General features: G+C 57.0%; 113 protein-coding genes, 5 tRNA genes and 1 pseudogene (1 of these 119 running past the window's edge). 60 read left to right on the top strand and 59 right to left on the bottom strand.

Translation table 11 applies throughout. The features are described 5' to 3' along the window. The 3 genes from AACY07_RS06695 to acnA form a co-directional block, all read right to left on the bottom strand. Positions 1-1,536, bottom strand: the 5' portion of a protein-coding gene (locus AACY07_RS06695) for a methyl-accepting chemotaxis protein (protein WP_339474062.1). The gene continues 30 nt to the left of window position 1, outside the view; 1,536 of the gene's 1,566 nt are visible here — the first part of the coding sequence; its start codon is at positions 1,534-1,536; its stop codon lies beyond the left edge, outside the window. 80 nt (positions 1,537-1,616) lie between these two features. Next, entirely contained in the window at positions 1,617-2,408 is a 792-nt protein-coding gene (locus AACY07_RS06690) for a CPBP family intramembrane glutamic endopeptidase (protein ID WP_339474060.1), read from the bottom strand. Positions 2,409-2,523: 115 nt separating this feature from the next. Then, positions 2,524-5,265 (bottom strand): aconitate hydratase AcnA, encoded by a 2,742-nt coding sequence (gene acnA / locus AACY07_RS06685; RefSeq protein WP_339474059.1) that lies wholly within the window; start codon positions 5,263-5,265, stop codon positions 2,524-2,526. A gap of 204 nt (positions 5,266-5,469) precedes the next feature. Between acnA and rlmM the strand changes: the two genes are divergently transcribed. Both rlmM and tusA read left to right on the top strand, forming a co-directional pair. Beyond that, on the top strand, positions 5,470-6,546 hold the full coding sequence (gene rlmM / locus AACY07_RS06680; protein WP_133077169.1) for a 23S rRNA (cytidine(2498)-2'-O)-methyltransferase RlmM: 1,077 nt from the start codon (positions 5,470-5,472) through the stop codon (positions 6,544-6,546). Positions 6,547-6,560: 14 nt separating this feature from the next. Next, positions 6,561-6,809 (top strand): sulfurtransferase TusA, encoded by a 249-nt coding sequence (gene tusA / locus AACY07_RS06675; protein ID WP_019826659.1) that lies wholly within the window; start codon positions 6,561-6,563, stop codon positions 6,807-6,809. 103 nt (positions 6,810-6,912) lie between these two features. On the opposite strand, the gene AACY07_RS06670 is transcribed toward tusA, so the two are convergent. Beyond that, entirely contained in the window at positions 6,913-8,313 is a 1,401-nt protein-coding gene (locus tag AACY07_RS06670) for an MATE family efflux transporter (protein ID WP_133077170.1), read from the bottom strand. 175 nt (positions 8,314-8,488) lie between these two features. Here AACY07_RS06670 and pdxB point away from each other — a divergent pair, with 175 nt between their 5' ends. Beyond that, a complete protein-coding gene (gene pdxB / locus AACY07_RS06665) occupies positions 8,489-9,631 on the top strand; it encodes a 4-phosphoerythronate dehydrogenase PdxB (RefSeq protein ID WP_339474058.1) in 1,143 nt (380 codons plus the stop codon). A gap of 93 nt (positions 9,632-9,724) precedes the next feature. Here pdxB and AACY07_RS06660 read toward each other — a convergent pair whose 3' ends face one another. Further along, positions 9,725-9,901, bottom strand: a complete 177-nt coding sequence (locus AACY07_RS06660) for a PA1571 family protein (RefSeq protein WP_219261512.1) — start codon at positions 9,899-9,901, stop codon at positions 9,725-9,727. 252 nt (positions 9,902-10,153) lie between these two features. Here AACY07_RS06660 and AACY07_RS06655 point away from each other — a divergent pair, with 252 nt between their 5' ends. Then, positions 10,154-11,911, top strand: coding sequence for an ABC transporter transmembrane domain-containing protein (locus AACY07_RS06655; RefSeq protein WP_339474056.1), 1,758 nt, complete (start codon positions 10,154-10,156; stop codon positions 11,909-11,911). 123 nt (positions 11,912-12,034) lie between these two features. On the opposite strand, the gene ppnP is transcribed toward AACY07_RS06655, so the two are convergent. Further along, entirely contained in the window at positions 12,035-12,316 is a 282-nt protein-coding gene (gene ppnP, locus AACY07_RS06650; RefSeq protein WP_133077173.1) for a pyrimidine/purine nucleoside phosphorylase, read from the bottom strand. Between the two features lie 79 nt (positions 12,317-12,395). Beyond that, the gene (locus tag AACY07_RS06645) at positions 12,396-12,938 is read right to left on the bottom strand and encodes an exonuclease domain-containing protein (RefSeq protein WP_133077174.1); all 543 of its coding nucleotides are present in this window, start codon (positions 12,936-12,938) and stop codon (positions 12,396-12,398) included. Between the two features lie 189 nt (positions 12,939-13,127). Here AACY07_RS06645 and AACY07_RS06640 point away from each other — a divergent pair, with 189 nt between their 5' ends. Continuing rightward, positions 13,128-13,919 (top strand): substrate-binding periplasmic protein, encoded by a 792-nt coding sequence (locus tag AACY07_RS06640; RefSeq protein WP_339474364.1) that lies wholly within the window; start codon positions 13,128-13,130, stop codon positions 13,917-13,919. Between the two features lie 65 nt (positions 13,920-13,984). Here AACY07_RS06640 and AACY07_RS06635 read toward each other — a convergent pair whose 3' ends face one another. The 4 genes from AACY07_RS06635 to dsbD form a co-directional block, all read right to left on the bottom strand. Next, positions 13,985-14,533, bottom strand: a complete 549-nt coding sequence (locus tag AACY07_RS06635) for an RNA polymerase factor sigma-70 (protein WP_133077176.1) — start codon at positions 14,531-14,533, stop codon at positions 13,985-13,987. A gap of 205 nt (positions 14,534-14,738) precedes the next feature. Further along, entirely contained in the window at positions 14,739-15,512 is a 774-nt protein-coding gene (dsbG, locus tag AACY07_RS06630; RefSeq protein WP_339474053.1) for a thiol:disulfide interchange protein DsbG, read from the bottom strand. Beyond that, positions 15,491-16,363, bottom strand: coding sequence for a TlpA disulfide reductase family protein (locus AACY07_RS06625; protein ID WP_339474051.1), 873 nt, complete (start codon positions 16,361-16,363; stop codon positions 15,491-15,493). The genes dsbG and AACY07_RS06625 overlap by 22 nt, the downstream gene beginning before the upstream one ends. Then, positions 16,364-18,106 (bottom strand): protein-disulfide reductase DsbD, encoded by a 1,743-nt coding sequence (dsbD, locus tag AACY07_RS06620; protein WP_339474049.1) that lies wholly within the window; start codon positions 18,104-18,106, stop codon positions 16,364-16,366. 146 nt (positions 18,107-18,252) lie between these two features. On the opposite strand from dsbD, the gene AACY07_RS06615 reads away from it, so the two are divergent. The 10 genes from AACY07_RS06615 (at position 18,253) to lipA (ending at position 32,109) form a co-directional block, all read left to right on the top strand. Further along, positions 18,253-18,933: a response regulator gene (locus tag AACY07_RS06615; protein ID WP_339474048.1), complete on the top strand. Its 681-nt coding sequence runs from the start codon at positions 18,253-18,255 to the stop codon at positions 18,931-18,933. Continuing rightward, a complete protein-coding gene (locus AACY07_RS06610; protein WP_339474047.1) occupies positions 18,930-20,258 on the top strand; it encodes an ATP-binding protein in 1,329 nt (442 codons plus the stop codon). Before AACY07_RS06615 ends, AACY07_RS06610 begins: the two co-directional genes overlap by 4 nt. A 371-nt stretch (positions 20,259-20,629) precedes the next feature. Further along, the gene (gene cycA / locus AACY07_RS06605; protein ID WP_133077181.1) at positions 20,630-22,039 is read left to right on the top strand and encodes a D-serine/D-alanine/glycine transporter; all 1,410 of its coding nucleotides are present in this window, start codon (positions 20,630-20,632) and stop codon (positions 22,037-22,039) included. Between the two features lie 87 nt (positions 22,040-22,126). Further along, on the top strand, positions 22,127-23,656 hold the full coding sequence (locus AACY07_RS06600) for a sigma-54-dependent transcriptional regulator (protein WP_133077182.1): 1,530 nt from the start codon (positions 22,127-22,129) through the stop codon (positions 23,654-23,656). 339 nt (positions 23,657-23,995) lie between these two features. After that, positions 23,996-24,373, top strand: a complete 378-nt coding sequence (gene gcvH, locus AACY07_RS06595; RefSeq protein ID WP_133077183.1) for a glycine cleavage system protein GcvH — start codon at positions 23,996-23,998, stop codon at positions 24,371-24,373. A 14-nt stretch (positions 24,374-24,387) separates the two neighbouring features. Next, positions 24,388-27,258 (top strand): aminomethyl-transferring glycine dehydrogenase, encoded by a 2,871-nt coding sequence (gcvP, locus tag AACY07_RS06590; protein WP_339474046.1) that lies wholly within the window; start codon positions 24,388-24,390, stop codon positions 27,256-27,258. A gap of 67 nt (positions 27,259-27,325) precedes the next feature. Next, the gene (gene glyA, locus AACY07_RS06585) at positions 27,326-28,579 is read left to right on the top strand and encodes a serine hydroxymethyltransferase (protein WP_133077185.1); all 1,254 of its coding nucleotides are present in this window, start codon (positions 27,326-27,328) and stop codon (positions 28,577-28,579) included. 8 nt (positions 28,580-28,587) lie between these two features. Further along, the gene (locus tag AACY07_RS06580) at positions 28,588-29,964 is read left to right on the top strand and encodes an L-serine ammonia-lyase (protein ID WP_339474043.1); all 1,377 of its coding nucleotides are present in this window, start codon (positions 28,588-28,590) and stop codon (positions 29,962-29,964) included. Positions 29,965-29,994: 30 nt separating this feature from the next. Then, entirely contained in the window at positions 29,995-31,116 is a 1,122-nt protein-coding gene (gene gcvT, locus AACY07_RS06575) for a glycine cleavage system aminomethyltransferase GcvT (protein WP_339474041.1), read from the top strand. Between the two features lie 24 nt (positions 31,117-31,140). Next, the gene (lipA, locus tag AACY07_RS06570) at positions 31,141-32,109 is read left to right on the top strand and encodes a lipoyl synthase (protein ID WP_339474039.1); all 969 of its coding nucleotides are present in this window, start codon (positions 31,141-31,143) and stop codon (positions 32,107-32,109) included. 118 nt (positions 32,110-32,227) lie between these two features. On the opposite strand, the gene AACY07_RS06565 is transcribed toward lipA, so the two are convergent. The 10 genes from AACY07_RS06565 to AACY07_RS06520 all read right to left on the bottom strand — a co-directional run bounded on the left by AACY07_RS06565 (position 32,228) and on the right by AACY07_RS06520 (position 40,634). Then, positions 32,228-33,133: a metal ABC transporter solute-binding protein, Zn/Mn family gene (locus AACY07_RS06565; protein WP_219261504.1), complete on the bottom strand. Its 906-nt coding sequence runs from the start codon at positions 33,131-33,133 to the stop codon at positions 32,228-32,230. Beyond that, a complete protein-coding gene (locus AACY07_RS06560; protein ID WP_133077190.1) occupies positions 33,134-34,033 on the bottom strand; it encodes a metal ABC transporter permease in 900 nt (299 codons plus the stop codon). Continuing rightward, entirely contained in the window at positions 34,030-34,785 is a 756-nt protein-coding gene (locus AACY07_RS06555) for a metal ABC transporter ATP-binding protein (protein WP_339474036.1), read from the bottom strand. Before AACY07_RS06555 ends, AACY07_RS06560 begins: the two co-directional genes overlap by 4 nt. Further along, on the bottom strand, positions 34,782-35,720 hold the full coding sequence (locus AACY07_RS06550) for a metal ABC transporter substrate-binding protein (protein ID WP_339474035.1): 939 nt from the start codon (positions 35,718-35,720) through the stop codon (positions 34,782-34,784). Before AACY07_RS06550 ends, AACY07_RS06555 begins: the two co-directional genes overlap by 4 nt. Positions 35,721-35,754: 34 nt before the next feature. Then, entirely contained in the window at positions 35,755-36,309 is a 555-nt protein-coding gene (locus tag AACY07_RS06545) for a DUF6162 family protein (RefSeq protein WP_339474033.1), read from the bottom strand. Continuing rightward, positions 36,306-36,641 (bottom strand): hypothetical protein, encoded by a 336-nt coding sequence (locus AACY07_RS06540; RefSeq protein WP_133077194.1) that lies wholly within the window; start codon positions 36,639-36,641, stop codon positions 36,306-36,308. The genes AACY07_RS06545 and AACY07_RS06540 overlap by 4 nt, the downstream gene beginning before the upstream one ends. Next, positions 36,641-37,180 (bottom strand): thiamine pyrophosphate-binding protein, encoded by a 540-nt coding sequence (locus tag AACY07_RS06535; RefSeq protein ID WP_339474031.1) that lies wholly within the window; start codon positions 37,178-37,180, stop codon positions 36,641-36,643. Before AACY07_RS06535 ends, AACY07_RS06540 begins: the two co-directional genes overlap by 1 nt. Continuing rightward, entirely contained in the window at positions 37,177-38,388 is a 1,212-nt protein-coding gene (locus tag AACY07_RS06530) for a PepSY-associated TM helix domain-containing protein (protein WP_339474030.1), read from the bottom strand. The genes AACY07_RS06535 and AACY07_RS06530 overlap by 4 nt, the downstream gene beginning before the upstream one ends. Before the next feature lie 264 nt (positions 38,389-38,652). After that, positions 38,653-39,603: a siderophore-interacting protein gene (locus AACY07_RS06525; protein ID WP_339474029.1), complete on the bottom strand. Its 951-nt coding sequence runs from the start codon at positions 39,601-39,603 to the stop codon at positions 38,653-38,655. An 80-nt stretch (positions 39,604-39,683) separates the two neighbouring features. Beyond that, on the bottom strand, positions 39,684-40,634 hold the full coding sequence (locus AACY07_RS06520) for a 2-hydroxyacid dehydrogenase (protein ID WP_339474027.1): 951 nt from the start codon (positions 40,632-40,634) through the stop codon (positions 39,684-39,686). Positions 40,635-40,836: 202 nt separating this feature from the next. Here AACY07_RS06520 and gltX point away from each other — a divergent pair, with 202 nt between their 5' ends. The 8 genes from gltX to AACY07_RS06480 all read left to right on the top strand — a co-directional run bounded on the left by gltX (position 40,837) and on the right by AACY07_RS06480 (position 45,310). Then, a complete protein-coding gene (gene gltX / locus AACY07_RS06515) occupies positions 40,837-42,318 on the top strand; it encodes a glutamate--tRNA ligase (RefSeq protein ID WP_339474025.1) in 1,482 nt (493 codons plus the stop codon). A 292-nt stretch (positions 42,319-42,610) separates the two neighbouring features. Then, a tRNA-Ala gene (locus tag AACY07_RS06510) sits at positions 42,611-42,686 on the top strand. Between the two features lie 75 nt (positions 42,687-42,761). Further along, positions 42,762-42,837 (top strand) — tRNA-Glu (locus AACY07_RS06505). Positions 42,838-42,887: 50 nt separating this feature from the next. Continuing rightward, positions 42,888-42,963 (top strand) — tRNA-Ala (locus AACY07_RS06500). Between the two features lie 77 nt (positions 42,964-43,040). Further along, positions 43,041-43,116, top strand: a tRNA-Glu gene (locus AACY07_RS06495). A gap of 150 nt (positions 43,117-43,266) precedes the next feature. Continuing rightward, positions 43,267-43,701, top strand: a complete 435-nt coding sequence (locus tag AACY07_RS06490) for an acyl-CoA thioesterase (RefSeq protein ID WP_133077200.1) — start codon at positions 43,267-43,269, stop codon at positions 43,699-43,701. Between the two features lie 73 nt (positions 43,702-43,774). Continuing rightward, complete coding sequence (locus tag AACY07_RS06485; RefSeq protein ID WP_133077201.1) at positions 43,775-44,734, top strand: tRNA-dihydrouridine synthase; 960 nt, start codon at positions 43,775-43,777, stop codon at positions 44,732-44,734. Between the two features lie 123 nt (positions 44,735-44,857). Further along, complete coding sequence (locus AACY07_RS06480) at positions 44,858-45,310, top strand: Hsp20 family protein (RefSeq protein ID WP_133077202.1); 453 nt, start codon at positions 44,858-44,860, stop codon at positions 45,308-45,310. A 134-nt stretch (positions 45,311-45,444) separates the two neighbouring features. Here the strand turns inward: AACY07_RS06480 and pbpG are convergent, their stop codons facing one another. The 3 genes from pbpG to AACY07_RS06465 form a co-directional block, all read right to left on the bottom strand. Then, positions 45,445-46,383 carry a D-alanyl-D-alanine endopeptidase gene (pbpG, locus tag AACY07_RS06475; RefSeq protein ID WP_133077203.1) on the bottom strand — a complete coding sequence of 313 codons (939 nt, stop codon included), beginning with the start codon at positions 46,381-46,383 and terminating at the stop codon, positions 45,445-45,447. Positions 46,384-46,745: 362 nt separating this feature from the next. After that, positions 46,746-46,955, bottom strand: a complete 210-nt coding sequence (locus AACY07_RS06470; RefSeq protein ID WP_339474021.1) for a helix-turn-helix domain-containing protein — start codon at positions 46,953-46,955, stop codon at positions 46,746-46,748. A 9-nt stretch (positions 46,956-46,964) separates the two neighbouring features. Further along, positions 46,965-47,516, bottom strand: coding sequence for a DUF2975 domain-containing protein (locus AACY07_RS06465; RefSeq protein WP_339474019.1), 552 nt, complete (start codon positions 47,514-47,516; stop codon positions 46,965-46,967). Positions 47,517-47,742: 226 nt separating this feature from the next. On the opposite strand from AACY07_RS06465, the gene AACY07_RS06460 reads away from it, so the two are divergent. Further along, complete coding sequence (locus AACY07_RS06460) at positions 47,743-48,684, top strand: class I SAM-dependent methyltransferase (RefSeq protein WP_339474017.1); 942 nt, start codon at positions 47,743-47,745, stop codon at positions 48,682-48,684. A gap of 216 nt (positions 48,685-48,900) precedes the next feature. Here the strand turns inward: AACY07_RS06460 and AACY07_RS06455 are convergent, their stop codons facing one another. Further along, complete coding sequence (locus AACY07_RS06455; protein ID WP_339474016.1) at positions 48,901-49,419, bottom strand: Dps family protein; 519 nt, start codon at positions 49,417-49,419, stop codon at positions 48,901-48,903. 203 nt (positions 49,420-49,622) lie between these two features. On the opposite strand from AACY07_RS06455, the gene AACY07_RS06450 reads away from it, so the two are divergent. Both AACY07_RS06450 and AACY07_RS06445 read left to right on the top strand, forming a co-directional pair. Then, the gene (locus tag AACY07_RS06450) at positions 49,623-50,318 is read left to right on the top strand and encodes an AzlC family ABC transporter permease (protein ID WP_133077207.1); all 696 of its coding nucleotides are present in this window, start codon (positions 49,623-49,625) and stop codon (positions 50,316-50,318) included. After that, a complete protein-coding gene (locus tag AACY07_RS06445; protein ID WP_133077208.1) occupies positions 50,315-50,626 on the top strand; it encodes an AzlD domain-containing protein in 312 nt (103 codons plus the stop codon). The genes AACY07_RS06450 and AACY07_RS06445 overlap by 4 nt, the downstream gene beginning before the upstream one ends. Here the strand turns inward: AACY07_RS06445 and AACY07_RS06440 are convergent. From AACY07_RS06440 to AACY07_RS06430, 3 genes are all read right to left on the bottom strand, one after another. Beyond that, positions 50,574-50,768, bottom strand: coding sequence for a hypothetical protein (locus tag AACY07_RS06440; RefSeq protein WP_257622833.1), 195 nt, complete (start codon positions 50,766-50,768; stop codon positions 50,574-50,576). The two genes, AACY07_RS06445 and AACY07_RS06440, sit on opposite strands and share 53 nt — an antisense overlap. Before the next feature lie 95 nt (positions 50,769-50,863). Then, the gene (locus tag AACY07_RS06435) at positions 50,864-51,058 is read right to left on the bottom strand and encodes a hypothetical protein (protein ID WP_019826144.1); all 195 of its coding nucleotides are present in this window, start codon (positions 51,056-51,058) and stop codon (positions 50,864-50,866) included. A gap of 159 nt (positions 51,059-51,217) precedes the next feature. After that, the gene (locus AACY07_RS06430; protein WP_133077210.1) at positions 51,218-51,568 is read right to left on the bottom strand and encodes a hypothetical protein; all 351 of its coding nucleotides are present in this window, start codon (positions 51,566-51,568) and stop codon (positions 51,218-51,220) included. Positions 51,569-51,799: 231 nt separating this feature from the next. On the opposite strand from AACY07_RS06430, the gene AACY07_RS06425 reads away from it, so the two are divergent. Further along, the gene (locus AACY07_RS06425; protein WP_339474013.1) at positions 51,800-52,618 is read left to right on the top strand and encodes a shikimate 5-dehydrogenase; all 819 of its coding nucleotides are present in this window, start codon (positions 51,800-51,802) and stop codon (positions 52,616-52,618) included. A 38-nt stretch (positions 52,619-52,656) separates the two neighbouring features. On the opposite strand, the gene AACY07_RS06420 is transcribed toward AACY07_RS06425, so the two are convergent. The 6 genes from AACY07_RS06420 to AACY07_RS06395 form a co-directional block, all read right to left on the bottom strand. Beyond that, the gene (locus AACY07_RS06420; RefSeq protein ID WP_339474011.1) at positions 52,657-53,328 is read right to left on the bottom strand and encodes a YceH family protein; all 672 of its coding nucleotides are present in this window, start codon (positions 53,326-53,328) and stop codon (positions 52,657-52,659) included. A 171-nt stretch (positions 53,329-53,499) separates the two neighbouring features. Next, a complete protein-coding gene (locus AACY07_RS06415; protein WP_339474008.1) occupies positions 53,500-54,816 on the bottom strand; it encodes an MFS transporter in 1,317 nt (438 codons plus the stop codon). A gap of 190 nt (positions 54,817-55,006) precedes the next feature. Continuing rightward, positions 55,007-55,657: an N-carbamoylsarcosine amidohydrolase gene (locus AACY07_RS06410; protein ID WP_339474006.1), complete on the bottom strand. Its 651-nt coding sequence runs from the start codon at positions 55,655-55,657 to the stop codon at positions 55,007-55,009. Between the two features lie 9 nt (positions 55,658-55,666). Then, the gene (locus tag AACY07_RS06405; RefSeq protein WP_445261358.1) at positions 55,667-56,422 is read right to left on the bottom strand and encodes a maleate cis-trans isomerase family protein; all 756 of its coding nucleotides are present in this window, start codon (positions 56,420-56,422) and stop codon (positions 55,667-55,669) included. Positions 56,423-56,433: 11 nt separating this feature from the next. After that, positions 56,434-57,270 carry an alpha/beta fold hydrolase gene (locus AACY07_RS06400; RefSeq protein ID WP_339474005.1) on the bottom strand — a complete coding sequence of 279 codons (837 nt, stop codon included), beginning with the start codon at positions 57,268-57,270 and terminating at the stop codon, positions 56,434-56,436. After that, a complete protein-coding gene (locus AACY07_RS06395) occupies positions 57,267-58,415 on the bottom strand; it encodes an FAD-dependent monooxygenase (protein ID WP_339474003.1) in 1,149 nt (382 codons plus the stop codon). The genes AACY07_RS06400 and AACY07_RS06395 overlap by 4 nt, the downstream gene beginning before the upstream one ends. Positions 58,416-58,753: 338 nt before the next feature. Between AACY07_RS06395 and AACY07_RS06390 the strand changes: the two genes are divergently transcribed. The 4 genes from AACY07_RS06390 (at position 58,754) to AACY07_RS06375 (ending at position 64,646) form a co-directional block, all read left to right on the top strand. Next, positions 58,754-59,791, top strand: a complete 1,038-nt coding sequence (locus tag AACY07_RS06390; protein WP_219261494.1) for a 2,5-dihydroxypyridine 5,6-dioxygenase — start codon at positions 58,754-58,756, stop codon at positions 59,789-59,791. A 150-nt stretch (positions 59,792-59,941) separates the two neighbouring features. After that, entirely contained in the window at positions 59,942-60,406 is a 465-nt protein-coding gene (locus AACY07_RS06385; RefSeq protein ID WP_219261493.1) for a MarR family winged helix-turn-helix transcriptional regulator, read from the top strand. Between the two features lie 176 nt (positions 60,407-60,582). Beyond that, a complete protein-coding gene (locus tag AACY07_RS06380) occupies positions 60,583-61,071 on the top strand; it encodes a (2Fe-2S)-binding protein (RefSeq protein ID WP_339474001.1) in 489 nt (162 codons plus the stop codon). A 14-nt stretch (positions 61,072-61,085) separates the two neighbouring features. Beyond that, positions 61,086-64,646, top strand: coding sequence for a molybdopterin cofactor-binding domain-containing protein (locus AACY07_RS06375; RefSeq protein ID WP_339474361.1), 3,561 nt, complete (start codon positions 61,086-61,088; stop codon positions 64,644-64,646). Here the strand turns inward: AACY07_RS06375 and AACY07_RS06370 are convergent. Then, positions 64,640-65,299, bottom strand: a complete 660-nt coding sequence (locus AACY07_RS06370; RefSeq protein ID WP_133077222.1) for a TetR family transcriptional regulator — start codon at positions 65,297-65,299, stop codon at positions 64,640-64,642. The genes AACY07_RS06375 and AACY07_RS06370 overlap by 7 nt on opposite strands. 96 nt (positions 65,300-65,395) lie before the next feature. Here AACY07_RS06370 and AACY07_RS06365 point away from each other — a divergent pair, with 96 nt between their 5' ends. The 3 genes from AACY07_RS06365 to AACY07_RS06355 are packed head-to-tail and all read left to right on the top strand — an operon-like array spanning position 65,396 to position 67,730. Then, complete coding sequence (locus AACY07_RS06365) at positions 65,396-66,583, top strand: XdhC family protein (RefSeq protein WP_339473998.1); 1,188 nt, start codon at positions 65,396-65,398, stop codon at positions 66,581-66,583. Then, on the top strand, positions 66,580-67,224 hold the full coding sequence (locus tag AACY07_RS06360) for a nucleotidyltransferase family protein (RefSeq protein WP_339473996.1): 645 nt from the start codon (positions 66,580-66,582) through the stop codon (positions 67,222-67,224). The genes AACY07_RS06365 and AACY07_RS06360 overlap by 4 nt, the downstream gene beginning before the upstream one ends. After that, positions 67,221-67,730 carry a DUF1993 domain-containing protein gene (locus AACY07_RS06355; protein ID WP_133077225.1) on the top strand — a complete coding sequence of 170 codons (510 nt, stop codon included), beginning with the start codon at positions 67,221-67,223 and terminating at the stop codon, positions 67,728-67,730. The genes AACY07_RS06360 and AACY07_RS06355 overlap by 4 nt, the downstream gene beginning before the upstream one ends. Before the next feature lie 56 nt (positions 67,731-67,786). Here the strand turns inward: AACY07_RS06355 and sstT are convergent, their stop codons facing one another. Next, positions 67,787-69,019: a serine/threonine transporter SstT gene (gene sstT / locus AACY07_RS06350; protein WP_133077226.1), complete on the bottom strand. Its 1,233-nt coding sequence runs from the start codon at positions 69,017-69,019 to the stop codon at positions 67,787-67,789. A gap of 266 nt (positions 69,020-69,285) precedes the next feature. On the opposite strand from sstT, the gene AACY07_RS06345 reads away from it, so the two are divergent. After that, positions 69,286-70,449, top strand: coding sequence for an MFS transporter (locus AACY07_RS06345; RefSeq protein WP_339473993.1), 1,164 nt, complete (start codon positions 69,286-69,288; stop codon positions 70,447-70,449). Here the strand turns inward: AACY07_RS06345 and nhaR are convergent. Continuing rightward, the gene (nhaR, locus tag AACY07_RS06340; RefSeq protein ID WP_133077228.1) at positions 70,436-71,335 is read right to left on the bottom strand and encodes a transcriptional activator NhaR; all 900 of its coding nucleotides are present in this window, start codon (positions 71,333-71,335) and stop codon (positions 70,436-70,438) included. The genes AACY07_RS06345 and nhaR overlap by 14 nt on opposite strands. A gap of 135 nt (positions 71,336-71,470) precedes the next feature. Here nhaR and AACY07_RS06335 point away from each other — a divergent pair, with 135 nt between their 5' ends. After that, complete coding sequence (locus AACY07_RS06335; RefSeq protein ID WP_133077252.1) at positions 71,471-71,710, top strand: hypothetical protein; 240 nt, start codon at positions 71,471-71,473, stop codon at positions 71,708-71,710. Positions 71,711-71,740: 30 nt separating this feature from the next. After that, complete coding sequence (locus tag AACY07_RS06330; RefSeq protein WP_339473992.1) at positions 71,741-72,496, top strand: TerC family protein; 756 nt, start codon at positions 71,741-71,743, stop codon at positions 72,494-72,496. Positions 72,497-72,556: 60 nt separating this feature from the next. On the opposite strand, the gene AACY07_RS06325 is transcribed toward AACY07_RS06330, so the two are convergent. Then, positions 72,557-72,724, bottom strand: a complete 168-nt coding sequence (locus AACY07_RS06325) for a hypothetical protein (RefSeq protein WP_219261487.1) — start codon at positions 72,722-72,724, stop codon at positions 72,557-72,559. 224 nt (positions 72,725-72,948) lie between these two features. Between AACY07_RS06325 and AACY07_RS06320 the strand changes: the two genes are divergently transcribed. Further along, on the top strand, positions 72,949-73,626 hold the full coding sequence (locus AACY07_RS06320) for a peptidase C39 family protein (RefSeq protein ID WP_445261357.1): 678 nt from the start codon (positions 72,949-72,951) through the stop codon (positions 73,624-73,626). On the opposite strand, the gene AACY07_RS06315 is transcribed toward AACY07_RS06320, so the two are convergent. Then, entirely contained in the window at positions 73,627-74,910 is a 1,284-nt protein-coding gene (locus tag AACY07_RS06315) for an NAD(P)/FAD-dependent oxidoreductase (RefSeq protein ID WP_339473988.1), read from the bottom strand. A gap of 184 nt (positions 74,911-75,094) precedes the next feature. On the opposite strand from AACY07_RS06315, the gene AACY07_RS06310 reads away from it, so the two are divergent. The 3 genes from AACY07_RS06310 to AACY07_RS06300 all read left to right on the top strand — a co-directional run bounded on the left by AACY07_RS06310 (position 75,095) and on the right by AACY07_RS06300 (position 76,979). Then, positions 75,095-75,171, top strand: a tRNA-Val gene (locus AACY07_RS06310). A 286-nt stretch (positions 75,172-75,457) separates the two neighbouring features. After that, positions 75,458-76,390 (top strand): hypothetical protein, encoded by a 933-nt coding sequence (locus tag AACY07_RS06305; protein ID WP_339473986.1) that lies wholly within the window; start codon positions 75,458-75,460, stop codon positions 76,388-76,390. Continuing rightward, positions 76,362-76,979 carry a hypothetical protein gene (locus AACY07_RS06300; RefSeq protein WP_339473985.1) on the top strand — a complete coding sequence of 206 codons (618 nt, stop codon included), beginning with the start codon at positions 76,362-76,364 and terminating at the stop codon, positions 76,977-76,979. The genes AACY07_RS06305 and AACY07_RS06300 overlap by 29 nt, the downstream gene beginning before the upstream one ends. Positions 76,980-76,992: 13 nt before the next feature. On the opposite strand, the gene AACY07_RS06295 is transcribed toward AACY07_RS06300, so the two are convergent. The 5 genes from AACY07_RS06295 to AACY07_RS06275 all read right to left on the bottom strand — a co-directional run bounded on the left by AACY07_RS06295 (position 76,993) and on the right by AACY07_RS06275 (position 80,481). Next, a complete protein-coding gene (locus AACY07_RS06295) occupies positions 76,993-78,129 on the bottom strand; it encodes a tyrosine-type recombinase/integrase (protein ID WP_339473984.1) in 1,137 nt (378 codons plus the stop codon). Further along, positions 78,129-78,362 carry a hypothetical protein gene (locus AACY07_RS06290; RefSeq protein ID WP_339473982.1) on the bottom strand — a complete coding sequence of 78 codons (234 nt, stop codon included), beginning with the start codon at positions 78,360-78,362 and terminating at the stop codon, positions 78,129-78,131. Before AACY07_RS06290 ends, AACY07_RS06295 begins: the two co-directional genes overlap by 1 nt. A gap of 35 nt (positions 78,363-78,397) precedes the next feature. Then, complete coding sequence (locus AACY07_RS06285) at positions 78,398-78,628, bottom strand: hypothetical protein (RefSeq protein WP_339473980.1); 231 nt, start codon at positions 78,626-78,628, stop codon at positions 78,398-78,400. Positions 78,629-78,791: 163 nt separating this feature from the next. Then, positions 78,792-79,223 carry a hypothetical protein gene (locus AACY07_RS06280; RefSeq protein ID WP_339473979.1) on the bottom strand — a complete coding sequence of 144 codons (432 nt, stop codon included), beginning with the start codon at positions 79,221-79,223 and terminating at the stop codon, positions 78,792-78,794. 304 nt (positions 79,224-79,527) lie between these two features. Continuing rightward, positions 79,528-80,481: a DNA cytosine methyltransferase gene (locus tag AACY07_RS06275; RefSeq protein ID WP_445261356.1), complete on the bottom strand. Its 954-nt coding sequence runs from the start codon at positions 80,479-80,481 to the stop codon at positions 79,528-79,530. Between the two features lie 42 nt (positions 80,482-80,523). Here AACY07_RS06275 and AACY07_RS06270 point away from each other — a divergent pair, with 42 nt between their 5' ends. Continuing rightward, positions 80,524-81,303: a hypothetical protein gene (locus AACY07_RS06270; RefSeq protein ID WP_339473977.1), complete on the top strand. Its 780-nt coding sequence runs from the start codon at positions 80,524-80,526 to the stop codon at positions 81,301-81,303. A 184-nt stretch (positions 81,304-81,487) separates the two neighbouring features. Continuing rightward, positions 81,488-82,123, top strand: coding sequence for a hypothetical protein (locus AACY07_RS06265; protein WP_339473976.1), 636 nt, complete (start codon positions 81,488-81,490; stop codon positions 82,121-82,123). A 190-nt stretch (positions 82,124-82,313) separates the two neighbouring features. On the opposite strand, the gene AACY07_RS06260 is transcribed toward AACY07_RS06265, so the two are convergent. Together AACY07_RS06260 and csrA are read right to left on the bottom strand one after the other, a co-directional pair. Further along, entirely contained in the window at positions 82,314-82,514 is a 201-nt protein-coding gene (locus AACY07_RS06260; RefSeq protein ID WP_339473974.1) for a hypothetical protein, read from the bottom strand. A gap of 384 nt (positions 82,515-82,898) precedes the next feature. Next, the gene (gene csrA, locus AACY07_RS06255) at positions 82,899-83,084 is read right to left on the bottom strand and encodes a carbon storage regulator CsrA (RefSeq protein ID WP_339473972.1); all 186 of its coding nucleotides are present in this window, start codon (positions 83,082-83,084) and stop codon (positions 82,899-82,901) included. Positions 83,085-83,246: 162 nt separating this feature from the next. On the opposite strand from csrA, the gene AACY07_RS06250 reads away from it, so the two are divergent. Genes AACY07_RS06250 through AACY07_RS06215 form a run of 8 tightly spaced genes read left to right on the top strand, consistent with a single transcriptional unit; the run spans position 83,247 to position 88,882 of the window. Continuing rightward, on the top strand, positions 83,247-85,367 hold the full coding sequence (locus AACY07_RS06250) for a phage tail protein (protein WP_339473971.1): 2,121 nt from the start codon (positions 83,247-83,249) through the stop codon (positions 85,365-85,367). A 1-nt stretch (position 85,368) separates the two neighbouring features. Then, positions 85,369-85,671 carry a hypothetical protein gene (locus AACY07_RS06245; protein ID WP_322151602.1) on the top strand — a complete coding sequence of 101 codons (303 nt, stop codon included), beginning with the start codon at positions 85,369-85,371 and terminating at the stop codon, positions 85,669-85,671. Continuing rightward, positions 85,671-86,525 carry a hypothetical protein gene (locus AACY07_RS06240; protein WP_339473970.1) on the top strand — a complete coding sequence of 285 codons (855 nt, stop codon included), beginning with the start codon at positions 85,671-85,673 and terminating at the stop codon, positions 86,523-86,525. The genes AACY07_RS06245 and AACY07_RS06240 overlap by 1 nt, the downstream gene beginning before the upstream one ends. An 8-nt stretch (positions 86,526-86,533) precedes the next feature. After that, positions 86,534-87,175, top strand: a complete 642-nt coding sequence (locus AACY07_RS06235; RefSeq protein WP_339473969.1) for a hypothetical protein — start codon at positions 86,534-86,536, stop codon at positions 87,173-87,175. Further along, positions 87,175-87,507 (top strand): hypothetical protein, encoded by a 333-nt coding sequence (locus AACY07_RS06230; protein ID WP_339473968.1) that lies wholly within the window; start codon positions 87,175-87,177, stop codon positions 87,505-87,507. Before AACY07_RS06235 ends, AACY07_RS06230 begins: the two co-directional genes overlap by 1 nt. After that, entirely contained in the window at positions 87,494-87,766 is a 273-nt protein-coding gene (locus AACY07_RS06225; RefSeq protein ID WP_339473966.1) for a hypothetical protein, read from the top strand. Before AACY07_RS06230 ends, AACY07_RS06225 begins: the two co-directional genes overlap by 14 nt. A gap of 58 nt (positions 87,767-87,824) precedes the next feature. Then, positions 87,825-88,358: a glycoside hydrolase family 19 protein gene (locus AACY07_RS06220; RefSeq protein ID WP_339473965.1), complete on the top strand. Its 534-nt coding sequence runs from the start codon at positions 87,825-87,827 to the stop codon at positions 88,356-88,358. Then, positions 88,355-88,882, top strand: coding sequence for a lysis system i-spanin subunit Rz (locus tag AACY07_RS06215; RefSeq protein ID WP_339473964.1), 528 nt, complete (start codon positions 88,355-88,357; stop codon positions 88,880-88,882). The genes AACY07_RS06220 and AACY07_RS06215 overlap by 4 nt, the downstream gene beginning before the upstream one ends. Positions 88,883-89,015: 133 nt before the next feature. Here AACY07_RS06215 and AACY07_RS06210 read toward each other — a convergent pair whose 3' ends face one another. Genes AACY07_RS06210 through AACY07_RS06200 form a run of 3 tightly spaced genes read right to left on the bottom strand, consistent with a single transcriptional unit; the run spans position 89,016 to position 93,968 of the window. Next, positions 89,016-90,194: a response regulator gene (locus AACY07_RS06210; RefSeq protein WP_339473962.1), complete on the bottom strand. Its 1,179-nt coding sequence runs from the start codon at positions 90,192-90,194 to the stop codon at positions 89,016-89,018. After that, complete coding sequence (locus tag AACY07_RS06205) at positions 90,191-90,649, bottom strand: response regulator (protein ID WP_339473961.1); 459 nt, start codon at positions 90,647-90,649, stop codon at positions 90,191-90,193. Before AACY07_RS06205 ends, AACY07_RS06210 begins: the two co-directional genes overlap by 4 nt. Beyond that, a complete protein-coding gene (locus AACY07_RS06200) occupies positions 90,639-93,968 on the bottom strand; it encodes a hypothetical protein (protein ID WP_339473960.1) in 3,330 nt (1,109 codons plus the stop codon). Before AACY07_RS06200 ends, AACY07_RS06205 begins: the two co-directional genes overlap by 11 nt. Positions 93,969-95,128: 1,160 nt before the next feature. On the opposite strand from AACY07_RS06200, the gene AACY07_RS06195 reads away from it, so the two are divergent. Both AACY07_RS06195 and AACY07_RS06190 read left to right on the top strand, forming a co-directional pair. Continuing rightward, on the top strand, positions 95,129-95,383 hold the full coding sequence (locus tag AACY07_RS06195; protein ID WP_339473959.1) for an antitoxin: 255 nt from the start codon (positions 95,129-95,131) through the stop codon (positions 95,381-95,383). Then, positions 95,380-95,694 (top strand): type II toxin-antitoxin system RelE/ParE family toxin, encoded by a 315-nt coding sequence (locus AACY07_RS06190; RefSeq protein ID WP_339473958.1) that lies wholly within the window; start codon positions 95,380-95,382, stop codon positions 95,692-95,694. The genes AACY07_RS06195 and AACY07_RS06190 overlap by 4 nt, the downstream gene beginning before the upstream one ends. 165 nt (positions 95,695-95,859) lie before the next feature. Here AACY07_RS06190 and AACY07_RS06185 read toward each other — a convergent pair whose 3' ends face one another. Beyond that, complete coding sequence (locus tag AACY07_RS06185) at positions 95,860-96,645, bottom strand: class I SAM-dependent methyltransferase (protein WP_339473957.1); 786 nt, start codon at positions 96,643-96,645, stop codon at positions 95,860-95,862. Positions 96,646-97,171: 526 nt separating this feature from the next. Here AACY07_RS06185 and AACY07_RS06180 point away from each other — a divergent pair. Beyond that, positions 97,172-97,597 carry an SRPBCC family protein gene (locus tag AACY07_RS06180; RefSeq protein ID WP_339473956.1) on the top strand — a complete coding sequence of 142 codons (426 nt, stop codon included), beginning with the start codon at positions 97,172-97,174 and terminating at the stop codon, positions 97,595-97,597. Beyond that, on the top strand, positions 97,594-98,022 hold the full coding sequence (locus tag AACY07_RS06175; protein WP_339473955.1) for a MarR family winged helix-turn-helix transcriptional regulator: 429 nt from the start codon (positions 97,594-97,596) through the stop codon (positions 98,020-98,022). The genes AACY07_RS06180 and AACY07_RS06175 overlap by 4 nt, the downstream gene beginning before the upstream one ends. A 173-nt stretch (positions 98,023-98,195) precedes the next feature. Here AACY07_RS06175 and AACY07_RS06170 read toward each other — a convergent pair whose 3' ends face one another. Continuing rightward, positions 98,196-98,858, bottom strand: a complete 663-nt coding sequence (locus AACY07_RS06170; protein WP_339473953.1) for a hypothetical protein — start codon at positions 98,856-98,858, stop codon at positions 98,196-98,198. A gap of 156 nt (positions 98,859-99,014) precedes the next feature. After that, positions 99,015-99,761, bottom strand: a complete 747-nt coding sequence (locus tag AACY07_RS06165; protein WP_339473952.1) for an outer membrane beta-barrel protein — start codon at positions 99,759-99,761, stop codon at positions 99,015-99,017. 216 nt (positions 99,762-99,977) lie between these two features. Here AACY07_RS06165 and AACY07_RS06160 point away from each other — a divergent pair, with 216 nt between their 5' ends. Both AACY07_RS06160 and AACY07_RS06155 read left to right on the top strand, forming a co-directional pair. Beyond that, entirely contained in the window at positions 99,978-100,751 is a 774-nt protein-coding gene (locus tag AACY07_RS06160; protein WP_339473951.1) for a ParA family protein, read from the top strand. Between the two features lie 38 nt (positions 100,752-100,789). Next, positions 100,790-101,254, top strand: coding sequence for a GNAT family N-acetyltransferase (locus AACY07_RS06155; protein ID WP_339473950.1), 465 nt, complete (start codon positions 100,790-100,792; stop codon positions 101,252-101,254). 58 nt (positions 101,255-101,312) lie between these two features. Here AACY07_RS06155 and AACY07_RS06150 read toward each other — a convergent pair whose 3' ends face one another. From AACY07_RS06150 to lysA, 6 genes are all read right to left on the bottom strand, one after another. Further along, positions 101,313-102,614 carry an MFS transporter gene (locus AACY07_RS06150; RefSeq protein WP_339473949.1) on the bottom strand — a complete coding sequence of 434 codons (1,302 nt, stop codon included), beginning with the start codon at positions 102,612-102,614 and terminating at the stop codon, positions 101,313-101,315. A 47-nt stretch (positions 102,615-102,661) separates the two neighbouring features. Next, entirely contained in the window at positions 102,662-103,819 is a 1,158-nt protein-coding gene (tcuB, locus tag AACY07_RS06145) for a tricarballylate utilization 4Fe-4S protein TcuB (RefSeq protein WP_339473946.1), read from the bottom strand. Then, a complete protein-coding gene (gene tcuA, locus AACY07_RS06140; protein ID WP_339473944.1) occupies positions 103,806-105,260 on the bottom strand; it encodes an FAD-dependent tricarballylate dehydrogenase TcuA in 1,455 nt (484 codons plus the stop codon). The genes tcuB and tcuA overlap by 14 nt, the downstream gene beginning before the upstream one ends. 168 nt (positions 105,261-105,428) lie before the next feature. Further along, complete coding sequence (locus AACY07_RS06135; RefSeq protein WP_326426016.1) at positions 105,429-106,364, bottom strand: LysR family transcriptional regulator; 936 nt, start codon at positions 106,362-106,364, stop codon at positions 105,429-105,431. A gap of 55 nt (positions 106,365-106,419) precedes the next feature. Further along, positions 106,420-106,881: a GNAT family N-acetyltransferase gene (locus AACY07_RS06130; RefSeq protein WP_339473942.1), complete on the bottom strand. Its 462-nt coding sequence runs from the start codon at positions 106,879-106,881 to the stop codon at positions 106,420-106,422. Positions 106,882-106,991: 110 nt separating this feature from the next. Further along, positions 106,992-108,230 (bottom strand): diaminopimelate decarboxylase, encoded by a 1,239-nt coding sequence (gene lysA / locus AACY07_RS06125; RefSeq protein WP_339473940.1) that lies wholly within the window; start codon positions 108,228-108,230, stop codon positions 106,992-106,994. A gap of 126 nt (positions 108,231-108,356) precedes the next feature. Between lysA and AACY07_RS06120 the strand changes: the two genes are divergently transcribed. Further along, the gene (locus AACY07_RS06120) at positions 108,357-109,277 is read left to right on the top strand and encodes a LysR family transcriptional regulator (RefSeq protein ID WP_339473938.1); all 921 of its coding nucleotides are present in this window, start codon (positions 108,357-108,359) and stop codon (positions 109,275-109,277) included. Positions 109,278-109,327: 50 nt separating this feature from the next. Here the strand turns inward: AACY07_RS06120 and AACY07_RS06115 are convergent, their stop codons facing one another. Next, positions 109,328-109,609 (bottom strand): hypothetical protein, encoded by a 282-nt coding sequence (locus AACY07_RS06115; RefSeq protein ID WP_133077248.1) that lies wholly within the window; start codon positions 109,607-109,609, stop codon positions 109,328-109,330. Between the two features lie 340 nt (positions 109,610-109,949). Here AACY07_RS06115 and AACY07_RS06110 point away from each other — a divergent pair, with 340 nt between their 5' ends. Both AACY07_RS06110 and AACY07_RS06105 read left to right on the top strand, forming a co-directional pair. Further along, positions 109,950-110,771, top strand: a complete 822-nt coding sequence (locus tag AACY07_RS06110) for an ABC transporter substrate-binding protein (RefSeq protein ID WP_445261355.1) — start codon at positions 109,950-109,952, stop codon at positions 110,769-110,771. Then, positions 110,768-111,116: pseudogene (locus AACY07_RS06105) on the top strand (amino acid ABC transporter permease); the annotation flags it as partial. The gene AACY07_RS06110 and the pseudogene AACY07_RS06105, both read left to right, overlap by 4 nt.

Here is a 111,116-nt window from a genome sequence, read left to right as displayed (position 1 = left end):
CTGGCTGTTTACGGTCTGGCTCAGCTCTTCGCTCAACAGCGCTGAATGCTGCGCCTGTTCCGAAGTCTGGTCTGCCAGGTCGGCAATGGTGCTGATGTTACGGCTGACTTCTTCAGCTACCGCACTTTGCTCCTCGGTAGCCGCTGCGATCTGGGCAGTCATGTCGGTGATATTGGCCACCGCTTCGCTGATGCCCACCAGCGCCTTGTCGGCTTCCAGCACCCGAGCCACGCCCTCTTCAGCCTGACGGTGACCGGCGTCCATGGTTTGGACGGCAGTGGCTGCGGTCTGTTGCAGCTTTGCAATCAGGCTGTGAATTTGCCCGGTGGAAGCGCTGGTGCGTTGCGCCAGTTGGCGCACTTCGTCCGCCACCACGGCAAAGCCACGGCCCATTTCACCGGCTCGCGCCGCTTCGATGGCTGCGTTCAGGGCCAGCAGGTTGGTCTGGTCGGCAATGCCTTTGATCACGTCAACCACGCCGCCGATTTCGTCACTGTCCTTGGCCAGTTGCGTGACGGTGGCACCGGTTTCGCCTACCACCACTGACAGGCGCTGAATGGCTTCGCGGGTTTCACCGGCAATATCGCGGCCGCGACTGGTCAGGCGGTTGGCTTCTTGCGTGGCGTCAGCCGTGCGTTGTACGTGGCTGGCCACTTCTTGTGTGGTCGCGGCCATCTGATTGACGGCCGTTGCCACTTGCTCAGTTTCGACCCGCTGGCGCTCCAGCCCGACAGAGCTCTTGTGGGCCAGGATGTCGGATTGACGGGCTTGCCCGCTCAGATGCTCGGCAGTGTCCTGCAGGCGTGTCAGGCAGGTTTTCAGGCGTGCTTCCTGGCTCAGGATGGACATCTCCAGGCGTGCTTGCGGGCCGCGGCTGTCGGTGTACATCTGTGCGATCAGCGGGTCAGACGTGGTTTGTTCTGCCAGGCGAAGCAGTCGCTTGATCCCGCGCTGTTGCCAGGTCAGGCCCAGCAGTCCCAGCGGAATCGACAGCAGGGCTGCCAGGGCAAAACCCCAGCTGGAGTTGAGCAGGGCACCAATCGTGAAGCTCAATTGACTGACCAGAATAAAGGGCAACCAGTCCTGCAGCACCGGTAGCCACTTGTCACGCTGCGGCACTGCCGATTTGCCCCGGTTGAGGCGTGAGTACAGGCCTTCGGCACGGCGGATCTGTTCGGCGGTCGGTTTGATCCGTACCGACTCGTAGCCCACCACGCGTTCGTTCTCGAAGATCGGGGTGACGTACGCATTGACCCAGTAGTGGTCGCCATTTTTGCAGCGGTTCTTGACGATACCCATCCACGGCGCGCCCTTTTTCAGGGTGCTCCACATATGCTCGAACACGGCAGTCGGCACGTCGGGATGGCGCACAAGATTGTGCGGTGCGCGTATCAGCTCCTCACGCGAAAACCCGCTGATTTCCATAAAGTCATCGTTGCAATAGGAAATCACGCCTTTGGCATCGGTCGTGGAGATCAACCGTTGTTGCGCGGGGAATGTGCGTTCGCGTTGAGTGATGGGCTGGTTGTTACGCATGTCGTTTCAATCCGCAAGACTTTGACAGGCTGTCGGCATGGGTAAGAAATTGTTTAATTTATATTTCAGGAGCCGGCCCGTCAGGGGGTCAGCATCGGGTAGGTGAAAAACACGAAATGCAGCACGTTGAGCCCAAAGTGGGTGGCAATTGCCGCGCCCAACCCGCCAAAGCGGTAAGCCAGGCCATAGCCGACTCCGGCCAGCCCCGCCAGCAACATCCATTGCCAGCCAGCGGCGGCATGCGCCAGGCCAAACAGCGTCGAGGCCGCGATCAGCGCTAAAGTCTGGCCATAAGGCAGCATTTTGAGTTTTCGGCTCAGCCCGCCCTGGATGTAGCCGCGAAACAGCGCCTCCTCCACCAGTGTTACCAGCAGCAGGTTGTTCAGCAGCCAGAGAGTGCCCTGGGGCGGCCATTTCGGTGCCCATGCGATCATGCCCAGCAGCATCGCGCCGCCCAGCGCCATGCTCGCCGCCAGCGCCAGGCCCATTAAAGTGGCGCCCAGAGACACGCGCCAGGCAAAGCGTGGCGCGATCCACGGGCACACCAGCAGCAGCCAGAAACCAATCAGTGGTTTGTCCAGATTGAAGTACATCGAAAACGGCACTGCATCAGGCGTCAGTCGCATGGGGCCGATGGCTTTTCCGTTGTGGAAACCGGGTAGCCAGTGCAGGGCCAGCGCGATAGCCAGCAGAACAAACAGTGCGTGCCCGGCATAGCGCAGGTAATGGTTTTTGGTTTGTAGAACGGCGAGCCCGCTGAGGGTCAGCAGGCCAAGTGCGATTAGGGTTTGAACACCCAATTGCCCAAAGCTCAGGGCAAGGCCGTAGCCGAGGGTCAGAAGTGCCAGATAAGGCCATGGCAGAACAATCATGAAAATCCTTGGAATCGTTAAAAAAGCACCCCGGATCCAGTCCGGGGCGCGCCAGTATAACGACTCAAAAGGCTGAGCATGCGGGCAAGCCCGCTTCTACAGTGTTCAGGTGTGGCTAAGAGGCAATCAGCTGACGCAACACATAGTGCAAAATCCCTCCCGCTTTGAAGTATTCCACCTCGTTAAGCGTATCGATCCTGCACAGCACTTCGACTTTATCCTGGCTGCCATCCTCGCGGGTGATCACCAGCGTCAGGTTCATCCGTGGTTGTAGTTGCGCGCCGGTAAGCCCCAGGATATCCAGCGTCTCCTTGCCTGTGAGGTTCAGGCTCTTGCGGTTCTGGTCGAGCTTGAACTGCAATGGCAGAACGCCCATGCCCACCAGGTTCGAGCGGTGGATACGCTCAAAGCTCTCGGCAATGACCGCTTTGACCCCCAGCAGGTTAGTGCCTTTGGCTGCCCAGTCACGGCTGGAACCGGTGCCGTATTCCTGACCGGCAATCACCACCAGCGGTGTACCGGATGCCTGATAGGCCATGGCTGCATCGTAGATCGGCAGTTTCTCGCCGGTGGGAATGTAGATCGTATTGCCGCCTTCTTCGCCCCCGAGCATTTCGTTGCGAATGCGGATATTGGCAAAGGTGCCGCGCATCATGACTTCGTGGTTGCCGCGTCGTGAGCCATAGGAGTTGAAATCCCGTGGCTCGACGCCTTTCTCACGCAGATAGCGTCCGGCGGGGCTGTCCGCCTTGATGTTGCCCGCAGGGGAGATGTGGTCGGTGGTGACCGAATCGCCCAGCAGTGCCAGGATATTCGCCGCCTTGACGTCAGCAATCACCGGCAACGGCCCGCTGATGTTGTCGAAAAACGGCGGGTGCTGGATGTAGGTCGAGTCGGCCTGCCAGACATAAGTCGCGGCTTGGGGGACTTCAATGGCCTGCCACTGGGCATCACCGGCAAACACTTCAGCGTATTCCTTGTGGAACATACCGGTGGTGACCTGGGCCACGGCGTCGGCGATTTCTTTCTGGCTGGGCCAGATATCGCGCAGGTACACCGGTTGGCCGTCTTTGCCGGTTCCCAGCGGGTCACGGCTGATATCAATCCGCACGGTGCCCGCCAGGGCATAGGCCACCACCAGCGGCGGTGAGGCCAGCCAGTTGGTTTTCACCAGCGGGTGGACGCGCCCTTCAAAGTTGCGGTTGCCCGACAGTACCGAGGCCACGGTCAGATCGGACTGGGTAATTGCCTTTTCAATCGGCTCAGGCAGTGGCCCGGAGTTGCCGATGCAGGTCGTGCAGCCGTAGCCCACCAGGGCGAAACCCAGTTGATCGAGGTAGTGGGTCAGGCCGGCGGCCTTGTAGTAATCGGTCACGACCTTGGAGCCTGGTGCCAGGGACGTCTTGACCCAGGGCTGGCTCTTCAGGCCTTTTTCGACGGCTTTTTTGGCCACCAGCCCGGCAGCCATCATCACACTCGGGTTCGAAGTGTTGGTGCATGAGGTGATGGCTGCAATCACCACGGCGCCGTTTTTCAGGCGATAGGTATGGCCATCAACGCTGTAATCCGCTTCGCCGATCAAGTCTGCATTGCCCACAGCCACACCGCCGCCGCCTTCGCTTTCCAGACGGCCTACTTCTTTAGGGGTGGGTTTGAATTGCAGGCTGAGAAACTCATCGAAGGCCTGGCCGACATTGGGCAGCGACACCCGGTCTTGCGGGCGTTTTGGCCCGGCCAGACTGGCTTCGACGGTGCCCATGTCCAGTGCCAGGGTTTGCGTGAAAACCGGTTCCTGGCCCGCTATCCGCCACAAACCCTGGGCCTTGCAATAAGCCTCGACCAGTTTGACCGTGGCGGCAGGGCGTCCGGACAAACGCAAGTAGTCCAGAGTGATTTCATCCACCGGGAAAAAGCCGCAGGTTGCGCCATATTCCGGGGCCATGTTGGCAATGGTGGCACGGTCGGCCAGAGGCAGATCGGCAAGGCCATCGCCATAAAATTCGACGAACTTGCCGACAACGCCCTTGCTGCGCAGCATTTGCGTAACTGTCAGCACCAGATCCGTCGCGGTGATGCCTTCTTTGAGTTTGCCGCTGAGCTTGAACCCCACCACTTCCGGGATCAGCATCGACACGGGCTGGCCGAGCATGGCGGCTTCGGCTTCGATCCCGCCCACACCCCAGCCCAGTACGCCGAGGCCATTGATCATGGTTGTGTGGGAATCGGTGCCCACCAGCGTATCCGGGAAGGCATACGTGCGACCGTCTTCGTCTTTGGTCCAGACCGTACGACCCAGATACTCCAGGTTGACCTGATGGCAAATTCCGGTGCCGGGCGGGACAACGCTGAAGTTATCGAAGGCATTCTGCCCCCAGCGCAAAAACGCATACCGCTCGCCGTTGCGTTCCATCTCGATGTCGACGTTTTGCTCAAAGGCGCTGGCGCTGGCGAACCGGTCAACCATCACCGAGTGGTCGATCACCAGGTCAACGGGAGACAGCGGGTTGATTCGCTGCGGATCGCCACCCGCCTTGGCCATTGCGGCGCGCATGGCGGCCAGATCGACCACTGCCGGTACACCGGTAAAGTCTTGCATCAGCACACGGGCAGGGCGGTACTGGATTTCCCGGTCGCTGCGCCGCTCCTTGAGCCAGGCAGCCAGCGCCTTGAGGTCAGGCTCGGTAACGGTTTTGCCGTCCTCCCAGCGCAGCAGATTTTCCAGCAACACTTTGAGCGACATGGGCAGCTTGTTCAGATCGCCCAGTGATTGGGCGGCGAGTTCAAGGCTGAAGTAGTGATAAGTCTTATCGTCGACTTTTAGTGTGGCTAGGGTGTTCAGGCTATCGAGGGAGGACATGAAATGACTCCTTTAGACGGATCACGTGGCACAAACAGAGCTTCTAACCTAGCTCTGATTCCGGGCTCTGGCTAATAACTGGACTGTCTATGGGGGTTCAAGGTTCCGAACTCGGCTATCATGCCGACCTTTTCGTGACAGTCCTTGCGCCAAATCAAGGATGCGCAGCTGGCCAATTCCTGCCAGCTGCCCAGGAGTAATTCAATGAACACCGTTTTTATGCACTGCCGGCCCGGGTTTGAAGGCGAAGTCTGCTCGGAAATCGCCGAACACGCCGCCCGCCTCAATGTGTCTGGCTATGCCAAGGCCAAGCCGAGCACTGCCTGCGCCGAATTTGTGTGTACCGAAGAAGGCGGCGCTGAACGCCTGATGAAAGGCCTGCGTTTTGCCGAGCTGATTTTCCCGCGGCAATGGGCCCGTGGCGGCTTTGTCGATCTCCCGGAAACCGACCGGATCAGCGTTATTCTTGAGCACATGGCGGACTTTCCGGTGTGCGGCAGCCTGTGGCTGGAAATAGTCGACACCAATGACGGTAAAGAGCTGTCCAACTTCTGCAAAAAGTTTGACGCCCATCTGCGCAAGGCGTTGATCAAGGCCGGCAAACTGGTAGAAGACGATGCCCACAAGCCGCGTCTGCTGCTGACCTTTAAAAGCGGGCGCGAAGTGTTTCTCGGGTTGGCTGAAGCCGATAACTCGGCCATGTGGCCCATGGGCATTCCGCGTCTCAAGTTCCCCCGTGAAGCGCCGAGCCGCTCCACACTCAAGCTGGAAGAAGCCTGGCATCACTTTATCCCCCGTGATCAATGGGATGAGCGCTTGCACAGTGACATGACCGGCGTGGACCTCGGCGCGGCGCCAGGTGGCTGGACCTGGCAGTTGGTCAATCGCGGCATGATCGTGACCGCCATCGACAACGGCCCAATGGCTGAAAGCCTGATGGACACCGGCCTGGTTCAGCACTTGATGGCCGATGGCTTTACCTTCAAGCCCAAGCAACCGGTGGACTGGATGGTCTGTGACATCGTAGAGAAGCCGGCGCGCAATGCCGCGATGCTTGAAGAGTGGATCGGCGAAGGTCATTGCCGTGAAGCGGTGGTCAACCTGAAACTGCCGATGAAGCAGCGTTATGCCGAAGTGCGCCGCTTGCTCGACCGTATTGCAGATGGCTTCAAGGCGCGGGGTATTCAGGTCGAAATCGGCTGCAAGCAGCTGTATCACGACCGTGAAGAAGTGACCTGTCATTTGCGTCGACTGGACGTTAAAAAACCTAAATCTCGCTGATTCGGGAGTAACTGATGAGTTTTACTGACCTGCCGGTTGACGGCACCCTGGACGCCACCGGCCTTAACTGCCCTGAGCCGGTGATGATGCTGCACCAACACATTCGCGACCTGGCGCCGGGTGGCTTGTTGAAAGTCATTGCCACCGATCCCTCGACCCGGCGCGACATTCCCAAGTTCTGCGTGTTTCTTGACCATGAACTGGTGGGGCAACAGGAAGAGGCGGGCAAGTACCTGTACTGGATCCGCAAGAAGCAGGATTGAGCTGGACCCGTAGTCGCTGCCGAAGGCTGCGAAGGGTTGCGGAGCAACCCGTTATATTGAAGGCCCCGCAGTCCTTCCCGCAGCCTTCGGCAGCGACCACGTGTTATGCGGCGCGGCGAATGTGTTTCTTCGCACTGCGCGCCAGCCGCACGCCGAGCATCAGCGCGGCGCAGGTCAGGCCGACGATCAAACCTTGCCATAGCCCGCTCGGGCCATTGGCCTCGCCAAACCAGTCGGTCAGCCCCAGCGCGTAGCCCACCGGCAAACCGATGCCCCAATACGCGAACAGCGTCAGAACCATCGTCACCCGCGTGTCTTGATAGCCCCGCAGGGCGCCGGCTGCGGTGACCTGGATCACGTCCGAAAACTGATACAGCGCAGCAAACATCAGCAGCATGGTTGCCACCTCGATCACCAGCGGGTCGGCGGTGTAGACGGTCGCAATCTGCTCACGCAGCAGCAGGATCAGGCTGGCGGAAATCGCCGCCCATACCAGCGCTGTGCCCATGCCCACGCCAGCGACAAATCGCGCTTCGCGAGGCTGTTGACGGCCCAGGGCCTGGCCAACACGCACGGTGATGGCCATGCCCAGCGAATACGGAATCATGAACACCAGCGAGCTGAAGTTCAGGGCGATCTGATGGCCCGCCACCACGGTTGCACCGAGACTGCCGATCAGCAGCGCAATCACCGCAAAAATACTCGACTCGGCAAATACCGCGATACCAATTGGCAGGCCCACGCTGAGCAAGCGTTTGAGGATCGCCCACTGTGGCCATTCAAAATGGCTGTACACCTTGCTCGACTGGTAGACAGCCCCTCGCCAGGTGCAGACCACCATGCCGATGGCCATGAACCACATCACAATGGCCGTGGCCCAACCACAGCCCACACCGCCCATGGCGGGTACGCCAAAGTGACCATAAATAAAGATGTAGTTGATCGGGATATTGAGTGCCAGGGCACTCAGCCCCAGCACCATGCTTGGTCGGGTTTTACCCAGGCCATCGCTGAAATTGCGTAATACGCAATACAGCCCGACTGCGGGCATGCCACTGGCGATCCCGTACAAATAACCCATGCTCGGCTCGATCAAGTCAGGGTCGACCTTCATCCCATGCAGCAGGGGTTCGGCACCGATCAGAATGAGGGCCGCACACAGGCCGGTAATCAATGCCAGCCACAGCGCCTGGCGCACGATCGGGCCGATGTCGCTGTGGGCATCCGCGCCAAAACGTTGGGCCACTTTGGGTGTGGTGGCTAACAAAATGCCCGACATCAGCAGAAACACCGGGACCCAGATGGAGTTGCCCAGCGCCACGGCCGCCAGATCCCGCGGGCCGACGCGCCCGGCCATCACCGCATCGACAAACCCCATTGCGGTGGTGGCGATTTGCGAAATGATGATCGGAAACGCCAGTGCCAGGAGTGCGCGCACTTCTGTACGAACCCGGGCCGGGCGGCTGACAGCGGTAGAAGGGGGAGTATGAGTGACAGAGTTCACAAGCGTGCATCCACAGTGTTTAACGCGCAAAGCTGGCGATTGTACCCTTGACCAAATGGTCAGAAAACATTGAGTTGTAGGAGCTTTGTAAGCGTGACTGTGAGTACCTTCCACACCCGGCTGGCCCATTCATCGCAACAACGCCTACACTGCCACTCCGCGAAAGGAGCCTGCCATGTTGATTGTTGCTGACGAAAATATTCCGCTGATCGAAGAATTTTTTGCTGACTTCGGTGAAATACGCCGTTTTCCGGGGCGCCAGATCAGCCGTGCCGACGTGCATGACGCCGATATCCTGCTGGTGCGCTCCGTGACGAAAGTCGATCGCGACCTGCTCGAAGGCAGCGCGGTACGGTTTGTCGGAACATGCACCATCGGCACCGATCACCTGGCCCTCGACTACTTTCAGCAAGCCGGAATTCAGTGGTCCAGCGCCCCCGGTTGCAATGCCCGGGGCGTGGTCGACTACGTGCTCGGCAGTTTGTTGACCCTGGCCGAGATCGAAGGTGTCGATCTGACGCAACGCACCTACGGCGTGATTGGCGCCGGTGAAGTGGGCGGGCGCCTGGTCAATGTGCTGCGTGCCCTGGGCCTCAACGTGCTGGTGTGTGATCCGGTGCGACAGGCAGTCGAGGGGGGCGATTACGTCAGCCTCGAACACATCATTGAGCATTGCGATGTGCTCAGCCTGCACACTCCGCTGGATAAAACGGGCGACTACCCGACCTGGCACTTGTTCGACCAGCAGCGTCTGGAGCAACTGAAGCCGGGCACCTGGTTGATCAACGCCAGCCGGGGCCCGGTGATTGATAATGCCGCATTGCGCACAGTGCTCACCCGGCGCGAAGACCTCCAGGCGGTACTGGATGTGTGGGAGGACGAGCCGCAAGTTGACGTCGAACTGGCTGACTTGTGCGTACTGGCGACCCCGCACATCGCCGGGCACAGCCTGGATGGCAAGCAGCGGGGCACCGCACAGATTTATCAGGCGTTGTGCGATTTCCTGGGCCATACCCCGCAGGTAAAACTTGCCGATCTGTTGCCTGCCCCTTGGCTGGCGAAGGTCGAGCTGAGTGCCAACACCGATCCTGGCTGGGCAATGGCCATGATCTGTCGCGGCGTTTACGACCCGCGCCGTGACGATGCGGATTTTCGCCGCAGCCTGATCGGCAGTGTCCAGGAGCAGAAGCTGGCGTTTGATGCTTTGCGCAAGCACTACCCGATTCGCCGCGAGATCGAAGGTTTGCCCGTGCATATCGAGGGCGAATCAGTCGCCTTGACCCAACTGGTCAAAGCGTTGGGTGCGGTGCCGGTCTAAAAGTCCAGGGCACAAAAAAACCGGCCCTACGCAGTAGGGCCGGTCAGTGTCGCGAATGCAGTGTGATCATGAACAAGGTCTTGCAGGCAAGGATCAGTCCTTGCGAGACGGCTTGACCAGGCGTTGCTCCAGTTCGTGGCAAGCGTCCTGGATCATGGCTTCAGTGATCAGGATCTCCTGTCCATTCTCGTCGATAAACGCGCACCCCAGGGATTGCTGTGGTTGGGTGCGAATCACCGGTACGGCTTGAGCGTTCTGTTGCAAATCCATGGCCTGTCTCCTCATCAGGGTGTAGCGCTACTGTAGATCCGATTGATGACCAAGCGGTTACAAACTTGGCCACCAGCCCAGTCCAACAGAAATATCCTGAAACTTCCAGCCCGACTTTAGAACATTACTGCCTAGGACCTGTTGAGGCAGGTCATAATCAAAACGAGTGAGAAAGGTTTACCAGCGTAAGCCGAACTTCGTTGTAGGCTGTGTAAGGCTTTTTACGCTGATCCTCATTCTGGATACCCTCCCATGCTTTCGTCCCGTCATCGTCGTGCCATCCGCCTGGCCACCCATTTCATTGCGCCCTATCGTTGGCATGCCGGTGGCGCCCTGTTGGCCCTGATTGTGACAGCGGGCATTACCTTGTCGATGGGGCAGGGCATTCGCTTGCTGGTGGACAAGGGTTTTATGACCCAGTCCCCGCACCTGCTTAACCAGTCCATCGGTTTTTTTCTGATGCTGGTGCTGGGATTGTCCGTGGGCACCTTTGTGCGTTTTTATCTGGTGTCGTGGATCGGTGAGCGGGTGGTCGCGGACATTCGGCGCCAGGTGTTCAATCACCTGATCGATTTGCACCCGGGGTTCTACGAGAACAACCGCAGTTCGGAAATCCAGTCACGACTGACCACCGACACCACCTTGTTGCAATCAGTGATCGGTTCTTCGCTGTCCCTGTTCTTGCGCAACAGCCTCATGGTGATCGGCGGCGTGGTGCTGTTGTTTGTCACCAACCCCAAACTCACCAGTATCGTGGTGGTCGCCTTGCCACTGGTGCTGGTGCCCATTCTGTTTTTTGGTCGCCGGGTGCGCAGCCTGTCGCGCCAGAGTCAGGACCGGATTGCCGATGTCGGCAGCTATGTCGCCGAGGCCCTGGGCCAGATCAAGACGGTCCAGGCCTATAACCATCAACAGCAAGACCAGCAGCGCTTTGCCAGCACCGTTGAGCATGCGTTTGCCACCGCACGCAAACGTATCCTGCAACGGGCATGGTTGATCACGTTGGTGATTTTGCTGGTACTGGGCGCCGTCGGGGTGATGCTGTGGGTCGGTGGCATGGACGTGATCGCGGGGCGCATCACCGGTGGCGAGCTGGCAGCCTTTGTGTTCTACAGCCTGGTGGTGGGCAGCGCGTTTGGCACCCTGAGTGAAGTCATTGGCGAACTGCAACAGGCGGCGGGTGCGGCCGAGCGAATTGCCGAGCTGCTGCAGGCAAAAAGCCTGATCTTGCCACCGAGCACCGACCTGCGCGTTTTACCCGAGCGGGTGGACGGTAATCTGCAACTCGAAAACCTGCGGTTTTCCTACCCTTCACGGCCTGAAAGCTACGCGATTGACGGGCTAAGCCTGTCGGTTAACGCGGGGGAAACCCTGGCGTTGGTGGGGCCTTCGGGGGCAGGCAAGTCGACGTTGTTTGACCTGCTGCTGCGCTTTTACGATCCCCAGCAAGGCCAGATCCTGCTTGAGGGGCAGCCGATCACCCAACTTGACCCGCAAGACCTGCGCCGTTGCTTTGCCCTGGTGTCGCAAACCCCGGCACTGTTTTTCGGCACCATTGAAGACAACATCCGCTACGGCAATGCGAGTGCCAGCGATGGGCAAGTTGAAGCCGCCGCACGGATTGCCCATGCCCATGACTTCATCCTGCAAATGCCCGAGGGCTACAAAACCCACTTGGGTGATGGCGGTCTGGGGTTATCGGGCGGTCAACGCCAGCGTCTGGCTATCGCCCGGGCGCTGCTGGTGGATGCCCCGATCCTGTTGCTGGACGAAGCCACCAGTGCCCTGGATGCCCAGAGCGAACACTTGATCCAGCAGGCATTGCCCAGCCTGATGCAAGGCCGCACGACGCTGGTGATTGCTCATCGCCTGGCCACTGTGCAGAACGCCGACCGCATTGCGGTCATGGATCAGGGCAAGCTGGTTGCCATCGGCACCCACGCACAGTTGATCGCCAGCAACCCGCTGTATGCGCGGTTGGCGGCGTTGCAGTTCAACGTAGGGGTGTAGCGGTGGGAGCGGGCTCGCTCGCGATGGCATCAACGCGATTCAACAGACAGACCGGGTCGTCTGTATCGCGAGCAAGCCCGCTCCCACATGGCAGCATCAAGACAGTTGCTGCCAGAGGGGGATTTAGCGGTACTCACACAGGTAAGCGGTGTCCACTGCAACCTTGAGCTGGAACTTGCTGTTGGCCGGCACGTTGAACTGGCTGCCGCTCTTGAAGGTTTCATACTCGCTGCTGCCCGGCAGCTTGACGCTCAGTTCACCTGAGACCACGTGCATGATTTCACGCTCGGCTGTGCCGAACTCGTATTCGCCCGCAGCCATGACGCCAATGGTGGCCTTGCCTTCGGTTTGTGCGAAGGCAATCGACTTGACGGTGCCGTCGAAGTATTCGTTGACTTTAAACATGGCGATTCCTCGGAATGGGCTAAAAAAGGCTGGCCAGTATGCAGAAGCCGTTTTATCCCGTCACGCCCTTTTGTGGCCGTCACCCCTTGAGTACCAGTGGCAATAAACGTGCAGTATTTCGCGCATCTTCCAGGGCGCGATGCTGCTGGCCATTGAACTGCATTCCGGCCAGTTGCAGGGCGCTGTTAAGTCCAAGTGCACGCTTGAGCTGGCGGGCCTGGGCAAATTGCTGCTTGAGGTTCATGTGCGGCAATTGCAGCAGGGCACTGTCCAGTTGCTTCTGGCGCCATTCCTGCTCCAGCTGTTTGCGATCGTAGTCGCCCCAACTGGCCCACCCTTCAAGCTTGGGCAGATGCTGGCCGAGCCAGCGCTCGAACTGCTCCCACACCACCGTCATCGGAGCCCCGGAGTCAATGTTGGCCTGGGTGATGCGAGTCAGTTGACGGCAAAAGGGCGTCAAGAGGGGACGACGTTGGGGGCGAATAAAACGCTGAAAATGATCCACCTCCCGGCCGGCGCGAGTGACCACGCTGGCACCGATTTCAATCACTTCCATTTCTTCCAGGGGCCAGCCGCCATCATCGGTTGTGGCTTCCAGGTCAATTACCAGCCAGTGAGGCATGTGCAGCTTCCTTTAACAGCATCGGCGTTGAAGTGGGAGCGTAGCTAAAACACTGACCCGGGGACGTATTTTGTAGTGGGCCAGTCGACCGCTTGCTTGCTAGTCTATAGGCGGTTTAATGGTGTGCGTGCTCGATCTCAGGTCGTGTGTCGATCAATAAGTTCCAGCCATGGGCGGCGCGGGATGTATATGGTTTTAAAGTGTTCGCCGATACAGTTGGCTCATTGTGTGTTGCTGGCCCTCGGCATGATCTGGCTAACGCCGGTTTGGGCCGCCCAGGAAATCAGGGTTGGAGCTGCGCATTTCCCGCCGTATACCGTACGCCCCGAGCGCGGTGCCGACACCGGTCTGTTGTCACAATTGCTCAACGCCCTCAACCAGTTACAGAGCGACTACCGCTTTGTCCTGGTGCCCAGTTCGATCCCAAGGCGCGTGCGTGATTTTGAGCGGGGGCGGGTGGACATGATGATGTTCGAAAATCCTGCCTGGGGTTGGCAGGCGTTCTCGTACACGGCCGTCGACATGGGCCTCGAAGACGCCGAAGTATTTGTCGCCAGGTACCAACCTGATCGGGCCCAACGATATTTTGATGAGTTGAGCGGCAAGCGGCTTGCGCTCTTTAGCGGCTATCACTACGCCTTTGCCGGGTTCAATTCGACCCCGAAATTCCTTGCCGATACCTTCAGCGCAACCCTGACCTATTCCCACGAAAGCAACCTGTTGATGGTCCTGCGCGGGCGGGCAGACATTGCATTGATGACACGCTCCAACCTGATCGACATTCAGCGCTACGACCCTAAGGTCAAGTCACAGATCATGATGTCCGAGCGTGTCGATCAGATCTATCGGCACTACGCGTTGCTGCGGCTCGATGCACCGATCAAGAGTCAGCAATTCGCGCAAATGATGAGCAGTCTTCGAGACAATGGGCAGTTGAGAGCCATTTTTGCTCCCTACCAGATTGACGTGGTCGAGATGTAGGGGAAGGTCAGTCAAGCGGCACTCTTTGCAGCAGCTGCCGAAGCAACGAGGCCGCTGCTTCGGCGTTAGCGGCGGGCGTAGGTATCGGGGTGCGTTCCCGAGACCTCGCGGCAGTGAATCAGGGCATCGCGAATCATGAAATTGACCAGCGTTGGCGACACGCCCAGCTCCTTGGCGATGTCTTTTTGCTGCACGCCGTGCAGGCGGTACATCTCGAACGCATAGCGCGTGCGGCTCGGCAGTTCGGTCAGTGCAAGCGCGATGTGTTCCAGGGTCGAGAAATTGATCAGTGAGGTTTCGGGGGAGGCGCCGTGGATGACCACGTTCAGGCCTTCCTCTTCGGTGCCCGAGTATTTTTGCTCCAGCGCCTGCTTGCGGTAGTGATCAATCGCAAGGTTGCGCACGATCTGGAACAGGTAGCTGAGCTGTGCCTTGAATGAAGAGGTGATCTGCGGCGCGGACTGCAAACGGAAGAAAGCATCCTGCACGACATCCTCGGCCCTGTATCGACAACCGGTGATGCGTGCTGCGATTTTGACCAGGACCAGTCGGTTATCAACAAAGGCTTGAAGTAAGGGTGAGTCGCACTTGCCTGTGGACATTTGTTCCGTCATGGAGATCACCTGTTGCGAAAGTTTGAGTGAGGCGCTCTTCGTGGGAAGCGTCCTACACAGCTGTTCACAAACTAGGCTTAATGATAATGATTGTCAATTGAGAAATAGAACTAATAGCGCCTGAAGAGGCGGACTGAGACATGCTTCACGACGGTGTCGGCAACTGGCTGCGATCTTGTGTGGGCAAGAACGCAGCCTGCGGTTTTTACTTGGGACCGAGAATCTGCACCAGTTTTTCCGGCGACGGTGCGCCTTGCTGCTGTTGCAGGTTGCCTTGTTCATCCAGATAGAAAATCGCCGGGGTTGCAGCCACATCCAGCTCCTCCATCAGTTGGGCGTTGGCATCCAGCTTGGCCTGAACGTCAGCCGGGATTTTGGCCAAAGGCTTGAGCGTGCTGGCCTTGCCGGCTTTCTCGTGGTCGTGCAGGGCCTGCTGGGGATTTTTGGCGGCCAGCAAGGCGGCAGATTTGGCAGGGCTGTCTTCGCGGATGATACCCACCATGATGTGGCGCAATTGCACCTTGCCCGAGTCAACCCACGGACGGGCCTGTTCCCAGAACATGTTGCAGTACGGGCAGTTCGGGTCGCTGAACAGGTAAACAACCCGCGGTGCATCCTTTTTGCCGTCGGCGATCCAGTTGCTCTTTTCCATCTCGGCCCAGACTTGCTTGGCCATAGGTTCGTAAACCAGTTTTTGCAGCGGTGCCAGGCTCAAGTCATTGCCTTGGGCATCATACAAATTGCCCACCAGCACGTTGCCGTCCTGGGTCAGGTACAGCGCCATGCCACGGTTCTGGTACTGGGCGGCATAGCCACGCAAACCGCCGGGCGCATCGAAACTGCCAATGATTTTTGCGCCTTTGGCTTCAATCTTCTTGATCGCTGGCGGCAGTTCCTCGGCCTGCAGTGCAGGGGATTGCAAAAGTGCAGTGCCCAGCAGGGCGGTCATGCTCAGGGTCAGCAGTTTGCGGTTAAACATTTTTGCTCATTCCTTGCAGGGTCGGCCTGTTGGGCCGACATTGAATTGTTCAGATTTAAGGGCTCCATGGCCCGGGCCAGGCTGGCTTGGGACAGTTCGCCCAGATGACTGCCCAGCAGCCTGCCTTCAGCGCTATAGAACAGCGTAGTCGGCAGGGCCATTGAACCGACTTTTTGTGCCAGTTGGCCGCCACTGTCGAACAGCACGTTACTGAGATTCAGGCCCTGGGTTTCAAGGAAGGTACTGACGCTCTGCATGCTCTCGCCCTGGTTGACGAACAGGAACGTCACGTTCTGATGCTGATGCTGGGCGTTCTGCAGGACCGGCATTTCCCGTCGGCACGGCGGGCACCAGGTGGCCCACAGGTTGATCACCAGAGGCCCGCCCTGATAGCTGCTCAATTCCACGGACTCGCCGTTGGCGTTGCGCAACACCATCTCCGGCAGCCGCGTGCCTTGTTCGTAAAGGCTGGACGAGAGACTGGCAAGTAGCCAGAACGCCAGGCCACTGCCCAGCCCCCAGCCCAGTGGCCGCCGCAGGCCGGCCCTGCGCCAGCCCCAGATGACTGCACCGGCCACCACTGCGATCAGCCCCGGCCACAGCAAGAAGCCGCCATCGCGCAAGTCCAGGACTTGCAGCGGGTCGTCCTTGAAGTAGCGCCAATAGCTGATGACAAAACCGATGCGCGCCACCAGCAAGCCCAGTAAAAAAAGGCTGAACAGCACTGACTCGGGATTTTCGCCACCGCGCTTGGCCACCCGCCACCCCACCAGTGTCGCCAGGGCAAGGGCCAGAATCAGCAGCAAATGGTTGATGGCCAGCGCAAACGAACCGATGGTCAGGGTGAGCATTTAGAGGAGTTCCCGAGTGGCGTTCCAGTTATTCAAGAAGGTCTGGGCGTTGACTTCGCCAGTGATGCGTTGCCCGCGACGCTCGATTCCGTTGGGGCCGATCCAGACAAAGCTGGGCGGGCCCGGTACCTGATAGCGGCTGAGCAGCTCGCGGCTGGCGACATTATCGGCGGTCACGTCAAGACGCAACAGGCGCACCCCTTGCAGTGCATCCATGACCTGGGGTTTGCCGAACACCTGCTTCTCCATGACCTTGCACGACACACACCAGTCGGCGTAGTAATCGAGCATGACCCACTGGCCATCGGCCTTGGCGCTGGCCAGTTCCCGGTCCAGGCCTGCGGGGTCCTTGATGGTGATGAAAGCGTCGTGGGCCGTGCTTGCAGAGCTGGCGCCCGCCACTGTCCCGGCGGTGTAGACCTGCAAGGGTTGCCACAGATCGGTACCGCCACCGGCAGCACCCACCAGCAACAGGCTGCCCCACAGGCCTGCCAGCAGACTTAACGGTGTGAACAGCGTTTTGGCCCGCAGGAATGTCTGCGCCTGCTGCCACAGGCTGCACGCCACAATGACCAGCAGGACGCCCCACAGGCCGACCCACAGGGACTCATCAAGTACCGGGCGCACCAGCAACAGCGCCGTACCCAGGAACAGGAAGCCAAACAGGCCTTTCATCAGGTTCATCCAGGCGCCGGGTTTGGGCAGGAAGCGGCTGCCTACGGTCACCAGCAGCAACAGCGGTACGCCGATTCCCAGGCCCATCACAAAGAGCACCAGGCCACCTTCGACGGCATTGCCACTTTGCGCGATATACAGCAAGGCACCGGCCAGGGGGGCGGTCATGCAGGGGCCAACGAGCAAGCCGGACAGGGCGCCGAGAATACCTGCGCCGATCAGGCTGCCGCCCTTGCGCCCACGCCCGGCAGTTTCGAGGCGGTCCCGCAGGGCGGCAGGCAATTGCAGTTCAAAAAAGCCGAACATGGGCAGCGCCAGCACCACGAACAGCGCGGCAAAGCTGCCCAGCAGCCACGGCTGTTGCAGCAGGGCCTGCAAGTTGGCGCCCAGCAGGGCCGCCAGCACGCCCAGTCCGGCATACACCAGCGCCATGCTGATCACATAACTGCCGGCCACGGCAAAACCGCGTCCGGCTGTGGCACCACTGCCCACGACCAGACCGGCCAGAATCGGCAGCATCGGCAGTGAGCACGGAGTGAAGGCCAGCAGCAGGCCCAGGCCGAAGAACAGCAGTAAACTCCAGCCCAGCGAGCGCTGCTGCAAGCTTGCCGCCAGTGACTGGTCTTGCGCCTGGCCTTGGGCTGTCACAGGCTGCGCGCCGCCCAGATCGACCGTCTGGCTTTGTGGCGGATAACACAGGCCTGCATCGGCGCAGCCTTGCCAGCTGACCTTGACCTGACCGCTGGCGCCTGCCGGGATCAGTATCGAAACACTGTCGCGATACACCTGGGTGGCGCCGAAGAATTCATCGCTGTGTTCCAGCCCCTGAGGCAATACCGGGGTTTTTGCCGGGTCCAGCCCGTCGAACTTGAAGCGTTTTTGATACAAATAGTAGGTATCGGCTATTTTCCACTGCAGGCGGGTTTCGCCTGAGGGCAATGGCTCGGCACTGAAGGTAAAGGCCTTGTTGACCGGCAGAAAGTCAGGCTGTGCAAACGGATTGTTCGCGGTCTGGGCCTGGGCCACACCGACCAAACACATCAATAGAAAGGACAGCAGCAAACGCATGGGTAAAGCCTTGGGCAAGTTCAAGTCCAGCTACAGTGTGTTCCTGCGATTAACCGATCATTAACCGATGCACACTGCGGTGTACACGGCATAATCGGCCCTTAATCCCATGACCTTTTAATCGGCTCATTTAAGCGGGTATCAGCATGCATGTACTGGTTTGCGAAGACGACGAACTGATCGCCAGCGGCATCAAGGCCGGGCTGACTGCCCAGGGCCTGACGGTTGAGCACGTCGGCACGGCCAGTGCCGCGCGGGCCATGTTGAAGGCTGCCGAGTTCGATGTGATGGTGCTCGACCTGGGCCTGCCCGACGAAGACGGCCTCAAGCTGCTGCAACAGTTGCGCCAGCAGGGGCTGGAGTTGCCCGTGCTGATTCTGACGGCCCGCGACTCAGTGACCGATCGTGTCGACGGTCTGCAGGCCGGTGCCGATGATTACCTGCTCAAACCCTTCGATCTGCGTGAACTCGCAGCGCGACTGCATACGTTGCTGCGCCGGGTGGCCGGACGCAGCGTCAACCTGATCGAGCACGGCAGCCTCACATACGATCCCAGCAGCCGGGTGACCTTGCTGGCGGGTCAGCCGGTGGACTTGTCCCGTCGTGAACAGGCGTTGTTGCAAGCCTTGCTGCACAACCGGGGGCGTGTGCTGTCCAGTGAGCAACTCAAGGACAGCATCTACGGCTTTGGTGACGAACTGGAGAGCAACGCCCTGAACGTTCATATCCATCACCTGCGGCGTAAATTGGGCAACGGTATCGTTGAAACCGTACGCGGCCTGGGCTATCGCCTGGGGCCTGCCGATGGCGCAGAGTCACAGGCATGATGAGCCTGCGCCTGCGCTTGAGCCTGACGATCGGTTCGGCGTTTGTTCTGGTCTGGGCCCTGGCAGCGGCCTGGATGCTCAGCGATCTGCGTCAGCAAATGATGTTTTCTCTCGATCAGCGGCTGGTGGCCTCGGCGCGTATGGTCGCGGGGTTGCTGGAGCAGTTGCCGCAATTGCCGGTAAAAGGCGAGGGCACCCATTTCAGTGCCGAGCAACTGACTGTTCCAGGCGGTATGGCCTGTCAGGTCAGCTCGTTGCGCGGCGAGATCCTGGCCCGCAGCCACAACAATCCGGACCAGCCGATGCAGTCGCAAGCGGCAGGTTTTCATGACCAGGTCATCGACGGCGCCGCCTGGCGCACCTTTACCCTGGATCGCGGAGATCTGCGCATTACCACGGCTGATCGCCAGGTCGAGCGCGAGGCACTGAACCTGTCGGTGCTGCTGGCTGCATCGGTGCCGGTGGGCATGGCACTGATGGTCTGCTTATTGCTGCTATGGCTGGGGATCGGCCAGGGGCTGGCACCGCTCAACCGGATGCGCGATGCCTTGATGCGCCGCGATGCCGATTCATTGCAACCGCTGCAGATCACGCCATTGCCCAGCGAGCTGAAACCGCTGCTCGACTCCCAGAACCAGCTCTTTGCGCGCATTGCCAAGACCATCGAACGGGAGCGGCGCCTGACCGGTGATGCTGCCCACGAACTGCGCAGCCCGCTGACCGCGATCAAAACCCACCTGCAAGTGGCGCGCATGACCGATGGCGAGGCCCGTGAACAGTCACTGGCCCATGCCGAAGCGGGTGCCGACCGCTTGCACCGCACCCTTGAGCAATTGTTGCTGCTGGCGCGGGTTGAAGGCAGCCTGTCGTTTGATGACGGGGTCAATTGTTCGGCCGAGCAAGTGGCGCGCCTGGCGATCCATGATGCCGCCAGTGCCGGTGGTGAGCACATACGTTTGCATTTGCCGCCAGACCTCCCGGCCACGGCACTTGAAGTCCCTTCGGTATTGGCCATCGCGGCGTTGCGCAACTTGCTGGATAACGCCTTGCGCCACACCCCGCCAGACACTCAGGTGGAGTTGACGGTTGCCGTGGATGGCTCGCACGTCAGCTTCGTGGTCCGTGACCACGGCCCCGGCATAGCCCCCGAAACACTGCAACACATGACCCAGCGCTTCTGGCGCAACGGCAACAGCAACGGTTGCGGGCTGGGCCTGGCGATCGTGCAGGCGATTGTCGAGCGTTGCCGCTGCGAACTGACTTTCGACAGCCAGTCCGATGGCTTGCGGGTTGAATTGCGGATGCCATTGAAAAGCACTGTTTAAGGGGGTGGGAGCGGGCTGGCTCGCGATGCAGGCGACGCGGTCTGGCAGGTCGGCCGCAGTGATGCCATCGCGAGCAACTCCGTTCCCACAATGGTCATGTCGGTTCGAATGCGCTCCAATGTACTGATTTCGTTACAACTTCAGTTGGACCATGGTTTACAGTACCCGCGCTCTACTGAACCACCCACAGACGGCATTTTTGTGGAGTGATTCCATTCCGGATAAACAGACCCCCACGGCGCATAAACGGCCCGCTTGACCGCTTCTACGGGGATGGCACAGAACGTGCTCATGTCCTTTCGTCCACACCGGGTGAACATGATGTTTGTCTGGTGAGAGGACCCCGTACAAGAACAATAAGAGGATGATTCATGCAAAATCACCGACCTGCCACAGAAGAACCAGAACTGCAGCGCAGCCTGTCCAATCGCCATATCCAGCTGATCGCCATCGGCGGTGCCATCGGTACCGGCCTGTTCATGGGCTCCGGCAAGACCATCAGCCTCGCAGGCCCCTCGATCATCTTCGTCTACATGATCATCGGCTTCATGCTGTTTTTCGTGATGCGCGCCATGGGCGAGTTGCTGTTATCCAACCTCAAGTACAAGTCGTTCATCGATTTTGCATCGGACCTGCTGGGCCCTATGGCGGGTTACTTCACCGGTTGGACCTACTGGTTCTGCTGGATCGTGACCGGCATCGCCGACGTGATCGCGATCTCTGGCTATACGCACTTCTGGTTCCCGGACATCCCCCTGTGGCTGCCTGCAATCGGCTGCGTCGCGCTGCTGCTGTCGCTGAATCTGATCACGGTGAAAATGTTCGGTGAGCTGGAGTTCTGGTTTGCCATGATCAAGATTGTGGCCATTTGCGCGCTGGTCTGCACCGGGCTCTATATGGTGACCACTGCGTTCCAGTCGCCGACGGGCAACTCCGCATCCCTGACCAATCTGTGGAATGACGGCGGAATGTTCCCCCACGGCGTGATGGGCTTCTTTGCCGGTTTCCAGATTGCCGTGTTTGCCTTTGTCGGTATCGAGCTGGTGGGCACCACCGCCGCAGAAACCAAAAATCCGGAGCGCAATCTCCCCCGTGCGATCAATTCGATTCCGCTGCGCATCATCATGTTCTACGTGTTTGCGCTGATCGCGATCCTGGCCGTTACCCCGTGGCGTGATGTCGTGGCCAACAAGAGTCCCTTCGTTGAACTCTTCATGCTCGCCGGTCTGCCTGCTGCGGCTGGCATCATCAACTTCGTGGTTCTGACCTCTGCGGCCTCTTCGGCCAACAGCGGTGTGTTCTCAACCAGTCGCATGCTGTTTGGCCTGGCAATGGATGGCGATGCCCCGAGCAAGTTCAAGAACCTGTCCCGGCGATCGGTGCCTTCCAACGGCCTGATCTTCTCCTGTATCTGCCTGCTGGCGGGGGCGCTGGTGATCTATGTGGTGCCCAACCTGATGGAGGCGTTCACCCTGATCACCACGGTATCGGCCACCCTGTTCATGTTTGTCTGGACCATGATCCTGCTGTCCTACCTGGCCTATCGCAAAAAACGTGATCACCTGCACCGCGCATCGAAATACAAGATGCCCGGTGGCAAGGTCATGGTTTGGGTCTGCCTGACGTTCTTCGTGTTTATCCTGGTACTGCTGGCTCTGGAAACCGACACCCGCCAGGCGCTCTACATGGTGCCCGTCTGGTTTGTGCTGCTGGCTTTGGGTTATCGCTCGGTTCGGCGCAATAAACAGGAGATCGAGAACCTGGCCTGCCAGGCAGAGTAATCGCGGTTTTCACGACACAGGTTTTGCCCGGGGGGCGGCACATGAGGTGCCGCCCCTTCGTTGTTTGCTGTCAGGGAGCGGTTGGTCATGCGAATTCACGTCACGTTCAAAGACCGCGTCGGCATCACCCAGGAAATCCTGATGCTGCTGGGCGCGCGTAACCTCAATCTCGACGCGGTGGAAATGAGCCCGCCGAATGTCTATATCGATGCACCCACCCTGTCCCGAAGCGTGCTTGAAGAGCTCGACCATGCGCTGATGCGGGTAGCAGGCGTGCAGGCCGTGAAGCTGGTTGACATCCTGCCGGGCGAGCGTCGGAGCCTGCAGCTGGAAGCCTTGCTCGCCGCCATGAGCGATCCGGTGATGGCCGTAGACCCCGACGGTTGCGTGCTGCTGGCCAATCCCAGGCTGACTGACCTTTACGGTCGCGATCCCACGGGTGAGCCGCTGTCGAATCTGTTCGCTGCACCGGATCTGGCCCGTACCCTGATCAATAAAGGCTTTCGCCTGCCCATGTGTGAAGTGAGTTTCAAGGGCTGCGACCTGCTCCTCGATGCCACGCCCATCAGCGGCGGTACGGAGGTGCTGGTGGGCGGTCTGCTGACGCTTTACCCGCCCAGCCGCATTGGTGAGCGATTGGCGTCGTTGCTGCGCGACCCGGCTGAAGGGCTGGAGGCCTTGCTGGGCAAGTCTGCGGTGCTTGAAGACCTCAAGTCGCGCTTGCACAAAGTGGCGAGCCTGGATGCGCCGCTGCTGATCCAGGGCGAAACCGGCACCGGCAAGGAACTGGTGGCTCACGCCTGTCATGCCATGAGTGCCCGGCGTGATGCATCGTTTTTGGCCCTCAACTGCGCAGCGCTGCCCGAGAGCCTGGCCGAGAGCGAGCTGTTCGGCTACTCCGCCGGAGCCTTCACCGGCGCCCAGCGTGGCGGCAAGCCGGGCCTGCTGGAGTTGGCGGACCGTGGCACGGTGTTTCTCGATGAGGTAGGAGAGATGTCACCGTACCTGCAGGCCAAGCTGCTGCGGTTCCTCAGCGACGGCTGCTTTCGGCGCATCGGTGGCGAGCGCGAGGTGCGGGTCAACGTGCGGGTGCTCTGTGCAACCCACCGCGACCTGGAACGCATGGTGAGGGAGGGCACCTTTCGCGAGGATCTCTACTATCGGCTCAACGTCCTTAACTTGCTGGTGCCGCCGTTGCGTGAGCGTGGCATGGACATCCTCCTGCTGGCCGAGCACTTCCTGCGACAGGCGTGCGAGCAGATCCACCGGCCGCCCTGCCGGCTGGCGGCGGCGACCCATCCGCTGTTGCTGGGTAATCGCTGGGCGGGCAACGTGCGCCAATTGCAAAACGTCATCTTCCGCGCTGCAGCGACCAGCGAGGGCGATGTGATTGATTGCGACAGCCTGGAGCTGGCCGGGACTGAGCTGACCAGCCAGAAGGCGGATGCCGAAGAAGTCGTCAGCCTGGAAGCGGCAATGCAGGGTTTCGAAAAAACCTTGCTGGAGCGTTTTTACGTGGCCTACCCATCCACCCGTCAGTTGGCTTCGCGCCTGCAAACCTCGCACACGGCCATTGGGCAAAGGCTGCGTAAATACGGGATAACCTCGCGCAATTGACACGGCGCGGATCCCGTTGCAGCTGCCTCGTTCCCTTGGCAGCTGCAACGGCAATGGCAGGCAATATCCCAGTGGTTTGAAAATGCTCCACCGGAGTGATTTCACTCCGCTCCCGCCTGAACCCCGCCTGTGCAGGACTAACCCCTCATCACCCTGTCACGGCTGGAGCGGTATCGCTCCAAAGACCCGTTCGCAAGACGCTTAAACTAATGTAAGTAACTGTTTTTAAAGTACTTTATTGAGTTGGCATCACACTTGCTCTTGTTCAGTCAGTAGCACCGTACCTGCGGTGGCCTGTCCGTCCTGCACCAGGACACATTGATAACAAGAGAAAAGTCCATGAGCACTCTGCGTTTTACTCCTGAACATGAATGGCTGCGTCTGGAAGCGTCGGGCGAGTTGACCGTCGGCATTACCGATTTTGCCCAGCAAGCGCTGGGTGATGTGGTGTTTGTGCAGTTGCCCGATCTGGGGGTGTTCAGTGCAGGTCATGAGGTTGCAGTGCTGGAGTCGGTGAAAGCAGCCAGCAATATCACCATGCCGCTGACGGGGGAGATCGTGGAGGTGAACCAGGCGTTGGCGGATGACCCTGAGCAGGTCAACGCGTCGCCCATGGGCGACGGCTGGTTCTTCCGGATTCGCATCGACAACATGGCGGCTTTCAACGACCTGCTGGACCAGCAGGCCTACGACGCCTTTGTGGCCGAAAACGCCTGAGCCGGAGCATCCCCATGACCCAAGCACATTTGCTTCTGAGCACTGACAACGAGTTTATTGCCCGCCATATCGGCCCCGATGAGGATGACCTGCGCGCGATGCTTGCGCGGGTTGGCCACGACTCTCTTGAAGCGCTGATTGAAAGCGTGGTGCCGCACAGCATCAAAGACACCAGCGTGCTCGAACTGACTGCCGGTGAGGGCGAAGCCCGGGCGCTGGCTGCAATCAAGACGATTGCTGGCAAAAACCTGTTGTTTCGCAACCACATCGGCCAGGGCTATTACCCGTGCCATACACCGCCTCCCATCTTGCGCAACCTGCTGGAAAATCCGGCCTGGTACACCGCCTATACCCCTTACCAGCCAGAGATCTCCCAGGGGCGGCTTGAAGCCTTGCTCAACTTCCAGACGATGGTCAGTGACCTGACCGGCATGGAAATCGCCAATGCCTCATTGCTGGACGAGGCGACAGCGGCGGCCGAGGCAATGACCTTCTGCAAACGCCTGGCAAAAAACCGGGCCCCGGCCTTTTTTGCCTCCCATCACTGCCACCCGCAAACCCTCGACGTGCTGCGCACTCGTGCCCAGCCGCTGGGCATTGAAGTGGTGGTGGGTGATGAGCGCGAGTTGGTGCAGGAAGATTTCGAGGGTTATTTCGGCCTGCTGCTGCAATATCCCGCCAGCACCGGGGCTATCGTGGATCACCGGGCACTGGTCCAGGGCGCCCACGGGGCCGGTGCCCTGGTGGCTGTGGCGGCGGACCTGCTGGCACTGACCCTGCTGACGCCGCCCGGTGAATTCGGTGCCGACGTGGTACTGGGCAGTGCCCAGCGCTTTGGTGTGCCGTTGGGTTTTGGCGGACCCCATGCGGCTTATTTTGCAACCCGCGACGGATTCAAGCGCGACATGCCGGGGCGTCTGGTAGGCATTTCAATCGACCGCCACGGCAAACCGGCCATGCGCCTGGCCATGCAGACCCGCGAGCAACATATCCGCCGCGAAAAGGCCACGAGCAACATCTGCACGGCACAGGTGCTGCTGGCCAATATCGCCAGCATGTTCGCCGTCTACCACGGCCCTCAAGGCCTTGCGGACATTGCCCGACGGGTCCATCGGCTGACCTCGATTGTGGTTCAAGGGCTGCAACAGCTCGGGCACAAGGTCGAGCAGCAGCACTTCTTCGACACGGTCAGCGTGGTGCCTGCCACATCGGTTCAAGCCGTGATTGACGCTGCAACCGCAGCGCAGATCAACCTGCGCCGGATCGACCCGTTGCGTGTCGGCCTGTCGCTGGACGAAACCTGCGAGCAGGCCAGCGTCGAAGCCCTGTGGTCGGTGTTTGCAACACAGGACCAGGCATTGCCGGACTTCGCCGCACTGGCGGCAGCGACGGGTGATTGCCTGCCGCTGGCGCTGTTGCGTGAGACGCCGATTCTGCAACACCCGGTGTTTAACCGATACCACAGTGAAACCGAGTTGATGCGTTACCTGCGCAAGCTGGCCGACAAGGATCTGGCGCTGGACCGCACCATGATTCCATTGGGCTCCTGCACCATGAAGCTCAATGCCGCCAGCGAGATGATCCCGATCACCTGGCCTGAGTTCGGCGCCTTGCATCCCTTTGCCCCGAGCGAGCAGACCCTGGGTTATCAGCAACTGACCCGGGAGCTGGAAGCCATGCTCTGCGCGGCCACAGGCTACGACGCCATGTCGTTGCAGCCCAATGCCGGTTCCCAGGGTGAATACGCCGGTCTGCTGGCGATCCGCGCTTACCACGCCAGCCGTGGCGAGGCCGGTCGCGATGTGTGCCTGATTCCATCTTCAGCCCACGGCACCAACCCCGCCACCGCACACATGGTCGGAATGCGCGTGGTAGTCACGGCCTGCGATGCGCGGGGCAACGTCGACATTGAAGACCTGCGTGCCAAGGCCATCGAGCACCGTGATCGCCTGGCTGCACTGATGATCACCTATCCCTCGACCCATGGCGTGTTCGAAGAAGGCATCCGCGAAATCTGCTCGATCATCCATGAGCACGGCGGGCAGGTGTATCTGGACGGCGCGAACATGAATGCAATGGTGGGCCTGTGTGCGCCGGGCAAGTTTGGTGGCGACGTGTCCCACCTCAACCTGCACAAAACCTTCTGCATTCCCCACGGCGGTGGTGGCCCCGGTGTTGGCCCGATCGGGGTGAAGGCGCATCTGGCACCGTTCCTGCCGGGGCATCAGATCCTGGCCCGCAAGCAGGGCGCAGTGAGTGCGGCGCCCTATGGCAGCGCGAGCATTTTGCCGATCACCTGGATGTACATGCGCATGATGGGCGGGCAGGGCCTCAAGCGCGCCTCGCAGCTTGCAATTTTGAATGCCAACTACATCGCCCGTCGTCTGGAGGAGCACTACCCGGTGCTTTATACCGGCGACAACGGCCTGGTGGCCCACGAATGCATCCTCGACCTGCGCCCGCTCAAGGAAACCAGCGGGATCAGTGTCGATGACGTTGCCAAGCGCCTGATCGACTACGGCTTCCACGCGCCAACCATGTCCTTTCCGGTGGCCGGCACATTGATGGTAGAGCCCACGGAGAGTGAGTCCCTGGCCGAGCTGGACCGCTTTTGCGACGCGATGATCAGCATTCGTGAAGAGATCCACGCCGTGCACAACGGCACGCTGGACAAGGATGACAATCCGCTTAAAAACGCGCCGCACACGGCTGCAGAGCTGGTTGGCGAGTGGACGCACCCCTACAGCCGCGAGCTGGCTGTATTCCCGCTGGAGTCATTGCGTGACGGTAAATACTGGCCGCCGGTGGGACGTGTCGACAACGTCTACGGCGATCGCAACCTGGCCTGCGCCTGCCCACCGATAGCCCTGTATCAGGACGCCTGATCGCTCTGCCCGGATTACGATCCGGGCAGAGCCTGAAACGTGAATCTCTAATAAAAAGGAAAACCTCATGTTCCATAAAAGCCTGACCCTGTCTGATTTCGACCCTGCTCTGTTCGACGCCATCACCCGCGAGGCGCAACGTCAGGAAGACCATATCGAGCTCATTGCTTCCGAGAACTACACCAGCCCGCAAGTGATGCAGGCCCAGGGCACCGAGCTGACCAACAAGTACGCCGAGGGCTACCCGGGCAAGCGCTATTACGGTGGCTGCGAATATGTCGATGTGGTGGAGCAGTTGGCAATCGATCGCGCCAAGGAGCTGTTTGGTGCCGGGTATGCCAACGTGCAGCCGCACTCGGGCTCCCAGGCCAACTCGGCGGTGTACCTGGCGTTGCTGCAGGCGGGCGATACCATTCTGGGCATGAGCCTGGCCCACGGCGGCCACCTGACCCACGGGGCAAAGGTCAGTTCCTCGGGCAAGTTGTATAACGCCGTGCAATACGGTATCGACGGCAATGGCCTGATCGACTATGACGAAGTCGAGCGTCTGGCCCTGGAACATCGGCCAAAAATGATCGTTGCCGGTTTTTCGGCTTACTCCAAGACCCTGGACTTCCCGCGTTTTCGTGCCATTGCCGACAAGGTCGGGGCTTATCTGTTTGTGGACATGGCCCATGTTGCCGGGCTGGTTGCCGTTGGCCTGTACCCCAACCCGCTGCCGTATGCCGATGTGGTTACCACCACAACCCACAAGACCCTGCGCGGCCCACGCGGCGGACTGATTCTGGCCAAGGCCGATGCGGACCTGGAGAAAAAACTCAACTCGGCAGTGTTCCCGGGTGGCCAGGGCGGGCCCCTGATGCATGTGATCGCGGCCAAGGCCGTGTGCTTCAAGGAGGCGCTGGAGCCGGGCTTCAAGGATTACCAGTTCCAGGTCATCAAGAACGCTCAGGCCATGGCAGAAGTCTTCAAGCAGCGCGGGTATGACGTGGTCTCCGACGGCACCGATAACCACTTGTTTCTGGTCAGCCTGATCCGCCAGGGCATCACCGGCAAGGACGCCGATGCCGCATTGGGCCGGGCCCATATCACCGTCAACAAAAACGCCGTGCCCAATGACCCGCAGTCGCCGTTCGTGACATCGGGTTTGCGCATCGGTACACCCGCGGTGACCACCCGTGGTTTGCAGATCCCCGAGTGCCGTGCGCTGGCGACCTGGATCTGCGACATCCTCGACCATCCGGGTGATGCCGCCATCGAGGCCCGGGTCGCGCGGCAGGTCAGCGAAATGTGCGCTTTGTTTCCGGTGTATTCGAAGTAGAGGCGAGCATGTCGCTAAGTGTGTTTGATCTGTTCAAAGTGGGGATCGGTCCTTCCAGTTCGCATACGGTAGGGCCGATGAAAGCTGCCGTGGCGTTTGCCCAGGGGCTCAAGGCGCAAGGGCTGCTGGAGCAAACTGAAAGTGTGCGTGCCGAGTTGTATGGCTCGCTCGGTGCTACCGGCAAGGGTCATGGCAGCGACAAGGCCGTCATGCTGGGGCTGGAAGGGGATTACCCGGATACCCTGGACACCACCACGGCGGATGCCCGGGTTAGCGCGATTCGCAGTTCGACCAGTCTGTCGTTGCTCGGTGAAAAAGCGATCCGCTTCGTCGAGAAAGAGCACCTGGCGATGATTCGCAAGCCCCTGCCTTACCACCCCAACGGCATGATCCTGCGAGCGTTCGATCGGGCCGGATTGCAAATGTGCAGCCGTGAATATTATTCGGTGGGTGGCGGCTTTGTGGTCGATGAGCAAGCCATCGGGGTCAATCGCATCGTTGCTGATCGAACCCCGTTGCGCTATCCGTTTTTGTCGGGCCGTGAACTGCTGGAGCAATGCACCCGCAGCGGTCTTTCGATCAGTGCGTTGATGGCCCGGAACGAGGCGGCCTGGCACACCCCGCAGCAGCTTCGCGAGGGGTTGCTGCATATCTGGCAAGTGATGCAGGACTGCGTGCTCGCCGGGTGCCGCAATGAGGGAATCATGCCTGGCGGACTCAAGGTCAGGCGCCGTGCGGCGCAGCTCTACCGCCAGTTGAGCAGCAATCCGGAAGCGGCACTCAAGGACAGCCTCTCGGTGCTCGACTGGGTCAACCTGTACGCGCTGGCCGTCAATGAAGAAAACGCCAGCGGTGGCAGGGTCGTGACGGCACCCACCAATGGCGCGGCGGGGATCGTGCCTGCGGTATTGCACTACTACGTACGATTTGTGCCGGGAGCGGATGAAAACGGGGTGCAACGCTTTCTGTTGACGGCGGCGGCCATCGGCATTCTGTACAAGGAAAACGCCTCGATTTCCGGTGCCGAAGTCGGCTGCCAGGGCGAGGTGGGTGTTGCCTGCTCGATGGCTGCCGGGGCGCTCTGCGAGGTGCTGGGCGGCACGGTGGAGCAAGTGGAAAACGCTGCCGAAATCGGCATGGAACACAATCTGGGCCTGACCTGCGACCCGATTGGCGGTCTGGTGCAAGTGCCCTGCATCGAGCGCAACGCGATGGGCTCGGTCAAGGCGATCAATGCTGCGCGCATGGCCTTGAGGGGCGACGGCAAGCACTTTGTCTCCCTCGACAAAGTCATCCGCACCATGCGTCAGACAGGCGCCGACATGAAGAGCAAGTACAAGGAAACCGCACGCGGTGGCCTGGCCGTGAACATCATCGAATGCTGACATCTTTTCAACTCATTCAAGGATTCACCCATGTCTGACGAACAACTGCTGAAAACCCCGTTGCACGTTTTGCACCTGGAGCTTGGCGCCCGCCTGGTGCCTTTTGCCGGCTACGAAATGCCGGTGCAATATCCGTTGGGCGTGATGAAAGAGCATCAGCACACCCGCGAACAGGCGGGCCTGTTCGACGTATCGCACATGGGCCAGATCCGCCTGCACGGTGCGGGTGCGGCCAGGGCCCTGGAAGCACTGGTGCCGGTGGACATCATCGACCTGCCCGTGGGTATGCAGCGCTATGCCATGTTCACCGATGAAAACGGTGGCATCCTCGACGACCTGATGGTGGCCAATGCCGGGGAGTACTTGTTTCTGGTGGTCAACGCCGGTTGCAAGCAACAGGACCTGGCGCATTTGATCCGGCACTTGGGCGCTGCCTGCGAAGTGGAGTCGCTGTTCGACAGCCGCGCCTTGCTTGCCCTGCAGGGGCCGAAGGCTGCTCAAGTGCTGGGGCGCCTGGCTCCGGAGGTGCAGGCCATGACCTTTATGCAATTTGCCAGCGTGCGTTTGCTCGGTGTCGATTGTTACGTCAGTCGCTCCGGTTACACCGGCGAAGATGGCTACGAAATTTCCGTTCCGGTCGAACAGGCTATACGGCTGGCCCGTGCGCTTCTGGCCGAGCCCGAGGTCAAGCCTGTCGGTCTGGGTGCCCGGGATTCGCTGCGCCTGGAAGCGGGCCTGTGCCTGTACGGCCATGACATGGACGTCACCACGACACCGGTTGAGGCCAGCCTGGGCTGGGCTATTTCAAAGGTGCGGCGCACCGACGGCGAGCGTGCCGGTGGCTTCCCCGGAGCCGGGCGCATCCTCGGGCAGCAGCGCGAAGGCGTGGCTAGCAAACGCGTTGGCTTGTTGCCTCTGGAGCGTGTGCCGGTGCGTGAAGGCACACCCATCGTCAATGCCCAGGAAGAGGTGATCGGCCATGTCACCAGCGGTGGTTTTGGTCCCAGCCTCGGTGGTCCGCTTGCGATCGGCTATGTGCAAAACGCCCATGCTGCACTCGATAGCGAAGTCTTCGCCGTGGTGCGGGGCAAGTGGGTGCCGATGCGGGTGGTTAAAACACCTTTCGTCCCTCAGCGTTACTACCGGGGCTGAGGCCGCGATGCGAGGAGCACTAGCATGAGTGAACACCTGTCTGTCGCCACCCGCCCGCAACCGTTGCAGGCGGGGATCAAATTGCGTGGAGCCGACAAGGTTGCCCGTATCCCGGTGAAGATCCTGCCGACCGAAGATATACCGCGTAAGCCTGACTGGATCCGCGTGCCGATATCCACCTCGCCGGAGGTGGCGCGGGTCAAGGCGCTGCTGCGCAAACACAAACTGCACAGCGTGTGTGAAGAGGCTTCTTGCCCGAATCTGGGCGAGTGTTTCTCGGGCGGTACCGCGACGTTCATGATCATGGGTGATATCTGTACCCGTCGCTGCCCGTTCTGTGATGTGGGGCACGGCCGCCCGAGGCCGCTGGATGCAGATGAACCGAAGAACCTGGCGATTGCCATCGCCGACCTTCGACTCAAATACGTGGTCATCACCTCGGTGGACCGTGACGACTTGCGAGACGGCGGTGCCGGACACTTTGTCGACTGCCTGCGCGAAATTCGCAAGCTGTCACCGGGCGTACAGCTGGAAACCCTGGTGCCCGACTATCGCGGGCGCATGGACGTGGCACTGGCGATCACAGCGCAAGAGCCGCCTGATGTGTTCAACCACAATCTGGAAACAGTGCCGCGGCTGTACAAGGCGGCGCGCCCCGGATCGGATTTCGAGTGGTCACTGGACCTGCTGCAGAACTTCAAGCACAAGGTGCCCCATGTGCCCACCAAGTCCGGCTTGATGCTGGGTTTGGGGGAGACGGACGAGGAAGTGATCCAGGTGATGCAGCGCATGCGCGAGCATGATGTCGACATGCTGACGCTGGGGCAGTACCTGCAGCCCTCGCGCAGCCACCTGCCGGTGCAGCGTTTCGTGCACCCGGACACCTTCACCTGGTTTGCAGAGGAGGGGCAGCGCATGGGTTTCAAGAACGTCGCGTCGGGGCCGCTGGTGCGCTCCTCTTACCACGCTGATGAGCAGATGAAGGGGGTTTGATACAAGACCCGTAGCCGCTGGCGAAGGAATGAGGCTGCGTCCACGGGCGCAGCCTTCGGCCGTTGCCACGAACGGGCGGGCCCCATTGAAAGCGTCGTAATGGGTCAGGTGACGAAGCTTAATCGGTGCTCAGTACCTTGACGATGGCGTCAATATTGCCCTGCAACTCGGCTACAGGATCGGCGCCGTCTGCCGTCACCACCACCAGTTCACTGCCACCCTCGGCAATTGCAGCGATGACTGCAGCCGAAGGCTGGCGGTGATCCAGCACCAGCGCCACATCATTGTCTTTCAGGGTGTGGGTCAGCGCTTGCAGCGACTCGGGCGTCCAGGTTTCATCCCCTTTGTGATCGACTTCGACCCGTTCCAGATTCAACCCGCCAATCAGGTAGTCCAGCCGATCCGACAGGCTCACCACGGCCAAGTTGTCGGCCTTGGCCAACTGTGCCTCGCTGTCGGCGCTGAGCTTGAGCAAACGCTGTTTCAGACTCGCCAGGTTGGCCTCGATCTTCGGCTTGGCAGCAGGTGCCAACCGCACCAGGTCGGCCGCGATCACATCCGCCATGCGTCCCATGTTGTTGCTGGTCAGCCACGGCTGGCTGTTCAGGCCATCGCTGTGAGCACCCGGCTGCACGGCTATGCCCGGCAGGCTGCCGTCCACTGGCCGCGCCGCGTCAACTTCAACAATGCGGATATTGCTGCGTCGTGCCATCGGATACAGCGGGTCATCGCTCCACAATGAGCGCAGGCCGATCACGGCATCGGCCTGTGTGGCCAGCGTGTGCAGGGCAGGGGCGCCGCGCCCGCTGAAGTAGGCGCTCTGTCGGCTCCCGGGCAGGTTGGCCGCTGCGGCCCGTTCCAGGGTCACGTTACTGTCCTTGAGCAGCAACTCGCCCAGCCCGTAAGTGATCGGCAGGCTGGCGAGGACGCGCACCGGTTGCGTCGCTGTGTCGGCTGCCAGCAGAGGCGTGCTGAGCAGGCCAGTAATGGCCAGGGCCAGTGAGAGTTTGCGCAGAGTGAACATTTATCCAATATTCCCTTTCAGGCTGGGCACCACGCCCCGGGCGATGGCGGCGAGGGCGAAGGCGATACCGGCCATCAAAATAATTGCGGCGCCGGACGGGATCGGCAGGTCAAACACGATGGGCAGCAGGATGCCGCACAGGGTGCTGACGGTGGCGATCAGTACTGAAATCCAGAAAAACCCCTTCAGCGACTGGCTGAGCAAACGCGCCGCCGCTGCCGGAATCACCAGCAGTGCGCCCACCAGAATCGCGCCAATGACTTTAACGGCCGCGACGGTAATCAGCGTCACCAGGATCACAAACAGATAGTCCAGGGACTTCACTGCCACCCCGCGTACAGCGGCCAGTTGCGGGTTGAAACTGGCGAGCATGATGCGGTTGTACAGCGGCAGGCTGAGGCCCAGCACCAGCGCGCCGACAATCGCCAGTACCAGCAGATCATTGCCGTTGACCGTCAACACTGAACCGAACAGCACGTTTTCCAGGATATGCACGTTGATCTTGCCCGCCAGAATCAGCAGCAGGCTGGCGCCCAGTGCCAATGACACCGACAGGAACACGCCGATCAGGGTATCCGGTGCCAGCCCGGTGCGATTGCGCAGGTAATTGAGCGAGATGCCGAACAACAGGCAGTAGCCGAACAGGCTGCCATAAGGTCCGGTGTAGGGCTCACCCAGCAGGATGCCGATGGCCACGCCGGTCAGCGCGGCATGGCCCACGGCTTCGGAAAAAAACGCGAAACGCTTGACCACCACCAGCGTGCCCAGGCCGCCGAGTACCGGGCCAATCAGCAAACCGGCAAGCAATGCATTGACCACAAAACCGTAAGCCAGCACTTCGGGCAAATAGCCTGCAGATGCCCAGCCCTGAACCATCAGACGGAACGCTTCGTAACTCATGACAGGGCGCTCCCGTGAGCCTTGGGATGGGTTGAAAACAGGTTGAGCAAGCGTTCGGGGCTCAGGGTCTGTTCAGGCGGGCCGTCGAACAGGACCTGGCGGTTGAGCCCGGTCACCCGCTCTGCCAGTCGTTTCACGGCGGCCAGATCGTGCTCGATCCACACCACGGTAACTCCGGCCTGACGCCAGTCAGTCAGCAAGCGCTCAAACACTCGGGCACCGGCCTCGTCCAGCGCCGACATGGGTTCATCCAGCACCAGCAGTTGCGGTGCGGGGATCAGGCCCTGTGCCAGCAACACGCGCTGGCGTTCACCGCCGGACAGCGCACCCATGCGCCGCTTGCGTTTGTCCTGCATGCCCACACGCTCCAGCGCGTCGCCGATGGCCGGAGCCACCTTGCGCGACAACCCCATAAACGCCGGGCGGCGCTGGCACATGGCGGCCATGAAATCATCCACGGTCATGGGCAGTCCGCGATCGAACTCCAGCGCCTGGGGAACATAGCCGATCAGCCCCGGTTCACCGGGCCAGTCAAGGCACAGGCGACCCTGATGGGGCATTTGCCCCAGCAGCGTCTTGATCAGCGAGCTTTTGCCCCCGCCGTTTGGCCCCACCAGCGCATGGACGCTGCCGGGGCGGATGCTGAAACTGACGTGATCCAGAATGGGCGTCCGACCCAGGGTCAGTGACACCTGATCAAACGTCACCCCCGGCCCGCAAGCCGCTACCGGCAAGTGTTCAACGGCAGTCATGCTCCGGCCTCCTGAATGGCCCTGACCACGGTATTGAGGTTGCCGGTCATTTCTTTTTCGTACTTGTCAGCGCTGTAGTCGCCATAGGAAATATGGGAGAGCGGGTACAGTTTGACCCCGGACTCGCGCTGAATGGTCTCGACATAAGTGGACGGGAAGTCCATCTCGGAGAAGATCACCTTCACATCCAGCTCGCGTAGTTGATCGATGGTTTTCTTCAACTGGCTGGGGCTTGGCTCAATGCCGTGGGCCGGCTCGACCACGGCGGTGACCTCCAGGCCGAACTCGCGCAGCAGGTAGTCGTAAGCCGCGTGCACCGTGGCCACGCGCAGGTCGGCGTTCGGTGCCTGGGTCAACTTGGCCAGGGCATCGGCCCGCATTTGACGCAGGCGCTTGCCATAGGCGCGGGCATTGGCGGTGTAGGTTCTGGCGTTGGCCGGATCGAGTTTGCCCAGTTCACGGGCAATGTTGTTGACCTGAGCAATCGAGGCGCTGATCGACAGAAAGGTGTGGGGGTTGACCACCTTGCCCGCACCACGCGCCGCGTTGCCGGTGGCGGCCAGCAAGGGGACATTCTGGTTGGCCTCGATCACCGGGATGTCAGGTTTTTCGCTGGCCTCGATCATGCGGTCGGCGAAGTCATCATGGCCCACGCCATTGAGCACGATTACATCCAGTGTACCGATGCGCTTGATGTCTTCAGCGCGGGGCTCATAGGCGTGGGGGTTAAAGCCTGCGGGAATCAACGGCACCACTTCGGCCTTGTCGCCGACGATATTGGCCACGTAGCTGTAGTAAGGGTGCAGGGTGATACCGATGCGCAGCGGCTTGGCCAGCGGGGCCGGGGCATCGGCAAATGCCTGGGGTGACAGACAAAAGGCAAACAGGGCGGCCAGCAGCACGGTGCGGCGACGCACAACAGATGAAATCGACATGGCGAGCAGTCTTCTCTCAGGTCAAGCGGTGGGTTCAGTGCCGATGCTGGCGTGTGACCCCGGCATCGAATTGCGCGATCACTTGCTGCCAGCCACTTTGGTTAAGGGCGGCATCGCTGAAGTCGGCGGGGGCTTTTGCGTCGGGATTGCGGTTGAGCCATATATCCGGCTGGGTGCTGATTCGCATCAAGAACGAACCCGCCACCTCAGGGTTGGGGCTCAGGCCCAGATAGGCCTGTTCACCGAGCAGCTGCCAGGCATGGTTGCCACGGCTGACGGAGCTGGCATCGCTGGCAAAGGGGGCAAAGCCTTCTTCGGCCAGTTGGGCGGGTTGGGGCAGGGCGCTGGACGCTTCGCGCAGTAACTGGATTTCGTCCAGCGTGACCCGCAGGTCGGCGTAGATGCCTTGTTCGGCAGCGCTCAGGTCCCGTCGTGCATCCAGTTGATGGGCGGCCACGGAAGTCACTTCCTGGGATTCGTGACGCCAGGCCACCACGGAGCCGGCCACGGTCAGAATCAACAGGCACAGCAGCAACACATACAGGGTTTCATGACCGGCACCGGCCGGGCGCACCACGTGAGTACTCATGGGGCCTCGATATCGGCTTGGTCGATTTCGACGATGTGACCCGGACCTGCGTCAAACAGCACATAAAATTCGGAATCGGGGCGCTTGAACGTCAGGGTTGAATCCGCGCCCAGCTTGCCGGGCACCAGGATGGTTTCGTCGTAGCCGATGACATCCAGGGTCACTCCCGGTGCGCCGCTGCCGTCGGAAAACCCGCCGGTACAACGGATCTGTCCGTCTTCCACGGCCTTGCACTCACACATCGGGTTGTGGGCCAGTGCCTGGCTGCAAACACCGAGCAACGCGATCAATCCTGCCGCCAGGGCAGGTTTTTTAAACAGGCGCGAATGCATTATTTGGCTCCTCGTTGGGCCAGCCAGGCGACCGTTGCCGGTGAGGCCTGGCTCAGGGGAATGGAGGCCTGATGCATGGAGCCGTCCCACCCCTCAAGGGTGATCCATAGCTCGGCGTCAGGCTTGGTGCGATCCGGGATCGGCATGGTGGCGCCCATGCGATATGGCGTGCCGAAGAAAATCACCCCGGCGGCCCGCAGGCTGCGAGGTTTGCCGATTCGCAGATAGGCAGCCTTGACCTGATCGATGCAGGTGTCGCACAGGGCAGCGTTAAAGCTCTTCATGTAGCCCGCCGGGCCGTCCGGGCGCGGGGCTTCGTTGCGCAATTCGGCCAGTTTCAGGCTCCAGGGACCGACCTGCACGGTGCCGATTTCACGCTCGCCCAGGCCGCTGTCCCCGCGAAACAGCGAGGCATCGGCGAAGTACTTGGGCATAAAGCCCAGCGGCACCAACAGCAGCAGAATGTTTATGTGAAAGCGCCATTTGTGCCACAACCGGCCAAGGGTGGACGAGGGCTGTGCAGCCACTGCCTTGCTCATACATTGGCCTCTTCGGGCTGTTGGCTGTGCGCCGTGACGGTCTGGGTTGCGGCAGGTTTACGCTGGGATTTCTCGCTGCGCTTGAGGGCGTTGGCGGTGGCCAGCGCCGTGCGTTTGGTCCAGATCAGCAGGCCGCTCAGAATCATCATGCTGAGGATCAGGCCGAAGAAGAACCAGATCAGCTTGACCCACAGTCCGCCAAAATCGCCGGTGTGCAGCGGGCGCATGGATTCGGTTACCAGCTCCAGTCCGGACCGGTCGGCAATCATTCGCGAGCCTTCGATCGCGCCGTTGTACGGGTTGATGTCGGCGGTCTGGAACAGCAGCGGGTACCAGCCCGGGCCGCCGACCTCGATATGTCCGTAGGCATTGCTCGGCAGGCTGACAAAACTCGCGTCCAGCCCGGGGATTTTTTCGGCGGCAATTTTTACTGCCTGGTCGAGGTTGATCTGCGGTGCGGGCTGGCCGTCCGGCATGATCGGTACATCCTGGCGCGCCACAACGGGCGGGTTGCCAGTGGTTGAAATCGAAATCTGGTTATCGAACATAAAGGCTTCGATCAAGAACCACAGGCCGGTGATGGAAATCACGGCAATAAACCAGATCGACCAGATGCCGCACAGGCGGTGGAAATCGCCCCAGAAAATGCGCGCTCCGTGATTAAAACGCAGGTTGGGTTTGAAAAAGCCTTTCCAGAATTTTTTGTAGACCACCAGCCCGGTAATCAGCGACCCCAGCAGCGGAAGGCCGAGGAACGACACCAGGTACCAGCCCCAGCTATAGCCATTGGTAAATGGCACCAGCCACCAGCCGTGCAAGGCGCGGGTAAAGGCCTGGAAGTTGAAGCTGGGGCTCTCACCCTGAATCGCTCCGGAATACGGGTCGATGTACAGCGATGGCGAGCGGCCGTCGGGATAGACCACGCGGGCCACCAGGGCAAAATGCGACTCGTCCGGGCGGCTGATCGACTGTACGGCCAGGTTCGGTTCAGCCTTTTTAATAGCGGTCAGCACCTGTTCGTAAGTCAGCAGCGGTGCATCATCATCCGGCTGGGTGGCGCGGGCCTCGGGGGTGGCAAGCCATACGATCTCCTGGCTGACCACGGCCAGTGTGCCGGTCACGCAGACGATCAGGACGAAGAACCAGATAGGCAGCGTCAACCAGCTGTGAACCAGAAACCAGAGTTTGGAACGGGACTTTTTGGACATGGGAAACGGCAAACTCGCAGCAGGGCGGGTGTGTAATCGCCATTGAGAAGCGATTGCTTATCCATGTAGGACGAATGAGGTGAGCAAAACCCGAAGCTGGACTTGTAAGAAAATGTTTCCGGCGTGGCCAGGTCTGGGTGCATCCGCTGTGGGAGCGGGCTTGCTCGCGATTAAGGCGGCGCGGTCCAGCCGGTAAAACGTGTCGATGCCATCGCGAGCAAGCCCGCTCCCACATTCTGTACCCTGGCGGTGCGGTCGCTATTGCTAGCCCAATGACCGCCCCAGCTTCCAGTACCCCATCAAGGTCAGTGCCTTGCGGTCCATACCACATTCATGGACGAAAAACTTTCTGATCGCCATCACCGCCATCGATTCCCCGGCTACCCAGGCATAAAACTCGTTGTGCCTGGCGCTGGCCCGCTCCCAGAGCCGCTGGTTGTCCAGATCAAGTTCTTGCAGGACAGCACAGGCCTTGGCTTGCAGGCGCCGGGGCGGCAGGCTGGCCAGTTCGCGGGCCGCGACGATCATGCCGTCACCGTGCTGTTTGCCCAGGCTGGCGCGGGGCAGCCAGTGGACTTTGGTATTCGGGCCACAGACTAGGGCATGGCAGTCGGACTCTTCGGGCACTTCGATAAAGGCTTGTACCTGGGGGGTGTCGGGGTGATGTGCCAGCTCTTCCAGGATACCGGCGATGGCCGGGAGCGCAGTTTCGTCGCCGATTAACAGTACTTTTCGCATGCCCTGTGGGGGTTGCCACTCATAGCCCCCCGGGTCGTCCGGGTAGGCGCCATTGGGGGCCGCAATTTGCAGGAGATCACCCGCTTTGGCCTGGGTTGCCCAGCGCGTGGCGGGGCCGGTGACGCCATGCAGGACAAAGTCTATATCCAGTTCGCCCGACTCCACGCGCAGGTTGCGAAGGGTGTAAGAGCGCATGGGCGGCACTTGCTCGGGGCTCAAGTTGCTCAGGGTCGCTCGCCAGTCTCCCCGTTTAGGCAGGTTGGAGGCCTCGCCGTTGGCGGTGGGGAACAGCAATTTGACCCGCTGATCCGGTGCCAGGGTACGCATCAGCGCCACATCGTTGCCGCCGAACACAAAGCGCGTCAGTGACGGGCTCAAGGTGATGCGGCGCTTGAGCTGGATATCGAACAGTCGGTAGGCAGCGGGTTTACTGAGTCGATTGCGCAGGTTCTGCACCAGGGCGGCAGCGGGGGACATAACAGCACCTCAATAAGCAGGAGTCGTTTTGTATAACGATCCATTGAGTGAGGAATTTAAGGTGCTGTCGCAGTCCTGGGTCAGGCGGGGTGGGGCATTGGCACCGGAGTGAGGACGGGCTTGCCGGCGAAAAAAGCCTGCAGGTTATCGACCACCAATTGCACCGTGGCTTCGACCGCATCGGGTGACTGGCCAGCCACATGGGGAGTCATGACCACGTTGCCGAGGGTTTTGAGCGGGTCCGGCACCAGGGGTTCGTCTTCAAACACGTCAAGCCCGGCCCCGGCGATTTTGCCTGTGGTCAGGGCGCTGATCAGGGCATCGGTGTCGACTACGCTGCCGCGGGCAATATTGATCAGGTAGCCGTCTGCGCCCAGAGCATCGAGCACGGGAGCGTCGATCAGGTGGTGTGTGGCGCTGCCGCCGGGCGTGGCGATCATCAGGAAGTCCACTGCTGCGGCCAGTTCAAGCACGCTGGCGCAGTAGGTGTAGGGCGAGTCGGGGCGCGGCTGGCGGCTGTGGTAGCTGATGCTCATGTCAAAGCCGCAGTCCGCACGCTTGGCGATGGCCTGGCCGATCGCGCCCAGGCCGATGATGCCCATGCGTTTGCCCGACAGTGAGGGCTGGCGCACCTTGACCCACTCGTTGCGGCGGATGCTGGCGTCGGCCTGGGGGATGCCGCGCACCGCGCTCAGCAACAGCGCCATCGCGTGGTCGGCCACTGACGAGGCGTTGGCCCCGGCGCCGAAGGTCACGGTAATGCCAAGGTTGCTGGCGGCTTGCAGGTCGACCTGCTCGAAGCCGGCGCCGATCACGCAGATGATCTTGAGCAAGGGCAGGGCAGCCATTTCTTCGGCATGCAGGCCCAGCGGGCCGCGGGTCAGTACGGCGTCGATGCGGGCGCCGTGCTGGGCTATGGCCTGGGCGCGGCTGGCGGGGGTGGGCGCCAGGATCAGTTCGTAGCCTTGGGTTTCAAGCATGTGCAGATAATCGTTAACGCTCTCTACCAGCACCAGCACAACTCGGGACATGGGTATCTCCAGCCAAGGGATGTCAAGAATGGACCGAGATTAACACCGGTCTGTGCTGTTTTTCGCTGCACCCATTCGATCCGGGCGCTCTATTCAGGCTTTTTTCAGCCGTGTGGCGGATGGGCCGAGTCCTGCGCTGGAGCCAAGCCGGGTCGGCCTGTTACCATTCGCCCTTTGTTTTATCTCCACTTCGAGACCGCCCATGACCACCGTTCGCACGCGCATTGCGCCATCGCCTACCGGCGACCCCCACGTCGGCACCGCTTACATCGCTTTGTTCAACTACTGCTTTGCCAAGCAGCATGGCGGCGAATTTATCCTGCGGATCGAAGATACCGACCAATTGCGTTCGACCCGCGAGTCCGAGCAGCAGATCTACGACGCCTTGCGCTGGTTGGGTATTACCTGGAGCGAAGGCCCGGACGTTGGCGGCCCGCACGGTCCGTACCGTCAAAGCGAACGCAGCGAGATCTACAAGAAATACACCCAGCAACTGGTCGATATGGGGCATGCCTTCCCGTGCTTCTGCACGAGCGAGGAGCTGGACCAGATGCGCGCCGAGCAAATGGCCAAGGGCGAAACCCCGCGCTACGACGGTCGTGCGCTGCTGTTGTCCAAAGAAGAAGTAGCGGCCCGTCTGGCAGCTGGCGAACCCCACGTGATCCGCATGAAAGTGCCGACCGAAGGCGTGTGCGTTGTGCCGGACCTGCTGCGCGGCGATGTCGAGATCCCGTGGGATCGCATGGACATGCAAGTGTTGATGAAGACCGATGGCCTGCCGACCTACTTCCTGGCCAACGTGGTCGACGATCACCTGATGGGTATCACCCACGTGCTGCGTGGCGAAGAGTGGCTGCCATCAGCGCCCAAGCTGATCCTGCTGTACGAGTATTTCGGCTGGGAACAACCGCAGCTGTGCTACATGCCGCTGCTGCGTAACCCGGACAAGAGCAAGCTGTCCAAGCGCAAGAACCCGACGTCGGTGACGTTCTACGAGCGCATGGGCTTCATGCCTGAAGCGATGCTCAACTATCTGGGCCGCATGGGCTGGTCGATGCCGGACGAGCGCGAGAAGTTCTCGCTGCAGGAAATGGTCGATAACTTTGACCTGTCCCGCGTCTCGCTGGGCGGCCCGATTTTCGACGTAGAGAAGCTGTCGTGGCTCAACGGTCAATGGTTGCGTGACCTGCCGCTGGAAGAGTTCGCCAGCCGCGTGCAGCAATGGGCGTTGAACCCTGAGTACATGATGAAAATCGCGCCGCTGGTTCAGGGTCGGGTTGAAACCTTCAGCCAGATCGCGCCATTGGCCGGGTTCTTCTTCTCGGGCGGCTTGCAGCTCGATGCCAAGCTGTTCGAGCACAAGAAACTGTCCAACGAACAAGTGCGTCAGTTGATGCAGCTGATTCTGTGGAAGCTGGAGAGCCTGCGTCAGTGGGAAAAGGACGCGATCACCGGCTGCATCCAGACCGTGGTCGAGTCCATGGAGCTGAAGCTGCGTGATGCCATGCCGCTGATGTTCGCTTCGATCACCGGCCAGGCAAGTTCGGTGTCGGTGCTGGACGCGATGGAGATTCTGGGGCCGGACCTGACCCGTTTCCGTCTGCGCCAGGCACTCGACCTGCTGGGCGGTGTGTCGAAGAAAGAAAACAAAGAGTGGGAAAAGCTGTTTAACGCGCTGAATTAATCATCGCAGGCGGTTTTTTTCTGTGGGAGCGGGCTTGCTCGCGATGGTATCGACACGTATTGCCTGGCACTGCGCTTCGTTCCCATCGCGAGCAAGCCCGCCCCCACAAAAGCCTCAAGGTGGGTTTGGGCCAGTATTTACGGGGCAGGGAAGGTAAGTGGTTGTTCTCACGGCAAATTTTTTTTAAAAAGTTTAAAAATAAGTTTGACAGCCTATCCATCCAGTCTTAATATGCGCCCCGTCCACACAGCAACACGAAACAAGCAGCAACAAAACGCTGCAGTGACTGTCTGGGGCTATAGCTCAGCTGGGAGAGCGCTTGCATGGCATGCAAGAGGTCAACGGTTCGATCCCGTTTAGCTCCACCAAATTTACAGTTCAATGTCTGGCCACACCGGCATTGAATCGATCAGCACTCAGCGCTGATCAGTTAGAAGGTTTGTGTCCCCTTCGTCTAGTGGCCTAGGACACCGCCCTTTCACGGCGGTAACAGGGGTTCGAGTCCCCTAGGGGACGCCAGTTTTACAGAAGCAGCACTTCGGTGATGCTCCGCCGCCAGGCGATAAATCGGGGCTATAGCTCAGCTGGGAGAGCGCTTGCATGGCATGCAAGAGGTCAACGGTTCGATCCCGTTTAGCTCCACCAATTTACAGTTCAATGTCGGGCCACACTGGCATTGAATCGATCAGCACTTGGTGCTGATCACTGTTAGAAGGGTTTGTGTCCCCTTCGTCTAGTGGCCTAGGACACCGCCCTTTCACGGCGGTAACAGGGGTTCGAGTCCCCTAGGGGACGCCACGATTACCCGCTATGCGGGATTTATAAGGGTCATTCGATTATTGAATGGCCCTTTTGTTTGTCTGCAGTTTTTATATTCCTCGCCTCGAAGCTTGCAGCCGCCCCCTCTGCGTTACACTGCGCTCCTTATTTTTTAGGGGGAGACAAGGCATGAGTTGGGATTTGGCAGCACCGTTCATCATTGACCTGACCGTTCAGGCCGAAGACATCGACGGGTTCGGTCATGCCAATAACGCGGCCTATGTAGTCTGGCTGGAACGTTGTGCCTGGCGCCATTCGCAGCGTCTGGGGCTGGATCTCACCGAGTACCGTCGCCTTGATCGCGCCATGGCGGTGTCCCGCCATGAAATCGATTATCTGGCCAGTGCCTATGAAGACGATGAGCTGCAATTGGCAACCTGGATTGTCGATTGTGACCAGCGCTTGCGCATGACCCGCCACTTTCAGCTTGTACGCCCCAGCGATGGCGTGACCCTGTTGCGTGCGCAAACCACGTTTGTCTGCATCGAGCTGTCCACGGGCAAGGCCAAGCGCCTGCCGCCCGAGTTCCTTGAAGGTTATGGTCCGGCTGTCGTCACGGCCTGATCAGCAGCGCCTGCTCATACCGATTGCCCACATAACGGCGTAAACTGCCGCACGTTTTTCATGAGAGTCACCCATGCAAATTGCTTTGGCGCCGATGGAGGGGTTGGTCGACAACATCCTGCGTGATGTCCTGACCCGCACCGGCGGTATTGATTGGTGTGTGACCGAATTTATTCGGGTCACCGAGCGGTTGTTACCGGAAGCCTACTTCCATAAATTCGCCCCCGAATTGCAGCACGGTGCGCAGACACGTTCCGGCGTGCCGTTGCGCGTACAGTTGCTGGGTTCTGATCCGGCCTGTCTGGCCGACAACGCGGCGCTGGCCGTTGAGTTGGGTTCCGGGGTGATTGACCTCAATTTTGGCTGCCCGGCCAAGACCGTGAACAAGTCCCGTGGTGGTGCGGTGCTGCTCAAGGAGCCCGAACTGCTGCATGCGATCCTGCTGCAGGTGCGACGCACTGTGCCTGCGCATATCCCGGTGACCGCCAAGATGCGCCTGGGCTTTGATACGCCGGACAGCGCCAATGAGTGCGCGATTGCCCTGGCCGAAGGGGGCGCAAGCCAGATCGTGGTGCACGCGCGGACCAAGATGGATGGCTACAAGCCGCCTGCCCATTGGGAGTACATCGCCCAGGTACAGGAAGCGGTGAAGGTGCCGGTGTTTGCCAATGGCGATATCTGGTCGGTTGAAGATTGGCGCCGTTGCCGCGAAATCAGCGGTGCTGAAGACATCATGCTGGGTCGCGGCCTGGTGTCGCGGCCCGATCTGGCCCGGCAAATTGCCGCAGCCCGTGCCGGTGTTGAAGTGGTGCCGATGACCTGGGCTGATTTGCAGCCCATGATCCGCGATTTCTGGGCGCAGGCCGAAGCCCAGCTGACGCCACGTTCAGCCCCCGGGCGCCTGAAGCAGTGGTTGGCCATGCTGACCCGCAACTACCCTGAAGCCGTGGTGCTGTTCAATGCCATGCGCCGTGAGACCGACTGTGAGAAGGTCCGGCATATGGTCAACAACCCGCCTGCTGACGCTGCCTGAAACGACTGAAAAAATTTTTCAGAAAAACCCTTGAAACGGTTTTGACGGTCCCTATCTAAGGGGTACGCGATGCCGAAACCGGGTCGCGTAACAAAATCTCGCTGAAATCAGGAGGATGAAATTATGAGCAACGCATTTTCAATGGCGCCACTGTTCCGTAATTCTGTCGGCTTTGACCGTTTTAGTGATTTGTTTGAAACCGCTTTACGCAACGATTCGAGCGGCGGCTACCCACCTTACAACGTTGAAAAACGGGGTGAAGACAGCTATCGCATCGTGGTTGCGGCTGCAGGCTTCCAGCAAGATGATCTGGACCTGCAAGTTGAGAAAGGCGTGCTGACCGTAAGCGGCAGCAAACGTGAAAGCACCAGCGAAGAAGGCGTGACCTTCTTGCATCAAGGCATTGCACAGCGGGCATTTAAATTGTCCTTCCGTCTCGACGACCATATCGAGATCAAAGGCGCAAACCTGAGCAATGGTTTGCTGAGCATCGACCTGCAGCGGGTGGTGCCGGAAGAGGCAAAAGCCAAACGCATCCCGATCAATGGGGATTCGCAGCCTGCTCTGCAAAACTGACCTGAGCACGTGCTGAAAAAGAACCCCGTCTTCAGGCGGGGTTCTTTTTATCCGGAAGATTATCAAGAGCAACACGCAGGCATTTGTCCCCGACCTCTCCCCGGGGCAAGTGCCTGCTTTTCATATCCAGAACGTCACTTTCCAGCCTGACCTGCGGTCAACTGGTGTTTTTGCAGGTTCTTGTCGGCTTTGTAGCGCAAGGCTACGTCGGGCACGCTGCCGCTTTTACCGGTTTCAACCCAGTTGCGAATCCGCCCTGCATCGGCGAAGTGGGTGTATTTGCCAAAGGCATCCAGAATCACCAGCGAAACCGGGCGATTGCCCATCTCGGTTACCAGCACCAGGCAGTGGCCAGCCTGATTGGTAAATCCGGTCTTGGTGATCTTGATATTCCACTTGTCCTTTTTGACCAGATGATCGGTGTTATGAAAGCCCAGTGTGTAGTTGGGCTTGCGGAACGCCACGGTTTTTTCTTTGGTGGTGCTCAACTGGCTGAGCATCGGGTAGTGCCGTGCCGTTGCCAGCAGCTTGCTCAAATCCCGCGCGGTGGACACGTTGTGAATCGACAGGCCGGTCGGCTCAACGTAGTGGGTGCTCATCATGCCCAGGCTTTTGGCCTTGGCGTTCATGGCTGCGATAAACGCCACATAACCGCCCGGGAAGTGATGGGCAAGGCTGGCAGCCGCACGGTTTTCCGATGACATCAGGGTGATCAGCATCATTTCGCGACGCGAGAGTTCGCTGCCAATCTTGACCCGGGAAAACACGCCCTTCATTTCTGGCGTGTCGCTGATGTTGACCGAAATGTATTCATCCATCGACTGTTTGGCGTCCAGTACCACCATGGCGGTCATCAGTTTGGTCACGGAAGCGATGGGGACGATGGCGTCAGGGTTGCTGGCAAAAATGACCTTGTTGGTCTGCAGGTCGATCAGCATCGCGCTGCCTGAGGCGATATGCAGCTGTGAGGTATCCCTTGGGGCCGAAATGCTTTCAGCCGCTGCGGCGATTGAAGAGGCGCTGGTGCCTGCCAGAACTAAACACAGGCTCAAAATAGAAAGATGAATTTTCACGCAGAATGACTCAAGGATGGTTGGGAAGTACCGGGCTGCAACGGCTGTTACACACATAACGTTACATTTTGTCAGTATGGATCAATAGCGGCAGAAATGCCTGATTTCGCAGGGTTTATCAGAGAATATTCATGGCCGGGGCTTTGAGGTGCCAGTGCAGTTGAAAGGCGTCAACGGGAGGTGCTGGCGAATCAAGGATTCGTGCTCGGGCGAGCCTAACAGTGCAATGCTGTTGGCTGGCTGAACGACTTGAGCGTTCGACCCTGGCTCTGGAGGCCGCGAAAAGTCAGTAACGCTGGAGGCGGGGATTTATCAGGTTCAACGCCTGTGAGGCTGTGGCCCCACAGGCGTGAACGGGTGCTTCAGGATTCAGCTCGATAGTGCAGCAAGTCCCCCGGCTGGCAATCGAGTGCGGTGCAAATGGCTTCCAGGGTGGCGAGCCTTATACCTTTGACCTTCCCTTGTTTGAGCAGTGACAGGTTCTGCTCGGTAATGCCGACCATTTGCGCCAGGTCCTTGGATTTGACCTTGCGCATGGCCAGCATGACGTCCAGCTTAATTTCGATCGGCATCTTGGCCTCTTAAACAAACTGCTGATTTTCCCGTGCCATCGAACAGGCGTTGTATAGGCTGCGGGCGATGATCATAAGAGAAGCGGAGAGGAATAAGGCAACAAGATGCGACGGTTCAAAGCTGATGGTGAACAAACGCTCGCCGTCAGGGCGCAAAAATGTGATCCAGACGCTCATGACCGGTGTCAGCAAGAGGCAAGCCAGCACCCATAAAGCGACACTCTTGCCTACTTTTCCCAGCAGTTCAGCCGACTCCGCCGAGAAGTATTCCCCGTTGCTGTAGGCCAGAAACAGGCTGCGCAGCGCCAGCAACCCCTTGGCCAGTATCAGCAGGGGGATGCTGGACAGCACAATGGCCCCTGCGACTTGCCACCAGGGCATCTGCAGAATGTCTGCGTTCAGTGTTTTGGTCATGGCGCTCAGGCTGAAACCGCCGACGTAGGTGCCAATGACGTTGGGGAATATCCAGTAAGCGATATTGGCCAGGAGCATGCCCACCACAAGCGCCAGGGTGGCGGTTGCCAGGGTTCTGCTGCGATCGGCCAGGTGATCGGTTTTCATCTGAAAGTCCTTCTGTAGTACTGATGATTAAGTGCCCGGATTCTGCGCAGAAACGGTAGGCGATGTTTTAAGGCCTGGGTATCGTAATTCGATAATAAATGATTGTAAAACGATAATTTCAAGGGTGTGGAAATGGCGTTGGCTGATGCAGATGCGCGCGGTGTTGATTAGGCAGGGCTGTGCAATTGTGTAAAATGCCGGCCCTTGAAATTGACCGGCCGGCCTGATGACTCCTGAAGCGTTAACCACTCTGCATTTGCACCTATTGACTGCTCTGGACGCTGCGCCCGAAGAAACCCGGCGTTTGTTTCATGGGCGCGGACGGTGCTGGCCGGGGCTTGAGCAGTTGACAGTCGACTGGCTGCAAGGCGTGGTACTGGTCTCGCTGTTCAAGGAGCCCGATGCCGGGCATCTTGAGGCCTTGAAGCAGCTGTTGATGACGCTCGTGCAGTCCCCTTCATGGCGAGCCAGCGGGGCCCACACGCTGGTGCTGCAACATCGCTATACGTTGCAGAGCGACACTGAATGGCTGGTGGGTGAGGCGGTTGATGAGTGGACGCTGACCGAAGGCGGGTTGCGCTATCGAGTGGACCTGGGCCGCAAGCAGAACAACGGCCTGTTTCTGGACATGCGTTACGGTCGGGACTGGGTGCGGGCCAACGCCGAGGGCAAGTGGGTCTTGAATCTGTTTGCCTATACCTGCGGCTTTTCAGTGGCCGCGATCGAAGGCGGTGCGCAGCATGTGGTCAACCTCGACATGTCCCGTGCGGCGCTGAGCCGTGGGCGCGACAACCATCGGTTGAACGGACATGACATGAGCAAGGTGACGTTTCTGGGGCATGACCTGTTCAAGTCCTGGGGCAAGGTGAAAAGCACCGGCCCTTATGATCTGGTGATCATCGACCCGCCGTCGTTTCAGAAGGGCAGCTTTCTGCTGACCAAGGATTACCAGCGGGTAGTGCGCCGGTTGCCTGAGTTGCTGAGCGAAAACGGCACGGTACTGGCCTGCATGAACGACCCGGCACTGGGTTCGGACTTCCTGATCGATGGCGTTACCCTTGATGCGCCGAGCCTGCGTTTTGTCCAGCGCCTGGATAACCCGCCGGAGTTTCCTGATGCCGACGCAGAATGCGGTTTGAAAGCGCTGGTGTTCAAACAGGGCGTTTGACGGGCAAAAAAAGGCCCGCTGGGGGAGTTGCGGGCCAAGGGGTTCATTGAATGAGCAATGAGCGCAGCGAATATACCGCCCGCTGCGCTCAAAGACTGTGAAACAAAATTCATCTTTCTTGTGGAAGCGGGCTTGCTCGCGATGGCATCGACCAGGTGCTCTGGCCGAACCGCTTCGCCCGTATCGCGAGCAGGCCGCTCCTACAACATTTGCCGGTTACTTGGTGCGCGACGACTCGAACAGGAACCACACGCGGCGCTCGGCTTCATCGATCCAGTTTTCCAGCAGGCTGGTGGTGGCCACGTCTCCGAGTTCGGAGCACATGTCGTGGGTTTCACGCATGTACGCGGCCAGCTGGATGTTGTCTTCGCGCAGCTCTGCCAGCATGTCTTCCGGGGTTACGAAGTCGGCATCGTTATCCAGCAGGCGCTGGAGCTTTTTGACATGGCCAATCGAGCGAATGGTCGTGCGCCCCAGCTTGCGTACGCGTTCGGCAATGGCGTCGGTGGTCGCATAGATCTGATCGGCCTGCTCGTCCAGCAGCAGATGAAAGTCACGGAAATGCGGGCCGGACATGTGCCAGTGGAAGTTCTTGGTTTTCATGTAAATGGCGAAGGTATCAGCCAGCAGCGCATTCACTTCGGCCGCAATGTTGATACAGGCTTTTTCGCTTAGTGCCGAAGGTGTCCGCAGATCGGCCTTTCTGCTTTCCTTCGCGGATTTCAGGTCTGTCATGGTGGTTCCTCGTGGCAGCGGTTGATCGGAATAACGTCACTTGAGTGCGGCTGACTAAAGACCAGGATCAGCCTCTCGTCAAACGCGTCGGGGCGTCTCAAACAGCCCGCGTAAAGTTTTGAGGGCCTGTGAGCAAGATCGTTCAAGACTTTCTTCTGTCAGGTTGCGACCCTTTGCCGCTGCTTACTGCCGGAATGTTTGTAATGTCTGATTCCCTTGCTCGATCCGCGTTTGTGCGCGGCACCATGGCCTGTCTTCCGCTCACGCTGGCGTGTGCCCCTTGGGGGTTGCTGGCGGGGTCCACTGCGATTGATGCCCAATTGACCCCGGCGCAAAGCCAGGGGCTCTCGCTTTTTGTGTTTGCCGGTGCGGCGCAATTGGTGGCGATCGGCATGATCAAAGGAGGGGCCAGTGCGATTTCGATCCTGGTGACCACCTTGCTGCTGACGTCACAACATTTGCTCTATGCCATGCATTTGCGACCGGTGGTGGCGCCACTCGAACCGAGATGGCGTCTGGGGCTGGGCTTTTTGCTGACCGATGAGTTCTTTGCCCTGGTCAGCCCGTTTGACCAGAAGACGTTCAATCGCTGGTACGCGCTGGGCGTGGGGCTGTGCATGTACGTGGGCTGGAATATTTTCACCCTTCTGGGCGTGGTGCTGGGCAAGAGCATCCCGGGGCTGGACCAACTCGGGCTTGAGTTCTCGATTGCCGCAACCTTCATAGCGTTGATTACGCCCATCGTGCGCAATGTTCCAACCATTGTGTGCGTGGCGGTCTCATTGTTGAGCGTGGTGCTGTTCAGTTACTGGCAGTGGGAGTCGGCCATTGTGCTGGCAGGGCTGGCGGGTATGGTCGCGGGTTATCTGTGCAAGCGGCTGGGAGGGTACTGGGCATGATTTGGATCATTATTGCCGGGATGACGCTGATTCTGTTTTTCAACCGCTACCTGTTTTTGGAACCGCGGCTGCCGATTCGCTTGAATCGTGGGGTGAGGGAGTTTTTGGGATTTGCGGTACCGGGGATGCTCACGGCGATTTGCGGGCCGATCATCTTCGTCAAGAATCACGAGGTTGACCTGAGCCTGGGCAACCCGTACCTGCTGGCCGGGCTGTGCGCCATAGGGCTCATGCTCTGGAGCCGCAACGTACTGCTCAGTGTCGCGTTGAGTGTGGGGCTGTTCTATCTGTTTCGCTGGTGGCTTTGATTTGCGCTGCGGCGCGGGAAGTAAAGGGGCCGCTCAGGGCGACGCCGTCACTGACCACATACCAGCACGCCAGCAGGCCGTCCGCGCGAAGCGGAGCGGGGACTGCACTGCCGATGACCGACATGACATGAATCTTGGGCATAAACACCTCCTTCAAACAATGTCGCTACCTTACGGGCTGGGCCGCTGCGCAAAAAATCATTGCGCGTGATAGTCGTCATTGATGCCGATGAGGTGTCAGTCAACCACTTGGTCGAGCATGTGCATGACTTCCTGATCGCTCAGCAATCCCTCGCGTACGAGGTGCTGGGCCAGCAGTGACACCAGCTTGGCGGTGCGATGGCCCTCGAGCTGCTTGAGCTCGGTCAGGGTGTTGTAAACCTTGCTTGAAGTGCAGAGCCCGACGATGTGGTGCGGGTTTTGTGTAGGCATAAAGGTCGTCCTTGTTTTTATGAGTGTGCCGATGATCGCGCCTGTGGCGCTCCATAATGCCGCAGTCCGGGCCACTAGGGTGTCTCATCCGCGACATTCACAGTGTCAATTGGGCCCTGCCGGCAGCTGCAAAAGCCTGCCGGTTTGCCTGCGCCGGTGTTACCAGCGCGGCGGGCCGTAATAGCCCCGTGGCGGGCCGTAGTACGCCGGGTGTGGCCGACCGTAGTAGCCCTGGTAATAAACGGGCTGAGGCGGCTGGACATACACCGGTTGTGGCTGGTAGTAGACCGGTGGGGCCTGAACGTAAACAGGTTGCGGCTGGACATAGACCGGTTGCTGAACGTAAACCGGGCGTGGCTCGGGGCCAGCAATGATTGAGCCTACAACTGCGGCGCCGACTACAGCGCCAAAAATGGCAGGTCCGGGCCCCCAACCACCATGAGCAGATGCCTGGCCTGCGACAGCCAGAGCGCCGATAAGCAAAGCGACTTTGGGGATGGTACGCATCATGACGATTCCTCGAATTTCAGCCCCGACTTTTGGCCTGCACCAGGCCACGGATAATCGCGGGGATAACGTTAAGACCGTGTTTTATTAAAAAACTGCGAAGCGCTTTGGTAAATTTTGTGTAAGGTCTGCGGGCGCTGAGACGTTTCAGCGCTTGCAGCTGCAATATGATCTAACAAAATTTCCGGTACGGCTTGTGCCGTCCATCTAAAAGCATTCAGCAAGGAGATGAGCATGCAAATGAATCCGAATAAAGACACCCAACTGTGCATATCGCTGTCGGGCCGACCGGGGAACTTCGGACTGCGTTTTCATAATCATCTATACGAACAGCTGGGCCTGAACTTTTACTACAAGGCTTTCAGCAGCAAAGACCTCAAGGGGGCCGTGACCGGTATTCGCGCACTGGGGATTCGTGGTTGCGGTGTGTCCATGCCTTTCAAGGAAGCGTGCATTGAGCTGGTGGACGAACTGGACGCATCGGCCCGTGCCATCGCGTCGATCAATACCATCGTCAACACTGACGGGCACCTCAAGGCCTACAACACGGATTACATCGCCATCGCGCAATTGCTCGACAGTCACAAGGTGCCCAAGGACACCACTTTTGCATTGCGTGGTAGTGGCGGCATGGCCAAGGCCGTGGCTTCGGCGCTGCGCGACGGTGGCTATCGCAAGGGTGTGATCGTGGCGCGAAACGAAGCGACAGGAGGGGCGCTGGCGGCAAGTTGTGGCTACGAGTGGCAGCCGGAGTTGGCCGCGCACAGGCCCCGGATGCTGATCAATGTCACGCCGGTGGGCATGGCGGGCGGGGCTGAAGCCGACGACCTGGCCTTTGAGGCAGATGCCATCGATCAGGCCGATATCGTTTTTGATGTGGTGGCGATCCCGGTTGAAACGCCATTGATCGTGCGTGGTCGTGCCCAGGGCAAGCAGGTGATTACGGGCCTTGAGGTCATTGCAATTCAGGCACTGGAGCAGTTTGTGCTGTACACCGGCGTTCGACCGTCCGCCGAGCAGTTCCAGGCTGCGGTGGCGTTTGCCCGCAGCTGATTGCAGGGTCGGGCGAGTGACCTCGCCCGACACCCGCGTTACTCCAGCTCTGCCAGGCGAGCCTCTAGCGCTGCGATGCGCGCTTCAAGTGCTTCGAAGCGCTCCAGCGATACCGTGGAGCCACTGCTGCGCTCTGCAGGTTGTTGACGGCTGGCCAGGATTGTTTCGATGTCAGCCGGGTCGCCCAGTGCATGCATGTAGCGGTCTTCGCGCTGGCCGCTCTGGCGAGGCACCAGCAGCGCAAGATCACGGGCAATCAGGCGCTCCAGTTGATGCTGAACCTGTTCGGTGTCTTCGAAATCGTGCATGCGCGAGCTGCGGGTCAAGAGCTCGTTCAGGGTTTGCGGGCCCCGCAGAAACAGCAAGCCCAGCAGCACCACCTGGGCAGGCACCAGTTCCAGCGCCTTGTCGACCTTGTGCTCCCAGCGGTCAGCACGGCTGCCCATCACCAGCCGGGTAAAGCCGCGACCTTCGAGTGCGCGCAAGCTTTGTCCGACTTGTCCTTGAGTGAGATTGAGCACGGGTTCACGGCTGGTTTTCTGGTTGCACGCCAGAACCAGCGCGTTGAGCGTCAGGGGGTAGGTTTCAGGGTTGGTGGCCTGTTTCTCGATCAGGGAGCCGAGAATCCGGATCTCGATGCTGTTGAGCAGAGGTCCGGAGTCAGATTCGATCTGTGTGTTTTCTGAAAGCTGACTAGCGGGAACTTCCATTTTCTTCTCCAAATTGAGTAACCGTTGCCAGCGGTCATTGTGGAGTCTTTTGCACGATAGGGCGACTGCCGCGTCAAACCTGCGGAGGCGGGCTTGCGCGCGACAGTCATAGTGCGGTGAGCCGGGCTCGTCGCGATGCAGGTATCGCGAGCCAGCCCGCTCCCGGGGCTGTCAGCGGTTGACCAGTTTGGCTGGCAATGCGATCACCAGCAGGCTGCTCAGGAGCAGGCAGCCTGCGAAGAACCACAGCGCCCCTGAGCCGCTGCCGGTCACGTCAATGGCGATACCCATCAGCGAGTTGCTCACCAGTCCGGCGATATTGGCCAGCGAGCATGCCAGGGCAAACCCCGTAGCCGCTGCCCGCCCTTTGAGAAAGGTTGCCGGCAAGCTGAAAAACACCGGCACGGCACCGATGATGGCGGCCGAGGCAATGGCGAACAGCAAAACGGTGGCAAAGACGTTATGGCTGTAGAAAGTTGTACCGGCCATGGCGGCCGCACCGATCAGGAAGGGCACGATGATGTGCCAGCGGCGTTCGCGATGACGGTCTGAACTGGCGCCAATCAACAGCATGCCAATCAGGGCGGCGGCGCTGGGCAGGGCGGTCAGTACACCGATATGGAAGTTGTCGGCCACGCCCGCATTGCGAATGAAGGTGGGCATCCAGAACGCCATGGCGTAGGCGCTGAGCAGGATGGAAAAGTCGATACCGCCGAGCATCCAGACCTTGAGGTTGAAAAAGCCGTCGCGAAAGCTGTGCTTGCTGTTTTTGCCTTCGACGTCGTCCTTGCGCAGCTCGATTTCAAGCAGTGCTTTTTCTTCGTTGTTAAGCCATTTGGCGGTGTGATGGCTGTTGGGCAGGGCCCAGAACGTCAGAATGCCCAGCAAGACGCTGGGAATCGCCTCGATGATAAACAGCCACTGCCACCCCTTGAGCCCTGCCGTGTTGTCGAACGCGCCCATGATCCAGCCCGAAAGTGGTCCGCCGATCACGCTTGAAAGCGGCATGCCGATCATGAACAGGGCGATGATGCGTCCCCTGCGGTGGGTTGGAAACCAGGTGGTCAGGTAGTACAGCACCCCCGGCAGAAAGCCGGCCTCGGCCGCGCCCAGCAAGAAGCGCACAACATAGAACTGGGTGGGGGTGGTGACCAGCATGGTGCAGGCCGAGAGCAGGCCCCAAGTGATCATGATCCGGGCAATCCAGATCTTGGCACCGACTTTCTCCAGGGCCAGGTTGCTCGGCACCTCGAAAATGATATAGCCGACGAAAAACAGCCCGGCGCCAAGGCCGAACGCTGTTTCGCTGAACTGCAGGTCGCCCAGCATTTGCAGCTTGGCGAAGCCAATATTGATCCGGTCCAGGTAGGACGCCAGATAACAGAAGCAGAGGAAGGGGATGAGTTTCCAGGTGATCTTGCGATAGAGCACCTGGACCGGGTCCGCGATAACGGTCGCGGTGGTAGTACCAGCATTTGCAGAGGGCATGTGTGTCTTCCTGGCGGTGACTTTATGGTTGTTGTGTAGCCGCGATCAGTGCTTTGGCAGGCTCGTGAAGCGGCTTCCAAAGGCAGTGTCAGAAGACTGGGCAGGCCTGGTGAGGGCCCTTGCTCAGTAATGGTGACCAGTGCTCTACGGCCTGGTTCTATGGCAGATATCCCTGTCTGCCAGTTGTTGCCTAAACAGTTTTTGTGAAGTGATTCATGGCCTCCTGCTTGCTGACGACGTCGCCATACTTACTGTCGATATCAAACAGGTTGGCCTCGTGGGGGGCGCTGTGACGATCACCGACACATTCGCGCACCACGATGGTTCGAAAGCCGTGCTGCACTGCATCCACCGCCGTTGCCCGGATACACCCGCTGGTCGAACAACCTGCCAGAACCACAGTGTCGATGCCCTGGGCACGCAACAGTGATGCAAGGCTGGTGCCGAAAAACGAGCTGGCGTACTGCTTGCTGATGACGACTTCATCCGGGGTTGGCAGTACCTCTTCGCAGAAGGCGGCCAGCGGGTTGCCCTCCACCATGTCCCGCATGACCGGGGCCTTTTTTACCCAGATGCCGCCGTCAATAAAGTGACCGGGGTGGTAGCGAATATTGGTATGCACCACCAGCACTGCATTTTTGCGCGCGCAGGTTAGCAGTTCGACGCTTTCGGCCACAGCGCTGACGACGCCGGGTGCGAACAGCGGCGCATCTTTTTGTGTGTAGCCTTGCATGAAGTCGATCATCAGCAGCGCAGGCTTTTTACCAAAGCCTATGCGATGGCCCCATACACCTTGATAGTTGGCGTCTGCGCTTTGCTGTTCATTGTGGTGCTCGGTCATGACCCGCTCCTATTTGTATGCGCCGGACAGCAGAGCCCCGGCACCCGGCACGATGGGCTCCAGGTTGAGGGCCTTGAGCATGGCGTAGGTGGTGGCAATGGCGGCGGTGAGCACCGGCTTGCCGGTTTGCGCTTCAACCTGGGCAACCACGGGCAGTGATTGCATCTGCACGCAGGCCGACAGCACGATCACGTCCACGCCTTCAAGATTCATGCTGCTGACAATGGCGGGCAAGTTGGCCGGGTCGTGGCGGGCCACTTCCAGGTTGTCGGGGATTTCCAGGGCGCGCCAGTCCACCACCTCAAAGCCTTCTGCGCGGATGTAATCCACCACGAGTTCGGTCAGTGGTTTCATGTAAGGCGCGACGATGGCGATTTTTTTCGCACCCATTACCTCGAGGCCGTCGATCAAGGCACCGGCGCTGGTAATGACCGGGGCGTTGCCGTCATTCTCGGCAGTAGCCAGGGTCAGGCGTTGCTCGGATTTTCGGTGGTAGCCCAGTCCCATGGCCATGATTGCCACCAGGCAGGCGTAACCCAGAACGTCGACCCTGGCGTCGGACAGTTCGATCGCGCAGCGGTCGGATTCGCCGTCCATGGCTGCCAGTTCTTCTTTGCGCACCTGTTTCATGCGCATGCGGCTGGAGTGAAAGGTAAAGCGTTCCGGGCGGATCAACTGGCGTGCGGTCAGCATCGCCGGGATCTCGGTTTCCATGGTGGTGTTGGAGCTCGGCACAATCTGGCCGATACGGTAAGGCTTGATCACGGGATGTCTCCTTAAACGGTGCGCTGAGTGCGGGTCGGGGGGTGGTCATAAAACTCGCCAAAGGTGGCGAGGAAACCCTCAAGATCGTCCCACGGGATCATGTGGCCAGCGTTCTCGACACGAGCAATGTTGATGGCAGGGTTAAGGTCGAGGATTTCTGCTTCGTCCTCATCCAGGATCACGCCACCACGTCCGGCGACCATCAGCAGGGTGGGCACCGCCAGTTTCGGCAGGTCCTGATGGAAATCCACGTCATGGAAGTCGTTAAAAGCGCGAACGATGGCGGGTTCATGACAGGTGTGCAGCCACTCGGCGCGCAGTTGCAGTTGCTCCAGGGTCCAGGTCGGGCAAAAGGCACGCATGGCCTGTGCATCCATCCCGGTCACGGCCTGGCGGATTGAGTCCACGTACCACGCCAGCTTGCTTGGGTATTCGCGTCGACCGGGGCCGGAGACAGGCGGGTCGATCAGTACCAGGCTTTGCAGCCCGGTCGGGTTGCGTGCCGCGCTGCGTACGGCAAAGCGCGCACCCATGGAGTGGCCGGCGAGGTGGTAGTGGGTAAAGCCCATTGCCCGGGCAAAGGCGGCGATGTCATCAGCGCAGGCGTCGGTGCCGTAGTCCAGGCCGGTGCCGCTGGAAGAAAGGCCGCGCCCCCGGGCATCGAGTACGTACGTGTCAAAATGCTCACCCAGCCTTTCGGCCACGAAGCCCCAGGTAATGGCCGGGCTGGTGATGCCGGGAATCAGCAAGAGAACCGGTTTTGTACCGTTTTCCTGCCCGCCATAGCGCAGGTAATGCTGGCGTATGCCGTTGGCCTGGACATTGGCGCCGTGGATAAAGGTGCTCATGCCAGGGCTTCCGATTCAAGTGAGTGGCTGTAGATGTCGTAGCCATAAACCCAGGCCGGATCTTCCTGGGTACGCAGCCAGGTATTGGCATTGGACACCGCCTGTACCCGTGAGGCGCGATCCTTGCGATTGGCTTCGTACAGTTCGAAAGCGGTGCGGTAATCGCTCAGACCGGTTTCTTGCAGGCAGCGGGTCAGCATGGCAGCGTCTTCAATTGCCATGCCGGCGCCTTGGGCCATGTGCGGTTTCATGGGGTGGCAGGCGTCGCCGAGCAATACCAGACGGCCACGGCTCCAGAGAGGGAGCGGGTTGCGATTGAGCAGGGGCCATTTACTGACGCTTTCACTGGACTCGATCAGTGCCTGGACAGTCGGGTTGTAGTCGGCGAACGCTTCACGCATTTCCTCGCGGCTGCTGTCGACAAAACTGCCCTGAAAATCCCAGGCCGCATGCGGCACGCCTGTGACGTAGTAGTACTCATCGCGCTTGGCAGTGGTGTGGTAGACCATCATGTGGCGATCTTCGCTCCACCACTTCACGCAGTTCTCGAAGTTCAGGTTGTATTTGGCCAGTGTTTCGCTGCGGATCAGCGCGCGGTGGGCCACCCAGCCGCTGTATAGCGGCTTTTCTGCGCCAAGCAATTCTTCACGGATTTTTGAGTTGATGCCATCGGCGCCAATGACGATATCGGCCTCGGTGCTGGTGCCGTCGCTGAAGTGCAGGCGCACCAGGTTGTCGGTTTCTTCAAGGCGAGTCAGGCATTTGTTGAAGTGGGTGGTGCCCGGCGCGATGGTCGACATTTGCAGTGCATGCAAGTCGCCACGGTGAACCGTGATGTAGGCGGCGCCGTATTCCTTGCGGGCAAAATCACCGAGGGGGATGCGAGAAAGATAGTCACCGCTGGCGCCATCACGGCTGAACCAGAAGTCAGGGTGCGAGCCCATGTCGCTTAACTTCTGTTCGATGCCCATGCGGCGGAAGATTTTCATGATGTTCGGCCCCATGTGGATGCCCGCACCAATGCGGGAAAACGCGGGGGCCTGCTCATAAATATCGACCTGGAATCCGGCTTTTTGCAGCAGTGTTGCTGCCGCAGCTCCTCCCAGACCTGCACCGACAATGGCGATTTTTTGTTTTATGGGCATGCAAGGCTTCCTTTTTTTAGGGTGTTGCTGGCAAGAGTCGGGTTTGTGATTGCCAGTCATTTACAGTGTATACGCTATTTATTTTTGATTTGCATAGAGCCCTTTGAAAATAAAAACAGCCTGAATGGAGTTGGTGTAACGGCTGGTAACTACTGTTTGCTTGGGTTGTGTGAGTATGTAACGGCGATTTATTTTTTCGAATCAAGTGTGAAAATAATGAGCTATCAGCGCTAAATAGTGTGTACGCTTTAAATTGAGCCGTGGGATGCAACGCTGACTGCAAGGGCAGGGGGTGATGCACTCAACACATTCAGCGAGTCAATTGAGAGGAACCCCAAATGCCGGTAAGCGACTGCGAACTGACTCAGATGTTTGAGCACGTGTTGAAACTGTCAAAAGTGGATGCGACCCAAAGCGTCGCAGTGTTGAAAAGTCACTACTCCAACCCGCGCACGGTGAGGGCGGCGATGGAAGCGGCTCAGCGCCTGGGTGCGAAGGTGTATGCAGTGGAGTTGCCCTCGTTCAACCATCCGATGGCGATGGGCAATGACATGACGGCTTACTGCGGGGACACCGCGCTCACGGGCAATATCGCGGCGCAACGGGCGCTGGAGGCGGCAGATCTGGTGGTCGACACCATGATGTTGCTGCATTCCCCCGAGCAGGAGCAGATCCTCAAGACCGGCACGCGCATTCTGCTGGCGGTTGAGCCGCCTGAGGTGCTGGCGCGCATGCTGCCCACTCTGGCGGACAAAGAGCGGGTGATGGCGGCAGAAAAACTGCTCAAACAGGCGCGCTCCATTCATGTCAAATCCAGAGCCGGCAGTGATTTCAAGGCGCAGCTGGGGCAGTATCCGGCGGTAACCGAGTATGGGTTTGCCGATGAGCCGGGGCGTTGGGATCATTGGCCAAGCGGTTTTCTATTCTCGTGGCCCAATGAAGAGACGGCGCAGGGTGTATTGGTGATCGATGTGGGTGATATCGTCCTGCCGTTCAAGAACTACTCGCGCGAACAGATCACCCTGGAAATCGATCAGGGCTTCATTACCTCGATTCATGGCGGCTTTGAGGCCGAATACCTGCGCGATTACCTGAAGTACTTCAACGATCCTGAGGTGTACGGCATTTCCCATATCGGTTGGGGGCTGCAGCCGCGTGCCCAATGGACTGCCATGGGCCTGCACGATAAAAACGACGGAATGTGCATGGATGCCCGGGCGTTTGAGGGTAACTTCCTGTTTTCCACCGGACCCAACACCGAGGTCGGGGGCACGCGCAAGACGCCATGCCACCTGGATATCCCGCTGCGCCATTGTGATATTTATCTGGATGACCTGGCGGTGGTCACGGGCGGGGTGGTGGTTGCACCCCAGTAGAAGCCGCACAAGCGCGCCGCGATTATCCAAACCACGGGTGATCGCTAATGCCCTTCGCTAGCAGGCCAGCCCCCACAGGGGTTGGCGACAGAGTGGCTCGCGCAGGTTAAGGTCATCTCACCACTCACCCTTCACTTGATAGAGGCCGCTGTGCCGGATACGACAGACAAGCAATCAGGCAATCCTGTGACTTATGACTTTTCCCAGCAGGTAGGTCATTTGTTGCGCAAGGCTTACCAGCGCAACATGGCTATTTTTCAGCAGAACATCGGCAACTCGCAATTGACCGCCGTGCAGTTCATTACCCTGTGCGCGGTGCATGATCATGGGCCCAGCTCCTTGAGCGAGCTGATCAAGGCCACGGCAGTGGATCAGGCGACCATTCGCGGGATTGTCGAGCGCCTTCAGGCCCGTGACCTGATTGCCCTCAAGCCTGCGCAACAGGATAAGCGCAAGGTCATCGTCAGCCTCACCGAGGCGGGTGAGCAACTGGTGCGCGAAACCCAGCCCCATGCCGCTCAAGTGAGCGAGTTGACCATGAGCAGGCTCAATCCGGCCGAACGGGTAGCGATGCTGTATCTACTTCACAAAATGGTCGATGAGAGCGCCGATTAAACCATTTATGTCCTTTGGCATTGTTCTTGCCTTTATTTGGTGAAGTAGTTACTTCATCAAATTCGCGGTAACAGAGGCTCTGGATATGCAGGCCTTTGGGACGCACTTTTCATGAAGTAAACACTTAATAAGATCCGCTCAAACAGTGCGGACGTTGCTACCTGGGGAAGCCTTGCATGAGCGATCAAACCCTCACGCCTGTCAAAACGGTAACACTTGAAGTCAACGGGCAGCGGGTTGAGGTCACTGCAATGGCCGATACGCCCTTGCTGCTGGTACTGCGCAACGATTTGCAGTTGAACGGCCCGAAGTACGGCTGTGGCCTGGGCGAGTGCGGGGCGTGCACGGTGATCATTGACGGGGTAGCTGCCCGCTCCTGTGTTTTCCCACTGGCTGGCGCGCAGGGGCGAAGCATCACCACCCTTGAGGGTATCGGCACCCTTGAGCATCCGCACCGGGTCCAGCAGGCGTTCATTGATGAGCAGGCGGCGCAATGCGGTTACTGCATGAACGGCATGATCATGACTGCCAAGGCATTGCTTGATCGCAACCCGCACCCCAGCGAAGAGCAGATTCGAAACGAACTGTCAGCCAACCTCTGTCGCTGCGGCACCCATATCGAAATTATGCGTGCGGTCATGCTTGCCGCCCGTCCAAAGCCCTGAACGGATTGATGACTATGACCCTTACCACGCTCACCCGTGATCAGTTGTTGGCCAAGTCTGGCGTTTTGCTGATCGTCGATCAGATCCAGCCCCCCTCGGGTCCGGTGGCCAAGGGCGGTGTACCGGTGGTCAAGCCCAAGGAACTGGGTCTGTTTATTGCGGTAAACGATGACGGCCAGGTCTATGGGTTTAACGGCCATGTGGACTTGGGCACGGGGATTCGTACCTCATTGGCGCAGATCGTGGCCGAAGAGCTGGATCTGGCGCTGGAGCAGGTGTGCATGGTGCTGGGGGATACCGACAGTGCACCGAATCAGGGCGCAACCATTGCCAGTGCCACCATTCAGATCACGGCAATCCCTTTGCGCAACGCAGCCGCTGAAGCACGGCGTTTTTTACTGGCTCGGGCCGCACAGCAACTGGGTGTTGAGGCGGCGGCTTTGCAAACCGAACGTGGCATGGTCAAAAGTGCCGACGGACGCCAGCTCTCATTTGCCAGCCTGGTCGGGAGCGAGCGTCATGTGCTGAGTATTTCCGGCGATGCGCCTCTTAAGGCGGTGCAAGACTATCGATTGGTGGGCAAGGCCTCGGCCCGGGTGGATATCCCCGCCAAAGCCACGGGCGAGCTGATCTATGTGCATGACATGCGCCTGCCGGACATGCTGCATGGCCGGGTGATCCGCCCACCCTATGCCGGGCTGGACAGTGGCGAGTTTGTCGGCAACAGCCTGCTGGAGGTGGACGAGTCGTCCATCGCGCATATCCCGGGCATCGTCAAAGTGGTGGTGATCCGCGACTTCGTGGGTGTGGTCGCCCTGCGTGAAGAGCAGGCCGTGAAGGCTGCCCAGATGCTGAAAGTCACCTGGAAAGCCTGGAATCAAAAACTCCCCGACATGGATGATGTAGAGCAGGCGATCCGCGACAATCCTCGGGTGCAGCGTGTGGTGCTGGACAAGGGCGATGTCGAACAGGCATTGGCGCAGGCCAGTGAACGCATGCCTCGCACCTATTCGTGGCCTTATCAGATCCACGGCTCCATTGGTCCCTCCTGTGGTCTGGCGGACTATCAGCCAGAGCAGATACGGGTGTGGTCTGGCACGCAAAACCCTCATTTGCTGCGCGCGGACCTTGCCTGGTTGCTGGAGTATCCCGAAGAGCGCATTGAGATTATTCGCATGGAGGCGGCGGGGTGTTATGGGCGCAATTGCGCGGATGACGTGTGCGCCGATGCGTTGCTGTTGTCCCGGGCCGTGGGCCTGCCGGTACGCGTGCAACTGACCCGCGAGCAGGAGCACGTGTGGGAGCCCAAGGGCTCGGCACAGTTGATGGAAGTGGACGGCGGGATCAATGCCGACGGCGGTGTGGCCGGTTATGACTTTCAAACCAGTTACCCCTCGAACGGTGCGCCGACCCTTGCCTTGCTCCTGACGGGGCGTGTTGAACCTGTGGCGGCGATGTTCGAGATGGGGGATCGGACTTCGATCCCGCCTTATGATTTCGAGCACATGCGCGTCACGATCAACGACATGTCGCCGATCGTGCGAGCGTCGTGGATGCGCGGTGTGTCGGCGTTGCCCAATACCTTTGCCCACGAGTCGTATATCGATGAGTTGGCTTTCGCCGCAAAGGTGGATCCTGTCGAATACCGCTTGCGCTATTTGCACGATGATCGGGCTTCGGAGCTGGTCAGGGCTACGGCCGCACGTGCCGATTGGGTGGCGCGTACCGAGCCCATGCAAACCCCGGAACAGGACAATGTCCTGCGCGGCCGCGGTTTTGCCTACGCCCGCTACATCCATAGCAAGTTCCCCGGCTTTGGGGCGGCATGGGCGGCGTGGGTCGCGGATGTGGCGGTAGATCGGCTCAGTGGTGAAGTCTCGGTAACACGGGTGGTGATCGGCCATGATGCAGGGATGATGGTCAACCCGGCCGGGGTGCAGCATCAGATCCACGGCAATGTGATTCAGGCCACCAGCCGCGTACTCAAGGAGCGCGTCACGTTCGAAGAGTCCACCGTGAGCAGCAAGGAGTGGGGCGCGTATCCGATTCTGACGTTCAAGCAGGTGCCGAAAATTGATGTGCTGATGATGCCGCGTCAGCACGAGCCCCCCATGGGGGCCGGTGAGTCGGCGGGTGTGCCCAGTGCGGCTGCCATCGCCAATGCCATTTTTGATGCCACCGGCATTCGATTCCGGGAACTGCCGATTACCCCGGAGCGGGTGCTGGCGGCGCTCAAGCATTCACAGGAGGCGGCGGAGCCAGCCCCCGAAGAGATAAAACCCAAGCGTTCAAAGTGGTGGTTTGCGCCGTTGGTTGCCGGGTTCGGTGCATTGGTCGGCATGGCTGCTACGGCATTGCCATGGCGTGCCGAAATCGCCCCTATCGCACCTCCTGCATTGGGTACCTGGTCGGCGGCTACCCTGGAGCGAGGGCGGTTGCTGGCGGCGGTGGGTGATTGTGCGGTCTGCCATACAACTCCGGGCGGCGTGACCAATGCGGGCGGGCTCGAGATGCAGACGCCATTTGGCAAGCTGTACAGCACCAACATCACTCCCGATCCCGAGACCGGTATCGGCAAGTGGTCTTACACGGCGTTCGAGCGTGCCATGCGCGAAGGTATCAGCCGTGACGGCAAGCATCTGTACCCGGCCTTTCCTTACACCTCTTTTCGCAATATTGACGATGCCGACATGCAGGCGCTGTATGCCTATCTGATGTCGCAGGCGCCAGTCAGCCAGCCGGCCAAAGCCAACGACATGCAGTTCCCGTTCAATATGCGGCCGTTAATGGCGGGCTGGAATGCGATTTTTTTGCGCTCGGGTGAAGTCGAGGCGCAACCGCAGCGCAGCGCTCAATGGAATCGCGGCGCTTATCTGGTCAATGGCCTGGGACACTGTGCTGCCTGCCATTCGCCGCGCAACTTGATGGGCGCGCAGAAGGGCGGCGCGTCCTTTCTGGCTGGGGGCATGGTAGATGGCTGGGAGGCTCCGGCGCTCAATGGCTTGTCCAAGGCGCCGACGCCATGGACCGAAAATCAGCTGTTCACCTACCTGAGTACCGGTTACTCCGATGCTCATGGGATCGCGGCCGGGCCCATGGGGCCGGTGGTCAGTGAGTTGGCAAAGCTGCCTGATGCCGACCGCCGGGCAATGGCGGTGTACCTGGCCTCACTGAGTGCGGATGCGCAAGCCGCTCCCGAGCCGCAGCCAAAAGTCGAAGCTCGCATTGACGCGCAGGCGTTGAGCAATGGCCAGCGAGTCTTCGAGGGTGCTTGCCAGGCCTGCCATGCCGACGGCCTGGGACCAAAACTGTTTGGCGTCAGCCCGTCATTGGCCAGTAACAGCAACGTGCACAGCGCGCTGCCTGACAACCTGCTGAAAGTGATTTTGCAGGGCATCCCAACGCCCGCCACGGCAGACCTTGGCTACATGCCCGGCTTCAAGGACAGCCTGTCGAATCGTCAGATCAGCGAGTTGGCGGCGTACCTGCGCCACCGCTTTGCCCCGGCCGAACCTGCTTGGCAGGGGTTGCAGCAGAAGGTGGCGCACGTGCGGGCAAACCCGGGTACTCATTGATCGGTTGCAGCGCCCGGCAGGGTCATGACACCGCGTATGACCAGATCGCTGATAAACGTCAGCCAGTCTTGCTGCTGGCCTTTATCGGCGAGGTCCTGACCCAGGAAGGAAGTGAGCGTGTGTTGGTTCGAATTATAGAAATAGCACAGCGAGGCGATCATCAAATAAACGTGGTTGATGTCGACGTCCTTGCGAAAAAGCCCTTGGCGCTGGCCTTCCTCGATGATTGGCCGGATCACGCCGACAGTGGTGGCCGACAGGCGCCCCATCTCGTGGGATTGCCTGGCGTGTTTGCCTTTGTGCAGGTTTTCGATGGTCAGGATGGCTACGAATTCAGGGTGTGCAACGTAATAGTTCCAGAAAAACGCCACCTGTTGGCGCAAGGCCTCGACCGGCCTGGATGCGTCGGGGCGGTGCAGGCTTTCGGCCTGGTTGAAGGCCTCGTAGGTGTGCTCCAGCACCTGGACAAACAGATTTTCCTTGCTGGAAAAGTAGTAATAAATCATCCGGTCGTTGGACTCGGCTTCTTTGGATATCTGCTCAATGCGCCCACCGGCATAGCCGTCTCGGGCGAACACGGTAATGGCGGCCTTGAGAATGCGCGCTTTGGTCTGGTCGGCCTGGTGGGCCCGGACACCGGTTTTTTTGTTCACGCTGTTGTCCTCCACGATGACGTGTGGCGCTGTTTTTAACGAAGAAACTGCGGCGATGGTACGGCAATTAACTGAATAAGGCTGGGGGCGGCGGTGATGTCTGATTTGTATTGCTTGCTTGATGCGCTGGATGCGGCCGACAGAGGCAATGTCGATGTGGTGCTGGCCACGGTGGTCAAGGTAGAAGGTTCGGCTTATCGGCGGCCCGGTGCAAGGATGCTCATACCGCGTTTCGGCCAGGCCGTGGGTACGGTCAGCGGGGGGTGCCTTGAGCAGGAGCTGGTCAGGAAGGCCTGGTGGTTGACCGAGTCTGGAGAGCCGGTGATTCGCTGCTACAGCACGGCGGCGCAGGACGATGATGACCTCGATGAAGAGGGCGCGGAGCTGACATTTGGCCTGGGCTGCAACGGCACGGTGCATGTACTGCTTGAACGCTGTGAAGCGGGCAAGCCATCGTTGTTGCACCAACTGCTGCACGGTGTACGCACAAGCGGGCAGCCCGCGGCGCTGGCGACCGTGTTGTCGGCAGAAGACAGGCGTCGGGTAAAAATGGGTGCCCGGTTGGGGCTGAGCGCTCAGTCGCAACTTCGCGAGGGGTTTCATTGTGAGGTCCTCGCAAGCAAGGTTCAGGCGGATTTGATCGCGACCCTTGGGTGCAAGAAGTCGTCGCGGATGATCTATGACAGCGGTACGGGCGCCATTGAGGTGTTGCTTGAGTACATCGCGCCCCAGCGCCGGCTGGTGATTTTTGGCGCAGGCAACGACGCCCAGCCGTTGGTGCGCTTTGCCAGTGAGTTGAACTGGCAGGTGCATGTGGTGGACGGGCGGGCGAATTTCGCCCGCGCCGAGCGTTTCCCCGGTGCCAGGCACGTTCTGGTCGCGCCCATCGATCAGGCGTTCGATTTACAGGCAGTGGTGGACGGCGCGGCGGTGGTGATCATGACCCACAGCTATCGGCAGGACAGGCACTGGCTCAAAAACGTCCTGGCCTGTGCGCCGGCTTATGTCGGCCAGTTGGGGCCTAAAGATCGCACTGAGCGCCTGCTTCACGAGATGGGGGCCGGGTCCGCAGGGGCGAACGTTCATTACCCCATGGGGCTGGATCTGGGCGGCGATACACCAGAGAGTGTTGCCCTGGCCATTGTCAGTGAAATCAGCGCCTGCCTGAACCGGCGCCAGGGAGGGATGTTGAAACACCGCAAGACCACGATTCATGAGGCCACACAGGTTCATCTCACTGTGTTGCCTGAGTCGTTGCAGGTCGCAGGAGGCTACCGCAAATGATCGGGTTGACGAACACTCCGGTGGTGGCGGTGATACTGGCGGCAGGCATGAGTCGGAGGATGGGTGCCCAGAACAAATTGCTCCTGACAATCGAGGGTCAACCAATGGTCAGGCATGTTGTGCTGGCCGCACTGGCGTCCCGCTGCCACAAGGTGCTGGTGGTTGTGGGTCATGAAGCCGAATGCGTTCGGCAGGTGCTGTGCGACCTACCTGTGGAGTTTGTGCTCAATCCAGCCTTTGCTGAAGGGATTGGCGCATCGGTGCGTGCGGGCGCGCAGGCAGTCAGCCGCCAGCAGGCCGTGCTTTTTTGCCTGGCCGACATGCCAGGAGTCAGCGCCAGGGTGATCGATCGGTTGGTTGACGCCTTTGAGACAAACCGGGGGTTTATGGGTTTTGCCCCGGTTTTCAACGGAAAGCGCGGCAATCCCGTGCTCTGGGTACCGGGCTGTGTGTCGCGGCTCAGGGAAGCTGCAGGCGATGAAGGGGCGTGGGGGCTCTTGCGTCAGTATCGTGACAGGGTCATGGCGGTAGAAGTCACCAGTGAGTGGGTGATGGTTGATCTTGATACACCAGATGACTTCTGGCGTGTCTATAATCGCCGCACATCCAATCCCGCCCACAGACTGTCGAGACTTTCATGACTATCTCTCTGTACGCCGCTTCCGTTCCCGTGTTCAAACAAATGCTCAACGCCCTGAGCGGTGTTCTGACCAAGGCTGAAGCTCACGCAACGGCCAAGAACATCGACCCGAGCGTATTCTTGCAGGCGCGCCTTGCACCGGACATGTTCCCGCTGGTGCGTCAGGTTCAAATCGCCGTTGATTTCACCAAGGGTGTTTCGGGCCGTCTGGCTGAAATCGAATTGCCGAAGTACGACGACAGCGAAGTGACCTTTGCTGACCTGCAGGCGCTGATCAGCAAAGTGCTGGCCTTTGTTGACGGGATCAAGCCCGAGCAAATCGACGGCAAGGAAGGCATCGAAATCATCACCCGTCAGGGCACGCCGAAAGAAAAACGCTTCACCGGCCAGGCTTATCTGCTGACCTACGGCCTGCCGCAGTTCTTCTTCCATGTGACCACTGCTTACGCGATCCTGCGCCACAACGGCGTTGAAATCGGCAAGCGCGATTACATGGGCGCGTTCTAAGCAAATCTCCTGTGGAGGCGGGTCAAACCCGGCTCCCACAGGTTTTGCTGATTGACTCAGCCCTGCTGCAGGGTTGAGTCTTCCTTGGCCATGCAGGCCGCAGCCGTAAACAGTACGTCAGTGGACGAGTTGAGCGCGGTTTCTGCCGAATCCTGCAGGATGCCGATGATGAAGCCCACCGCCACGACTTGCATCGCAATCTCGCTCGGAATGCCGAACAGGCTGCACGCCAACGGAATCAACAGCAGCGAGCCTCCCGCCACACCCGACGCGCCGCAGGCGCAAATGGCGGCCACCACGCTCAGCAGGATGGCTGTCGGGATATCCACCGCAATCCCCAGCGTATGCACGGCTGCCAGACTCAACACGGTGATGGTGATCGCTGCGCCCGCCATATTGATGGTGGCACCCAGCGGGATCGATACCGAATAGGTGTCTTCGTGCAGGCCCAGGCGCTCACTCAATGCCATGTTCACTGGGATGTTGGCCGCCGAACTGCGGGTGAAAAACGCGGTAATCCCGCTTTCGCGCAGGCACAGGAACACCAGCGGATAGGGGTTGCGACGCAGCTTCCAGAATACGATCAGCGGGTTGACCACCAGCGCCACAAACAGCATGCAACCCATCAGTACCGTGAGCAGGTGCAGGTAGCCCAGCAATGCGCCGAAGCCTGAAGAGGCGAGGGTGGCAGACACCAGGCCGAAAATCCCCAGCGGTGCAAAACGGATAACCACGCGCACGATCAGGGTGACGCCGTTGGACAGGTCGTTAAGCACGGTGCGGGTAGTGTCGCCAGCATGACGAATGGCAATCCCCATGCCGATGGCCCACGCCAGGATGCCGATAAAGTTGGCATTGACCAAGGCGTTGACCGGGTTGTCGACCACGCTCAACAGCAGGCTTTGCAGCACTTCGCTGATACCGCCCGGGGCGGCAATGGCGATGTTTTCAGTGGCCAGAACCAGAGTCGACGGGAACATCATGCTGGCGATAACGGCCACGACTGCGGCAGCAAACGTGCCGAACAGGTACAAAACAAGGATCGGGCGAATATGGGTTTCCTGGCCGTGCTTGTGGTTGGCAATCGAGGCCATGACCAGCACAAATACCAGGATAGGCGCCACGGCTTTCAAGGCGCTGACGAACACCTTGCCGATGAAGGCCACCGAAAGGGCTGCGGAAGGCGCAAGCCAGGCCAGCAAAATACCGGCAATCAGCCCGATGACAATCTGAGTGACCAGGCTGGTGCTCTTGAGCTTTTGCAGCAGGGTGGGTGGAGCGGCAGTCATAAGGGGTTCTCTAGTCATTGAAAACTGTGGGGCGATCAGCGGTAAACGGGCAGGCTGATCGACGCAGTCGGCGGGGGGCGAACTTTATCATAGAGATGTAGGTGCTTTCCTACGTAGGGGCGATCTGCCACATCGGAGATAGAACGTGTCCGGAGTAGCATGGCTTCACGTTGAATCATTCTGTTAACATTGTGCACCCCCACACTTTTCTTCAAATCAGCGGGCCTTTCGGGCTTTCGCTGGTCTCGTTGTCTCTGGAGTTATTCATGCTGTTGCCCATCCTGCTGCTGTCTGCGGCCGGCTTTACTGTGCTTACTACCGAGTTTGTCATCGTCGGCCTGCTGCCTTCGATTGCCCGCGACCTTGAGGTCACCGTGCCCCAGGCCGGTTTGCTGGTGACCCTGTTTGCCTTTACGGTTGCGGCCCTTGGCCCGTTTTTGACTGCTTACTGCGCGCGCTTTGAGCGCAAACGCCTGTTTATCTCGATTTTGCTGATGTTCGCCTTCGCCAACACCGTGGCGGCACTGGCGCCGAATATTTGGGTGATGGCATTTGCGCGGCTTTTACCGGCACTGGGTTTGCCGGTGTTCTGGGCCCTGGCCAGCGAAACGGCAGTGGACATCGTAGGCCCGGATTACGCCGGGCGGGCGATTGCCAAAATCGGGTTCGGAATCGTCTGTGCGACAGTGTTTGGCATCCCGGTAGGCACCCTGATCTCGGATGCCTGGGGCTGGCGCAGTGCCTTCGGCATTCTGGCCGTTGTCGCACTGGCCAAGGCGCTGTTGCTGTGGATGTATTTGCCGGCCACCCGTGGCGTGAAAGAAAGCGTCACTCTGCGATCGCAATTTGCCCTGCTGCGCAGCCCGCTCATGATGGGTCACATCGTGCTCTCAGTGCTGGTGTTCAGTGGCATGTTCACGGCCTACACCTATCTGGCCGATATCCTTGAGCGTCTGGCAGGTTTCGACGGCACGCTGGTGGGCTGGTGCCTGATGGGCTTTGGCGCCGTTGGCCTGCTTGGCAACTCGTTGGGCGGACGGATGGTGGATCGCCACCCGCTGATTGCCTCGATGGTGTTTTGTGCCTTCATGATCGGCGGCCTGGTGGCGCTGGTGCCGAGCATTCACTCAACCCTGGGCCTTGCGGCGGCGATGGGTATCTGGGGTGTGACGCAGGCGGCCATATTCTTGGTCAGCCATGTGCGCCTGATGAAAGTTGCACCCCATGCGCCGGCATTTGCCGCGTCGCTGAATATTGCGGGGGCCAATCTGGGGATCGGCCTGGGCGCGATGGTAGGTGGGCGGGTCATTGATAACTATGGCCTGGGCAGCCTGGGGTATGCGGCTGCCGGGTTTATCTTGATCTCGATTCTGCTGGCCATGTTGCTGATGACCGCCAAGGTGCGCCCCGTGTGCGCTAGCGCGGGGTAAACAATTCGCGTCGGGCCCCCTCGGTGATTGCAACGATGCCGGGGTGGCGGATTTTTCGCTCGACGGTGATGGCGTAAAACGATTCGGTCACGGCTTCGGTGTGGCCGATCAACTCGACGTCAAACTGGCGTATCACTTCTTGGGCAATCACGCTCGGCGCAATAAATACGCCAATTCCGGACTGGCCAAAGGCCTGCATCAACGCGCTGTCATCGAATTCACCGACAATCCGCGGCTGTATCTGCTGCTCGGCCAGCCAGCGCAACAAGCGGCTTCGCAACACGGTTTCGGGTCCTGGAATCAGCAGCGGAGCGCCTTGCAGGCAATGGGGAAAGTTCTCGGAGTAATCTCTGGCAAGGGCCGGGGTGGCAAAGAAGCTGATACCGCATTCCCCCAGTTTCTGGCTAAAACCCTTGATGTCCAGGTGGGAGGGCATCGGGCTGTCTGAAATAACCAGATCGAGGCGTTGAATGGCCAGGTCTGCCAGCAGCCGATCAAGTTTGTCTTCGCGGCAGGTGATACGGATCGGCTCATCCAGTTCCATGGTCGGCGCGATCAGGCGATACACGATCGATTTGGGCACCACATCGGCCACGCCTACCCGAAACAGAATCTGCTGCTCCTTGGGCGCCATGCGCAGCATGCTTTCCAGTTCGCTGCCGAGCTGAAAGATCTGTTCTGCATAGGGCAATACCTGGCGCCCGGTCTCGGTCAGCTCCAGTTGGCGCCCAACCCGTCGAAACAAGGGCAGGCCATAGGTGTCCTCCAGCAGGCTGATTTGCCCGCTGATGGTCTGCGGGGTGAGGTTCAGTTGCTCGCAGGCGCGAACAATGCTGCCGGTTTTGGCGACGACCCAAAAGTAATGGAGTTGACGGTAATTTAGCATCTGCGCTGCAACACTTCGTAAAAATCGAAGTATAGCGCTTATAAATACGAATTTTCCTGAAGTGTTAGACCCTCTAGAATCCCGCGTCATGCGCAAGCCACCCAGGTGGCCGCCGATTTAGAGAGGAAAATGATCATGAACATTAAACAATCAGGTGTTGCACTACTGTTGTCGGCAGGCTTGTTGCTCATGACCGGTTGCGATCAGGCAGAAAAAGCGGCGCAACAGATGTTGAGCAAAACGGCTGAATCCGCCAAGCAGGCCATTGATGACACCCACAAGGCTGCTGAGCAAGCGCTCAGCGATGCCACGGGTGGACTGATTGAAAAAGAAAAGCCTGAGCAAGAAAACGAAAAATCGTCAAAAGCTATCTAACCAGTCTTACTGCAGAGTCCGAGCACACCTATGGAATATCTTTTACAACTGGCTGCCAGCCCCGCAGCCTGGGTCGCTTTAGCCACGTTGATCGTGATGGAAATCGTGCTGGGCATCGATAACCTGATCTTTATCTCGATTTTGACCAACAAACTGCCTGAGCAGTACCGCACCAAGGCCCGTCGTATCGGTATCGGCATGGCGTTGATTCTGCGTCTGGGCTTGCTGGGTACCATTGCCTACATCGTTCAACTGACTACGCCGGTGTTTGAAGTGTTGGGCAAGGCCTTCTCGTGGAAGGACATGATCCTGATTGCCGGTGGTCTGTTCCTGGTGTGGAAAGCCACCAGCGAAATCCATCACAGCATGACCCCGCAGGAGGAAGAAAAAACCGAGAGCGTGTCATCGAAAGTGACCTTGGGTTTTGCCGCGGCTATCGGTCAGATTTTGATGCTGGACCTGGTGTTCTCCATCGACAGCATCATTACCGCGGTCGGCATGACCGAGCACTTGCCGATCATGGTGATTGCAGTGGTGGTGGCGGTGTTGGTGATGTTGCTGGCTTCGGAGCCCCTGGCCAAGTTCATCAATGACAACCCGACTGTGGTAATGCTGGCGCTGGCCTTCCTTATCATGATCGGCATGACCCTGATCGCCGAAGGCTTCGGTGCTCATGTACCCAAGGGTTACGTGTATGCGGCGATGGCGTTCTCGGCCACTGTTGAGACACTTAACATTCTGGCGCGGCGGGTACGGGAAAAACGTCAGGCAGCCCTGGTGAAATAAACGCACATTGCTGTTAAAAAGCCGTCCACCCTGTATGGGGTGGACGGCTTTTTTGTGGAGTCAATGTGCGCTTGCTGCGCCAGTTACCGGTTTTTCAGGGGTGTCTTGCGGTTTGGCCTGCACCTGCGGATGGTGATGGCGGCTGATGCGCATCAGGCCCCATAGCATGGCGCCAGCAACGGCCAGCCAGCCTGTGATCAGCAGGAAAATAGTGATTATCGGGCTCATCAGTGCCTCCTTTGTCCCCTACGGGCTCAAACACACACTAAGCAAAGGACAGTCTAGTCTGTGCAGTGTTGCAGTCTATTGACCGAAGGTCGTGCTGGACTAACCGATTTGCTCTATCACGTCGATTGGGCTGTGGCTTAAGGCTATACCTTGCCTAATTGGCGCCCTATGATCGACGGCCATGGCAGGCCTTGCGGTCTGGCGTTCATTCAAGGCGAGGGAATATGCAGGCTGTGACTGGATTGAGATCAGCACGAATGTGGCTGGCAGCGTTGTTTGTGTTGGCGATGGCGGGGTGTGCCAGTGTCGAGTCGCCCGAGTTTCGGCGTTTGCCGGAACGCGTCGAGCTCAATGGCGTTCCCTTTTTTCGCGGTAACGCCAATCAAGGCGCTCCGCAGACACTGGCCGGGATGCTCGGTGAGCAACGAATCAGAATCACCCCGGGCCTTTTGGTCAAGCCGCTGAAACTGCCGGGCGGCGAGGCGTCGTTGCAAGGCAACATAGAACAACTGGCCGCTGGCTACGGGTTGATGGTGTACCCGCTGGATACATCCCTGTCGGCGTTATTGGACCAAGTAGCGGCCGGTTATCCGGTCATGGTGCGCTTCAGCGACGGAATGCTCTGGTCAGAGCCGCGCTATGCAATGCTGGTGGGTTACAACCGCGCCAAGGGTACGGTGTTGTTGCGGGCAGGCATGGAGCGTCGACGCGTGATGGACTTCAAGGCATTCGAGTCAGCCTGGAAGGATGCCGGGGGCTGGGCAGTGTTGATCCTGTCGCCGACACAATTGCCAGCCAATGTAGACAAGGCGCGCTGGTTGAAAGTGGCCAATGACCTGTCCCGCTCCGGTCAGGAGCAGGCAGGGGTCACGGCCATCAAGACTCTGGGGTCGCACAACTAGTTAGAAGCCGAACTTGTCCCGCAGGCTGTAGTACCACGCACCCAAGGCGGTCAGCGGCGTACGCAGCAGTTGCCCGCCAGGGAACGGGTAGTGAGGCAAGTCGGCAAAGGCGTCAAAGCGCTCGGCCTGGCCGCGCAGGGCTTCGGCCAGTACCTTGCCGGCCAGGTGGGTATACGTCACTCCGTGGCCACTGCAACCTTGCGAGTAATAAATGTTGTCACCGATGCGGCCGACCTGAGGCAGGCGCGACAGCGTCAGCAGGAAGTTACCCGTCCAGGCGTAATCAATCTTCACGTCCTTGAGTTGCGGGAAGGCCTTGAGCATTTTTGGCCGGATAATCGCCTCGATATTGGCGGGGTCCCGCGCGCCATACACCACGCCACCACCAAAGATCAGGCGCTTGTCACCGGACAGGCGATAGTAGTCGAGCAGGTAATTGCAGTCTTCGACGCAGTAGTCCTGGGGCAGCAGCGTTTTTGCCAGCTCTTCGCTCAGCGGCTCGGTCGTGATCACCTGCGTACCGCAGGGCATGGATTTGGACGCCAGTTCAGGCACCAGATTGCCCAGGTAGGCATTGCCCGCAACGATGATGAACTTGGCCCGTACCTTGCCCTGGGGCGTATGCACCACAGGATTGGCGCCGCGCTCTATGCGAATCGCTGGTGACTGCTCATAAATCTTGCCGCCCAGCGACTCGACCGCGGCCGCTTCACCCAGCGCCAGGTTGAGCGGGTGGATATGCCCGCCGCTCATGTCCAGCAGCCCGCCCTGATACTGGTCGCAGGCAACCACTTCACGAATCCGGCGCTGATCCAGCAGTTCCAGGGACGTATTGCCATAGCGTTCCCAGAGCTTCTTTTGAGCTTCCAGATGACCCATCTGCTTGCCAGTAATCGCAGCAAACACACCGCCGTCTTTCAAATCGCACTGGATCTGATACTTGGCCACGCGTTCACGAATAATCTTGCCGCCTTCGAAGGCCATATTCCCCAGCAGTTGTGCCTGCTTGGCTCCCACCGTGCGCTCGATCACATCGATATCGCGGCTGTAGCTGTTAACGATCTGGCCGCCATTGCGCCCCGAGGCACCGAACCCCACCTTCGCGGCCTCCAGCACGGCGACCGAGAAACCGGCCTCCAGCAAAAACAGCGCACTCGACAGCCCGGTGTAGCCGGCGCCGATTACACAGACGTCCACCTCAACCTCGCCCTGCAGGGCAGGGCGCTCAGGAGTCGGATTAGCTGAAGCCGCATAGTAGGACTGGGGATAGTGAGTGTTCGACATTCTGCAGCCTCTGTTTTATATTTTTTACGAGTGAAACCGATGCTACCTGAGTTGAAATCCCCCCGCCAGCCACTGGCGAATGAGCTTTTTTGCGGGAAAAATAAAAAATTCGACTATTCATAGGGTTAGCTGCAAAAAAGGTGTTGACACCCCTCCGCAAATCTATAGAATGCGACCCCACAGCAGGCACGTAGCTCAGTTGGTTAGAGCACCACCTTGACATGGTGGGGGTCGTTGGTTCGAGTCCAATCGCGCCTACCAAACAAAATCCGCTCTGCTGGGCGGTCTAGAAGGGCTCACCGAAAGGTGGGCCCTTTTTTGTTGTCTGCGATTTGCAAAACTTTTGCAAAACTTTTGCAAAACCCTCAACCAAAAGCCACAACCTAGTCGCTCTCCTGTGTGGACATCCAGTTCAGTCTTCTGCCTCGATCTGTCTATAATGTCACTTTGGTATCTCGTCTCATTAGGTGCTAAATTACGTTTGTCAATGCTGCATAAAAATTAAATAATTGCCAGCCATATCAGTGTCATAAGGAAGTGAATTGGGATGCATGTATCGAAAAATTTTGGCTTCTCATTCTCTACCGATAAGAGTGATATTCCGCTTTCAGATTTCTTTGATTCTTTAATTACAAAAGATATAAATTTTTCTCTTAAAACAGGGAATTCTCGTCGCATTATAATAGACAGCGATGATAAGTTCTTTTATGGTGTCGTTATTACGATAAAGAATCAGAAAAGTTATGCTTCTCTGATAAACGATAAAGGTCAGGTTAAAGTTAAGATTTCTGATTTGGCTGATCTTGAAAAAATTGCCGAATTCAATTTTCTAGTCATAAATAAACTTAATGGTTTTGGCTTGTATCAATACCATCACGGGGCTTGTACTCTTTCTAACTTTGCGTCAATGATTACTTCTCTTTATCGGCGAGATCTTGAGGTTAAGAGAAAAGCTGAGTTGGATTCATTGCCTGGGGATGCTCCTGAAAAACAAAAAAAAGCAATTAATAGCCGATTCTTCCGCGGCTTAGCTTTTGATGTGTTAGTACAGGCCAGAGATATTGAAAAGGTTCTAGAAAAATATAAAGAAATTCGCTCCTTCAAATATGAAGTTGCTTCGGTAGAGGCGCACCTAAGCGACGATTCTCCATTTTATGGAATGGTATCAAAAGCTCGTCATCACGTAAGTTTTGATAGCACCGTTGACTCGAATCTGATCATCAAAGGGATTCAGGGCATGATGTCCACAGTCAAGGATAGGAGCGCACGTGTCGAAGTTCTTGATGATGAGGACGAGCCGTTTTCTGTTAGGCTCATGGACGTTCCCATAAACTTTGGCGAGACCCAATACGACAGCTTCATGAAAGGGCTCGCCACCCTTGACTCTGCAGATATTAAGGGATGTGGTCTTATTAAGGCGCTAGTTGATAAATGCGAAACGGAGTACGCTCATGTTTTCTCTAAAAAAGTTGCGTATTAGACACAAGGAGCGGTGGGTTATACCTACTGCTGGTGTCATAACAGTAGCCTTGTATGTTGCTTTTGTGCTGATTGCCACTAAACCCACTAGTGTGTCGGATTTTATATGGCTTCCCCCAGGTACGACTCAAAAGGTTTATAATTTTTATGCTAGTAACTTGCGTGGGAGTTTTTTTACAGGCTTTTTAGCTCTTGGCGGTTTTTTGATGTCAGCTAAGACCTTCATAATTGTTAATATGAAAAAAGAGGTGTACGACTCAAAAAAGTATGAAGAGACATGGCTTAGTGGGCTTAAATTGAATGGTGCAAGTAAGTATTGGACTTTGTTTTATCCGCTTCGTCGGCTAAGTAATATTATTTTTTATACAATCGCATTTTGCTTCATTGCTTCCATAGCTCAACTTACCGTTGGGCTATTTAAAGCTATTCCTGCCATCTTGATCTGTTTTTTTCTAGTGGTTGTGGCAATATGTTTCCTGATGCTGTCATTGTTTTTGATCAAGAAAAATCTTACTACCATGTTCGATCACCTCGACGAGAAAAGTTTGAAGACAATGGAAGAAGACCGTAATGGAATCCTCCCCAAGTAACGGGGGTATCTAATCACAGTCTCAACTCAGCGCTTACTTCAGCGTACTCGATCGTTTTGTCGCCATGCCCCTCCTGATAATGTTTCGTCATCTTCGCGTCCGCGTGGCCCATCAGCCCTTGGATGTAATCCTGCGGGAAATTCTGCTGCTCGTATAGCCAAGCCCCTAATGCGCGAATCTCGTGAAAGGTGGGCCGCTCGGTTGCTGGGATATGGTCATACGCATGGGCAGCATCCCGGGCTTTGCTGAACTCGTTGCTCAAATAGTTCGGGGTAACTGAGGTCCAGTGATCCTTGGCGGCTATCTGCTCGCGCCTTCTCGCCTTGGGCCTGTAATGAATCAGGTAGGGCGAAGCCACAGGGGAGCGCAGACATTCGCTCACAACCTCTCGCAGGGCTTTGCCCATCTTGATCTGTAGGTGGACCGGTTTGTCATAACCCTGGGTCTTGCCGGGTGAAACCTTGATCGTGTTGTTCTCAAGGTCGACCGAAGACTTGAGCCACGAAACGATATCGTCACGCCGCTGCAGGCTGGCCAGCGCCAAGCGGATGGCGCGTTTCAACCAGAGTGGTGTGGTGTCCGCGTCCACAATAGTCATCAGGCTCGCCAGCGTGTGTCGCTGACGCTTCTTCTCAGCTTCCTTTTTGATCAGCGTCAGCTCGGCCACGTTGCGCTCAGCCAAGCCCTTAGCTACTGCGAAGGCAAAAATCTGGATCAGCAAACCGCGGTGCTTGGTGTACGCGTTGTTGCTGAAGCCGTCCAGGTACTCCGCTATAGCAAGCACATCGAGTTGGCCGACTAACTGATCCCCCAAGTCCTGCCGGTAGCGCTCGAGCTTGAACTTGATCTCTACCAAGGTGCGAGCGGCATACCCGCGATCTTTCAGCCATTCGGCCTCAAAGCGTTCTATCAGGTTGCGCATTGTGGGCAGGCGATCGCCTGTCAGAATCATAAGCAGCTCCCCGTCACCGGCCATCACAGGGGCCAGCTTTGCATTGGCGGCCCTGGCCAGCTTGATGGCGTCCTCCAGTGGGCGGTTAATGCTGGTCATCAGGCCGGTGATGGGATTGCGGTACCGCCAGTACTTGCCGTTGGGGTAGAGGTTGGGGGGGAGCTTGCGGTTCTTGATAGTGCGAGGCCGAGAAGCCATTACCCAAGCTCCAGCATCTGAGCCAGCAGTGGATCGTTCGAGCCCATAATTGCGGCCTGCAGGTCTACGAAATACATCCCGCCTTTTACCTCTCCCAACACTTCGCCTTCCTCTATCCATTTTTTGAGTTGTTGCAGGCTGGGCTTACCGCCTGCGTAGCGCAGTTTTCTGTATTCACTGGCCTCCATCAATCGAGGGAGGCGGGCAGTGATCTGAGCAATGACTTTTGCCATGTCTGATTCCTTTCCCCGGGCGGGGTGATGGTGGGCTAGGAAGCGAGTGGGTTCTTGCGGAACACCCAGTCGTGCCCGCATTGGCGGCAGCGGCCACAGAGGCGGCCCGTTGCTTTTAGGGTGTCAGCTGGTGTTACGGCGCTGATCTTTCCGGCTTGCACTTCATAATGTTCAGTGCCAACAAATTCTTCTTTGATTTGCATGTTGCGGCCGCCGCAACGGGTGCATCGGGCATCGATGTACTCGCCGATTTTTTTAACAGTCATCCCTTCTTCCTTGCGCGCCGCGCTAACGCTTCGGCTTGGCGTAACTTGCTGCAGTTGGTGTGGTTGCCGTGTGCGCGTGATCTGTCGCATTTATCGCAGATGGTTTGCAGGTCCAGCGGCCGCATGAGGGCGCCACGAATCTTTACTGTTCGTCGGAGGGCTTTCATGTTGCCTCCGTTATGGCCTGTCGGAAGACGGGTAGGGCTCCGGCTTGCTCGCGTACAGCGTGCATTCCCTCAATGTCGTATCCCCAGATGTTGCTGTCATCAAACCGCTCAGGCCCGAGATAGCCAGGGTGCATTGGTTCGCCGGTGCGGATGTAATCTCTGAACCCTTCAACGAGTGACCGAAGCGTGCCGCCATGGCTGAAGCCACGCCACCGTCCACCCCAGTTTGTTTTGTGAGTGAAGATCCGCTGGGAGCTGTGGTCATCGATAAACCAGACCTTGCCGCGCTGATCCACTTCCATACTGGCGTAGCGGTTTGCCGCTTGATTTAAAAAGAAACGCCGGCCGTGACTGCCAATGATTCGAATCACTTGGTTAATCTGCTCGGTGCGCTGTTGCTTTAAGGTGAGTTTGCTTTCTTTAGGCATGGGGAGTCCTTGCCGGGCCGTACCCGGGAGGTGGAGTGGGTAAATATCGGCTACAGTTGGTCGATCAATGTGGGGAGGCGTATATGCTTTGCTTCATTTGCGGAACCGAATCACTCGATCACGACACGGCATACGGCGGTAGGGACGTTGGTTGCCCAAAGTGCGGCCGGCACATCATTAGTGGGAACTTGATAGCGGCTATGGCGGGTGGCTATGCGCCCGATGTCGAGGAAGCACGTGCAGTGCTGAATCGCATGCGTGACCGTAGTGAGGTTCCGATCCTTTCGACTGCGGATATACAACTTCATCGGCTTCCCAATTGAGCCAGTAAACGCTGGCCAACCCAGCGAACCACGGTGACGGCTTTAGAGTTGCCAATCGCCTTGTAGCGGAGACCGTCGGGGCATTTGCTGGCAGGCTTACCGCGCCAAGAGATCTGCGTGTAGTTGTCTGGAAAGCCTTGGCATCGTTCCCACTCAATCACGCTGGTGCGGCGAACGCCTTCGGGCTCCAATACATAGGCCTCTCTGTCATCGAGAGCGCCTCCCCCTTTAGCCGTGAGAGTAGGATGAAGTGACAACTCCTCCGGCCGTCGCGGCGGGCTATCCCGGCGAGTGCCTTCTCGCTCAAAAAGTACCTCAAGGGGATCAAACCCGTTTCGAGCACTTGCGACAACGAACACACGACGGCGTCGTTGGGCCAGACCGAAATATTGGGCGTCCAGGACCCTCCATGCGATTGTTCTTTTGGGTCCATACACACAACCAGCGTCCTGCCACTTTTTCCCTGAAGGCTGCAGTTCGCAGTCTTCCCCAGCAAGCGCGCCAAGAAAACATCCGAAGGCGTTCCCTTTGTCGCTGAGGACGCCGGGGACGTTCTCCCAGAGAATAACGCTGGCGGGCTTTCGCTGGCCGGCGCGAACATAGTCAACTGCATCTGCAAGCTCCACGTATTTAATTGTAAGGGCGCCGCGCGGGTCTGCTAGGCCTGCGCGCATCCCTGCAACACTGAACGCTTGGCAAGGTGTGCCGCCGACTAACACGTCTGGCGCTAGAATTTTTCCGGACAGCACTAGGGCGCTAAGTTTGGTCATGTCGCCAAGATTTGGTGTGTTTGGATAGTGGTGGGCAAGTACTGCCGATGGGAACGGTTCTATCTCAGAATACCAAGCCGCCCTCATGCCCAGCGGGTGCCAGGCTTGGGTTGCGGCTTCGATGCCGCTGCAGACGCTTCCATAAATAAGCATGGGAACCTTCATGGGATTTTGTTAAATTCGTAAATATTTCGAGGGAGAGTTTCTGTGAGTTTTAGGAGAGATGATTTAGCGTATATCGGTGCGCTACTTGCTGCAGTTTCAATTGTGTTGGTGGTTTTCGGTGTTTATCTAGCTAAGTTCCCGTTAGGTTTTTCGCAAGAACAAGAAGTTTGGGGGCAGTTTGGTGATTACGTTGGGGGGTTGCTAAATCCGACATTGTCATTCTGTGCGTTTGTAGGGCTGCTTTTAACTTTGAGGGTGCAAAGAATTGACTCGGAAAAGGCGGAGTTACGTCATGATAAACAAGAGTTTGATAATCGGGTTTTTCAGATGCTCTCGCTTTTGCATTCATCAATTAGTTCTTTGAAAATACATGGCTCAAGTCCTATTTCAGCTACTGGAATAGCTTTTGAAAGTCATGCGGCTATAAGTTATGCATGGTGGGCTTTGAATAAAAAATTCCAGGGTATGAATAACTCTTCGCATCTAATATATCAACGAGCTACAAATGTATTTGTAGCTTGGAAGAAGGATTACTGGCAAGGTTTTGCCAATTATTATGAGCAAGTTTCGGTGATTATTGATTATGTTGATCAAAATGCAGACGGTGATAATAGGAAATTTGCATTTCACGCATTGAGGTCACAGATAACTCTTGAAGAGCGCTGTATTTTATTTTATCTAGTGGTGCTGTCTGGCTCGACGAAGCATTTTTTGGTGCTGGAAGAGTATGGTTTTTGGAAAGAAGAAGTTGAAGATTGTCTGGCGCCACTTCATGAGGATCTCATATTTTCAATGAAAAATAAGTTCTCTGGTGATGTTTAAGTTGGTGGGTTGAAATTTGCTATCTAATTGGCGTAGAAATTGTTTTTTTGGTGTTGGTAGAGTGCGGAAATTGTCGTGCGCTGAGCCAGAAATTTTCAGCCAAAATGACTAAAATTGGTTAGGTAGCGATAATAGTGTTTTGGATTTAGAGTTTTAATTTGGATTTTTATTTTAGGGAATAAAAGTGAGTTCGAAGAGTTTTTGGGATGTGGTGTTGGTGCTGTTTATTTTAATAGGGGTTTTTTTTGCAGGGGTAGTTTGGGCGCCTGCATTTGGGATGTTTGAGGGGGTCAAGACTTACCTTGAGTCGACTAGTTATATAGCAACATTTATTGCTTGTGCAGTAGCTGTGTCGTCATTGACAGCGTGGAAAAAAACTTTTGTAATGCAGTCTAAGTATGATGGCGTTAGGGGTATTAAAGTTGCCTACCAAAACTTGAAGGTTATAAGAGGCCTAATGGTTGATTATGCGAATTATCATGCTGCGCAAGTTTGTCTGTTGGAGGGAGAGGATGATAAGCAGAAGCGCTATGAAAATAGCTATTTATTGTGGATCGAAAATTTGGCAATTTATTCGGTGGCTTGGGCTAGCGGCTCGCACTGTCTAGATGACTCTATGCTTGTTACTGATTATGATCCTAAATTGCTAAAGAGGATCTTTTTTGAATATAAGTGTGAGTTTGAACATGTTTTTTTAGTTGGGGAGTTTGGTGGGGAAAACTATAATGATTATGTTGAGGGTAAGTGCCAGAGGGTCGATGATTTTTTGATGAGGGGGGATGTGTTGTTATCGAGTGCTTTAATGAGAGCTCTTAAGTAATCAAGTCCCCCCCCCTCTTAGGGACTTTTTAGCGTTAAGTGAGCTGCGTGCGGATGAGCTTTACACGGGACGACCAAAGGAACCTGTACCACGGTGAATCCCAGTGCCCAGTTTTGTAGGGGCCTTCCGAATGGTTTAACGTCGAACTGCTCGGTTCTGACACTCAAGTGCTCGAGCCTGACAAGTTTCGTTACGCGGTAATGACTATGCTAGTCGGATGTGTGCCCTCGATCGCAGCAAAGGTATTGCTGGCGTCTAGCTTGCCGATATAACGCGGGGCAAACGGCAAGGGAATCAAGTTCTGTTTTTTGCGGATCTCGTCAGTGGCCGGATGTGTATGTGCGAGTATCCTTTCTTGAGAGGTGATGCACTGGGCGATTGATGGATGCATGGTCGATCCTCGACTTGGGTTGCGGGTATTCGTCAGCGCTCAGGCCTTGCGAGAAGGGAGGGCTGACGAATAACTGCAAGCATGAAAAAGCCCAGTCGAAACCGGGCTGTGTTGCTCTCTTAAAACGCCACCGTATGTAAGAGCCTGGCTGTGCGGGCGTGCCCGTCACGGTTTATGAATGCATGGCAGAATCCTCCGATTTGTTCGTCATGGGAGTAGGGGTGTGATGCAGGTGTCCAGCGTCTGCTGGGTTGGCGTCCGCATCGGTCTGTACTCTGGCCGGAATATGCCGAAGATCAGACCGATGCGTCTTGGTGCTGGGGAGTACCAGGGGCTCGGGCAGTTAGCGACAGGCTGTCGTGGCGCTGGTTGATTCGTTGCTTGTTAAGCCGCGCTGTCTATCTCGCGTTGTGCCTGGATTCGTTCGTAGACTTCTTCGCGGTGAACCCCCACATCGGCTGGTGCGGTGATGCCGAGTCTTACTTGCTGCCCGCAAATGCCCAGCACCTGAATGCTGATGTCGTCGTTTATGCGGATGGTTTCGCCTACTCGTCGGGTAAGTATCAACATGATGATGCTCCTTGGTTTGTTGTTCCTGTGCGCCGGGCTGGCGCTAAAAGGGAGTTAGCCGGTCAGTTCTGGCACTTCGGCGCGGCGCACCAGGCGCATTTCGGCGAAGCGCCGTTCTGTGGGGCGACGGTCGCGGGGGACCATTTCACTGCCGGTGGACGTGTGGAGGGCACCAAACGGGTGATTACCCTCGACCTTGCCGCGCAGATCCAGCCCGAAGACCGCCTGATCCTCAACCTGCCCAGCGGCAAGACCGAAGGCCGTATCGTCAAATCAGTGGCCGGGCACGAAGTCACCCTACTGGCTGACTATTCTGAGCTGCCGCAGCCCGAAAGCAGCTGGTCGGTTGAAAGCGCCGACCTGGCCGTAATGCGTTTTCGAGTGCAAACCATCGAGCCCCAGGGCCTGCACCAGTTCGAAATCAGGGCCGTGCAACATGAGCCGGGCAAATACGATGCGATCGACAATGGCGCCCGCATCGATCCGCAACCGATCAGCATCATCCCGCCTGGCGTGATGAGTCCACCGGACAACATCCAGATCGAAGCCCGCAGCAGCATTGCCCAAGGGCTGGCGGTTACCACCATGCGCATCAGCTGGAATGCTGCGAAGGGAGCGGTTTCCTACAACGTCGAATGGCGCAAGGACAGCGGAAGCTGGATTAGGTTGCCATCAAACGGCACGTTGGGTGCTGAAGTCGAAGGCGTCTACAGCGGGCGGTACATTGCCCGTGTCAGCGCCGTAAACGCCTTGGGCGTGGCCTCGGTGTGGGGCAGCAGCATGGAAGTGTTGCTGGCCGGCAAGTTGGGATTGCCGCCGGCGGTGACTCACCTAACCACCCACAGCAAATTATTCGAAATCGGTCTTAAGTGGGGCTTCCCGCCGGGAGCAGAAGACACCCAGCGCACCGAAATCTGGTACAGCCCATCCAACAGCCTGGAGAACGCCACCAAACTGTCGGATCTGGCCTATCCGCAGAATGATCACCGCCTGCAAAGCTTGGCCGCGGGCGCGCAGTTCTTCTTCTGGGCGCGTCTGGTAGACCGCACCGGCAATATCGGGCCGTTCTTCCCTGAGATAAACGGAGTGATGGGACAGGCCAGTGCTGAGGCTGGGCCGGTGCTGGATTTAATTGCTGGGAAGATTGGCGAAACCGAGCTGGGCAAGGAACTGCTGGATCGGATCGAGATGATTGATGGCGATGGTTCAGGCTCCGTGAATGAGCGTCTCATCGAAGCCAAAAAGGAACTGGAAGGCCTGATCGGCGAAATCACCGATGCACTGGAGTACGACAACGCCAAACCCTATGCCTCGGGCGAAGTGGTACGGCTGGGCAATCGGCTGTTTCAGGCGATCGCAGCCACCACCGGCCATCCGCCACCTGACGCCACGTACTGGCTCGACATGGGCACCCTGGCCGAAACCACCAATGCCTTGGTGCTGCAGGTACAGAAGAACTCGGCAAGCATCATCGAACAGGACGGCAAGATCACAGCTCAAGGCAAGCAGATCAGCGCAATTGACGCCAAGGTCACTGACCCTGAAACAGGGTTAGAAGCCACGGCCAGCGGCTTGAGTTCACTTACCAGCACCGTAGAAACACTTGACGGCAAAGTCACGGCAACGGCTGAGAAAGTCGATGGTGTGTATGCGTTAATCGACTCCGGTTCTGCGGGCGACGAGAACGGCAGCGCAGGGGATGAGCGTGCATCGGCTGGCGCAGAGTCGTTGATGTCAGTGATTGCCGAGCGCGACTTTGCCCAGGCCGTGCGTACCGACCGGGTTCAGGCTGAGGTGGGGGAAACATCCGCTGCAGTGGACATCGTGAGCAAGGCCCAGGCTGAGTTCGAGGGTAAGGCCAGCGCCATGTGGTCGGTCAAAATGCAGGTCAATGCCAACGGGCAACTGGTCACAGCTGGTATTGGGCTGGGCATCGAAACCAACGCTGAAGGTGTTTTGCAGAGCCAGTTTTTGGTTAGTGCGGATCGCTTTGCGGTGGTGGGTGCGCTGGCGGGTGGGGAGGTTTTTACACCATTCGTGGTTGAAAACGGTCAGGTGTTCATGGGCTCTGCGTTTATTCAGGACGGCACGATCACCAATGCCAAGGTGGGCGACCTCAGCTCAACAGGATGGGTGGCAGGTCTGACAGGCTGGCATTTGGGCAAGGATGGCACCTTTGAAAATAACGGCACAAGCAGCAGTGGTGGGCGAATGGTCCAAACCAGCACTTCAATTCGCATGTATCACCCCAATGGTGTGACTGCCATCGATCTGAGTCTATGACATGACAGGATTAACCATCAAAAATACGGATGGCCAAGTCATCCTTGATATGACCAGCAACATCAGCCAGAACTTAGGCAGCGTGATCACTAACGGGGTCAATGGCACCATTCAAATTCCGCATCCACCGGCAGGGAAAACAGCTTACTTCTCAGTGGCGCCACTTGTGGACATGAACAGGTCGAAAGGAAAGCGTCCTGGAGTAACGCTAAATGGCACGACTTTAAGCTGGCAATATTCCTATGCGGGAAACGGTTGGGGATTCTTTTCTGCCAATTGCGCAATTTATTATGGCTATTATTGATGGCTAATTTAATTGTGAGAAAAGAAGACGGAAGCCTGCTATTTGATACTGATAAAATCGCATACGGTTTGGTTAAAAGCGGATATCTATCCTATATAGAAAGCTGGAGCAGATATGTCTGTACTTCGAGCGCCTGCAAAAAAGATCCCAGCTGGGGTGGGAATTGGTCTGCCTCAGGCCCTGCTGATGCTATGTATGGGTTTACAGTTGTAGGCGCCAAATCGCCGATTGTGTTCATAACAGGTGGAGGGGCTTTGGCAGGCACAAAGGTAGTTGGCGACTCGATGACCTTCTACTATGGCGGTGCATCATTGGATAGTAAGTTTTATTGCTTTGATCTTATGCGCGATGGAGGCGCTGGTCCCGCGCTTAGAACTTATAAAGCTGATGGAACCCTTACGTTTAACTCCAGGCAGGCGCCATTGAATGTTATCGCGAATATATCTCCTCCGGGTAAAGGAGGAGGGGCTAACAGCAATATACCGGGATGGTCAGTTACTGCTTATGCAGGAGGGTACAATTCTGTACAAGGAAATATAATTAAAAGCTCAGTAACTATCCCTATTCCTGGAGAGGCCGAGGTTGCGGCTTTCCTTCCTTGGAGTCGGGCGGTGACATGCGCGGCCCGCGTTATCGTAAATATGCCCTACCAATGTGCTTTGACCGAGGGCTGTGCGGGGTTAGTAGGGGGGATTAAGTTTGAATTCATAATCTCCGCTGAAACCACATGGGGTCAGTTACTCAATAGCTCAATACCTTCGGAAAGCCCTCTCTTTCGAGATATACCCGACATCAGGCCTTCGGCTCTCGTTATCCGAACAAGTGGCCTTCCTTTTCCATTCAGCATAGGTTGATATACATCATGGCCTGGCAAGAAATTATTTTGGGCACGCCCCCCTCTGGCTTCGGAGGTGATCCGCCGCGGGTTGCCAGCATGAAAATCAATGCGATGACAAAGGAGCTGTATGCGGAGGTCGAGAGCCTTGGTTCGGCCGACGACGTAGTACCCATTGAGAAAGGCGGTACAGGCGGTACTACGCAGGAACTGGCTCGCTCTGGACTGGGTTTAGGGTCAGCAGCTGTTGCGAATCTGGTGGGTACGATGGCTAGCGGTGCCATTATTGAAAAAGGCTCCAACGCTAATGGCAACTTTATAAAGTTCGCAGATGGGACGATGTTGACGTGGGGTGCGCAACTTAGAAACGTCACCACTTTAGCCGGACAGGCGGCAGCTTGGGATGATGGAAGTCAGCAGCCGGCGCCCTTCTTGGAAGGGTCTGGCAATGTACAGACCACTGTCTCATTTGGTTTTTATGTAGGCATTAATGGTGCAGGAGGTCTGCTTTACTGTGCTATGCAGCATTACAATAATGGTGTGAACTGGTATCACTCGGGAGTGAATATGGGGGTCAGTCCATCTGCTTCACATCCGTCTTTTGTATACGGAAGTATTACGTCTCTGTCCTATGTGGTTTCCTTTCAATCAATGGGAAGGTGGAAATAATGAAAATCACATTAAGTCCTCAGCGCAGAGACGATCTAGTCACTTATGAGAGGTCAAACGATTCACTGATGGTGAATGGTGAACTCTTCGACTTGTCCCTAGTTGAGGAAGGCGATATTTTGCCAAGAAATGCCATTCAGTCAGAATTTTTCGCCGGGGATGTAACTCGAGTGAGTGGCAAGCTTGAGTTGACTCTGATCCTGCCAAACCCTGCGAACTATAGTCCCCTGCAGGCCTTTCCCGCTCCCATCATTGTCACCAAAAATGGTCTCGTTGAACTACCCAAACCTTTGGCTGACACAACCAAGGAGTCAGTAGATGAGCAATATTGACTGGTCAAAACTGCGCAAGGCTGCAGATATCAGAGCTGAGGCTGATGCTGCACGTCTGGCTCCTTTAATCGCGGCGGAGGTCCAGTGGACAGAGCAGGAGCGCAAGTTCGCAGCTGAGCAACTTGAAGCCATTGAAGATGGCGAGCAGGGTGTGGGTACTGAACGCCAATGGCGTGATTATCGAACCCAGGTTCGAGCCTGGAAGCTGGACGCCGAAGGCTATCCCGATTCAAGCCAACGGCCAGAACGGCCAAGCTGATCCGACCAGCTACACCGAACCCCGCCAAGTGCGGGTATTTTTTCGCCCGGAGAAAGTCATGCCCATCACTGCGCAGCAACTGCTGCAGATCCTTCCGAACGCCGGCCCATTTGCCGGCGTTTTTGTTCCTGTCTTAAACACTGCTATGAACCGGTACCAGATTATTGGCACCAAGCGCGTGGCCGCATTTATCGCTCAGATTGGCCATGAGTCCGGCCAGCTCAAATACGTCAAAGAAATCTGGGGCCCAACGGCTGCCCAAGCCAAATACGAAGGCCGCAAAGACCTGGGCAACACCGTGGCTGGCGACGGCTCCAAGTACCGAGGACGTGGCCTGATCCAGATCACCGGCCGGGCTAATTACATGGCGTGCGGCGAAGGGCTGGGCCTTGACCTGATCAAGCAGCCCGAGCTACTGGAAAAGCCACAGCATGCCTGCATGTCGGCGGCATGGTTCTGGGCGACCAAGGGCCTGAGCATACTGGCCGACGCGGGCCAGTTCGACAAGATCACCCAGCGCATCAACGGTGGCCAGAACGGCGCGGCGGATCGGCAGGCACTGTACGCCCGGGCGCTCAAGGTTTTGGCGTGAAGATCGATGCGGTGAAGTGGGGCGGGGCGCTGCTGATCATCTTGGCCCTGATGGCGGGTAGCGCGTGGGCCGCATGGGAGTGGCAGGCCAACGCCTACGGCCAGCAACTGGCCGCTAAGGAAGCCGCCTACCAAACTGAACGCACCGATCTGGCCAATACCAACTCCGCGCAAATTCTGGCAGAGCAGGGCAAGCGCCTCGCCCTGGAGCAATGGCTGGCAGCCAGTGACCAATCCCATTACCGAGCCCTGACCGATGAGAAAACCAAACAGGCACGCCTGCGTGATCGTCTTGCTACTGCTGACCTGCGGCTGTCAGTCCAACTCGACGCCGCCGCAGCAACTGGTTGTAACGCAGTGCCAGCCACCACCCGCACCGGCGACGTGGTTTATGGCGCCCATAGAGCCCAACTTGACCCAGCGCATGCTCAGCGAATTATCGGAATCACCGGCGACGGCGATCAAGGACTGATCGCGTTGCAGGCGTGCCAAGCGTATGCTAAAAAAATGTCAGGAACACAATAATATGAACTGCAAACTCAGTCACACGCAATTGGTGTTACAAGATGGTGTGTTAATGCTTTCTGTATAGGACCTAGAATATAAAAGGTCGAGGTTTAAGAAAGCTGTTAAATAAACAGCTTTCTAGGAGTTATATTTACCTAAGTACCAAGTATGAAAGCAGTCCAGCTGCCAAGATGTAGGAGAGTGGTTTTATTTTTTCAATGATCTCAATTGTCTTCTCAAATATAGCATCATTTATAAAAGAAGGGCTTCTGAGGTCAATATCTTTAATTTTTGAGTCTTCATTAAATACTATGGGGAGCCAATTTTCAGACATAAAATCTTCGCCTTTGAAATATAAGCTGTGTCCGCCATTGTGGAAGCGATTAGTTAAGCGCTGATCATTCATTCCGTGAAAACCAATGCGGCCGGCCATTCCTACGCCTAACACAAATGCGCAACTTCCACATACAGGGAGATCTCTGTCTCCGCACTCGTTTATCAAGCTGGAGTTTGGGTGTTGTTTAAGAAAGTCGAGGTTGTCTCGTGCTCGGAGTACACTGCCACTTAAAACTAAGGTGAGTTTTTCGACTTTGAGAGTTTCATTCATTATGTTTTTTAATGCATTGGCAACGAGGTAAGTTCCAAAGCTGTGGCAGAATATAACAACTTTTTTAGATTTGGTTTCCTGAAAAAAATCGGTTAGGTGTCTTGCTAATCTTTTGACTTCGCGCTTTCTTAAAAAAGGAATTAGAAAGGAGGCTGCTGAATAGTATCCATATTTGTAATTGCTGAAATGGATATCATCGGTTTTCCCATAGATAAGAGCCTTTAATCTTGTTTGCCAGTCGCCAAAAGTTTGAATTCCATGAACTGTTACGACGCTTGTGTGGCGCTGTTGTACGGTTCTTGAGATTCTGGAGAGTAAGTTGTAGTTTATGACGTCAGTTATTTTTTTCTTCCATGCGTCTTGGTTGGTTGCTGCTTCGATTACAACGGAGCATTTTTTTTCAAACTCGTCTTTGTATATGCCAATGTCTTGAATGTGGGCGGTGATGCCGATAACGATCCCCGGCTTTTTTAGGAAAGAAGAGCGAGATATTTGATCTAGTAACATCAGGCCATTATCAGATGACGCTGTTTCAAATGCCCGCTTAGGGAGGACAACATCTAGAATTAATATGTCGAAATATACGCTCTTTAAATACTTTTTGGCGTCGTCAATGTTTTCGGCAAGCGTAATAGATTCGATCTCGTTGATTTTTTGAGCGTTAATATATAATTTGAGTCGCTCCATCCTTTTTTCATCGTCATCTATTATCAATATTTTCATTTTGCTAGCGATCCTAGTGCTGCTGAGATTTTTTCTTTCCATATGCTTTGAGAACTATCGTAGTATATGAGCCCTAGATAGGCCTCCCCGCACTCGATGCGGAGCTCATCATCAATAGTTATTAGTGTTTGAGAGTGTCCCCGTTCACTAAAAGATTCAAATTGCGTGATAAAAAGAATTTTTGATTCTATTTTTCGCCGTATTACTTTCCTTGCAATTTCTCTCCCCCCGAATGTTCTAAATCTACCGCCAGATTCTGTGGCACTTTTGTCATATGTTGGTAAGCTCATATCTAATAAAATAACATCATAGACATTCTCAACCACCCGCTGGCAACCAGCAGTGAATGAGTGCGCCTCAACGACTGTCCATCTAGGGAAGTTCTCTTTCAGGAATGTGATAATTTTGCCACGTTTGTGGTTGTTATCCTCAACTATTAATATGTTATTCTGCATAAGTAATTTGAGTCCTGAATAGTTTGTTCTCTATATCGATGATGACGTCAAAGTTACTGCTTATTGTTCTAAGTTGGTTGAAGGCCTTACTCAGTCCAGACCCCCCTTCTAGTCGCATCATATGAAGAGAAAGTGGTCCTTTCATTTTATCGGTGATTTGGAATATTCTGTCAGAAGTTAGGCTGGCAATTTTTGCCTCGCTCAAGTCGTTCTGTATTATGATATGCCAGTTGGCTTGAGTCCGTTCTGCACTAACTTTAATTTCGGTACTATGGGCATAACCGCTATGTCGGCAAGCATTCTCCAAAATGTTAACCAGTGCAACGATGAATGCCTTAACATGTGGCCCATCTAGTAGTACAGAAGAAAGGCATGAAGTGTCTTTCTCGATTTGTAAACGAAAACCGCGAACTCTTTCAAAGCATTCGATTGAAATATCGATCAAGTCTTTGAATGAGCGTTCAGTTGATGCATATTCAGTGTTGCGCTTAAACCATTCGGATACAGTTGTTATATCTTCTCGAATGTCGCTTTTGGTCTGGATGAGCGATGTCATTAGCTCAACTAGCGCAACGCCAGACTTAGCCTCGTTAATTCGACTTATAAGTTCGTCAAACAGACGGTCCACCTTGTTAGTAAAGTCGACATTCAGCCTTTCACGCATTTCCTGCATGCAGTTTTCAGTTTTGTCCCATAGTGTGGTTATAAAAAAATCAAAGAATTCATCGCTAGTCAGTGATACGTCTGCGATTGTAAGGAAGATTTGAAACTCTTTAGAATTTGTACTGTAATGGAAGACCCTATTGGTTTCCAGGTCGGTGGAGGATACATTCATCCATTCTTCAGCCTCAGCTATTAACTCGTTGAAACTGGCAGAAAACCAACCTAGATGCTTATCAATTTTGCCGAGTATATCTTGAGCAACCAACGAATTCGCGCTTAGCCAGTATACATTGGACTTGTACTCGCCGGAGTCATCAATTTCGGTTAGAAGATTTGCCTCCTCGAGTTTGGATCGCATAAGATTAGAGAAAAAGCCATGTCTAATTTCAGCGCTTAGATTTTTATCCAGTCCATGTTTTTCGTCATACAGGAAAGCGTTTTGAATTAGTTGTAACATTTTAAGCAAAGTAGTATTTCGATCGCCGGCAACAACGGCTTTTGTTGCTTGGCCATCAGGGGTTACAGCGCCCAAGCGAATAAGCTTTTCCTCTTTTTCAAGCTTCATAGTTTTAAATAGCGAGAGTAGTGAAGATAAGTCCTCTGATATGATTCGTTTCAAGGCACTTTCGTTGACATCAATTTTGGCAACGTTAAATTCGGTTGCCCCTGTATCTATCACAACCTGGACTACTATGTCGTCGACTTCAGCTCTGTGTTGCTCAGAGTCAATAACTTCAGCGTCTCGCAAATAATCGATTATTCTAACTCTTTCGGCTCGAAGATCATTGCTATCGCTGAACGATCCTAGAAAATCCATTGTTTCAAAACTGGATATGTCGCGGAAAAGGACCAGGGCCCTATCATCTCGAATGTCTAGTTCTTCGAGCAGTTCACTAGGCCTACTTGTGCCATTTATACCAAAAAATTCTTCATATGTTTCGTTAAGAAGATAGTCCTTGGTGGAGTCAACTTTTTTCACATAATAGTAGACAATTATCACTGAGTTCAAACTGCATTCAGCCTCTTGCTCAATATAGTCTATTATTTTTTTCATTGGGAAAGCGATATATGAATTAGGGTTTTTTGCAAGAGTGCATGCGCATAGCTCCATGAGCTCAAGAAACTTTTGTGTTCTTATATAATAAGCTGATACAGACTCAAAAAAATCCTTTGGTAGAGGGATTATGTTGAAGTGCTTTTGTAGCTGTAGTAGCTCGTCATTGCTTTCGTCAGAGCTTTCTTGGAGTGCGGATCTTAATGTTCTATGGAGAGGAAGAAGTGATTTGTTAGTTAAGTACTTATGAGTGGATAGAGGATCCATTTCTGTGGCCAAAAGTTTGGCCAGAGGTGTAGATTCTACGGTGGTAATAAGTGCTGTTTTAGAAAGCCACATCCAATCAGGTTTAGTGTATCTTAGAGGCATGCTTTTATACAGGCATAGCTGCAGTTGATTGCTGCCGGTAAAGTTGTGGAGCAGTGTTATAATGGCTGAGATTTTATCTTCGATTTGATTTGGTGGCGCTGAGAGTTTATAGAGATTTGCGAGGTTCTCTATTAGTTGGTATATTAAACCAGGCATTGATGTGAGGTGCGGAGGATTTGTGATTGCAACTGCTTTAGCTATAAGGTTTACAAAAGCAAGGGGTGTTTCAATTTCATGAAATTGGTTGACGAAAAGTTGTATTAGGTCTTCGTATTTTTCAGTTTCATAAAGGGTTGTTAGCTTTGATGAAAGGCTATCTGTATTTATGTTGCTTGGCTCTAGGCGAGAGAGAGTTGGGAGGCTTTTGTCTTCGATTGCGATGCTTAATGTATTGATGAATTTTTGGAATTTTTCTTGATACTCGTCATTTGCTTCTGGAGTTGCAATTATTTCAGTAGAAAGTTTCACGAGTAGAGTGTACTGATCAATTGCGTTGAATGCCTGCAGGGTTGGGAAGCACTTTAATGTGCTGGCAGCATCAAACATCGGTCGCGGTACAAAAAATAATCTTAATAAGTCAGCCCATAGACTGACAGATGCATTGTCTAGTTCTTTGACGCTATTTAAAACGCGTTTTTTTAAATGAAGTAGTGGATCACTAGCTACCAGTAAAAAGCATCGTATTAGGAAAGATATAAAGTCGTCTGTGCACCTATTGCTGCATGACTCCGCAAAGTCTTGCATTTCTTGAAGCCTGCCTTTCAGGCTTAATATTAAAATTTTATTGCGAATGTACCAAAGAGATTCGCCAATGCGCTCAGTAATATCCTCAAGAACTGATAGGGCTTCATCTAATTTCCCCTCTAGAACCAGTGACTCAAACCGTCTTCTAGATTTTACAAATTGATTGATTTCATTAGCGTGAGCCGTTATTACGTGACTGGAAACTTCGAGTGCGCGATCTATGTTGGAAAAGTAAAAAAATTGATTTTTGTAAAAGTCTTCTATTTTGGTTTTAGATGCGTTGAACAAATTTCGGACGCGTTCCTTCTCATATAGGTCCGTAAGTTTCTCTGTAAATGAATCCTGCGTATTGTCATCTAGGAAAAATGCCACAGCACTAGAAAATTGGTCGTCACTTAAAATACTAGCTGTCATTCGGTTTGCTATCAATTGATAGGCAGTTGGCTTTGCTTGAGTTTTTCCAGTTCTAAATTTTCGATGCTTTGCCATGGATCTCTACTTAACTTTTTTTGGAGGATTCATTGTTGGTCTTGTACGTATTTGTGTTAATTGATTGCATCTAGAGGGATGTGATAAGTGTAAATCTCACCGCTATATGAAGATAAAAAAATAACTGGAGCAATTGAGTTTTCATTTAGGCGAGCCACAGACGGAGATCGTTTTAGACATATTATTTTGTTCAGTTCTTCGAGTGACATCATTATGCCTTCCTGTCTGTGTTAGCTACCTTCTACCACATAATGAGCAGACTGGAAATCGATCATGTCCGGCTCTGTACGAAATCCGCCGGAGCCAATTTTAACTCCGCAGGCTCCGAGATTCAGTAAAGTCCGCGCCCATCAAAGGCAGGAACCTAGGATATCCAAACGGTATGAATTCCCCGGCGAAGCTTGAGATTAGGCTGCACATATCTTCTATGAGCCAAGCCGTAGCGCGAGCCCACGAACAGATGATCGCTTGATTTTTAACTGCGTCCTTTGGGTGCTGTGTTCTGGTGCTGCCTGGCGCGATAGTTGGGGGGAAAGGCGATGCCGGTGATTTATATAAGGCCTTGCAGGCCCCTTCGGAAACTAACAGTGCCATCACAAGGACGCGTCGCAACATCAACAGCATGCCATCTTAGGGAGTGCACTTTAGCTGTAGTAAAATACAGCGCTAAGTTATTGATTCTTATAGGGTAGTTATCTTGGTTACACGCAATCCAAATCACCTGCAAACCCTATATATTTCAATAGCTTACGAAAGGTCAACGGTCAACCTTGACATGGTGGGGGTCGTTGGTTCGAGTCCAATCGCGCCTACCAAACAAAATCCGCTCTGCTGGGCGGTCTAGAAGGGCTCACCGAAAGGTGGGCCCTTTTTTGTTGTCTGCGATTTGCAAAACTTTTGCAAAACCCCCACCTCAGAACGCCAGATCAGCTCCCACCTCCAGGTACTCAATACCTTTCTCGGTGTGCCCATCCTGATAGTGTTTGGTTATCTTCGCGTCTGCGTGGCCCATCAGCAATTCTGCTGCCTATATAGTCACGCGGCCAACATGGCCAACACTGTCAGTGTTAATCGGGCAAGAAACCCGATCGTCCAGTAGAAAGCCCACATTCCCACATTTGTGCCAATATGAGGGTGTAGATCACCCATGGAGTTGCCACATGAGCCGCCTGACCATAGACATATCCGAGCAGCAGCATCAGAGCTTGAAAGCGTTGGCCGCCTTGCAAGGCAAGACGATCAAGCAATACGCCATCGAGCGCTTGTTTCCGGGCAATGTTGACAATGATCCGGCTTGGCAAGAGCTCAAAGGCGTACTGACCGCCCGTATCAATGATGGCTTGGCGGGCAAGGTTTCAGGCAGGAGCATTGGTGACATCCTTGACGAAGAGCTGTCCGGAGAAAACCGGGTTTGACTGGCGCTTACGTTCTTACGCTTGAAGCTGAAGCCGACTTGCGCGAGATCATCCGCTACACGCGCCAACAGTGGAGTGACCAGCAGGTGCGCGTTTATATCGGCAGACTTGAACGCGGCATTGCTCGTCTTGCCGCCCATCAAGGCGCGTACAGGGACTTGAGCGACCTCTACCCGAAGTTGCTGATGGCGCACTGTGAACACCACTATGCTTTTGCCCTGCCACGTGAAGGTGCCCCTGCTTTGATCGTGGCGATTTTGCATGAGCGCATGGATCTGATGACTCGACTGGCCGAACGGCTGAACAAGTGATTTCTCTCTGAAGTGAGACCGCAGTACCGTGCCCGGCGAGGGTTCCAAGTACCGGGGTGCGGACTAATTCGAATCACCGGCCGGGCCAACTCTATGGGAGCATTTTGAAATGAGTATGCCGCCTGTATTCGCAATTCCTGAATCGCTCTGTCTGAGTCGCCAGTATCACCGCTGCCCCCAACATGTGATCAACCCTGGTGGTAAATCCACAACCTCGCCTGCGCTGAGGTTGTTTATAGCTTCCGTGTAGGTAGCCATATTTAGAGCGCCTGTAGTCAGTAAGTGTTGTTTCATCTGCATCCAGGTTAGGCACCAAAAGGCTGAAATGGGCGATCCATTATTTAGTGGTGGGTAATGTAATGAACTACCAAGCTGTTTCAAACCAAGGGTGTTGAATTTTTTTGATAATGTATTGCCCCAATTACGGTCTGTGCCTATGGTTTTATATAAAACCTCCCACATGGTTTGCATGGTTTTGCTATAGGCTGACGGTAGTGGTTTCATCGTGCTGTGGTCAATAAACTCAGACAGGATGATCCATCCGCCAGGTTTTAACCATGATACAAGTTTTTCTAATACTTCTGATCGGTCGCGAAGGTGGATTAGGACGAGGCGTGCGTGAATTAAATCAAATCCACCAAGTGAGGTGGTCGTGGATATATCTGATTTCAGAGTCGTAAGATTTTTAGGGTGCGAAGCTTGCTTTGGTAAGAATTGTCCGTCTCGATCTAATGCAAGTACCTCGAAATTTCTTTGCTGGGAACAGACTGAGAGCCATGAAGCAATGCTTCCTGTGCCTGAGCCGATATCTAGACATCTTGAATTGAAAGGAAGGTTGAGGTTGGATATGTGTTCTTTTGTAATAGGGTCAAATGCAGTTGTTATATGATTCAGTCGCTCAAGCTCAGTATCTTGGTTTTGATTGAATATAAATTCGCCATAAACTTCCATGTTGATGTATCTCCGTTGTGATGCTCTAGTGTCCTGGTTTTTTGATACAGGGGTGGTCGACTTGGCTGGAGGTAAGGTGAGCGCTCAGTGTAGATCATCGATAAAGGCTTGCAAGTTTCTATTTGTGCGATATTTGGATAAGCCACTCTAGTGTGAGCTTGACGAATAATCCTATATCTTTTGTGTTGACTGGTATTTATGAAACTACTGTCAAAGCTGATGAATAAGCTTTTGCATGGAGAAGACGTTGTTTTTGAATAGGCGGGCCGGGAGAAATGCTTCAATGGCTTGTTATAGGTGAATGGTCATCTTCGTGTCCGCGTGACCCATTGTTCTTTGGTCGAGCCTTATCCGTACCGCAAGGGTGTGCTGATCGTACTCGGGTCAGCGATGAGCATGCAGTCCAGCTTTGGGTGCTGAACTTTGAGAATTTCGACAGCGTTCTCTATGCCAGATCAGGGCCTATGGTGTTTAATTGTAAATGCATTTACAATTATTTTAATGTGACTGACGCAAGGCAAAGGCCATGGAAATCAAAGAGTCTATTGAGATTAGATCGACCCCCGCGCAAGTGTTCCGTTTGTATAAAGATGCGGCGGGCTGGGCCGATTGGGACCCAGAGGTGAGCAATGCAAGCTTGCCCGGCGGTCTTGAGGTGGGCGCCAAAGGCTGGCTTAAGCCAAGGGTGGGGCCCAAGGCCAACATTCAGATTGTCGAAATGACCGAGGGCAAGTCGTTTTCGGTGCAAAGCCGTTTGCCTTTATGCCGCATGGAATTCGGACACCTGCTTACCGAAGTGGAGGGGGGCACTGTCGCAACCCACTGGGTTGAATTCTGCGGGCCGCTGAGTTTTCTATTTCGATACCTGGTCGGTAGATCAATCCAGGCATCGATGCCCAACACAATGCAGGGGCTCAAGAAGTCTTGTGAAGCGCAGGTACGTTTCCCGTGAGTGCTAATCAGGATGGTGTCGAGGGACGTTGGGGTGGTTCCGTCTTTGCTGGACCAAACGACAGCCCTGGATTTCGGCTTTGGCGTGACTTTTTAGACTGGCAGCGTCAACTCAACGCTCGCTTGAAACCTTTGGGTCTTACCCAGCCACAGTTCGCCATCCTGGCTGTAAGCGGCTGGCTGACAAGAGAGGGCGAGCCGATTACTCAACATGGCATTGCCAGTTTTACCGGCATGGATCGCATGCATATTTCGCAAATCATTTCTCGTCTGGAAAAGGACGGGCTTATTGAAAAGCAAACAAACCTGCACGACCAGCGCGCAAACCTGGTTTCACTTAGCGAAGAGGGTCACCGTCGATTGCGTGTTGCGATACCTGTTGTTGAAGCCTTCGACAGTGAGTTTTTTCTAAAACCCAGCGTTTGAATGCCTGTTTGACAATCATCACGTGATGCCCCCGGGCCCGCCTTGTGCGGGCCTGTTCGTAAGGGACGCATATGTCGATTCCATGGCAACAACTGAATCTGACACCGGTGCTGAGCGCGCCAATGGATAATCCGGATCAAGCCAGAAGGGGCGGGATAGAAGGCATCATAAAATCAGCCACTGTTCTCAACGCTGCCTTTACAACCCGTCACTGTGGGGTATGGCCGACACACCAGCATCATTTTGTCCTTCGGTTCGAATCCGTGATCAATCATGCAGCGTTGCACTTTGGCAGTGCGTCCGATGCTGGCAACTTCAAGGTTCGACCCGAGTGGTTTCGGATATCCGCAGGCGTACATGACGGGTAGTGCTTCTTGGTTATTGGCATGTTGCATCGAGAAGTGGAGTGACGCGCCGGCTTTTCGCCAGGAGACTTGCATATATTCATACCGGCCAGAATCGGGTTTTATAGGATAGAAGCCTTCATCGGCTTCGAACGGCAATGCTTCAAGTTGGGACAAGCCAAGTGGATGACCATTTCTTTCTTCTACGCAGGCTGGAACATTGTTCATGACGTCACAAAATTCAAACCCGTCTTTGCGCGTAAAACCCAGGCGTTGCATGCACTGGAATTGAAGCACCCGTTCGTTTGTCGGTAAACGGTCCAATGAGCGTTCTACAGGGTTCCCACACTCTGCCATGGCCGCTTTAACACCGTCTACGGAAGTAGAAGTGCGTTGCCACTGCGTGAACTCGGCTGAAGGCGGGCAACCGGTAAGCAACAATACCGTTGCGACCAGGGCCGGGAAGGTGATGATCTGACCGTTACGGAACATAGTGATCCTTACTTATGTCGGTCGAGGCGAATGCTGTTAAGTCTTTGGGCGCATTGACCCAGAAGAATGCTCGGTCCGAAAAGGAGTCACGCACACAGCGGCGAGGGCGCTGCGGCTGGTACAGGCCCCGTCAGCGACGGGGCCTGCCGGGTTGGATCAGAACGCCAGGCCGACCTTCACGCCGAACTCGTCACGCTTGAGTTTGGTGTTGTCGGCAACCGGCGAATCTTCGTCGATCTTGTACTCGGTGCGGGTGTAGTACACGCCCGCGTTGATCGGCATGTCACCATTCTGGTTCATCAGCAGCGACACTTCTGCGTACGGGTTGGTACGGTCTTTCATGTCGACGCTGTCGCTGCCGAAGTCGTCGACTTTCAGGTGTGCGCGGCCATCGATCGAGCGGCGGACACCCACTTCTGCGCGCAGGGTCGAGGTGTCGAACTGGTGGTTGTAACCCAGTGCAACCTTGGCAAATGGCGATTTAAGGGTCAGCTTTGTGTCGAGATTGTTGATTTCGGGCTCGAAACGGGTCCAGTTGTAACCGCCGCCGACAATCACGTCGACGAAGTTGCGCGCATCCAGCGCGGCGCGCCAGCCAAGGTCGAGATCGGCCTGGGCTTCCTTGAGCTTGTCGTCATTTTTCTTGCTGTATTTGACTTCACCACCGAGCTGGTAAATGAAGCCGGATTCGGCAGTCATCTTGTTGCCATAGTTGGCGAACACGCCACCCTGGGCCAAATGTTCCTTGTCGGACTTGCTACCGCCTTCGAACTCGAACGTGCTGTAGGAACCCAGTAAACCGATGGTGAAGAGAGGGTCGGTGCTTGGGGCGGCCATCACTGCCAGTGGTGCGCTGAACAGCGCTAGGGCACAGGTGTGACGCAGCAGTTTTGCAGTAAGCATTAGCGAGTGTCTCCATGACGTTGATAAAAATATTGAGCGAGCGATTAGGTATAGCACTCCTGAAAAAGTTCAAAAACACAAACCAGAAAACCAAACCCCGAGGTCAGAAGTCGGAGCGATGCCTGTCTTATACTTGAAACATTTTGTCGCGTAGAAACATTACTGAAATATTTCATTCTTATTATCAGGGGAGGATTTTCTCAAGGTATCTGTCTCATGCGCCGAGCTGTATTCAATCTGAAAGGGGGCGTTGGGAAATCCAGCATTGCCTGCAATCTAGCCGCTGTGAGTGCTGCTGAAGGCTATCGCACACTTCTGGTGGATCTCGATCATCAGGCTAACGCCACCCAGTATCTGACGGGGCTGGCAGGTGATGATATCCCTATGGGGATCGCTGATTTTTTCAAGCAAACCCTCTCCAGCGGCCCGGCCAGCAAAAAGAATCGAGTCGCCATCACTGAAACGCACTATGACAACCTGCATCTGGTCACCGCGAACAGTGAGCTTGCTGAACTCCAGTCAAAACTGGAGTCGAAATTCAAGGTCAACAAACTGCGCCGCTTGTTGGTGGAGCTTTCCCAGGATTACGAGCGTATTTATATCGATACGCCGCCGACCCTCAATTTCTATTCATACAGTGCGCTGATCGCCGCCGACCGGGTGTTGATTCCTTTCGATTGCGACAAGTTTTCCCGGCAGGCGCTCTACAGCGTCATCGCTCAAGTGGCCGAGCTTCAAGCGGACCACAATGAGTCGCTGGTCGTCGAGGGCGTGGTGGTCAACCAGTTCGTAGGGCGCGCCAGCTTGCACCGGATGCTTATTGACGAATTGATCGCCGAGGGCATGCCTGTGTTGCCCAATTACTTGAGCAGCACCATCAAAATGCGTGAATCCCATGAAGCCTCCGTGCCTATGATTCATCTGGCGCCGCGGCATAAACTGTCACTGGAATATGTAAGCCTTTTTTCAGCGTTGGAGCGGGCGGGTTAACCGAAGAGCAAGGTTGATACTGCCCCGGATGAGCAGCTATGCAGATACGCAAACTGACCCACGATGACCTGCCTCGCGTCAGCGCCCTGTGCCTGGACGCGTTCATGTTGGCGGTTGCGCCTTCGTTGTCGGCACAGGGTGTTGAAACCTTCGCCAGAGTGGCTGCAGTGCAGGCGTTTTCCGACCGCATGGAGGGCGACAACCTGATGCTTGTCTGTGTCGCTGATGGAGCGATAGCGGGGCTGATCGAGCTGAAGGAAGGACGCCACGTGGCGATGTTGTTTATCGCGCCGGGATGGCAGCGTCGGGGCATCGGCATGCGCCTGATGAGCGCGGCACTGGAGCAGGCCAGAGGTGAAGCCGTAACCGTCAGAGCATCGCTGTCTTCGGTAACTGCCTACGAAAGCTACGGATTCAGCCTCGCAGGGGACGTGGGGGAGTTCGCCGGGCTGGTCTATCAGCCGATGGAGAAGCGCCTGCCCGCAACGAAAAGCGCTAACTGACCTTGTGTCACTCAGACCCAACTCACGCCGTGAATGAGTGACACGTAGCGAGCCTCTGTTATACGGCGCTGACCGCTAGGATTTTTTGCCGACGATACAGAATCGTTGTCGCGGTAAATCCGCACACTGCCGCGAACATCAGCCAGTACGCAGGCGAAGCTTTATCCCCGGTGGCCTGGACAAGCAGGGTCGAGATTGCCGGGGTGAAGCCGCCAAATACCGCAGTCGCCAGACTGAAGGCCAGCGAGAACCCCACCACACGCACATTTTGCGGCATCACTTCGGTCAGTGCCGCGACCATGGCGCCGTTGTAAATACCGAAGAAGAATGAGAAGTACAGCAGAACGGCAAGCAGTCGTTCGAAGCTGGCGGCTTCTGCCAGCCAGTGCATGGCCGGGTAGGCGGTGAAGATGCACAGTAAGGAAATCGCCAGTAACAGAGGCCGACGACCGATACGGTCAGACAGTGCGCCACCGATAGGCAGCCAGAAGAAGTTGCTGATGCCGACCAGCAGAGTCACCACCAGGCTGTCAGTGGTGCTCAGGTTCAGTACGGTTCTGCCAAACGTAGGGGTGTAAACCGTGATCAGGTAGAACGTGGTTGTGGTCATGGACGCCAGCAAACCGCCTGCCAGCACGGTGCGCCAGTTGTCACGCATCGAGCGGAAAACCTCGCGGGTCGTTGGACGATGGTGGCGTGCCGTGAAGGCTTCGGTTTCTTCCAGTGAGCGGCGAATAATGAAAATGAACGGGATGATCACGCAGCCAATGAAGAACGGAATACGCCAGCCCCAGTCGGCGATTTCAGCGGCTTGCATGGTGGCGTTGATGGTGTAGCCCAACGCAGCTGCGACGACGATTGCAACTTGCTGACTGGCGGATTGCCAACTGGTGTAAAAACCGGTGTGACCGGGTGTGGCAATTTCCGCGAGGTACACAGAAACGCCACCCATTTCCGCACCGGCGGAGAAGCCCTGCAGCAGCCTGCCCAACAGCACCAGAATCGGTGCCGCTATGCCAATGCTGGCATAGCCCGGCACCAGGGCGATCAATACGGTACCGGCTGCCATGATCGACAATGTCACGATGAGCCCTTTGCGCCGGCCAACCTTGTCGATGTAAGCCCCCAGCACAATCGCACCCAGCGGACGCATCAGGAAGCCGGAGCCGAACACGGCAAAAGTCATCATGAGCGAGGCGAATTCGCTGGTGGCGGGAAAGAAAGTCCGGGAGATGTAGGTCGCATAAAACCCGAACAAGAAGAAGTCGAACTGTTCGAGAAAGTTGCCGCTGGTGACCCGCAAGATGGCGCCCAGTTTGGACCCCTTGGCGCGGGGTGTTGTCGTTGTAGTTTTCATCATGGCTACCGTTGTGCTCACTATTGTTATTGGAATGAGTGACCTGACCGTCAGTCGCTGCCGGCGTTAATCGGGTTGGGTTGACGCTTTTCGATGGCGTGTTTGAGCAGTGCTGCGCTGCGAAAAATTCCATGGGCGAACTTGCTGTAGGGCATGGTCAGGAAAAACGCCATGACCAGTCCTAGATGGATAGCCAGCGTCAAGCCCAGTGCGCTGGTTTCGCGCAACGCCAGGAGCGCCAGGCCGCTTGCGCTGACCAGAAACAGCAGGGCGATGAAGCCCAGGTCCATGGGTTTTTGATTCACGTCGCCGTGGGCCGGATTGCGGCGCAGGTTCAACCAAAGCAGGCCTGCGGGGCCGATCAGCATGCCTATGCCGCCGGCAATGCCCAGCATCACGGGCAGGCTGGACACCGGATAAGGCGCCGACCACTTCAGCAGATAGTGATAAAGCGTGGCGACACCGGTTGCTGCGAAGCACAGCAGGAAGCCGTAGAAAGTGAGGTGGTGAAACCGCCGGCGCCACAGGGTGAATTTATCGTCGGCGTTGTTGCAGCCTTGGCCATGGCCGCCGTCCAGGTATTTGAGTTGTGCAACGTTGGCCGTCGCCTCCAGCGCCGCAGAGGTTTTTAACGGCAGGGAGGCTGCGGGTGGTGAGATGTTGTGCCAGAAGCGCCTTACACCCAGGGTCAGCGCAAGTACCGCAAAGCCGAACACCGCGCCAAACATCAACGCCAGGGTGTTGTGCGGGAAAATCCCGTAGAAGTTACCTCCAGGAATGGCGGTGAACAGGTTGCCCATGAGCATCAGGGTCAGGCATAGAAAAAGTGCCAGGCCCGCTCCCGACGCCAGTGCCAGTGTCAGACCGTTGCGCTGATACAACTTGCCCATCGCGCGTGGCCACGCGTATTCGGCGTAGGTATCAAGGCGGACCTTGGCCATGGCTTTCGGGACATTGACCTCGAATTCATGGGGGGCAGCGTACTGACAGGCGTGCAGGCATGCGCCGCAGTTATGGCACAGGTTCGCCAGATAATGGATGTCTGCCTGGGTGAACTCCAGGCGGCGTGTCATTGCCGGGAAAACCGCGCAGAAGCCCTCGCAATAACGACAGGCATTACAAATGCTCATCTGCCGCTGGACTTCACTTTCGTCAAGGTTCAGGACCGGGATCAGACCGCCCGACGCCGTGGGATCAAACAGTTGCATGTCGAGACTCCGAGTTCGCAGATAAAGCGCCAAAGCCCACCGAGGCAGCCGCTTGTGCACCGGCTATACGGCCGAATGCAGTGCCAATGGCCATGCCTATGCCGGCGGTGTATCCCTTGCCCAGTACATTGCCGGCCATCATTTCTCCGGCCACGAACAGGTTGGGGCTCGCCTTGCCGTTGAAATGCACGGCGGCGGTGTGGTCGGTTGCAAGGCCCAGGTAGGTGAACGTGACACCCGGTTTCAGCGGGTAGGCATAAAAAGGGGGTTTGACCAGCGGCCGGGCCCAATGGGTCTTGGCAGGTGTCAGCCCCTGGGTGTGACAGTCGTCCAGCGCGGTGTGGTCGAAAGTGCCGACGCGACAGGCGTTGTTGTAGTCCTCGACGGTCTTGACGAATTGTTCCTGAGGCAGCTTCAGCTGGCGGGCCAGGTCCTGCAGGGTATTGGCCGTGGTTCCGGGGAAGACGGGCGGCATGAAGCGCCCGATGGCTTGCTGATCGATGATGGAGTACGCCTGCTGACCCGGTTGTCCGGCAACCAGGCGCCCCCAGATTGCATAGCGCTTGGGCCAGAAATCCTCGCCTTCGTCATAGAAGCGTTCGCCCTCGCGATTGACCACCACCCCCAGCGAAACGCAGTCGATGCGTGTGCAGATGCCGCCGTCATACAGGGGCGCGCGGGCATCAATTGCCACCATGTGGGCCTGGGTCGGATCACCGATGACATCGGCGCCGAGATCAAGCATGCGCCGCAGCACAATGCCGGTATTGAATCGGGTCCCGCGGATCAGGAAGTTATCGGACGGCCATTCACCGCGTTCGTTCTGCCCCCACGCTTCGCGGAGCCACTCACGGTTGGACTCGAAACCGCCGCTGGCCAGCACGCAGGCCCGGGCTTCAATACGTTCAGCCGCCACAGGCTGGCCATCTACTTCGTGCTCGCCAATGTGGGCGGCGACGAATTTATCGTCGTCCAGCTCAATGTCGGTCACTTGGGCGTTGTAGCGGATTTTTACACCGAGGCGTTCGGCGCTGCGGTAATACGCATTGATCAATGCTTTGCCGCCACCCATGAAAAAAGCATTGGTCCGCGCCACATGCAGTGCGCCGGACAGGGGGGGCTGAAAATGCACGCCGTGGGAGCGCATCCAGTCGCGGCAGGTGGAGGATGCACGGATAGCGATGCGCGCGAGTTTCTCATCCGTAATGCCGCCGGTGACCTTCAACAGATCTTGCCAGTACTCTTCTTCCGGATAGGCATCGATCAGCACGTCCTGAGGCTCGTCGTGCATGCAGCGCAGGTTGCGGGTGTGTTGGGAGTTGCCCCCGCGCCAGATTTTCGCCGAGGCTTCCAGCAGCATCACGCTGGCGCCAGCTTCTCGCGCCATCAGAGCGGCGCACAAGGCTGCGTTACCACCCCCCACGATTAAAACATCGATCATTATCGCTCCTCGATTTGCAAGGAAGCGGGAACGAGGTGCTCCTTGCGAGTTGGGGGCACGATAGAGGCGAGGGTGGAGGGCCGAAAGGCTGCTTTTGGCGCGGGGTGTTTAGTTTTTCTAAAGACTTACCGGTGCACGATGCCGCTCAGCTCGAGGTTGAACGGGGAATCAAGGGTCCTGTTCCTCAATCCACGTTGCGCCTGGCCACTGTTTGTCGACCACCAGTTGTCGCGCTACGTCGACGATGACCAACCGGGTTGCCAGCGCGGCAGGGGACAATTCGTCTTCAGCCAGTGTGGCCAGAAGGTTGCGTCGCCCCACATGGGGGTCGGAAATTCTGACCAGTGAGAGTCCAGACTCGTCTTTCAATGCGGCGGCGGCGCCCGGTTGTATGGTCGCAGCATGACCGGCCCGGACGGCGTTCATCAGAACCGCAAGACCGTCCACTTCCATGATGACATTGGGTGTTAGCCCGAGCCGCTCGAACGCGTTCACCAAGCCTGAACGCAAGCCGTGCTGTGCACTGGGCATTACCAGTGGCAAGCCACCGAGGTCTGCCAACTGCACGCTGTCGCCACACGGAGCCTGGGGCAGAGTGGGGGAGGCAATGACGAACAGCTTTTCGTCCAGAAGGGGCGTCACGCTCCAGCGTTTCCCGCCTTCGAGCTGGAACAGAATGGCCAGGTCGATTTGTCTGGCGTTGAGCTGGGCAGCCAGGTGCCCGGAGAGCATTTCTACCAGATGCAGCTGTATGTCCGGATACCGGGCACGCATTGCGTTGATCAACGGCAGGGCAAGAACGGTTGCGGTGGTGGGCGGCAGGCCCACGCTCACGTAGCCACTCATTCGCCCGCGATGGGCGGCCATGATGGCGTTTTGCGCTTGGCGCAGTGTCAGTTGGGCGTGGTGTAAAAACCCGAGGCCGGCGCTTGTCGGCGTCACGCCAGTGGTGGTGCGATTCAGAAGGCGGGTGCACAGCTCGCTTTCCAGCTTGGAGATCTGCTGGCTGAGGGCAGACACCCCAACGTCCAGTTCCAGTGCCGCCCGCCCGAGGCTGCCATGCTCGATGATTTTGACGAAATAGCGCAGCTGTCTTAATTCCAATGTCAGAGTCCCGCGAAACAGTTATTTGAATCCTGATCGTTTGCTGGCGCACAGGTCAGATCGAGTCTGGAGGCGTGAGCAGCTTTTCGAAATAGACGCGCTTGAATCCGTCTTCAGTGCGTTGCCCAACGTTTACATACCCGAGCTTGGGGTAGATCAGGAGATTGTCGGCCATCATCACATTGGTATAAAGCTGCACGGCCTGCATGCCGCGCTCGCGGCCGGCGCTTTCACAAAAGGCAATGAGCGATTTGCCCACGCCGCGTCCGGTTGCGCTGGGCAGGACGGCCACATTCTCCAGAAGGATATGCTCCTCCCTGGCATGAAACTCAACGAACCCTTGAAAGGTGCAGTGCTCATCCGTCGCGACGTAGACAGCGCCAGCTGCAATCTGCGCGGCAAAATCAGCAACCATGGGCGCAGGTTTGCGCCCAATCGCTGGTACATAGCGCGCGTAAGCCTGTTCGGCGCAGTCCCGGATGTTGGGTTCATCGTGTGCTTCAGCTAGCCGGATCATGGCGGTCTCTCTGGTTGCCGGAAGGGCATCTGTGTCGCAACACGTGAGCCCACTTCCAGGGTCGTCATCATGCAGCATTCACGTGCAGGACGTTGACCGGTGTAGCTGCTTCAAAGTCCCAACTCCAGGGCCAGCAAGTCTGACAATGGTTGTGCACGTCGAATCAAGGTCGTTTGCCCTTGCTCGATCAACACCTCCGCCAGCAGCGTGCGGCTGTTGTAGTTGGATGACATGGAGGCGCCATATGCGCCTGTATCGTGGATGATCAGCAAGTCTCCCACCTGAGCCTCAGGTAGCAAGCGTGCCGTAATGCCCTGTTCATCCTGGGTAAACACATCACCGGATTCGCAGAGGGGGCCTCCTACGACACTGAGGTGTTGTGGACGACTGATAGGGGTGCCTTGGGAGTCCAGCAAGGTGATGTGGTGATAGGCGCCATAAAGGGCTGGCCGCATCAGGTCATTAAAGCCGGCATTCACCAGAATGAAATGTCGACTGTCTATCTGCTTTACCGCCCGGACCTCGGTGACCAAATAGCCTGACTCAGCGACCAGGAATCGGCCGGGCTCGATCTCCATCCTTATCGGATGGGCGAGCCAGTCTTCGATGCTCTGTTTGGCCTGGCGCCATGTGAGTGCATAGCGCTGGATATCCACCGGCTCTTCTTGCGCGCGACAGGGCGTTGAAAGTCCACCGCCTATGGAGAAAGCCTCAATGTCGTGGTCGAGTGTCTTTACAGCCGTGACCATTGCGCTGCTCACTTGCTCAAGGTGGGTGTAATCCACGCCAGAGCCGATGTGCATGTGCAAACCCACCAGCTTCAGCCCGTAGTGGCGAATGACACCGAGTGCCTCCTGCACCTGGTCATGCCAGATGCCATGCTTGCTGTTTTTGCCTCCCGTATTGGTTTTGCGACTGTGTCCGTGTCCGAATCCCGGATTGATCCGCAGCCATACCCGGTGGCCTGCAGATTTTTCACCCAGTTGGCGAAGCATATCAATCGAGCCGGTGTTGACCTCAACGTTCAGTTCGACAACGCGCCGCAAGGTGGCTTCATCGAACAGATCACAGGTAAAAACAATCCCGGCGGGGTCGCCGGCAGGGCTGTATCCAGCGAGCAGTGCCCGCTCTATTTCGCCCAGTGATACGGCATCCACCCGCACGCCCTGCTCGCGCATAAGTCGCAGAATATGCAGGTTGGAGCAGGCTTTTTGCGCATATCGAATCACATCGAAGCCTTGCAGTTGGTCGATACGTGCCCTGATGGTTTGGGCGTCATAGCACCACAGCGGGGTGCCGTGCTGTTGTTCGATTTCGGCCAATTGCTGGAAAACGGGAAGGTTGGGCATGGAGGTCATCACTATGAGGTCTTGAGAGAGCCCATCATGTCGATCGCGATCCATTCAATAAAATATCTATTCTTTGTAGGTCGATTCAGTTTTGATATGGGCATTGAATCATTGGCTGAGGTTGCCGTGGGAATTTCTATGCGTCATGTCGAAGTCTTCCGCGCCATCATGCAGTCGGGGAGCGTCACCGCTGCAGCCCGCTTGCTGTTTACCTCCCAGCCAACGGTCAGCCGGGAGCTGGCACGGCTTGAAAGTATGACTGGCCTCAAGTTGTTTGAGCGGCAGGGGGGCAGGTTAATACCTACAGGCCAGGCCGTTATGCTGTTCGACGAGGTCGAGCATGCTTATGTCGGACTGGAGCGAATCAACAGCGTTGCACACTCGATCCGTCGCTTCGAGCATGGTCAGTTGAGCATCACCTGCCTTCCGCTTTTTTCCCAGACCCTGTTGCCCAAAGTGTGTAAACGCTTTCAGCAACACCATGCCGGTATCGGTATGAGCATTGCGGCCCAGGAGTCCCCCTGGCTGGAAGACTCACTCAGCGCCCAGCGCTACGACCTCGGATTGACAGAAGGTGAACAGGTGCCCCGGGGTACCCGGGGTGAATTGCTCTTTTGCGCCGACATGGTCTGCGTACTGCCCCAGAGCCACCCGTTGGCGGCCAGGCCGCTGCTGGTCATGGAGGATTTTCACGGTGTGGCCTTCATCAACCTCGCGGGCCAGGACATCTATCGTCAGACCCTCGATGAGCACTTTCGCCAGGCCGGGGTCGAGCGGCATACGGTCATAGAAACAACCAGCGCGGCGTCGGTCTGTGCCATGGTCAGGCAGCAATTGGGTGTGGCGATTATCAACCCGCTGACGGCAGTGGATGAGTCGGGCAGAGGCGTGGTGATTCGGCCGATCAACGTGTCCATTCCCTATCGCGTAATGTTGATCAAGCCTGATTATCGGCCCTCATCCAGCTTCGTCGACGCCTTTTGCAGCTCGTTGGGCGATGAAGCGTTGTCCCTTGCCGGTACGCTTGATAGCCGATTGGAGGTGTGACCTCCCGGCGATGTGCCGGGAGCGACTGGCGCAGTGAAGCGGCGGGAGAATCAATGTGGCTTGAGGTCGGTCAGATAGCTGGCGATGTCTTCGCCGCGTTGCGCGAACTCTTCGACATCGTTTTCGTATGACGTGACGTCCCTCGGTCGGTACTCATGCAGGCAAAGCACAATGGCCTGCTGAAAGTCATCTGAACTGATGTGTACGCCAAATTCATCGAATGCGCTTTTTAACGCCAGGTGAAAGCGTTGATCGTCCACTTGATCTCCGCTGTGCCATGTCTCTGCTGAGAGCCAGGGTTTCAACAACGTCTTGAGTTTTTCCGTATCCATGATGCTTTTCCTTCAATTGCCGAAATCGATGGCAAGTCTCTGCACGTTCTTGCGCTGATCACCAAGGTTCTACCGGACTCTGGCGGTTATGCAATAGCACCGGGCCATGGAAATAAAATCCGTGTGACACGTATCGCGCTGGCAAGCCAGGGGAAGGCTCAGCGCCAGCCCTGTTTAACGGCTTAAACCTGCGTCGAAGCGAGCAGGCTGTCTGGCGAGGTTTCAGTGTCATTCGATATAGCTCGAAGCGAGGTTTTTATTCCATAAAACAAGTACAAATGAGATTTATAGTACGTTTTAATCTATTCAAATGACTTTGAAATGATTGGAGTATTGGTCTTTGAAAACAACGGCGCTCTTACCTTTCGGCCTCGCTTTGCTCGCGACCTGTGCAACGGCTTTTGCGGGCCCCACCCTGGATCGCGTAACCCAAAAAGGGGAGATGACGGGCGTGCTGATGGAGAGCTATCCGCCATTTTCGTTTCTCAACGATCAGAACCAGCTGGACGGCTTTGACGTTGACGTCGCCAAGGCCGTGGCGCAGCGCCTGGGGGTCAAGCTCAAGCTGGAAACACCGTCCTGGGATGTGATCGCCGCAGGCCGCTGGAGCGGGCGTTACGACATCTGCGTGTGCTCGATGACCCCGAGCAAGGCCCGGGCTGAGGTGTTCGACTTTCCGGTCGAGTATTACCAGTCGCCAGCAGTGATCGTGGTGAACGCCAAGGACAACCCCATCGTTGAAGGCAAGGACTTGTCCGGGAAAAAAGTGGGCGTGATCAGCGCGTCCACCTATGAAGCCTATCTGAACAAGGACCTGGTGATTGAAGGCGCCGAAGACAAGCCGTTGAGCTACCCGTTCGAGAATGTCCAGATTGCCCCGTACGATAATGAAACCGTGGCGTTCCAGGACCTGGCCTTGGGCAGCGGGGTGCGTCTGGATGCGATGGTCACCAATCTGATCACGGCCCGTGAGCGGATTGCCCAGGATCCGCGCTTCAAGATCGCTGGCCCCGCGCTTTACGCAGAACCCAACGTGGTGGCGATTGAAAAGGGCGATCCGCAGTGGAGTGCCAAGGTGACTGAAGCCATTGCCGGGCTGAAGGCCGACGGAACCCTGAGCAAGATTTCACAGAAGTGGATCGGTTCCGATATCAGCCAATGACTGCCCACAACCCCCATCCCGCCAAGACACGTTCACTAGTCAAGACCGAACCCCGTGGCTTGAGCCAACTGTTTGGCTTTCGCACCCGGCTCTATCTGACGTGGGCGGTGCTGTTCGCGTTGTGCGTCATGTTCTTCATGAGCTTCGACCTGAAGCTGTCGATCATCCTGGATAAGTTGCCGAACCTGATGGGCCTGCACCTGGGCCCCAACGGTTTCCTGCAAGGCGCGGCGCTGACGTTGTTCCTGTGCTTTTGTTCGATCTGGTTGTCCTTGCTGCTCGGTTTTGTGACGGCGCTTGCGCGCCTTTCACGCAGCGCCGTGGCCTTTGGGATCGCGAGCTTCT

It is taken from the genome of Pseudomonas sp. RL_5y_Pfl2_69, assembly GCF_963970465.1.
Lineage (GTDB): Bacteria > Pseudomonadota > Gammaproteobacteria > Pseudomonadales > Pseudomonadaceae > Aquipseudomonas.
This window is presented reverse-complemented; position numbering and strand designations above follow the sequence as displayed.

What these genes read in the sequence shown, in the direction of transcription:
- AACY07_RS06450 (WP_133077207.1), top strand. Translation starts at nt 49,623, where the DNA reads ATGTCTGATTCCCTTGCTCGATCCGCGTTTGTGCGCGGCACCATGGCC.
- AACY07_RS06540 (WP_133077194.1), bottom strand. Translation starts at nt 36,641, where the DNA reads ATGCATTCGCGCCTGTTTAAAAAACCTGCCCTGGCGGCAGGATTGATC.
- AACY07_RS06625 (WP_339474051.1), bottom strand. Translation starts at nt 16,363, where the DNA reads ATGCTCACCCTGACCATCGGTTCGTTTGCGCTGGCCATCAACCATTTG.
- AACY07_RS06460 (WP_339474017.1), top strand. Translation starts at nt 47,743, where the DNA reads ATGACTCCTGAAGCGTTAACCACTCTGCATTTGCACCTATTGACTGCT.
- AACY07_RS06220 (WP_339473965.1), top strand. Translation starts at nt 87,825, where the DNA reads ATGCCCATCACTGCGCAGCAACTGCTGCAGATCCTTCCGAACGCCGGC.
- gltX (WP_339474025.1), top strand. Translation starts at nt 40,837, where the DNA reads ATGACCACCGTTCGCACGCGCATTGCGCCATCGCCTACCGGCGACCCC.
- csrA (WP_339473972.1), bottom strand. Translation starts at nt 83,084, where the DNA reads ATGTTGATACTTACCCGACGAGTAGGCGAAACCATCCGCATAAACGAC.
- AACY07_RS06185 (WP_339473957.1), bottom strand. Translation starts at nt 96,645, where the DNA reads ATGGAAGTTTATGGCGAATTTATATTCAATCAAAACCAAGATACTGAG.
- AACY07_RS06655 (WP_339474056.1), top strand. Translation starts at nt 10,154, where the DNA reads ATGCTTTCGTCCCGTCATCGTCGTGCCATCCGCCTGGCCACCCATTTC.
- pdxB (WP_339474058.1), top strand. Translation starts at nt 8,489, where the DNA reads ATGTTGATTGTTGCTGACGAAAATATTCCGCTGATCGAAGAATTTTTT.
- AACY07_RS06465 (WP_339474019.1), bottom strand. Translation starts at nt 47,516, where the DNA reads ATGAAAACCGATCACCTGGCCGATCGCAGCAGAACCCTGGCAACCGCC.
- AACY07_RS06375 (WP_339474361.1), top strand. Translation starts at nt 61,086, where the DNA reads ATGACCCTTACCACGCTCACCCGTGATCAGTTGTTGGCCAAGTCTGGC.
- AACY07_RS06305 (WP_339473986.1), top strand. Translation starts at nt 75,458, where the DNA reads ATGCATGTATCGAAAAATTTTGGCTTCTCATTCTCTACCGATAAGAGT.
- AACY07_RS06390 (WP_219261494.1), top strand. Translation starts at nt 58,754, where the DNA reads ATGCCGGTAAGCGACTGCGAACTGACTCAGATGTTTGAGCACGTGTTG.
- tusA (WP_019826659.1), top strand. Translation starts at nt 6,561, where the DNA reads ATGAGTTTTACTGACCTGCCGGTTGACGGCACCCTGGACGCCACCGGC.
- AACY07_RS06560 (WP_133077190.1), bottom strand. Translation starts at nt 34,033, where the DNA reads ATGAGTTACGAAGCGTTCCGTCTGATGGTTCAGGGCTGGGCATCTGCA.
- AACY07_RS06355 (WP_133077225.1), top strand. Translation starts at nt 67,221, where the DNA reads ATGACTATCTCTCTGTACGCCGCTTCCGTTCCCGTGTTCAAACAAATG.
- AACY07_RS06645 (WP_133077174.1), bottom strand. Translation starts at nt 12,938, where the DNA reads ATGCCTCACTGGCTGGTAATTGACCTGGAAGCCACAACCGATGATGGC.
- AACY07_RS06260 (WP_339473974.1), bottom strand. Translation starts at nt 82,514, where the DNA reads ATGCATCCATCAATCGCCCAGTGCATCACCTCTCAAGAAAGGATACTC.
- tcuB (WP_339473946.1), bottom strand. Translation starts at nt 103,819, where the DNA reads ATGCAACTGTTTGATCCCACGGCGTCGGGCGGTCTGATCCCGGTCCTG.
- AACY07_RS06525 (WP_339474029.1), bottom strand. Translation starts at nt 39,603, where the DNA reads ATGTCCCCCGCTGCCGCCCTGGTGCAGAACCTGCGCAATCGACTCAGT.
- AACY07_RS06580 (WP_339474043.1), top strand. Translation starts at nt 28,588, where the DNA reads ATGTCGCTAAGTGTGTTTGATCTGTTCAAAGTGGGGATCGGTCCTTCC.
- AACY07_RS06555 (WP_339474036.1), bottom strand. Translation starts at nt 34,785, where the DNA reads ATGACTGCCGTTGAACACTTGCCGGTAGCGGCTTGCGGGCCGGGGGTG.
- AACY07_RS06205 (WP_339473961.1), bottom strand. Translation starts at nt 90,649, where the DNA reads ATGCAGAATAACATATTAATAGTTGAGGATAACAACCACAAACGTGGC.
- AACY07_RS06410 (WP_339474006.1), bottom strand. Translation starts at nt 55,657, where the DNA reads ATGACCGAGCACCACAATGAACAGCAAAGCGCAGACGCCAACTATCAA.
- AACY07_RS06320 (WP_445261357.1), top strand. Translation starts at nt 72,949, where the DNA reads ATGCAGGCTGTGACTGGATTGAGATCAGCACGAATGTGGCTGGCAGCG.
- AACY07_RS06480 (WP_133077202.1), top strand. Translation starts at nt 44,858, where the DNA reads ATGAGCAACGCATTTTCAATGGCGCCACTGTTCCGTAATTCTGTCGGC.
- AACY07_RS06425 (WP_339474013.1), top strand. Translation starts at nt 51,800, where the DNA reads ATGCAAATGAATCCGAATAAAGACACCCAACTGTGCATATCGCTGTCG.
- AACY07_RS06690 (WP_339474060.1), bottom strand. Translation starts at nt 2,408, where the DNA reads ATGATTGTTCTGCCATGGCCTTATCTGGCACTTCTGACCCTCGGCTAC.
- lysA (WP_339473940.1), bottom strand. Translation starts at nt 108,230, where the DNA reads ATGCCCAACCTTCCCGTTTTCCAGCAATTGGCCGAAATCGAACAACAG.
- acnA (WP_339474059.1), bottom strand. Translation starts at nt 5,265, where the DNA reads ATGTCCTCCCTCGATAGCCTGAACACCCTAGCCACACTAAAAGTCGAC.
- AACY07_RS06520 (WP_339474027.1), bottom strand. Translation starts at nt 40,634, where the DNA reads ATGTCCCGAGTTGTGCTGGTGCTGGTAGAGAGCGTTAACGATTATCTG.
- AACY07_RS06380 (WP_339474001.1), top strand. Translation starts at nt 60,583, where the DNA reads ATGAGCGATCAAACCCTCACGCCTGTCAAAACGGTAACACTTGAAGTC.
- glyA (WP_133077185.1), top strand. Translation starts at nt 27,326, where the DNA reads ATGTTCCATAAAAGCCTGACCCTGTCTGATTTCGACCCTGCTCTGTTC.
- gcvH (WP_133077183.1), top strand. Translation starts at nt 23,996, where the DNA reads ATGAGCACTCTGCGTTTTACTCCTGAACATGAATGGCTGCGTCTGGAA.
- AACY07_RS06640 (WP_339474364.1), top strand. Translation starts at nt 13,128, where the DNA reads ATGGTTTTAAAGTGTTCGCCGATACAGTTGGCTCATTGTGTGTTGCTG.
- AACY07_RS06300 (WP_339473985.1), top strand. Translation starts at nt 76,362, where the DNA reads ATGTTTTCTCTAAAAAAGTTGCGTATTAGACACAAGGAGCGGTGGGTT.
- AACY07_RS06245 (WP_322151602.1), top strand. Translation starts at nt 85,369, where the DNA reads ATGACAGGATTAACCATCAAAAATACGGATGGCCAAGTCATCCTTGAT.
- AACY07_RS06535 (WP_339474031.1), bottom strand. Translation starts at nt 37,180, where the DNA reads ATGAGCAAGGCAGTGGCTGCACAGCCCTCGTCCACCCTTGGCCGGTTG.
- AACY07_RS06435 (WP_019826144.1), bottom strand. Translation starts at nt 51,058, where the DNA reads ATGCCTACACAAAACCCGCACCACATCGTCGGGCTCTGCACTTCAAGC.
- AACY07_RS06195 (WP_339473959.1), top strand. Translation starts at nt 95,129, where the DNA reads ATGAGCCGCCTGACCATAGACATATCCGAGCAGCAGCATCAGAGCTTG.
- sstT (WP_133077226.1), bottom strand. Translation starts at nt 69,019, where the DNA reads ATGACTGCCGCTCCACCCACCCTGCTGCAAAAGCTCAAGAGCACCAGC.
- AACY07_RS06160 (WP_339473951.1), top strand. Translation starts at nt 99,978, where the DNA reads ATGCGCCGAGCTGTATTCAATCTGAAAGGGGGCGTTGGGAAATCCAGC.
- gcvP (WP_339474046.1), top strand. Translation starts at nt 24,388, where the DNA reads ATGACCCAAGCACATTTGCTTCTGAGCACTGACAACGAGTTTATTGCC.
- AACY07_RS06180 (WP_339473956.1), top strand. Translation starts at nt 97,172, where the DNA reads ATGGAAATCAAAGAGTCTATTGAGATTAGATCGACCCCCGCGCAAGTG.
- AACY07_RS06165 (WP_339473952.1), bottom strand. Translation starts at nt 99,761, where the DNA reads ATGCTTACTGCAAAACTGCTGCGTCACACCTGTGCCCTAGCGCTGTTC.
- AACY07_RS06230 (WP_339473968.1), top strand. Translation starts at nt 87,175, where the DNA reads ATGAAAATCACATTAAGTCCTCAGCGCAGAGACGATCTAGTCACTTAT.
- AACY07_RS06315 (WP_339473988.1), bottom strand. Translation starts at nt 74,910, where the DNA reads ATGTCGAACACTCACTATCCCCAGTCCTACTATGCGGCTTCAGCTAAT.
- cycA (WP_133077181.1), top strand. Translation starts at nt 20,630, where the DNA reads ATGCAAAATCACCGACCTGCCACAGAAGAACCAGAACTGCAGCGCAGC.
- AACY07_RS06130 (WP_339473942.1), bottom strand. Translation starts at nt 106,881, where the DNA reads ATGATCCGGCTAGCTGAAGCACACGATGAACCCAACATCCGGGACTGC.
- AACY07_RS06610 (WP_339474047.1), top strand. Translation starts at nt 18,930, where the DNA reads ATGATGAGCCTGCGCCTGCGCTTGAGCCTGACGATCGGTTCGGCGTTT.
- lipA (WP_339474039.1), top strand. Translation starts at nt 31,141, where the DNA reads ATGAGTGAACACCTGTCTGTCGCCACCCGCCCGCAACCGTTGCAGGCG.
- AACY07_RS06235 (WP_339473969.1), top strand. Translation starts at nt 86,534, where the DNA reads ATGGCCTGGCAAGAAATTATTTTGGGCACGCCCCCCTCTGGCTTCGGA.
- AACY07_RS06225 (WP_339473966.1), top strand. Translation starts at nt 87,494, where the DNA reads ATGAGCAATATTGACTGGTCAAAACTGCGCAAGGCTGCAGATATCAGA.
- AACY07_RS06210 (WP_339473962.1), bottom strand. Translation starts at nt 90,194, where the DNA reads ATGAAAATATTGATAATAGATGACGATGAAAAAAGGATGGAGCGACTC.
- AACY07_RS06330 (WP_339473992.1), top strand. Translation starts at nt 71,741, where the DNA reads ATGGAATATCTTTTACAACTGGCTGCCAGCCCCGCAGCCTGGGTCGCT.
- AACY07_RS06455 (WP_339474016.1), bottom strand. Translation starts at nt 49,419, where the DNA reads ATGACAGACCTGAAATCCGCGAAGGAAAGCAGAAAGGCCGATCTGCGG.
- nhaR (WP_133077228.1), bottom strand. Translation starts at nt 71,335, where the DNA reads ATGCTAAATTACCGTCAACTCCATTACTTTTGGGTCGTCGCCAAAACC.
- AACY07_RS06415 (WP_339474008.1), bottom strand. Translation starts at nt 54,816, where the DNA reads ATGCCCTCTGCAAATGCTGGTACTACCACCGCGACCGTTATCGCGGAC.
- AACY07_RS06615 (WP_339474048.1), top strand. Translation starts at nt 18,253, where the DNA reads ATGCATGTACTGGTTTGCGAAGACGACGAACTGATCGCCAGCGGCATC.
- AACY07_RS06635 (WP_133077176.1), bottom strand. Translation starts at nt 14,533, where the DNA reads ATGACGGAACAAATGTCCACAGGCAAGTGCGACTCACCCTTACTTCAA.
- AACY07_RS06660 (WP_219261512.1), bottom strand. Translation starts at nt 9,901, where the DNA reads ATGGATTTGCAACAGAACGCTCAAGCCGTACCGGTGATTCGCACCCAA.
- AACY07_RS06365 (WP_339473998.1), top strand. Translation starts at nt 65,396, where the DNA reads ATGTCTGATTTGTATTGCTTGCTTGATGCGCTGGATGCGGCCGACAGA.
- AACY07_RS06150 (WP_339473949.1), bottom strand. Translation starts at nt 102,614, where the DNA reads ATGATGAAAACTACAACGACAACACCCCGCGCCAAGGGGTCCAAACTG.
- rlmM (WP_133077169.1), top strand. Translation starts at nt 5,470, where the DNA reads ATGAACACCGTTTTTATGCACTGCCGGCCCGGGTTTGAAGGCGAAGTC.
- AACY07_RS06345 (WP_339473993.1), top strand. Translation starts at nt 69,286, where the DNA reads ATGCTGTTGCCCATCCTGCTGCTGTCTGCGGCCGGCTTTACTGTGCTT.
- AACY07_RS06440 (WP_257622833.1), bottom strand. Translation starts at nt 50,768, where the DNA reads ATGCCCAAGATTCATGTCATGTCGGTCATCGGCAGTGCAGTCCCCGCT.
- AACY07_RS06115 (WP_133077248.1), bottom strand. Translation starts at nt 109,609, where the DNA reads ATGGATACGGAAAAACTCAAGACGTTGTTGAAACCCTGGCTCTCAGCA.
- AACY07_RS06170 (WP_339473953.1), bottom strand. Translation starts at nt 98,858, where the DNA reads ATGTTCCGTAACGGTCAGATCATCACCTTCCCGGCCCTGGTCGCAACG.
- AACY07_RS06240 (WP_339473970.1), top strand. Translation starts at nt 85,671, where the DNA reads ATGGCTAATTTAATTGTGAGAAAAGAAGACGGAAGCCTGCTATTTGAT.
- ppnP (WP_133077173.1), bottom strand. Translation starts at nt 12,316, where the DNA reads ATGTTTAAAGTCAACGAATACTTCGACGGCACCGTCAAGTCGATTGCC.
- AACY07_RS06335 (WP_133077252.1), top strand. Translation starts at nt 71,471, where the DNA reads ATGAACATTAAACAATCAGGTGTTGCACTACTGTTGTCGGCAGGCTTG.
- AACY07_RS06155 (WP_339473950.1), top strand. Translation starts at nt 100,790, where the DNA reads ATGCAGATACGCAAACTGACCCACGATGACCTGCCTCGCGTCAGCGCC.
- tcuA (WP_339473944.1), bottom strand. Translation starts at nt 105,260, where the DNA reads ATGATCGATGTTTTAATCGTGGGGGGTGGTAACGCAGCCTTGTGCGCC.
- AACY07_RS06290 (WP_339473982.1), bottom strand. Translation starts at nt 78,362, where the DNA reads ATGGCAAAAGTCATTGCTCAGATCACTGCCCGCCTCCCTCGATTGATG.
- AACY07_RS06295 (WP_339473984.1), bottom strand. Translation starts at nt 78,129, where the DNA reads ATGGCTTCTCGGCCTCGCACTATCAAGAACCGCAAGCTCCCCCCCAAC.
- AACY07_RS06325 (WP_219261487.1), bottom strand. Translation starts at nt 72,724, where the DNA reads ATGAGCCCGATAATCACTATTTTCCTGCTGATCACAGGCTGGCTGGCC.
- AACY07_RS06420 (WP_339474011.1), bottom strand. Translation starts at nt 53,328, where the DNA reads ATGGAAGTTCCCGCTAGTCAGCTTTCAGAAAACACACAGATCGAATCT.
- AACY07_RS06550 (WP_339474035.1), bottom strand. Translation starts at nt 35,720, where the DNA reads ATGTCGATTTCATCTGTTGTGCGTCGCCGCACCGTGCTGCTGGCCGCC.
- gcvT (WP_339474041.1), top strand. Translation starts at nt 29,995, where the DNA reads ATGTCTGACGAACAACTGCTGAAAACCCCGTTGCACGTTTTGCACCTG.
- AACY07_RS06530 (WP_339474030.1), bottom strand. Translation starts at nt 38,388, where the DNA reads ATGTCCAAAAAGTCCCGTTCCAAACTCTGGTTTCTGGTTCACAGCTGG.
- dsbD (WP_339474049.1), bottom strand. Translation starts at nt 18,106, where the DNA reads ATGCGTTTGCTGCTGTCCTTTCTATTGATGTGTTTGGTCGGTGTGGCC.
- AACY07_RS06280 (WP_339473979.1), bottom strand. Translation starts at nt 79,223, where the DNA reads ATGCCTAAAGAAAGCAAACTCACCTTAAAGCAACAGCGCACCGAGCAG.
- AACY07_RS06565 (WP_219261504.1), bottom strand. Translation starts at nt 33,133, where the DNA reads ATGTTCACTCTGCGCAAACTCTCACTGGCCCTGGCCATTACTGGCCTG.
- AACY07_RS06200 (WP_339473960.1), bottom strand. Translation starts at nt 93,968, where the DNA reads ATGGCAAAGCATCGAAAATTTAGAACTGGAAAAACTCAAGCAAAGCCA.
- AACY07_RS06275 (WP_445261356.1), bottom strand. Translation starts at nt 80,481, where the DNA reads ATGAAGGTTCCCATGCTTATTTATGGAAGCGTCTGCAGCGGCATCGAA.
- dsbG (WP_339474053.1), bottom strand. Translation starts at nt 15,512, where the DNA reads ATGTTTAACCGCAAACTGCTGACCCTGAGCATGACCGCCCTGCTGGGC.
- AACY07_RS06545 (WP_339474033.1), bottom strand. Translation starts at nt 36,309, where the DNA reads ATGAGTACTCACGTGGTGCGCCCGGCCGGTGCCGGTCATGAAACCCTG.
- AACY07_RS06490 (WP_133077200.1), top strand. Translation starts at nt 43,267, where the DNA reads ATGAGTTGGGATTTGGCAGCACCGTTCATCATTGACCTGACCGTTCAG.
- AACY07_RS06400 (WP_339474005.1), bottom strand. Translation starts at nt 57,270, where the DNA reads ATGAGCACCTTTATCCACGGCGCCAATGTCCAGGCCAACGGCATACGC.
- AACY07_RS06395 (WP_339474003.1), bottom strand. Translation starts at nt 58,415, where the DNA reads ATGCCCATAAAACAAAAAATCGCCATTGTCGGTGCAGGTCTGGGAGGA.
- AACY07_RS06485 (WP_133077201.1), top strand. Translation starts at nt 43,775, where the DNA reads ATGCAAATTGCTTTGGCGCCGATGGAGGGGTTGGTCGACAACATCCTG.
- AACY07_RS06600 (WP_133077182.1), top strand. Translation starts at nt 22,127, where the DNA reads ATGCGAATTCACGTCACGTTCAAAGACCGCGTCGGCATCACCCAGGAA.
- AACY07_RS06470 (WP_339474021.1), bottom strand. Translation starts at nt 46,955, where the DNA reads ATGCCGATCGAAATTAAGCTGGACGTCATGCTGGCCATGCGCAAGGTC.
- AACY07_RS06360 (WP_339473996.1), top strand. Translation starts at nt 66,580, where the DNA reads ATGATCGGGTTGACGAACACTCCGGTGGTGGCGGTGATACTGGCGGCA.
- AACY07_RS06445 (WP_133077208.1), top strand. Translation starts at nt 50,315, where the DNA reads ATGATTTGGATCATTATTGCCGGGATGACGCTGATTCTGTTTTTCAAC.
- AACY07_RS06430 (WP_133077210.1), bottom strand. Translation starts at nt 51,568, where the DNA reads ATGATGCGTACCATCCCCAAAGTCGCTTTGCTTATCGGCGCTCTGGCT.
- AACY07_RS06285 (WP_339473980.1), bottom strand. Translation starts at nt 78,628, where the DNA reads ATGACTGTTAAAAAAATCGGCGAGTACATCGATGCCCGATGCACCCGT.